The organism is Kitasatospora sp. NPDC087315 (genome assembly GCF_044744345.1).
GTDB lineage: Bacteria > Actinomycetota > Actinomycetes > Streptomycetales > Streptomycetaceae > Kitasatospora.
The window spans coordinates 1-97,870 of sequence record NZ_JBIUYD010000026.1; the positions used below are offsets into that span (position 1 = coordinate 1).

Here is a 97,870-nt window from a genome sequence, read left to right on the forward strand (position 1 = left end):
GCCGCCGGCATCTGGCACAACAACCTGATCGGCGCACCGGTCACCCGCTCGCTGATCGCCTACGACCACTGATCACATCGGATCTACTCGTCTAGCGTGCCCGGCCGATCCGCCCGGTGACGACGGCCAGGGCGGTGCCCAGCACCACCAGCACGGCGTACCCGGCGGTCTCGTGACCGCCCGGGACCAGGTAGCGGACGAAGCCGAAGAGGCGGAAGCCCCCGAGGTGGTCGGAGAGCAGGCCGCTGATCCCTCCGACGACGAGGGCGAAGCTCACGAAACCGAGCAGATTCTTCATGCCCCTGAGCCTAGAGACCCAGGTCAGCGCCGGTATCCGACTTTCGGAGCGACCTGCCGCCACCAAAGTCGCGCACCCGGCGGGCACCCGCGGCAGCGGAGAGCAGCGCGGGAGCGGCCGCCAGGGCGAAGCAGAGCGGCAGCGGCAGCCGGCCGACCAGCAGGCCGACGGTGGCGGTGCCGCCCGCCGAACCGGCGTTGAAGGCGGTGTTCACCCAGGCACCGGCCCGGGTGCGGGCCTGCGGCGCGGCCGCCTCGTCGGCCAGCAGATAGGCGGTGGTGACGGCGGGTGAGACGAACAGCCCGGCGAGGGCGACGGCCGCGGCCAGCGCCGGCAGGTTAGGCGCCAGCCCCGCGCCCGCCAGCGCCAGGCCCAGCCCGGCGGCCAGCAACGGCAGCCGGGCCCGGTTCGGGGCGGACCAGGTGACGGCGCCGTAGGCGAGACCGCCGACGGCGCTGCCCGCCGAGAGCGCCGCCAGAATCCAGGCCACCGCCCCGGCCTGGCCGCGCGCCTCCGCGAAGGCCACCACCATCAGGTCCAGCGCGCCGAGCGCCAGCCCGGTCGCGGCCGAGGCGAGCACCGCCCGGCGCAGCGCTCCCCCGCCGCCCGGGCGCTCCCCGGACACGGCCGGCCCGGTCCCGTCCACCTCCCGCGCGACGGGGGTGGAGACCAGCGCCAGGGTGCCGGCGAGGACGAGTCCGGCACCCGCCGCCACCGCGGCCGCCGGACCGGCGACCGTGAGCAGCAGACCCACCAGCAACGGGCCGCTGACGAACAGCAGTTCCTCGGCGACGGTGTCCAGGCTGTACGCGCGCTGGAGCAGTGCCCGGTCCGGCAGCAGCCGGCGCCACAGCGTCCGCATCACCGGCCCGAGTGGCGGGGTGCAGGCACCGGCGGCGACCACCAGAGCGCCCGTCAGGACCGGCGGCGCGCCCGGCCGCCAGGTGGCGCAGGCCACCAGGGCCAGCAGCCCGGCGTACAGCGCGGCCATCGGCGGCAGCGCGCGCCGGGGACCGTACCGGTCGACCAGGGCGGCCCGGGTCGGCGAGAGGAAGACGCTGGTCAGCCCGAACAGGGCCAGCACGGTGCCGGCCACCGCGTAGGAGCCGCCGGAGTCCCGGACGGCCAGCATCATCGCGAGCGGGACCATCCCGTACGAGAGCCGGCCCAGCAGGGCGGCGCCGAAGGTGCGGCGGGCGTGCGGGGTCCGCAGGACGGCGGCGTAGGAGGGGGTGTGCGAAGACCGCGAAGACGAAGGCGGCGAAGACTGCGAAGACAAGGAGACGTTCCTCGGCGGAGGCGGGCAGGGCGGGGCCGTACCCGAAGGCGTGCGGGGACACCGGAGCGCCGTGCCCGGCGAGGGGGCACGGTCGTGGCGGGTCCACTACGCACGGGGGAGGAACATGCCCGGTACCGTACCAGGCCCGCTGTCCGCCCCGGCAGCCCGGGGCGGACAGCGGCAGGGTCCCTAGGGAGCAGCGCCCCGGGGAGGGGCCCGGACGGAGCAGCGGGCCGGGCGGGCGGACGGCCACGCGGGTACGTTCGCCGTGTGCAGCAGATGTCCTCCCAGGTCAGAAGGCTGGCGGCGGTTTCCGTCGGCCCGGCGCTGGTACTCGCCGCCGTGGCTCCGGTCGCCTCCGGGCAGGACTCGGCCACCGTGGTCGGCGGCGAGCGGCTGGCCCGCTCCACCGTCCAGGTGGCGCCGCTGGCCGGGGCGCCCGCGCTGCCATCGACGCTGACCGGGCGGTCCTGGCTGGTGGCCGACGCGACGAGCGGGGAGGTGCTGGCGGCGCGCGACGCCCATCTCCCGATGCCGCCCGCCAGCACGCTGAAGATGCTGTTCGCGGACACCGTGCTGCCCCGGCTGGACCGGTCGCTGGAGCACAAGGTCACGTCGGCCGAGCTGGCCGGACTGGGCCCGGGCAGCAGCCTGGTCGGCATCAAGGAGGACCTGCCGTACCGGGTCGAGGACCTCTGGCGGGGCGTGTTCCTCAGCTCCGGCAACGACGCGGTGCACGTGCTCGCCCATCTGAACGGCGGCCTCGCCCTGACCGTCGCCCAGATGCAGGACCGCGCCGAGGCGTTGCAGGCCCGGGACACCCATGTGGTATCCCCCGAGGGTTACGACCAGGACGGCCAGGTGTCCTCGGCCTACGACCTGACGCTGTTCGCCCGGGCCGGCCTGCGCAACAAGGACTTCCGCACCTACTGCTCCACCCGCACGGCCCGTTTCCCGGGCGGGGTGGACAAGCTGACCGGTCTGCGCACCTCGTTCGACATCGCCAACACCGACCGGCTGCTGGGCAGGTACCCCGGGCTGATCGGGGTGAAGAACGGCTACACCACCAACGCCGGCGCCACCTTCACCGGGGCCGCCGTACGCGGCGGCCGCACCCTGCTGGTGACGGTGATGCACCCGGAGTCGCAGCAGCAGGTGTACGACGAGGCGGCGAGCCTGCTCGACTGGGGGTTCGCGGCGGCGGGCCGGGTCGAGCCGGTCGGCCGCCTGGTGGACGAGGCCGGTGCCGACGCACCCGCCTCCTCCGCCCCGGCCGGGGTCCTGCCGCGCGCGATCCGGCAGGCCGACCACGCGCTCGGCCCGGGCGGCTGGACGGCGGTCGCCTTCTCCGTGGCCCTGGCGCTCTGGGCCTCGGGGCGCGCGCTGGCCCGCCGCCGGCACGGCGCCCCGGCCGTCACCGAGACGGCGGTCACCGAGACCGCCGCTGCCGGGACCGCCGCCGCCGAGGCCGTGGCGCCGTCCCTCCCCCTCACCCGGCCGGAGGTCACCGCCCTCGGTGGCTCGACGGTGGTCGGCGGCGGCCGTCGCCGACCGGGTCGGCGGGCCCGGACGCTGCTGGTGTCGGCCCGCCGCCGGCTGCGCGCCCGTCGGCACCGCTGACCGGTCAGCGGCCGTCGGCCCCCGGTGGTCCGACCGCGGGCGCACGGTGCGGGCCGCCCCCGGCCGTGGCGGGACGCCGGGCCGATGACGCCTAGACTTCCGGCCATGAGCGCCGCCACACCCCCCAGCCCGCAGGAGAGGCTCGAACGCCTCGTCCGGCTCTCCGCCGGGAGCTACCTGCTCGTCACCACGTACAAGAAGGACGGCACCGGCGTGCCGACCCCGGTCTGGGTGGTCCGTGACGGCGACGCGCTCGGCATCTGGACCGTCGCGGACTCCTGGAAGGTCAGGCGGATCCGCAACCGCGCCGACGTCCTGGTCGGCCCGTGCGACGTCCGGGGCAACCCGACCGGCGAGCAGTACCCGGCCACCGCCGAGATCCTCGGCCCCGAGCGCACCGCCGCCTACCGGACGCTGCTGCGCCAGAAGTACGGACTGCTGGGCGTGCTCACCCTGCTCGGCAGCCGGCTGCGGCGCGGCGAGCGGGCGACCGTCGGCATCCGGCTCACCCTGACGGACTGAGGGTACGCTCCACCCGCATGACCCCGCCCTCCTGGCTCGTCCCGCACTGGCCGCTCACCCTCACCACACCGCGTCTGACGCTGCGCCCGCTCGCCGCGCCCGACCTGCCGGCCCTCGCCGAGCTGTGCCGCGACCCGGAGGTCCGGCGCCACCTCGGCGGCCCGGTGCCCGAGGAGCGGATCGCCGTCCGGCTCGCCGCCGCCGAGGGGGCGCCGGGCGCCTTCGCGGTCACGGCCCGCACGGACGGCCCACGCCCGGAGGCCGGACCGCTCCTGGGACTGGTCAGCCTGGACGCCGACCACCGGGCGGCCGGACGCACCGAGCTGAGCTACCAGTTCCTCCCCCGCCACCAGGGCCGCGGCCAGGCCCGCGAGGCGGTGGCCGAAGCCGTCCGCTGGGCCGTCGCGACCGCCCCGGCAGGGTGGCCGGTGGTCGCCGTGACCCAGGCCGCCAACACCCGCTCCCGGTCACTGCTGGAACACCTCGGCCTCCGCCCCGCCGAGCGGCTCACCGAGTACGGCGAGCCGCAGGTGCTGTACATCCTCCCAGCGCCTGGCGACAGTTGACCCTCCGTCAGGTAGTGGACCGGGCGGCGGGCCGTCCGCCGCGCGGCTCTTCGAGGTCCACGGCCACCGGTCCGGCCCCGATCCGTGCCGCGCGGGCCGGTCATGATTCCCCTCCGTCAATAATAGCTCGTCATCAATACGATCGTATGGGTTACGATCACTTTCAAAGCGGCGGACAGCGGTGGACGGAGTGCACGATGAGGATCCTGGCTCTCGGCGGCCCCGGAGCGATGGGGGCCGTAGCGGTCCGCGTGGCGGCCGGGCTCCCCGGCGTCACCGAGATCGTGGTGGCCGACAGAAACCTCGACGCGGCCCGGGCACTGGTCCGTCGGCTCGCCGGCACCGGAGGCACGCCGATGCGGGCGCTCACGGTGGACGTGACCGACGACGCCGCGCTGCGGGCCGCGCTCGACGGTGCGGACGTCGTCCTCAACACCGTCGGTCCGTACTACCGCTTCGGCATGACCGTGCTGCGGGCCGCGATCGCGACCGGAACCCACTACCTGGACATCTGCGACGACTGGGAGCCGACCCTGCGGATGCTCGACCTGGACGGGGAGGCCCGGGCCGCCGGGGTCTGCGCCGTGATGGGCATGGGCGCCAGCCCCGGGGTCAGCAACCTGCTGGCCGCCCGCGCCGTCCGGCGGCTGGACCACCTCCAGGACCTGTACACCGCCTGGCCCGTCGACGTCTCCGGCAGCGGGGACGACGAACAGCTGAGCGATCCCGACGGGCGCCCCGGCGCGGCCGCCGTGCACTGGATGGAGCAGATCAGCGGGGACGTGGCGGTGGTCAGCGGCGGGCGGCTCGTCCACCGACGGCCGCTGCTGCCGGTCACCCTCGCCGTCTCCACCGGACGCTCCGGCACGGCCTACACCGTCGGACATCCCGAGCCGGTCACCCTGCACCGCAGTTTCCGTCCGGCCGGCGAGGCCGCCAGTCTCATGGTCGTCACCCCGGGCACGGTGGCCTACCTCGACGTCCTGCGCCGCGACATCGACGCCGGAAAACTCACCAACGAGACCGCCGCGGCCGACCTGGCCAAACCCTCACCGCTTCGCACACTGCGGGCCACGGCGGGTGCCGTGGGCCGCAAGGGGCCCGGGTCGCTGCCGCCGTTCTTCGCCGCCGCGACGGGCTCCCGCCACGGCCGCCCGGTCACCGTTCTGGCCCGGCTCGCCGATACACCCGGCGCCTCGGCGCTGATCGACGACATGGCGGAGGCGACCGGGATCCCGCTGGCGCTGGGGCTCGCGCAACTGCTGGACGGCACCGCCCGCCGCCCCGGCGTCCACCCGCCGGAGACCGCCATCGACGCCGAACGCTTCTTTCTCGATCTGGCGCGCCACGTGCCCGCCCTTCCCGGTGACGATGGCCCGCTCGACGGCGTGGCCATCGACGTGACCCCGATCGGGTGAAGCAGGAGACACGAGTCCCGAACCGGGAGAAGTCGCCACGCCCCCCACCACCGGCGTCGACCTGGCCGGACGGGCCGTCCGCCGCGGTGCGGCGGCGCGGGTTCCGGCCGGACAGCCCGCTGGGACGCGCCTTCCCGAGCTGAGACGATCACCAGGACCGTACGAACGACCGCAGGAGTGGGGAACATGACCGGTCTGGTGCTGCTCGGCGTCCTGGCGCTCGTCATCGGAGGGTGCGCATGTGTGGTGTGGGCGGAGCGCGGCGGGCCCCGCTGGGTCCGCGCCGTGGCGGCCGTGACGCTCGCCGCGGGCTCGCTGCTGCGCCGCTCCGGGAAGAACCGGCGCCGGAGCCTGAACCGGAGCTCCGGCGACGGCGACGGCGACGGCGGTGACTAGGAACGTCCTTCGGCACGCCCCGAACCGGGCCGCCCGCGCTTCGCGCGGGCGGACGCCGACTCCGACGACCTCGTCCCGCGCGGATCAGGCGAGGTTCTTCTCCAGGGCCGCGAGGTAGTTGCGCATGAAGTGGTCGCGCACACCGTCGCCGGCCGGGGCGAACGCGTCGGCGGTCAGGCCTTTCGCCCGGTCGGCGAGACCGCCGGCCAGGCTCATCGAGTCGTGCATCCTGCCCGCGGAGTCGATGTACTTGAGCGTGTCGACATGGGTGAAGGCGGGCTCGGGCGGCAGCTGCGGAACGATGTCGTTGTTGTTGACGAAGCGGTACATCCGGTCCTTGAAGCCCTGGTTGCAGGCGGCGGCCAGGGTGCGGTCGCAGGTGCGGGGCTGGCCGAAGGTGTAGACACCGTCCGCCCGCAGGCGCGGCTCCTCCAGGTACATGCGCGCTCCGACGAGCATCGCCAGCGCGCCGCCGAGGCTGTGGCCGGTGAACCAGACACTCTGACCGTCCGTGCGCAGTTCGGCGAGCGCCTTCCGGACGTCGGGGAAGACGGATTCGAGGGCCTCGGCGAAGCCGTAGTGGACGTAGCCGGTCCGGGCGGGGCCGGGCCAGGGCGGGGTGGTGGCGTCGGAGAGCCAGTCCCGGATCTCCCGCGGTTCGGTGCCCCGGAACGCGGTGACGATCATGTAGTCGCCGGCCATCGTGTAGGCCTGGGTGTCCTCGAGCGGGAAGGGCGGCGTGAAGCCGGTCCGGTGGTGGCGCACCGTGGTGAAGCCCCAGGCCCGGGCCTGCTCCTCGATGGTGTCCTCGTCCTTGTAGGCGAGGTCGGCGGCCCTGGCCAGCCAGTAGGCCTGGGAGAGGCTGTAGCCCTCGGCGTGGTGGTCGACGGCGGTGGGCACCGGCATGGTGCGGCTCCTTCTCGAAACTCCGGTCGGCACCGCTCCGAGCAGGCCGACGGCACGGGTGTCGTCCCCTGTCGTACCGGCCCGAGCCCGTCGGCCTCGGCCACCGCGCCCCGCGCATCACCCGAAAGGCCACAGGCGGCCGACCGTCTGCCGGAGAGACCCGACCCACCGGTCGTCCGTCTGCCCACCCGCCGCGCCACCGGGACGGCACCGGCGGTTCCGGTTGTCGTCAGCGAGCAGCGGGGGTTGACTTCCGGTCAATCGAAGGCCGAAACCCTCTTCTGAGCACCAATCAATCCCCAAAGGCGACTGGGGCGTTCGAAGACATGCCATCCTTAGTGCCATGTGAGGCGTGAAATTTCACATTCCACTAATACTCCTGGAAGAGGACCTGATGAAGCGCACCCTCGCCGCCGCCCTCGTCGGCGCCGCCGCACTCACCACCCTGGGCACCGCAACGGCCTCGGCCGCCCCCCTCACCACCTCGACCCCCACGACCACGTGCGCCGCCGGCTTCGCCGGAGTCCTGGCGACCACGATCTGCGCCGACGTCACCGACAACCAGGTGAAGTTCTACGGCTTCGCCGACACCGACCCCCGCTGGTCGGCCCGTCAGGTGGCGTTCAGCCTCTCCGGCTCCGTGGTGGGCGGCGCCTCGCTCGGCACCCTCAACACCAGCGTCCTGGTCCCGCGCGGCGGCACCCGCGTCGGCGACGTGACCGGCACCGCCCCGTGCGGCTCCAGCGTCACCGGCGAGTTCAAGGTCACCGAGTGGGGCTGGGCGCCGTCCACCGCCACCGTGACCGTCCCGGTAACCTGCTGACGGCACGCCCGCCACCCGGGCCGGCCCGACGGCGGCCGGCCCGGGTGATCCCCCCGGTGGGGAAGCACGAGTCGGCGTCGCCGTTCCAGGAGAGGACCGCGAGCGGCCCGTGCCGGTCGTCCTGCGGGGACCGTCCTGGCGCGCAGATCACCGAGCAGTGGCAGCGCAGTGGACGACCCCGGCCGGCCCGACGGGGTGCCCCGGAGCGTACGGCGCGGCCGTCCGGCGTACCGCAGGCCGGCGTCCGTCCGTCGGGCGCGGGCCGCGGGCGGGCCGGCGCTAGCGTCGCGGGCATGGAGATTCTGGTCACCGGCGGTGCCGGTTTCATCGGGGCGGCGGTCGTGCGCGGGCTGGTCGCGGCCGGGCACACGGTTCGGGTGCTGGACGCGCTGCTGCCCGCCGTTCACCCCGAGGGGCGGCCGCCGGACCTGCCGGACGGGGTGGCCTTCCATCGCGGGGACGTACGGGACGCTTCCTCGGTGGAGCAGGCGCTGGCGGGGGTGGACGCGGTCTGCCACCAGGCCGCGATGGTCGGCCTGGGGCTGGATCTCGACGACGCGCCGGAGTACGTGGGCTGCAACGGCCTGGGGACGTCCGTGCTGCTCGCGGCGATGGCCCGGGCCGGGACGCGCCGGCTGGTGCTGGCCGGCTCCATGGTGGTGTACGGGGAGGGCCGGTACCGCTGCCCGGACCACGGTGACGTGGCGCCCGGCCCACGCCGCCCGGTGGACCTGGACGCGGGGCGGTTCGAGCCGCCCTGTCCGCGGTGCGGCGCCGCGCTGCTGCCCGGCCTGGTCAACGAGGAGGCTCCCGGCGACCCCCGCAACGTGTACGCCGCGACCAAGCTCGCCCAGGAGCATCTCGCCGCGTCCTGGGCCCGCGCCACCCGGGGGTCGGTGCTGACGCTCCGCTACCACAATGTCTACGGACCGGGGATGCCGCGTGACACCCCGTACGCCGGGGTCGCCTCGCTGTTCCGTTCCGCGCTGGCCCGGGGTGAGGCGCCCCGGGTGTTCGAGGACGGACGGCAGCGCCGGGACTTCGTCCACGTGGCCGACGTGGCGGCGGCCAACCTGACCGCGCTGGAGGCCGTCGGCACCCGGCCCCCGGGCACCGTCCGGGCGTACAACGTGGGCAGCGGCGGCGTGCACACGGTGGGCGAGATGGCCGTCGGGCTGGCGGCCGCGTACGGCGGCCCGGCGCCGGTGGTGACCGGCGAGTACCGGCTCGGCGACGTCCGGCACATCACCGCGGACTCCACGCGGCTGCGCGCCGAGCTCGGCTGGCGGCCGCGCGTCCCGTTCCACGAGGGCATGGCGGAGTTCGCCGCAGCACCTTTGCGGGTCTGAGCGGTCCGGCGGCCGGGGTACCGGGAGGGCGATCGCGGAGCGGCGGCCCCCGGCGGGGTGGTGGTCCCGTCACCGGCGGCCACGGCGGCAGGCCCCGTTCGGGCTCCGTCAGATCCGCGCGATCCGCCGAACGGTTCAACGGACGACCCCGGTCGGCGCCACGTTGGACCTCCGTCAGGAGCGGGTGCGGCCGGGACGGACCCCACCGCCGTTAGCGTGGCCGGCGTGACCTCTCCCCACTCACTCTCCGTCGATGTCGTGCTGCCGTGTCTCGACGAGGCCGCGGCCCTGCCCTGGGTACTCGGGCGGATTCCCCCGGGCTGGCGGGCCGTCGTGGTGGACAACGGCTCCCGGGACGGCTCGCCCGAACTGGCCCGCTCCCTGGGCGCGACCGTCGTCGAGGAGCCCCGGCGCGGCTTCGGCGCCGCCTGCCACGCCGGGCTGTCGGCGGCCACCGCCGAACTGGTCTGCTTCCTCGACTGCGACGGCTCGCTCGACCCCGCCCAACTCCCCCTGGTCACCGGGCCCGTGGCGGCCGGAACGGCGGACCTCGTGCTCGGCCGCCGCCGTCCCGCCACCTGCGGGGCCTGGCCGCTGCACGCGCGCCTGGCCAACACCGTCCTGGCCCAACGGCTGCGGGCCCGCACCGGAGCGCCGCTGCACGACCTCGGCCCGATGCGGGCCGCCCGCCGCGAGCGGCTGCTGGCCCTGGGCCTGGGCGACCGGCGCTCGGGCTACCCGCTGGAGATGGTGCTCGCCGCCTCGGCGGCCGGAATGCGGATCGCCGAGACCACCGTCGACTACCTTCCGCGCTCCGGCCGGTCCAAGGTCACCGGCACACTGCGCGGCACCCGGCAGGCGGTACGCGACATGAGCGCCGTACTCGCCGCTCCCCCGCCGACCCTGCTGGTGATCGCCAAGGCCCCGGTGCCTGGCCGGGTGAAGACCCGGTTGACCCCGCCCTGCACGCCGGAGCAGGCGGCCGGCCTCGCCGAGGCGGCGCTCACCGACACCCTGCACACGCTGTCCACCGTCCCGGCCGGGCCGCGCCTGCTGGTCCTGGACGGCGAGCCCGGCGCCTGGCTGCCACCCGGGTGGCGAGTGGTGCCGCAGCGTGGTGGCGGGCTCGACGAGCGGCTCGCGGCGGCCTTCGCACACGCCGCCCGGCTCGCCCCCGCGGCACCCGCGCTGCTGGTCGGGATGGATACCCCACAGCTCACCGCGCCGATGCTGGCCGAGCCGCTCTCGGCGGTCCGCCGGGCCGGGGTGGACGCCTGGTACGGCCCGGCGGCCGACGGCGGCTTCTGGGCCCTCGGCCTGGCCCGGCCCACGGAGCAGCTGGCCCGGCGTCTGCTGCTGGGCGTGCCGATGTCCACCCCCGGCACCGGCGCGGCCCTGCTCGAACGGCTCCATGGCGCAGGCCTCGTGGCAGCCCGGCTGCCCGAACTCACCGACGTGGACACCGCCCGCGACGCCCGCGCGGTGGCGGCGGCCGCACCGCACAGTCGGTTCGCCACACACCTGCGATCGATCCGCCTCACCCCCGAGGTGACCGGTTGAGCCTCGCCACCGCCTGGGTCGACGACCCCTTCGCCGAGGCCGTCCGCACCGGACGCGGACCGCTCTGGCTGCGCCTCGGCGACGGCGGGCGGATCAGCCTCGACATCGAACGCTGGTGCGCGCCCGCCGGCGGCGCGGACCACGGCCTCCTGCTGCGCTGCCTGCACACGTCCGCGCCGGTGCTGGACCTCGGCTGCGGGCCCGGGCGGCTGGTGGCCGCCCTGTCGGCCCTCGGCGTGCCCGCGCTCGGCGTCGACGTGACCGGCGCGGCCGTCGACCGCACCGTGGGGATCGGCGGTGCCGCGCTCTGCCGCTCGGTGTTCGACCGGCTGCCCGCCGAAGGCCGCTGGGGTGCCGCGCTACTGGCCGACGGCAACCTCGGCATCGGCGGCGACCCGGACACCCTGCTCCGGCGCTGCGCCGAACTCATCGCCCCGGTCGGCCTGTTGCTGGTCGAGGTCGAGGCAGAGGAGATCGACGAGCGCTGCACCGCGCGGGTCGAGGGCCCCGGTGGACGCCTCGGCCCGGCATTCGCCTGGGCCCGCCTCGGCGCGGCCGCCACCGCGCGGCGCGCCCGGGCGGTGGGGCTCGTCGAAACCGAGTGCTGGACGTCCCACGGCCGTCGCTTCCTCGCCCTGCGGAAGGCGGCCCCACCGGGTGAGCCGCCGCGTCCCGCTCAGCCGGGCACCGGCGGCACGGTGGCGCGTGCGGGGGCCGGCCGCCGGCGCAGCAGCCCGCCCGCGAGCACGCAGACCAGGGCCGCACCGTAGGCGGCCTGCTGGACGTCGGGACCGCCCTCCAGGTAGAGGAGCTGACCGGCGGCGGGGACCGCCAGCCACTCCCAGCGTCCGTCGAGTGCGACCAGCGCCACCACCAGCAGCCCGTACCAGGGGTAGCCCGGCGCGACCACCAGCAGCGCCGAACCGGTGACCAGCAGCGCACCGCCCCAGGGGCGGGCCGGGTCGCCGTACCGCAGCACCCACAGCACCACGGCCGCCAGGACCAGGCCGGCCGCCCAGGGCGCGAGCCGGTCCGGCAGCACCAGCCGCAGCAGGCCGAAACGGTCGATCCGGCTCTGGTCGTAGCCCTCCTCCCGCAGGTAGCCGGGCAGGTATCCCAGCACCCCGGCACCGGAGGCGGCGACATACGGCAGGTAGGCGGCGGCGAACGCAGCGAACGCGGAGCCGGCGAGGGCCAGGTCACGCCCGGTCGGCCGGCGGGACAGGACGCCGGACAGGGCACCGGGCAGGGCCAGCCCCGGCAGCAGCTTGGTGGCGACGGCCGCGCCGAGCAGCGCACCCCCGGCCGCGGCCCGCCGCCGCGCGGCGCAGCCGAGGCCCGCGACCATCAGCAGCGCGCCGAGCGTGTCGACGTGCGCGTCGTTCACCGACCACACCGCGACGCCCGGGCACCAGCCCCACAGCGCCGCCCGCCGGTCGCCGCGTCCGACGAGCACCAGGACACCGGTGGTCGTCACCGCCAGCAGGGCGCCGCCTGCCTGGACGCCGCGCACCCCGCCGCCGAAGGGGTGCACGGCGGTGAACCACACCTCGGCCACCGGCGGGTAGATGGTGTGCACGGCGGGCCGGTTGATGCGGGTGCAGTCGCCGTCCGCCGTACGCCGCTCGTCCCAGCTCGTACACGGCCCGCCGGGCGGGAACAGCCCCGGGTCGCGCAGCCGGGCCAGCGCCGGGTCGTCCGGCGCGTGTGCGTACGGCGAGACACCGGCCGCCTGGACCCTGCCGTCCCAGACGTAGCGGTAGGCGTCGTCGCTGGTGCGCGGCGGCGCGAGCAGGCCGGTCGCGGCGACGGCGACGCTGCCCGCCAGGACGAGCGGCGCGACGTACCGGCCCCGCACCCGCCGCAGCAGGAGGACGGCGAGGGCGAACAGCGCGGCGTCGACGGCGTACCAGCCGTAGAGCGGGGCGCGGTCGGCGAGTGTGCCACCGCCGGTGACGGTACCGCAGAGGGCGGCCACCAGGGCGGCCAGGGCGGCGGCGCAGGGCAGAAGGGTTCGGGTGGGCACCCGCCCACCCTCCCACCGGACGGCGGCGCCCAACCGGAGCGGCAGGCCGCCATTCGGATTCCGTCAGCACGTCGAAGCGCGCCCGGGCGGACCGGGCGCGCTTCGATGAAGCGGTGCGATCGAACTCCTCCGGCGCCCGGCGCCGCTACGACCCGCCGCTGCCCGCCCCGCCGGGTTTCCTGCGCCGCGGTCCGTTCCGTGACGGCGCGTTCGGCTCGCGGCTGCACGAGCCCCGCACCACCGTCGTCCTCGGGCGGTGGCTGGGCGCGGCCGTGCTGGTCTGCTTCCTGACCGGCCTGGCCAGCCATCTGCTCCAGAACCCGCCCTCCTGGCTGGCCGGCCACCTGCCGGCGCGCCCGGTGAACGGCTACCGGGTCACCCAGGGCCTGCATGTGATCGCCGGCCTGGCGGCGATCCCGCTGGCCGGGGCGAAGCTCTGGACGGTCTACCCACGGCTGTTCGAGTGGCCGCCGGCCCGCAGCGTCCTGCACGGGCTGGAGCGGCTCGGCATCGCCGTGCTGGTGGCGGCGACACTGCTGGAGCTGTTCACCGGACTGCTGAACAGTCTGCAGTGGTACCCGTGGCCCTTCCCGTTCCGGCAGACCCACTTCTGGCTGGGCTGGCTGGCCGCCGGCGGGCTGCTGGTGCACATCGCGGTGAAGGCACCGCTGATCGCCCGGCACTGGCTGCGGCCCGCGACCGGTCTGGCGGAGCGCCGGGCCCTGCTCGGCGCGGTGACCCTCGCCGTCGCCGCCGTCACCCTCACCACGGCCGGGCAGACCGTGCCCTGGCTGCGCCGGCTGGTCCTGCTCGCGCCGCGCCGCCCGGACATCGGCTCACAGGGGCTGCCGGTCAACCGCACCGCCGCGCAGGCCGGCACCGTCACCACCCCACCCGACTGGCGGCTGTGGGTGGACGGCCCGCGCCCGTACGAGCTGACCCTCGCCGAGCTGGCGGAACTTCCTCAGTACGAGGCCGAGTTGCCAGTCTCCTGCGTGGAGGGCTGGAGTGCGCTGGCACGCTGGTCCGGCGTCCGGGTGGCCGATCTGGTCGCGCGCTCGGGCGCGCCCGCCGGCTCCGGCGTCCGGGTCACCTCGCTGGAGGCCGAGGGGCCGTACCGGGTCATGGAGATGCCGGCCCAGTACGTCGACGATCCGCTGACCCTGCTGGCCCTGCGGGTCAACGGCGAGGTCCTGGACGCCGACCACGGCTACCCGGCCCGGATCATCGCGCCGAACCGGCCCGGCGTGCTCCAGACCAAGTGGGTCGCCCGGCTGGAGGTGCTCCGATGAGCGGGTGGCTGCGCGGCACCGCGCTGGCGGGCGGCCTCGCCCTGATCGGGTACGGACTGTACGGGATGCTCGGTGACCCGTACATCACCGATCCGCTGAGCGTCCTGGTCTGGGCGGTGGGGGCGCTGGTGCTGCACGACGGGCTCTGGGTGCCGCTGCTCTGCCTGGTGGGCGCCTGCGCCGCGCACGGGCCAGTGCTGCGCGGCTGGCTCGTCGTCGCCGCGGCGCTCACCGCCGTCGGGTTTCCGGCCGTCCTGCGCTCCGGGGACGACCACGGCAATCCGTCGTTGCTGCCGCTGCCGTACCTGCGCAACTGGCTCCTGCTGCTGGCGGCCACCGCCGTGCTCGCGCTGGTCGTCGCGCGGGCCCGGCGGTGGCGGGCCGGTCGGGGCGGGAGCGGAGTCAGTCCCCGGGCACGCCCGGAAGACCGGTCGTGAGGCCGTCCAGCGCGTGCCCGCAGGGACAGTCACGCACGACCGGCAGGCTCTCCAGCGCCTTGAACAGGACGGTGCGCAGCCGCTCGACGTTGCGGGCGAAGACCGCCAGCACCTCGGTGTGGGTGACGCCCTGGCCGCTCTCCACACCGGCGTCGAGATCGGTGACCAGGCTCAGCGAGGTGTAGCAGAGGCCGAGTTCACGGGCGAGGACGGCCTCCGGGTGGCCGGTCATGCCGACCACCGACCAGCCGTTGGCGGTGAACCAGCGCGACTCCGCCCGGGTGGAGAAGCGCGGGCCCTCGATCACCACCAGGGTGCCGCCGTCCACCGGTTCCCAGGCGGCGTCCCGCGCCGCGTCGAGGGCGGCCCGGCGCCCGGCAGGGCAGTACGGGTCGGCCATCGAGACGTGCACGACCTCCGGGACGGCGCCGCCGGGCAGCGGCAGGCCGTCGTAGTACGTCTGGACCCGGCCGGAGGTCCGGTCGACGAACTGGTCCGGGACGAGCAGGGTGCCCGGCCCGTACGCGGGGCGCAGCCCGCCGACGGCGCACGGGCCGAGCACCTGGCGCACGCCGAGCGAGTGCAGCGCCCAGAGGTTGGCGCGGTAGTTGATCGGGTGCGGCGGCAGCCGGTGGCCGCGGCCGTGCCGGGGCAGGAACGCGACACTGCGCCCGGCGACCCGGCCGAGGAAGAGCGAGTCGCTGGGCGGGCCGTACGGGGTGTCGACGCTCAGTTCGGTGACATCGTCGAGGAGCGCGTACAGGCCGGAGCCGCCGATCACCCCCAGCTCCGCGCGCGGAGCCGCTCCGGCCGGAGACTGAATATCCGTCATCTTCGCCACCTGTCCTGGGGAGTTCTGGGATACCTCACTGTCACCCTAGGAGTCCCGCACGACAGGATCGCCCTGCACCGGCCCTACGTTCCACGAACGGCGGTATGCCGCACGCGCGGCACCGCCGGCGTGGCGTCAGTGCGGTCAGTACCGCACGGCCTTGACCACCACGGGGAGCAGGGTGACGTCGGCCGGCTGGGTGCTGAACGCGACCGGCGAGGCCTTGCCCCCGGCGGGGACGTCGTCGGCGCCGACGATCGCGCTGTCCACCGTCTTTCCGCTGGTGTCGGTGAAGTCCACCTGCACGGCGAACGACGCGGCGGAGGTGCCGGTGTTGGCGATGGTGACCACGACGGCGTGCAGGCCACCGGTGCTGGCGCGCGGCAGCCCGGTGAGGGTGACCGCGCCCAGCGCGTTGCCCCCGTCCTCCACCCCGCTCAGCACCGAGGCCGCCTTGGCGTTCGCCTGCGCGCCCTGCGCCGCGACCGAGGCTTCGAAGGAGGCCGCCGCCGCGGAGGAGGACGCCCTCGCCGCCGAAGCGGAGGCGAGGGCCGACTCGACCGTCGAGGCCAGCGCGGACGGCGGCTCACCCGAGAACGCGGACGGGTTGGGTGCGGTGCTCAGCGTGGAGGGTGTCTCCGGGCCTGAGGCGCCGATCGACGGATTGGTCGACGAGCTGCTGCACGCGGCCAGCACGGCCGCGCCTCCGAGCATGGCCAGCAGCGCCCCCCTGCGGTGTGCCGTCCACCGCCGGCGGACGCTCGTACCAGGACGGCTCGGGAGGGTATGGAGTTCACGCACCGAGGATCCCTCTTCTTGTTCGGTGACCGGCGGCGCTTGGGCCCTTACCTCCCCATGCTTGGCAACAACCGCCGCCGCGGCGAAAGCTGCTGACCCGTTCGAGTGCCCGCCCGCCCCCTGCCCGGGACGGCAGCGCACCTCCGTTTCCGGCGGATAACGTTCCGGTTGCATGCACACAACCCGCTCAAACCCCCACCAGCGTGCGCACCGGAGGCACTAGGCTCCCTGCTGGCCGCCCTGGCACCAGCCGAGCGGTGACAACGGTCGACAACCGCACCGACTCCGGCGGCGCGGCCCGGTTTCCCTGGGGGACATTCGTGCAGGACATGGTCAAGGGCTCCAACGTCGGGCTGGCGGCGCTGAGCGACAGCACCGACTCCGTCATAGTGAGCCTTGGCTGGAGCAGCCCCGGCGGCGACGGGGACGCCGACGTCTCGGTGCTGCTTCTGGCCGCGGACGGCAAGGTGCGGAGCAACGCGGACTTCTTCTTCTACAACAACCCGGCGGCCGAGGACGGAAGCGTCCAGCTGCTCGGGCAGACCCCGACGGAGGTCGGCACCGAGGACCGCATCCAGCTCGACCTGACCGCCGTGCCCGCAGGCGTCGAACGGCTGGTGATCGCGGCCAGCCGTCACCAGCGCGCGGCGTTCGGCCAGTTGGACAACCTCCGGCTGGGGCTGGCCGACAGCGCCGGGGAGCAGTTGCTCACCTTCCCCATCGCGGACGCGGACTCCGAGAGCGCGTTCGTCTTCGGCGAGATCTACCGGCGCAACCAGGAGTGGAAGTTCCGCGCCGTCGGGCAGGGCTACGACTCGGGACTGGCCGGGCTCGCCACCGACTTCGGCATCGAGATCGACGACGACGAGACCGATGACGGGGTCGGCGAGGGGATCGAGGAAGGGACTGACGACGGGGTCGGCGAGCGCACGGGTGACGAGGCGACGGCCCCCGGGACGCCGCAGCCGTCCGCCGTCGGCGAGGCGCCCGCCGCTCCGGACGGCGCGGGTCCGGCCGCCAAGGTGCTGGTACCGGCCCAGGCCCAGCCGCCGGCCGCCGAGGGGGCGCCCTCCGCACCGGCCGCGCCCAAGCGGCTGCGCACCGCGAGGAAGAAGGTGACCCGGCCCAGGAGCGCCAGGCCGTCGCTGGCCGAGAACGACTCCTGGCGCAGTGCCCGTCTCTTCCCCGCGACCAGCCTCAAGAGCGACCGGGAGCGCGAGGTCCGGGCCACCTCCGTCCTGCTGTCGGTGATGGCACAGGTGCCGGAGTTCGGCCGCCGGCTGACCGCGGCGTTCGGGGCGCCGGCCGGCCGGATGGAGACCTTCGCCGAGGTCTCGCTCCCCCACGGCGACTCCCCCAAGCGCCCCGACGGCGTCATCCGGGTCGATCGCGCCGGGCGGCTCTGGACGGCCCTGCTGGAGAGCAAGACCAACGGCAACCCGCTGAAGGCCGAGCAGGTCCAGGACTACATGGACATCGCCGCCCGGCGCGGCTACGAAGCGGTCATCACCCTCTCCAACGATGTCGCGCTGGAAGGCAGCCCGCTCGTCTCCGTCAAGATCGACGGGCGCCGCAAGCACAAGGTGATGCTCTGCCACCTGTCCTGGGCCGAGGTCGCCTTCCAGGCGAAGATGCTGATCCGTCACGAGGGCCTCACCAATCCGGCGCACGGGTGGCTCCTGGAGGAGCTGCTGCACTACCTCCAGCACGAGAACTCGGGCTGCCACGGCTTCCAGAACATGGGCCCGGCGTGGGTGCCGGTGCGCAACGGCATCGACGACGAGACGCTCACCCAGGGGGACGAGCGCGCCGTCCAGGTCGTCGAGAGCTGGGAGCGGCTCATCCGCCAGGTCTGCCTCCAGCTCGGCGGCGAACTCGGCGTCAAGGTCCAGCCCGTCCAGCGAACCCGCCGCGGCGAGGCCCCCCGGGACCGGCGCGCCGCGCTCGCCGACCGGCTCTGCGCGGACGGCCGGCTCAACGCCGAGATCAGGATCGAGGACACCGTCGGCACCGTCACCATCACGGCGGACCTGCGTCTCGGCAAGCTGCGCACCTCGATCGAGATCCCGGCTCCGGAGCAGGGCTACCCGCTGAGCTGGGTCAAGCGACTGGTCCGCCAGCTCGCCGAGGCACCGGCCGACCTGCACGTCGAGACCCTGACGGACGGTGCCGCCGCCGGGCCTCGCGGCACCCTGGAGAAGCTGCGGCCCGAGCCGGGCAATCTGCTGCCGAAGGACTCGTCGAAGATCACCGGGTTCCGGCTCTCCCTCGCGAAGTCGGTGGGAAGCACCCGGGGCAACGCCGAGACCGGCTTCATCCGGGGTGTCGACGCCGCCGTCGAGCGGTTCCACTCGGGTGTGGTCGCCCACCTCGACCACCGGGCGGGCCGTCGGGTGTAGGGGCGAACCGTCAGCAGGGCCGGGGCCGCAGGACGGGCCCCGGCCCTGTCGGCGTTCGGGCGGGAAGGGCGGGAAGGGCGGGGAGGGACAGGGCAGGGCGGGACAGGAGGGGCGGCGGGGGATCGGGTGGGGCAATTCGGAACGTAGGGGAACCAAAGGGGGTCGCGGGCCGACTGGTGGGGGGTGAGTGCGAAGTCGCCGGGTGTCCGGCCGTTGAGTGTGCTGGCGGGGTTCGCCCTGCTGCTGGTGGTGGTGTTCGTGGCGGCCTTCGCCGTGGGGCGGGGGGCCGGACCGGTGTCCCCGGGGCTGACGCCCGGGGGCGGCGGCGGGAAACCCGGGATGAGCGGGCACGACATGGGGGCGGGGAATTGAGTTCCGTCGCGGGTGCGGACGCCGGGGCGCTGGTCAGTACGGATCTGGCGGTCGGCGGGATGACGTGTGCGGCCTGTGTGGGCCGGGTCGAGAAGCGGCTGGCGCGGATCGACGGGGTGACGGCCGGGGTCAACCTCGCCACCGGACGGGCCCGGGTGGTGCACCCCGTCGGCGTGGCCGTCGAGGAACTGGTCGCCGCGGTCGAACGGGCCGGTTACACCGCCGAGTTGGCCTCGGCCGGACAGGTCGGGGACGGCGGGGAGGCGGAGGGCGCCGGGGACCGGTGGCGGCTGCTGGTGACGGCGCTGCTGGCGGTGCCGGTGGTGGTGCTCTCCATGGTGCCGGCGCTGCAGTTCCCCGCCTGGCAGTGGGTCTGCTTCGCCCTGGCGGTACCGGTGGTGAGCTGGGGTTCGGCCGGGTTCCACCGGCGGGCCTGGCAGGGCCTGCGGCATGCCGCCGCCACCATGGACACCCTGGTCAGCCTCGGGGTGGTGGCGTCGTTCGGGTGGTCCGCGTATGCGCTGGTGTTCGGCGGGGCCGGGGAGATCGGCATGCGGATGCCGTTCTCGCTGACCGCGGACGGTGGCGGCGCGGCGCACGTCTATCTGGAGGCGGCCGTCGGGGTGCCGCTGTTCGTGCTGGCCGGGCGGCTGCTGGAGGGCCGGGTGCGGCGGCGCAGCGGCTCGGCCCTGCGGGCGCTGGCCGAGCTGGGCGCGAAGGAGGTGTGCGTCCGGGATCCGGAGACCGGGCAGGAACGGCTGCTGCCGATCGAACAGCTCCTGCCCGGGCAGGAGTTCGTGGTGCGGCCGGGCGAGCGGGTGGCGACCGACGGCGTGGTGGTGGACGGCAGTTCGGCCCTCGACCTGAGCCTGCTGACCGGCGAGAGCGTGCCGGTCGAGGCGGCCCCCGGGGACCGGGTGGCGGGCGCGACGGTCAACGTCGGCGGCGCCCTGGTGGTGCGGGCGACGGCGGTCGGCGCGGACACCCAGCTGGCCCGGATCACCGCCCTGGTGGCGGACGCCCAGGCCGGCAAGGCGCGGGCGCAGCGGCTGGCGGACGCGGTGGCCGGGGTCTTCGTGCCGTGTGTGCTGGCGGTGGCGGTCTGTGTGCTGGGCTTCTGGCTGGGTGCGGGCGCCGATCCGCAGGCGGCGGTGACGGCGGCGGTCGCGGTGCTGGTGGTGGCCTGCCCGTGCGCGCTGGGGCTGGCCACGCCGACGGCGCTGCTGGCCGCCACCGGCCGGGGCGCCGAGCTGGGCGTGCTGGTGCGCGGGCCGGAGGTGCTGGAGAGCCTGCGGCGGATCGACACCGTGGTGCTGGACAAGACGGGGACGCTGACGACCGGGCGGATGGAGCTCGCGTCGGTGGTGGTCGCCGAGGGCGCCGGTACGGGCGCGGCCGTTGGTGCGGGTACCGGTACGGGCGCGGGCGCGTCCGGCGCGGTGGACGCGGACCTGGTGCTGCGGCTGGCCGGGGCAGTGGAGCACCGGTCGGAGCATCCGATCGGCCGGGCCGTCGTGGGGGCGGCCCGGGAACTGTGCGGGGCCGACGGCCTGCCGGCGGTGACCGCCTTCGCGGCCACCGCCGGGGTCGGGGTGTCCGGGACGGTCGAGGGCCGGCAGGTACGGGTCGTCCGGCCCGACGACGCCGGCGGCCCGCTGCCGCCCGAGCTGGACGCGGCGCTGGCACAGGCCGGTGAGGCCGGCCGGACACCGGTGGTCGTCGAGCTGGACGGTCGGGCGGTGGCGGTCCTCGCGATCGGGGACACCCTGCGGTCCGGCAGCTGGCGGGCCCTCCACCGGCTGCGCGGGATGGGTCTGGAAACCGTCCTGCTGACCGGCGACGGCGCGGGCGCGGCCCGGGCCGTCGCGGACGAGCTCGGCATCGAGCGGGTGCATTCCTCGGCCTCGCCGGAACGCAAGGCCGAGGTGGTCGCGGAGCTGCGGGCGGCCGGGCGGACCACGGCGGTGGTCGGCGACGGCGTCAACGACGCGGTGGCACTGGCCTCGGCCGACCTCGGGGTGGCGCTCGCCTCGGGCAGTGACGCCGCGATCGGGGCGGCCGGGCTGACGCTGGTGCGGGGCGACATCGAGGCGGTGGTGGACGCCGTCCGGCTGGCCCGGCGGACGCTGGCCACCATCCGGGCCAACCTGCTCTGGGCCTTCGGTTACAACGTGGTGCTGATTCCGCTGGCGGCCGTCGGGCTGCTGAACCCGATGCTGGCGGCGGTGGCGATGTCGCTGAGTTCGCTGCTGGTGGTGGGGAACAGTCTGCGGCTGCGGACCTGGCAGCCGGGGCGCGGCGCCTCGGGCGGGCACGGCGACGGCGATGGTTCGGCGGGGAGCGGCCGGGGGCCGGGCGGGCGGCGCCGTTCTTCGGCGGCGGGGCGGCGGGGTTCGGCGGGTTCGGCGGGTGCGGCGTGGTGAGGACGGCGAAGGCGGCGAGGACGGTGGGGTCGGTGGGAGCCGGACGGCTGCGGACGGGCGAACGGCTGCGGGTGGTCGGGCCGCCGGTGGCCGCGGCGGCGGTGGCACTGGCGCTGCTGTCCGGGTGGACGGCGGTCGGCGGGGCCGGTCGGCAGCGTCCGGTGGAGGCCGGGCCGGGCTGGCTGCTGCTGCCGACGGCCGGCGGGGCCACCGCCACGGCCGCCTTCTTCACGGTGCGCAACCCCGGCGACGTCCCCGATGAACTCGTAGGCGCCAGCTGGGAGTTCGGCGGAAGGATCACGCTGAAGCGGCATCAGCACCAGGGCGCGTCGGGCCGGTGGGAGCCGGTCACCGCGCTGTCCGTACCGGAGCGGGGCGAGCTGGTGATGTCGCCGGAGGACTCCGATCTGATGATCACCAACCCGCCGGCGCTGCGGGCCGGGCAGTGGGTGGAGTTCACGCTCAGCTTCCGCAGCAGCCCGGAGCTGCGGGTCAGGGCCGAGGTCGTACCTCCGGGCGGACGGCCCGCCGGCTGAACCGGCGACGCCCCTGAACGCGGGTCCGCGGGAGGGCGGACCGGCGTTCAGGGGCGTCGTGGTACGGAGTCCCTCGCGGTGCGGAGGCGTCGCGAGGGACGTCGGAGCGGCCGGGCCTCCGGGCTCAGGGGCGGACCGGCTGGTCGAGAATGGACTCGACCGGGCGGCGGGGCGTCGCCGGGCCGGGCGGACCGTAACCGGTGCGCAGCACCAGCTGGACGTAGCCGGGGCCCTCGGCCGGGTCGCGCAGGCCCCACCGGGTGTCGTCCCACTCGACGGCCTGGTGCCAGACCGTCAGCCGGAGCCCGTGCACGGTCGCCAGCAGCCAGACCCGCTCCAGCGCCTGACCGGTGCGGAGCCAGTCGGCCGGGCCGTCGCCCGGGGTGGTCAGGGTGCAGAGCTGCGGCAGCGCCTCGAAGCGCTGGGACGGCTGGGTGGGCGCGTCACCCCGGTGCGGCGGGCGGCCGGCGAACTCGCGCATCGGGACGCGGGCGTCGTGGTCCAGCGGGCCGAGGGCGGTGAGCGGGATGCCGTCGGTGGCGGCGTCCCGCCTGAGCCAGGCGTGGGTCTCGGCCTGCCGGGCGGGGTCGTGGGCGATCCGGTCCTCGGCCTCCGCCGTGAGCGCCAGCACCCGCCGGACCCCGGCCTCCTCCAGCGGGGCCAGTGCGACGCCCTCGTCGTGCGCGGCGGCGACGAGTTCGCCGAGCACGGCCTCCGGCACGTCCCGGTTGGCGAACGGCTGGCGGCTGGAGTGGCGTTCGGCGATGGCGGGGTAGAGGTCCCGGCCGAACAGCCGCTCGGCGCGTGCTGGTCCGGCGAGGTCGAGGACGGCGAGCAGCTGCGGATCGTCCTCGTCCGGGAGCAGTCGGACGGCCGGCTCGCGGCCGAGCCGGCCGGCGGCCACCCGCAGGTTGAACAGGGCGGCGCCGACGGAGATGTGCAGCGCGGCGCCGTTGGGATCGGCGAGCGGGACGGCGCGACCGGGGTCCGCGCGCACCTCCAGGCCCTGCCCGTCCGGGGTGGGACGGAACCGCCAGGGCTGGCTGTTGTGCAGCGACGGCGCCGCGCCACCGGCGGCGGCGAGCAGCCGCAGGTCGGCCGCGGTGAGGGTTGGCTCGGTCATGGTGATCCTCTCCTTGCCTCGGGGGCACGGCCGCCATCGGGAGTCACGCCGCAGTGGCTGGTACTCCCGAGGGTGCTCCCGGCCGATGGGCGGGCGACAGGGTCCAACGGCCCGCTTTCGGCCCGGGCGGTCCGGGCCGGGCGGTCCGGGCTGTCCGGCCGTGCTCGGCGGTGTGGCGGCGCTGCCGGGCCCGTCGGGCCTGTCGGGCCCGCGCCTGCCGTCAGGCGGCGGGTCCGACGGGCGCAGGCCCGGCAGGCGTGGCCCGTCAGGCGTGCGGCACGACGGCGATCGGGGCGTGGGCGTGCTGGAGGACGGCGTGCGCCACCCGGCCGAGCCGCAGGCCGATGTCGTGCGGGCGCCGGCGCCGTCCGACCACCACGAGGTCGGCCGCCTCCGAGGCCTCGACCAGCGAGCGGGCCGCGCCGAGCCGGACCTGCTCGACCAGGACCGTGTCGGGGTACCGGTCACGCCACTCGTCCAGCGCCAGGCTGAGCGTCTTCGCCTCCAGCGCCTGGAGGTTGGCCATCTCGGTCTGCGGCGGGATCCAGCCCGCGTACGCGAACACCGGCGGCATCTCCCAGCCGTGCACCACGCGCAGCCGGGCACCCCGCAGGGCGGCCTCCCGGAAGGCGAAGGCGAGCACGTCCTCGCTCGGGGCGTGGGCGTCGACGCCGACGACCACCTCGGGGGCGGTGCCGGCCTGCTCGCCGGTCCCGGCCTCCTCCCCTGTGCGGGCGCCGGTCGCCGGGGCGGGCCGGACCACCACCACGGGCGCGGCGCAGCGGGCGGCGGCCGCCATGCTCACCGAGCCGACCAGCAGGCCGGTGAAGCCGCCCAGGCCGCGCGAGCCGAGGACCAGCAGACCGGCGTCCTCGGCGGCGGACACCAGCCCGTCCACGGCGGCGTCGAGCACCACGTCGGTCTGGACGGGGAGGCCGGGGTGGCTGCGGCGCACCTCGTCGGCGGTGGCGGCGAGCATCCGCTGGGCGACGGCGGGCAGGTCGTCGGCGTCGGCGAAGGCGGCCCGGCCGTCGGTCAGCCAGGGCCAGGCGTGCACCAGACGCAGCGGGGCGTCCCGGCGCAGTGCTTCGCCGGCGGCCCACTGGGCGGCGGCGGTGCTCTCCGGCGAGCCGTCGACTCCGGCCAGGACGGGTGGCGTCATGAGGGTTCCTCTCACTGGGCGGGGCGGCGCGGGGTGGCGCGGCGGCGGTACCGGGCGGGGCACCCTGACGTGTCGTCCGGTACCACCACCCTGACGGCCCGGCGGGGTGCGCGGCAGAGGCCGCTGGGCCCTCGGGGCAGGGCCGGAGGTCCCGTCCGGGGAGGGAGCCGGGAAGGGTCCGCGGCGGCCGTCGGGTGCGTACATGACGGACCCGGCGTTCCGTGCCACTGTGGGCGGGCACTAACGTGAATCCGACAATCTTCCTGGTCGGGCGACCGGGGACCGAACCGGACGTACCGGTACAGAGCGACGAGGAGGACGCCGGTGGGCGGCGCGGACGGGACGCGAACGGACGTCGGCGGGGCAGCCGCCATGGACGGCGCGTCCGCGGGAGGCGGCACCCCCACCGACAGCGGGCCCGGCGGTGCCGCGCCCGCTGGGGGTGCGCCCGGCCACGGTGCGCCCCCCGGGGGCGGTTCGGCGCGGATGCCACAGCTGCGCCTGGACGAGCTGCTGGAGGAGCTCCAGTGGCGGATCGACGCGGCGCGCGGCACCCGGGACCGGGTGCACAGCCTGCTGGAGGCGGTGCTGGCGGTCGGGCGCGAGCTGGACCTCTCGCAGGCCCTGCACCGGATCGTCGAGGCCGCCGCCGACCTGGTGGACGCCCGGTACGCGGCACTCGGCGTGATCGGCGCCGACGGGCACACCCTCTCGCAGTTCCTGACGGTCGGTCTGACCAAGGAGGAGACCGACGCGATCGGGCCGCTGCCGTCCGGGCAGGGCATCCTGGGCGAGCTGATCCGCCATCCGCAGCCGCTGCGCTGCCCGGTGCTGTCCGAGCACCCCGCCTCGGTCGGCTTCCCGGCGCGCCACCCGCCGATGCACACCTTCCTCGGGGTGCCGGTGCGGGTGCGCGGCGAGGTGTTCGGCAACCTGTACCTCACCGACAAGCGCGGCGGCCTGGACTTCGACGCCGACGACGAGGCGGTCATCGCGACCCTGGCGGTCGCGGCCGGGGTGGCCATCGACAACGCCCGGCTGTACGAGGAGGCGCAGCGCCAGCAGCGCTGGCTGCGGGCGAGCGCCGAGATCACCCGCAGTCTGCTGTCGGGCGCGCACCGGCTGGAGGTCGTGGAGCTGATCGCGCGCCGGGCGCGGGAGATCGCGGGCGCGGAGCTGGCGGACGTCTCGGTGGCGCTGGCGGGCCCGGACGAGCGGGCGAGCGAGCTGACCGTCGAGGTGGCGCTGGGCGGCGAGCCGACCGCCCGGCTCGGGGTGACGGTGCCGGTGGACGGCACGCTCTCCGGCGCGGCGTACGTGTCCGGCTCGCCGGTGACCAGTGGCGAGCTGGAGTGCGACGCGCGGTTCACGGCCGGGCCGCCCGGGCGGTTCGACGGGCTGGGCCCGGCGGTCGCGGTGCCGCTGGGCACCGGGACGGGCTACGGGCGGGGCGTGCTGCTGCTGGCCCGGGAGGCCGGGCGGCCGCCGTTCAGCGCGGAGGAGACCGGCCCGCTGCTGGGCTTCGCCGACCAGGCGGCGCTCGCCCTGGAGCTCGCCGAACGGCGGCGCGACGCCGAGCAGTTGACGCTGCTGGAGGACCGCGACCGGATCGCCCGGGACCTGCACGACCTGGCCATCCAGCGGCTCTTCGCGACCGGCATGACGCTGCAGAGCGCGGGCCGGCTGATCGAGAGCCCGACCGCGGCCGACCGGGTCAGCCGGGCGGTCGCGGACCTGGACGAGACGATCAAGATCATCCGCTCGACGATCTTCGGGCTGCGCGCCCACAACGAGCCCGACCGGGGGCTGCGGGCCCGCGCCACCCGGGCCGTGGGCGAGGCGCAGGCGACGCTGGGGTTCGCTCCCCGGCTCAGCATGGAGGGCCTGCTCGACACGGACGTGCCGCAGGAACTCGCCGAACACCTGATGGCCGTCCTCGGCGAGGCCCTCAGCAACGCGGCGCGGCATGCGCGGGCGAGCCGGGTGGAGGTCGCGCTGCGGGCGCTCGGCGGCCGGGTGACGCTCACGGTCACGGACGACGGCGTGGGCGTGCCGGAGGGCGGGCGGCGCAGCGGCCTGCGGAACCTCGCCGAGCGGGCGGAGCGCGCGGGCGGCAGCTTCGAGCTCCAGGCGGCGGAGGGCGGCGGTACCCGGGTGGTGTGGGAGGCACCGCTGGGGGCCTGAGGCGGGCGGGTGCGAGCCGCGGGTGCGCGCGGCTCGCGACGGTCCGGTGGGCGCGGGGGGCCCGGGCGGACAAGAGCGGGCTGACAGAATTCGAAATCTGTTATCCGTTAGTTGTTAGTTGTTATCTGTCAGCTGTCAGCCGCCGCCCGACGACCAGCTCCGCCCCGATGCGGATCTGCACCCGATGCGCGTCCGCACGGCGGGCCGCCCCGGCCGGCTCCACCTGGGCCCGGCCGAGGACGGTGACGCACCAGCCGGTGCCGTCCACGCCGTCCACCTCGTCGGCCTCGAACGCGATCACCGCGCCGTCCACCGCGCGGACCAGTTCCGAGCCGGCCCGCGCCGACAGCAGCACACCTCCGCGCGCGTCCAGCCGGAAGCGCACCGGCAGCACGGCCGGGAGGGCGCCGACGGTGTAGACGACCCGGCCCACCTCCGTACCGGCCAGCAGTTCCATCGCCCGAGCCTCGTCGAGGTCCCGGACGCCGAGCGGCCACGGCTGCACGTCCGGTTCCACCTGCGGGGACGACGCTGCGAGATCGGGGTTCATGCCAGCGATGGTCACTCGCCGGGCCGGGCCGGGGGGAGGGCCGATGGTCCTGTGAACCGTCCCGACCGGCCCCGATCCGCCGGGACGCCCGCCCCCGGTCGGCCCCGCCACCGTCCCCGACACGGCGGCGGGGCCGATGGGGACACGGAAACGGGCAGGTCCTCACCGGCGGATTCACCGGTGAGGACCTGCCCGCCGCGGACCCCGGTCCGCGTGCACGGCCGACGGGGCGGCGCGCTCCCCCGGGTCAGCCCCGGAGGCCCCCGTAGGAGCGCTGGTGCGCCGGCTGCGGGGCGGCGGCCGGCTGGCGCAGTTCGGTGGCGATCAGCGCCGCCTGGACCCGCCGCTCCACGCCGAGCTTGGCCAGCAGGCGGGAGACGTGGTTCTTCACCGTCTTCTCGGCGAGGTAGAGCCGCTCGCCGATCTGCCGGTTGGTCAGGCCCTCGCCGATCAGCGCCAGCACCTCCTGCTCGCGCACGGTCAGCTCCGGCCCGCCGGTGGTCGCCTGCTCCGGTTCGGCGTCACTGCGCAGGCGGTTGAGCAGGCGGGTCGCCGCGCCGGGGTCGAGCATCGAGCGGCCGGAGGCGACGGTACGCACGGCGGCGACCAGGTCGGTGCCGCTGATCTGCTTCAGGACGTACCCGGCGGCGCCCGCCATCACGGCGTCGAGCAGCGCCTCCTCGTCGTCGAAGGAGGTCAGCATCAGACAGGCCAGATCGGGCATCCGGGAGCGCAGTTCACGGCAGACGGCCACACCGTCGCTGTCGCCGCCGAGGCGGACGTCGAGGACGGCCACGTCCGGGCGGAGCGCGGGGACGCGGACGAGGGCCTGCTCGGCGGTGGCGGCCTCGCCGACCACCTCGAGGTCCGGCTCGCAGTCCAGCAGGTCGTGGACTCCCCGGCGTACCACCTCGTGGTCGTCCAGCAGGAACACCCTGACCGGTGCCGGCGTCTCGGTACCGGTCGTCTCGCTCGCCATGTCGCGGCTCCACCTTCCTCGCGCCCGGCACACTGCTTCGGGACTACGGCATCATCGCCGATCGACGCGCGGCGGCCCAGGGCCCAACGGCCCCATTCGCCGGGGCCTCGGACCTGGTTCCGGCTGCGGCCGCGGCCGGGGTCAGTGCCGGTACCGGCGCACGTTGCCGAGGCCGATCAGGAGGAAGGCGGTGGAGACCGCCACCGCGCTGCCGGCCGCGGCGGCGACACGGGGGGCGAACGAGCCACCCCCGGCCATCAGGATGGAGACCGCGCCGAGCGAGGAGATCGCCAGGCCGACGAGCAGCCAGCCCAGCAAGGTCAGGGCGGCCGGGCGCGGGGACTTCGGCGCGGGCCCGGCGTCGAGCATCGCCCAGCGCAGTCCGTCCTCGTGCCGCTCGACCCGGCGGTACCAGAGGGCCCGGACGCGCAGGATGACGCCGGCGACGAGGCCGGCGAGGGCGACCTGCGCGGCGGGCTGCCAGTCGGGGACGACCAGCAGCAGTCCGTCGGCGAGCGCCATGCCCGCCCACCAGACGATGCAGGCCGCGGCGGCGGTGCGGGCCGACCGGGGGCGGTCGTCGCCCGCCTGGAGGTCGGAGATGGCGGGCAGGTACCAGACGCAGCCGGACGCCGTGATCGCGGCCGTGCCGATGGCCAGGACGGTGTGGGACATGCCTTTCGCTCCTCAGCCGAGGGGTTCGGCGCCGCCTGCTCGGGGCGGGCCGGTGATGGGGGACCTGGGCCGGGGTGTCCGCCAGGTCGAGGAGGAGCCGTCCCCGCCCGCCCGGGGGCATCGAAACGGGCGGGGACGGCGTCAGGGGGCGGCGCGGGGCCGCCGTGCCGGGTCGGCCGGCGCGGTGATGGACAACAGATAACAGATGACAGACGTTGAAATCTGTTATCCGTCATCCGTTGGCTGTCAGCCGTCCAGCTTCTTCGGCGCCCGGCGCAGCTCCGGGTTGTCGTAGTTGGCCGGGGTCACGCCGACCAGGTGCTTGGCCGGCTCGCCGTTGTTGTCCAGGAAGTCGCGGGCGGCGATCTCCGGGTGGTGCAGGTCGAAGGCCGGGGACTCGGAGCGGATCCGCGGAAGGGTGACGAAGTTGTGCCGCGGCGGCGGGCAGGAGGTGGCCCACTCCAGCGAGCGGCCGTAGCCCCACGGGTCGTCCGCGGTGACCTTCTCGCCGTACTTGGCGGTCTTCCAGACGTTGTAGAGGAACGGCAGGATCGACAGGCCGAGCAGGAACGAGCCGATGGTGGACACCGTGTTGAGCACGGTGAACCCGTCCGCCGCGAGGTAGTCGGCGTAACGGCGCGGCATGCCCTCGGCGCCCAGCCAGTGCTGCACCAGGAAGGTGGAGTGGAAGCCGATGGTCAGCGTCCAGAAGGTGATCTTGCCGAGGCGCTCGTCCAGCATCTTGCCGGTCATCTTCGGCCACCAGAAGTGGAAGCCGGCGAACATCGCGTACACCACGGTGCCGAACAGCGTGTAGTGGAAGTGGGCGACGACGAAGTACGAGTCCGAGACGTGGAAGTCGATCGGCGGGGCCGCCAGCAGAACGCCCGTCAGACCGCCGAAGAGGAAGGTGACCAGGAAGCCGACCGTCCAGAGCATCGGCGTCTCGAAACTGAGTGAGCCCTTCCACATGGTGCCGACCCAGTTGAAGAACTTCACCCCGGTGGGCACCGCGATCAGGAAGGTCATGAAGGAGAAGAAGGGCAGCAACACCTGCCCGGTGACGTACATGTGGTGCGCCCAGACCGTCACCGAGAGGCCGGCGATGGCGACGGTGGCGGCGATCAGGCCGGCGTAGCCGAACATCGGCTTGCGGGAGAAGACCGGGATGACCTCGGAGACGATCCCGAAGAACGGCAGCGCCAGGATGTAGACCTCCGGATGGCCGAAGAACCAGAACAGGTGCTGCCAGAGCATCGCCCCGCCGTTGGCCGGGTCGAAGACGTGCGAGCCGAACTTGCGGTCGCACTCCAGCGCGAGCAGCGCCGCCGCCAGCACCGGGAAGACCATGAGCACCAGGACGGAGGTCAGCAGCACGTTCCAGCAGAAGATGGACATCCGGAACATGGTCAGGCCCGGGGCGCGCATGCAGATGATCGTGGTGATGAAGTTGACCGCGCCGAGGATGCTGCCGAAGCCGGAGAGCGTGACGCCCATGATCCACATGTCGGCGCCGACGCCCGGCGAGTGGATGGCGTCGGAGAGCGGCGCGTAGAGGAACCAGCCGAAGTCGGCGGCGCCCTGCGGGGTCGCGAAGCCGGCCGCGGCGATCAGCGAGCCGAACATGAAGAGCCAGTAGGCCAGCATGTTCAGCCGCGGGAAGGCGACGTCCGGGGCGCCGATCTGCAGCGGCATGATCCAGTTGGCGAAGCCCGTGAACAGCGGCATGGCGAACAGCAGCAGCATCACCGAACCGTGCATGGTGAAGGCCTGGTTGAACTGCTCGTTGGAGAGGATCTGCGTCCCCGGCCGGGCGAGCTCGGCGCGCATGACCAGCGCGAGAATGCCGCCGATCAGAAAGAACCCGAACGACGACACCAGGTACATGGAGCCGATCGTCTTGTGGTCGGTGGTCGTCAGCAGCCTGACCACGGACGAGCCGGGCCTTCTGACCCGGACTCCCCCCGGCCTGGCGGCGGACGGCGGCAGCGCGCTGTCGCCCTTTGCCTCGATGGCGCTCAAGGACGCACTCCTTCGAAACTTCTGCGGATGGATGGCGATCCATGATCAGAACTCGACGGCCTTGCGCCCTAGGGCCGTTGGGCCCAGCCGACCGGGGCCGGTGGGCCTGCGTTCGGGACCCCGACCAGGGCCCTCCGCCAGGCGCGCGCCGGAGCCCCCGCCGGGCGGCCGCGGTCGGCTCCGGACATGCCGAAGCACCGGTGCGCACCGGGGAGTCGGGCTCTCCCCCGGGTGCGCACCGGTGCGCTCCGGAACCGGTCAAAGCCCTACCGGGCTCCCGCCGCGCGCTACGAGGCGGCGGCGCCCGCGGTGAGCCGGTAGCCGGTCACCAGGTCGGGCTGGATGGCCACGGTGTGGTCCATGGAGGCATTCACCCATGGCCGCAGCAGCGCGCGGTAGCGGGCGAGTTGACCGGGATCGGTGACCGCGCGGGCGAAGCCGGTGACGACCACGCTCCACCCGAGGTGGGTCACCGGGTCGATGGCGTCGGCCTCGTACGCCACCACGACACCGGCCGCCTCCGCGCCGAGCGTCGCCGTGGTGAGCGCCGCACCGTCGTGGGTGCGGATGACGATCGCGTCGTCCACGAGCAGGTGGTTGACCGGGCGGATGGCCGGCAGGGCACGCGCGGTGAACACGATCCGGCCCAGCGGCACACTCCCCAACAGCCGTATCGCCTCCGCCCGTTCGATGGGCACGAGGTGGCGCGGCGGGGCCTCGCCGACCGGCGGGAACGACCGGGCGGGTGGCCGGCCGCCGGAGCGGCGCAGCGCCCGGAGCCGGCGGCGGACGACCTCGTCGTTCACGAGGCGGCCGCGATCAGGCCCAGCCGGCCGTCGAAGCGCCGGTACAGGACGCGGCCGCGCCGGGTGCCCGGCTGGGCGAAGAACAGGAAGGGCAGATCGGCCGCGGCGAGCCGGTCGACGGCCTCCGGCTCGGTCAACTCGGGTGCGCCGCAGGGGCTGAGGGTGAGCGGGACGCTCGACCGGCTGGGCGGCCCGGCGGCCGCGGTGCGGGCGAGCCGGTAGCCGGTGGGCCCGACCCGGTAGACGACGGCATCGGTCTCGGTGGCCGGATCGGTGAACAGGTGGATGTCGAAGTCCATCGCGTCCATGGTCCGGGCCGCCGCGTCGGGTGAACACCACACCAGGCCCGCCTGCTTGCGCCGGACGATGTCCTGCACCCCGGCGGCGTAGGGGATTTCGGCGCGCGGGTGGTCGCCCGGTCCGCCCGCCGAAACGGGTACGAGCAGCCGTTCGGCGCGCGGTGCGGCGCCCTGCGCGGGGACGGTGGCCAGCAGCCCCCTTCCGCGCACCCGGCGGGGCCAGGGCCTGGGCGTCCAGCCCGAGGTCACGGCGGCGATCCGGCCGCGCAGCCCGTCGGCCAGCCGGTCCAGGGCCTCGCCGAGGTCGGCGGCGGCCTCCTGGACGCGGATCCGCCGGCCGTCGACCTCGGCGTTGACCTGCGCCAGCACGGTCGCCGCGCCGACCAGTCCGACCCGTACCCGCAGTGCCTCGACGAGGGCGTCCGCGCCGCACACCACGGCCGCGACCCGGGCCTTGGCGTCGATCGCGAAGTTCCGCGATATTCCCTCACACACCTGCACCGTGACCAGTTCGCCCATGTCAGGCCTCTCCCGTTCCGCCACGCCGTTCCACGTACTGCCACGCCCGTTCCACGTACTGCCGAATCCGTTTCGCGCACCACCGGGCCCGTTCCGCACGGGGCGCTCCCCGTACCGGGTACGGCCCCGCCGGTCACGGCGGCCCCCGGCCGGCCCGCATACCCACGCGGCGATCACCCTCCCGCCACCGCGCGGTGCCCACAAGGGCCGAACGGCCCCATCAGGGCCGTTGAACCGTCCCGTCACCGCCCTGTCGTCATCCCGTCACCGCCCCGCCGCCCGCCGTCCATGTCCCTGCCACGACCCGTCCCCGACCCACCACCGAGCCGCCACCGACCGGCCGCAGCCGGGCCATCCCGCCCGACCCGGGCGTCCGGCCCCGGATCATGCGGGCCGAACGTCACAAAGATGGGGGCCGGTCCCCCATGCCCCGGTGGCCACGCCGGGGCAAGGATCAGCACCGGGGGGCAGCGTCTTCGACGGCAGCGCGCCCCCTCCCGGCATCGGAGGTGCGGTGGTGGCTGAGGTGAACGCCGTGCGCAGAGCGCGCCTCGACGGGGGCGGCGTACCGGTTCAGGGCCCGGTCGCACCGGTGGCCACCGCAGCCGTTCCGACCCCGCACACTCCGATGCCCGGCGAGCCCCCGGTCCACGGCCTCCAGACGCGCGGCCTCCAGGCACCCCACCTCCCGGTGCGCGAACTCCCCGCGCGTGAGCTCCCGGCCCGCGCGCTGCCGGTTCGGCGCCGGACCGGCCGCGCCACCCGGTCGCCCTGGTGGCAGCGCGGGCTGACGCCTGCTCAGCCGGTCCCCGGGACCCGTCCCGACTGGGCCGCGTTCACCGAGGCCGCCGTCGCCGCCGCACCCGTGCGGCCCATCGTGCCGAGGGTCGGGTACCCGGGCCTCAGCGGCTTCGCCCTCGTCCTCGCGCCCTTCGCCGAGCGCGCCCTGGTCCGGCTGCTCGCCGCGCTCCCCCGCGACGTCCGGGCCGGGGACCACCTCGACCTGCCCGCCCTCCGCGCGGGTTTCACCGCCCGGCTCACCGGGCGGCTCAGCCGGATCGCCGCCCGCACGCTGGTGCTGGAGCTGAACGTGGCCCGGGTGAGCGGCCGGCTCAGCGGCGGCACCCCGCAGGAGCGGTTCCGCTCCTTCCTGGCGCTCACCGCCCGCCGCGAGGGGCTCGCCGCCCTGCTGCGCGAGTACCCGGTACTGGCCCGGCTGCTCGCCCAGACCTGCCTGGACACCGCCGACGCGCACGCCGAACTGCTCCTCCACTTCGCCGCCGACCGGCCGCTGCTGGTCTCCGGACTCCTGCGCGGCACCGACCCCGGGCCGTTGGTGGCCCTGGAGTCCGAGGCAGGCGACCGCCACCGGCGCGGCCGTACGGTCGCGGTGCTGCACTTCGCCAACGGCACCGCCGTCGTCCACCGCCCCCGGCCCCCGGCCGCGCACCGGCACTTCAACGGCCTGCTCGGCTGGTACAACGCGCAGCCGGGGGTGCCCCGGCTGCGCGCGCTCGCCGTGCTCGACCGGGTCGGCTACGGCTGGACGGAGTACGCCGAGGCGCGGCCCTGCCACACCGGGTACGAGGTCGAGCGGTTCTACCGGCGGCAGGGCGCGCTGCTGGCCCTGCTGCACGTCCTGGACGGCACCGACCTGCACTTCGAGAACCTGGTCGCCTGCGGGGACCAGCCGGTGCTGGTGGACGTGGAGACGCTGTTCCACCCGTCGGCCCCGGCCGGCCCCGGGGAGGATCCGGCGGCCCGGGCGCTCCAGGGCTCCGTCCACCGGGTGGGGCTGCTACCGCAGTTGCTGCTGGGCGACGACGGCGCGGTGGACGTCTCCGGGATCGGCGGCGGCAGCGGCGGCCGGCCGGCCTCGTCCCCGGTGGAAGGCGTGGACTGGGCGGGCGCGGGCACCGACGAGATGCGGCTGGTGCGGCGCGCCCGCCCGTTCGGCGAGGCCCGCAACCGGCCGCGGCTGGGCGGCGCGCCCGTCGATCCGGCCGGGTACACCGAGGAGCTGGTGGCCGGCTTCCGGGCCGGCTACGCGGCGCTCGCCGCCGGCCGCGACCAACTCGTCGGGCCGGAGGGCCTGTTGAACGCCTTCGCGGGGGACGAGGTGCGGGTCGTACCGCGGGCCACCCGGGTCTACGCGCGGCTGCTGGACGAGTCCACCCACCCGGACGTCCTGCGCGACGCCGCCGCCCGGAGCGCCGTCCTGGAACTGCTGCGGACGGACGCGGTGGGCGACCCGGGCCGCCCCGGGCTGGCCGACCACGAGCTCACCGACCTGTGGGCCGGTGACGTCCCGCTGTTCACCACCCGTCCCGGCAGCCGCGACCTGTGGACCGCCACCGGGCTCCGGCTCCCCGGCGAGCTGGGCGAGCCCGGGCTGGCGCGCGCCGAGGCGAAACTCGCCGCGCTGGGCGGCGTGGACCGCAAGGACCAGGAGTGGATCATCCGCGCGGCCATGGCGGGCGCCGCCGGCACCCCCGCGCACCGGCCCGGGCGGCCGGTGCCCGAGAACGTCTGGGCCACCGCGCCCGAGCCCGAGCAACTCCTCACGGCCGCACGGGGGGTGGGCGACCAGCTGGTCGCCCTCGCCTACCGGGGCCGGTCCCGCACCAACTGGCTCGGCCTGGAGCTGCTCGCCGAGCGGTACTGGCGGGTCCGGCCGCTCGGCGCCGACCTGGCCGGCGGGTACACCGGCACGGCGCTGTTCCTGGCCCAACTCGCCGAGCTCACCGGCTCCGACCGCTACGCCGAGGTGGCCCGCCGGGCGCTGGCCCCCCTCCCCGCCCTGCTGGAGACCCTCGGCGGGCACCCCGACGGGCCGGCCGCCGTCGGCTCGGGCGCGTTCGCCGGGCTCGGCGGCATCGCCTACGCGCTCACCGAGATCGCCCGCACCCTGGACGACCCGCTGATCCGGCAGTGGACCGGCCCCGCGGTGGCGCTCACCGCGGCCGCCGCCGAGCGCGAGACCGACACCGGCGTGCACAGCGGCACGGCCGGCGGGCTGGCGGCGATGCTCGCCGTCCACTCCGCCACCGGCCGGTCCGAGGCGCTCCGGGCCGCCGCCCTGTGCGCGGAGCGGCTCACCGCCGCACCGGCACCCGCCGCCACCGGCTTCGCCCACGGCTCGGCGGGCGTCGGCTGGGCGCTGCTGCGGTTCGCCGAGGCCGCCGCGGAGCCCGCCGGCGGGCCGTACCACCACGCGGGCCTGGCCGCCCTGCGCGCCGCCACCGCCCTCCGGTCCCGGGAGGGTTCCTGGTGCCGCGGCCGGCCCGGCACCGCGCTCGCCGTCACCGACAGCCCGGCCGCCCTGGCCGACCAGGGGCTCGCCGACTGGGCGCAGCGTGCCGTCCGGAACACCGCGCGCGCCGCGCCGCTGCCCGACCACAGCCTCTGCCACGGCGAGTTGGGCGTGCTGGAGCTGCTCGGCCGCGGCGGGCCGCCGTCCGGGCGGACGCCCTGGGTACGGCGGGCGGGCGCGCTGCTGGCCGGGGTGGACCAGGACGGGCCGCGGTGCGGCACCCCGGAGTTCGTCCCGCATCCGGGTCTGCTCACCGGGCTGGCCGGGATCGGGCACGGACTGCTGCGGCTCGGCTTCCCCGAGCGGGTGCCGCCGGCCCTGCTGCTCCGCCCCCGGGCGCCCGCACCGGCCCGCCCGGCCCCGTGACCGCCCGCCGCCCCGGCACCCCGGCCCCGCGGCCGCCCCGGCCACCGGCCCTCGTGACCACCCCTGCCACTCGACCGACACCGGCCCGCGGGCCGCACTGACCGCTCCACCGTTCACCGTTCGGTACGGCTCGGTACGACCCAGCGGCACTCGGCAGGACTCGGTACGGCCGGGTGCCGCCGAGCACGAGTCCGTACGAGCGGGCCGGCGCGGCGGGCGAGCACCCTCGCCCGGGTACCGGGGCCTGCTCCGGTACCACCCCCTGGAAACCACTCACTTCAACGACGAATGGGAGTAGAGGAACGCATGAACGACAGCGACTTGGTGCTGAGCTGGAAGCGGCCGGAGGGCCGGCCGGACGAGGCCGTCGACCACCCCGCGGGTGACATCCGGCTGCGGGCGGGCGGCGGGCTGGGCCTGCGCTCCCAGCTGCTGGCCGGGGGCGGGGGCGCGGTGCCGCCGGTCTTCGAGTTCCCGACCATGACCGTACCGATCTGACCTGCGCCGACGAGGGCACCCGACGACGTCGCCGGCACCGCGGGGACTCCCCGCGACGCCCACCGGGCGGTCCGCCCGCGACGACGCGGCCGGCCGTCCGCCACCGGGGACCGGGCAGCGCCCCGGTGGCGGAGCGGACCGGGGCGCCCCTGATGCGGGCGCACGGTAATCGACCTGTGACGACCGTGTGCCCGCGCAGTGGCCGGTTCAATACCCTACAGAACGGATGGGCCGTCAAGTAGCCTGCGGCCATGCGGACCACTTCGTCGATCACCGTCGGCCGGGCAGCCGAGACCAGCCTGCTGAGCAGCGCGCTGGCCGCCTCCCGGCAGCGGTCCGGACGGGCGGTCTTCCTGCTCGGCGAGGCCGGTATCGGCAAGTCCCGGCTGGCCGGGGAGTGCGCGTTCCAGGCGTACGGGCTCGGCCTGCCGGTGCTGCGCGGCCGGGGCAGTTCGACCGGGACGGTGACACCGTTCCGGCCGCTGATCGAGGCGCTCTCCTCGCGCTTCCGGGCCTCCGGGACGCCCTCCGACCCGGAGCTGGACCCGTACCGTCCCGCGCTCGCCCGGCTGGTGCCGGAGTGGCGCGGTGAGGCCGCCGCGGCCGCCGGGGCGGGCGCGTACCCGGAGACGGTGGTCGAGCTCGCCGAGGCGCTGCTGCGGCTGCTGGCGGTGCTCGGCCGGGAGCACGGCTGCGTCCTGCTGCTGGAGGACCTGCACGACACCGACGCGGAGACGGTCGCCGTCCTGGAGTACCTGGTCGACAACCTGGCGGGCCTGCCGGTGCTGCTGGTCGGCACCCTGCGGGCGGAGCCGGGCCCGGCGCTGGACCTGGTCCGGGCCGCCGAGCGGCGGCGGGCGGCCGCCGTCGCGGAGCTGCGGCCGCTGCCGCCCGCCGACGTCCGGGCGATGGCCGCCGCCGTCCTGGAGGCCGAGATCGCCGAGGTGCCCGCGGCCGTACTGGACCAGCTGGTCGAGCGCGCCGACGGATCCCCCTACCTCGTCGAGGAGTTGCTCGCCGACATGCTCGCCTCGGAGGCACTGCGGCGCGAGGACGGACGGTGGCAGGTGATCGGCGGTCTCGGCACCGGGGTGCCCAGCACCATCGTCCGCAGCTGGGGCCGGCGGATCGACCAGCTCGACCCGCAGGTGCGCGAACTGCTGCTGACCGCCGCCACCCTGGGCAGCCGGTTCTCGGTGGCCACCGTCCAGCTGATCACCGGGTACGACGACCGGACGCTCTTCAGCAACCTGCGGTCCGCCTCCGAGGCCAATGTCATCGTGCCGGACGGCGCCGCTCCCGACCGCTACGCCTTCCGGCACACGCTCACCGCCGACGCCGTCACCGCCGCCCTGGCACCCGCCGAACGGGCCGCCGTGGCCCGCCGGGCGGCCCGGGCGATCATCCGGGCCGATCCCGAACTCATGGACGAAAGGCGACAGTTGGTCGCCTCCCTGCTGCTGGCGAGCGGCGACCGGGCCGGCGCCGCCGTGCACTTCGCCGAGGCCGGACGGCGGGTGCTGGAGGCGGGCGCCGCCGGGTCCGCCGTGGTACTGCTGGAACGCGCGCACGAGCTCGCCGGGGACGCCGAACGCGCCGCCGTCACCGAGCGGTTGCTGCTGGCCCTGGCCGAATCCGGGCAGCTGGACCGGGCGTTCGAGCTGGTCCGCACCCTTCCGCCGGTCCACGCCGACCCGGCGGCCGGCCGCTCCGACGCCGTCGACCGGCGGATCCACCTGCACACCCGGCTCGCCTGGGTGGCCGTGATGGTCGAGCGGATCACCGAGGCCGTCCCGCAGATCGCCGCCGCCCGGGCCCTCTCGGGCACCCGCCCGCGCCCCGAACAGGACGCCGCCCTCGCCGTGGTGGAGGGCCATCTGGCGCTGTTCCCCGACCAGAGCCAGGGCGGGACGGACGGGCGCGGCCGGCTCGTCGAGACCGAGCGGCGCGCCCGCCGGGCCGCCGAGGTGGCCGAGCGGGCCGGCCTTCCGGTGGTCGCCTGCCAGGCCTGGCAGTTGCTCGCCCTGCTGGCCCGCGAACGCGGCTTCGACGCGGCCGACGCCTGCCTGGAGCGCATGCTGGCCGTCGCCGAGGCCCACGCCCTGCCGGTCTGGCGGGTGGAGGCGCTGCTGCGCCTGGGCGCCAACGCCTTCATGCGCACCGGCGACGGCGCCCGGCTCGAACGGGCCAGGGAGGCCGCCGCCGGGCTCGGCGCGATCGTCCTCACCCAGACCGTGGACGGGCTGCTCGCCATGAACGCCGTCCTGCGCGGCGAGTGGCGCACCGGCCGGGAGATCATCGACCGCTGCCTGGACGCCACCGCCCGGCTGCGCAACCTCTCCGCGCACCGCTATCTGCTGCTCACCTCCGCCACCCTCGCCGCCCACCTGGGCCGCGGCCGCGAGATGGAGCGCGAGCTGGCCCGGTTCCGGCAGGCCGGCGGCGAGGAGTCGCTCCTGATGCCGCTGCGGTACGGCCTCTGCCGGGCCGTCGGCGCGCTGCTGGCCGAGGACCGCGCCGGGGCCCGGGCCGAACTGGCCGCCGGCCTCGCCTGGGAGGAGGAGCACCCGAGCGTCTTCTACCTGGCCGGACGGCATGGACTGCACCCGCTGCTGGAGGTCACGGACGGCGCCTGGGAACGCGCCGACTTCGAGAAGGCCGCCGCCGCCCCGGCCGCCGAACTCGCCTGGAACCGCCAGTTCCTGGGGTTCGCCGACGCCGTCCTGCTCGGCCGCGAGGGCCGCCGGGACGACGCCGCCCGCGCGGTCGAGGAGGCCCGCGCGGCGGCCGGGCCGTTCCCGCTCGCCCACCACCTGGCGCTGCGGCTCACCGCGGAGGCCGCGCTCGCCGACGGCTGGGGCGACCCGGTGTCCTGGCTGCGCACCGCCGAGGAGTACTTCCACGACACCGAGATCCAGCCGGTGGCCGGGGCCTGCCGGGCACTGCTGCGCCGGGCCGGGGCCAGCGTCGCCCAGCACCGCGGCGGCCGGGACCAGATCCCGGCCCGGCTGCGGGCCTGCGGGGTGACGCTGCGCGAGTACGAGGTGTTCGTCATGCTCGCGGACCGGCCCGGCAACCAGCAGATCGCACGGAACCTGTCCATCTCGCCGCGCACCGTGGAGAAGCACATGGCCAACCTGCTCGGCAAGACCGGCCGCCCGGACCGCGCGGCGCTCTGCGAACTCGCGGCCGAACTCGACACCCGCGGGTAGCGGCCGGGCGGCGCGCACCGGATCCGGCAGGCCCGCCCGGGCAGCCGGACGGGGGGCGGCCCGGTCAGTCCCCCATGAACACCACCCGCCGGCCGCCGGTGGCCGGCCCGGCCGGCCCGGCGACCGTCGAACGCCCCGCCGGGACGGCCCGGTCACGGCCCCAGGCGCGGATCTCCTCGATCCGCTCCGGGTTGGTCCGGCTGAACGGTGTGGTGTTGGCGAAGGTGTCCAGCACGAAGGAGGGCTTCAGCCGCTCGGCGCCGCCGTTGAGGAACACCTCGGCGCCGACCTCGTGCAGGGCCGCCTCGATGTCCGACCCGGCGAAGCCCTCGGAGAGGTCCACCAGCAGGTCCACCTGGTCGCCGGCCGGCTCGGCCTTGAGGTAGCGCCGGTAGTACAGCTCGATGATCTCCCGGCGGTCCTGCGGGTCGGGCAGGTCGACGAAGAACAGCTCGTCGAAGCGCCCCTTGCGCAGCAGCTCCGGGGGGAGCCCCCGGACGTCGTTGGCGGTGGCGACGACGAACGCCCGGGACCGCGACTCCTGGAGCCAGAACAGGAAGTGCCCGATGACGCGCTGCGGCACGCCCGTCCCGTCGTTGCGGCCCGCCAGCCCCTTCTCGATCTCGTCGATCCACAGCACGCACGGCGACACCCGGTCGGCGGTGTCCAGCGCCTCCCGCATCCGGCCCTCGGACTCGCCGAGGTACTTGCCGTGGATGCTCGCCATGTCCAGCCGGTAGAGCGGCAGCCGCCACTGGGACGCGATCGCCTTCGCCGAGAGCGACTTGCCGCACCCCGGCACACCGACCAGCAGGACGCCGCGCGGCGGCCGCAGCCCGCTGCCGCGCAGGTCGGCGTGCATCAGCCGGTGCTTGCGGTCCAGCCAGGCCCGCAGGCTGGCGAGCCCGCCGACCGCGTAGTCGGCGTCCTTGAGCTGGACCCGTTCCAGCCCGGCCAGATCGCTGAAGATCCGGTCCTTGGCACTGGCCAGCACCATCACGTCCTCCCGCCGGACGGCCCCGCGGGCGACCACGGTCGCCATCAGGTTGACCGCCTCCGCCTCGGTGACGCCGATCAGGAACTCGGCCGCCCGCCGGGCGTCGTCCTCGCTCCAGTCGATCGGCACCACGCCGCGGTGGTCGTCCAGGAAGCCGGTGACGGTGCGGTACATCTCGTCGGCGTCGGGGAGGTCCAGCTGCAGGCTCATCCCGAGCCGTTGCAGGCCGCTCCAGATCGGGCTGTCGGTGATCAGCACGATGCAGCCCGCGTTGGCGTCGGCGAGCCGGGCGAGCTCGGCGACATGGCGGGTGAACGGGGTGTCGTTCTCCAGGCCGTCCGGATCCACCAGGATCAGCGTGGCCTGCGCCCGGCTGGTGAACTGGGCCGCGGCGAACTCCATCGCCCCGGTCAGCGAGCGGTCGTCCTGGACGGTGCTGTTGGTCCGCAGATCGCGCAGGCCGGTCGCCCTGGTGTAGATCCAGAACTGCTGGCCGCTGCGGCGCGGCCGGGTGGCGATCTCCGTCACCAGCCGCAGCGCGCGCTGCTGTTCGATGCTGCGCAGGCCGATGACCGGCACCCGCGCGGTGAGGTAGCTGTCGAGGTCCGCGAGGCTCTCGGCGTAGTTCGGCATGGTGGCGTCAGTCCTTCGGTGGGCGGGGCGGGGTGCCCGGGACGACGCGGCGGCCCGGGGCCGCCGCGTGGTCGTAGGCCCAGCCGGCCGGGTCGGCCGGGGGCCGCTGGGCGAGGACGGCGGTGAGCGGGTTGTCGCGCAGCGTGCGACGGCGCTGTTCGACCCACCCCGGGTCCCGGCCCGCGGCGCTGCGGCGGTCGAGGCCCCGCTCCAGGTCCTCCTGGACACGCCGGACCTGCTCGTCCACGGTGGCGGTCAGCCGGGTGCGCAGGTCCTCGGGCAGACCGGGGTGGGCCGCCAGGGCGCGGATCCGGTGCAGCCCGGTACGTGCCTGGGTGAGCGCCCGGCCGAACGCGAACTCGTCGCCGGTCGCGTTGAGCGCGGACACCAGGGCGTCGGACCAGCCCTGCAACCGCGCGCCCAGCGCCTCGGAGATCCGCCCGGCCAGCCGCGCCAGGGTGTCGGCCGGGTAGCGCGCCGGGTCGAGCGCCGGCAGGCCGTCCGGGTCCTCCGGCGCGCCCTCGGACCAGCGTTCCAGGTAGTCCGCCCAGCGCTGGTACTCGCCGCCGGGCGGCGCCTGCCGCGGCTGCCGGGCGGTCCGGCGGAACCTCATGACGCGCTGCCGGGCCGGCGGACCAGGGCCTCGCCGGGCGGCAGCGGTTCCCAGTCCGGCAGCCGGTCGACGATCCGGCGCAGCCGGCCGGTGGCGGGCGCGGCGGGCTCGGGACCACCGGCCCGGGGCGCGGCCGCCCACGGGGTGGTCGGCGGCCGGCGCGGCGGCGGCGGGACGTTCGGCTGGTGGTCGGTCACCGGGTGCCTCCTCGCGGCGGGTGGGACGATCCGGAGGCGTCCGGCCGGACGGAGCGCCCGTCGTAGGGGTTCCGGGCGTGGCCGGCCGTGGCCAGGTCGGCCAGCATCGCCCTGACCTCGGCCTCGACGGCGTCGGCCGCCCGGAAGGCGCTCTGCCAGTCGGTCAGTTCGGCCGCCGCCGCGCGCAGGTCCCGGAACGCCTCCTCCCGGCTGTGGGCGAGCGCCTTGCGGGCGGCGGCCAGCGCGGTGGCGGACCGCCGGTGGCGCACGTACAGCAGGACGCCCCAGATCCCGCCGACCACGGTCGCGAGACCGGCGGCGCGGGCGGCGTCCGCGCCGCCGAGCAGCAGGACGATCGCCAGCAGGACGCCGCCGAGCAGCAGCAGGTGGCGGCGGAGCGGGAAGACGAGCGACTGGACGAGGGGCCGGGTGTGCTCGTCCCAGTGCCGGCCGAGCGACTGTTCCAGTTCGGCCTGCGGGGTGTTGAGCGAGCCGGTCCACGGGGGGATCCGCGGCCCCGCCGGGGCGGGCCCGGGGGCGGTGCCCAGGACGACCTGGACGTCGGACGGCTGGGCCATCCGGTAGTCGCGACCGAAGCCGGCGTGCGCCTCGGTGAACCACTCCCGGCAGGCCGCGACGGCCAGCCGCCGGGTGGCGGGCGAGGCGCCGATCGCGGCCGGGGTGAGGGCGGCGGTCGACTGCAGGCTGAGGAGGTCCATGGCCGGCTCCAGACCCGCCGCGTTCACGGCGACGGCCTGCCGGGCGGCGTCCACGTCCCCGTCGTGCTCCACGACGGCCCGTTGCAGCGCGAGGTCGCGCCGCAGCGGCAGCTCCTCGGCGTCGTACTCGCCGACCAGGCGGTCCAGGATGTCGTCGATCGCGTCCAGCAGCCGGGGGTGGGACGTCGGCTCCCCGGTCATGACGGCGCGGTAGGTGTCGAGGACGGTCCGCTGCGCCCGTGCGGCGCCCAGCGCGGCGCCCAGCTGCGGCCACTGCGGGGAGACCGCGGCCAGCCGGGGGAACTCGCCGCCACCGGCGGGCGTCGGCAGGGCGTCCAGCGCGGCCCGCCAGCGGCGGACCTGGGCGGTCCTGGCCCCCGGGTCGGCTTCGAGCCGCTCGTGCCAGACCGTCATGGTGTCCGCCAGGACGGCGCGGCTGGCCGGACCGAACGCCCCCTGCGCCACGGATTCCAGGATGACGGTGAACTCGCGGCCCAGCGCCGCCGGGTCCTGGGCGAGCAGGTGGTGCCGCAGCCAGCGGGCGGCCGGGTCCAGGCGGCCCTGCCGGCGCAGCACCAGGGCGAAGAAGAGCGAGGTGCGGCCCGGGGAGCGCCGGAACGCCTCCTCGACGGCCCGGTCGCAGAGCCCCGGGTCGTCGGCGGCCCAGCTCGCGAGGGCGACCAGGGCGGGGGCGAGCCAGTAGCGCGGCGTCTGGATCATGAGCTGCTCGCTGACCGCGCGGACGGTCTCCTCGGAGACCACCCCGAGGTCGAAGGCCTGGAGCATGCCCACGGCCGTGCGCCGGACGGTCCGGTGGTGGCCGAACCGGTGGTCCATCTCGTCCTGGATGACGCCGATCCTGGTCTCGGCCCGCTGCACGTTGGAGGAGAGCTCGAACTGCCGGACGAAGGCGAGGAAGTCGTCGCGCAGCTGCCGCAGTTCGCCGTGCGCCCGGTGCTGGGCGGCGCCGACCGCGTCGACCTTCCCGACCAGCCCGCCGACCTGTTCCTGGACGTATCTGACCTGCCGGTCGACGTCCGCGAGCTGGCGGCGCAGGACGAAGTCGATCTCGTTCATACGGCTCCCCCTCGACGGCGCTCCGGTGCGTGGCGCGGGCGTTCGGGGCCCGGGCGTTCGGAGCACGGGCGGACGTGGCGCGGGCGGACGAGGAACCCGCGGGTGCGGCACGGGCTCACGGGCGGACCACCCCTCCGTCGGCGAACACCGGCAGGAGCAGGCCGTCGCTGTACACCTCGACATAGGCGTACGCCCCGGTGCGCACCAGCATCCGCGCGGCCCGGAACGGCTCCGGCACCGGGTCACCGGGCGCGAAGTGCCGCAGCACCGCGTGATCGAGCGTCAACTGGTGGTCGACGTAGGGCGCTCCGAGCCGGCAGGTGGCGAGGAAGCCCAGCGGCACACCGCCGTGGGCACTGCCGTACCGGTCCGCCAGCCACCGCGCCAGGTCCCGCGCCGCGCCCGGCTCCAGCCCGGCGTCCAACCGGGCGACGGCGTCCAGCAGTTCGTCCGTCCGGCGGCTCAGCCGTTCGCCCGCCGCGACGGGCCGGGGCGGGCTCGTCCGCACCGGCGGCCGCAGGCCGGTCCCGTCCTGCTCCGTGGGCACCGGGCGGACGACCCGCCGGGGTTGTTCGAAACTGGCCATGGATCCCCCGAGTTGGTCCTGCGACCGCGCGTCCGGTCGGACGGCGCGGTGGAGAAGAATAGTGATCGCCCCCATCATTGCGAAGCCCGCCTGGTGAGGGGCACCGTTTGCCCGGGAGACGACCGGGAGACGACCAGGAGACAACCGCGTTCCGCCCGGTGCACACCCCGGTCCGCGCCCCGGCGCACCCAACGCGCCTGCCAGACTCTGCCCATGACGACCGTCTACGCACTCCTGGTGGGCATCAACACGTACCCGTCGGCCGACTGGCCCGCTCTCGGCGGCTGCGTCAACGACGTGGCGGCCGCCGGGACCTGGCTGCGCCGGCAGCGCGGCGTCGAGGTCCGCGCCCGCTCGCTGCTGGACGGGGCGGCCACCCTCGGGTCCGTCGTGGCGGGCATCCGCGAACACCTGGGGCAGGCCGGTCCCGGGGACACCGCGCTGTTCTGGTTCTCCGGCCACGGCACCGAGTTCGCCGCCACGGCCGAGGAGCAGCGGATCGAGCCGACCGGCCGCTGCCAGGCCCTGGTCTGCGCCGACGGCCCGCTGCCGGACAAACTGCTACGGCCCCTGCTGGACGGGGTCGCGGCCGGTGGCGCGCAGGTCACCGCGGTGCTGGACTGCTGCTTCGCCGGCGGCGCCACCCGGAACGCGGCGGGTACGCCCCGGTATCTGCCCCCGGACCCGTCCTGGCACGCGTCGGCGCCCGTCGCGGCCCCCGTCCGCGCGGCAGGCGGTGGCCCGACGGCCGGCCCCGGCCCCGGCCACGTCCTGCTGGCGGCCGCCCGGCTGAACCAGCCCGCCTACGAGGACTGGTTCGACGGACGGCGGCACGGGGTCTTCACCCATGCCCTGCTCGGCGCGCTCGGCGAACACGGCGGCCCGGCGCTCAGCTGCCGACGGCTCCTCGCGGCCGCCCACGCCCGGGTGCAGCGCTCCGGCGACCGCCAGCACCCCGTGCTCTGGCCGACCGACGCCGGCGGCCCCGCCGACCGCCCGCTGCTCGGCGGCGCCCCGCACCGACCCGGCCCGTACCTGCTGAGCCTCGGCGGCTCCGGCTGGCAGGTGGACTGCGGCGCGGGCCACGGACTGCCCACCGGCAGCGCCGGCCTGGCCACCGAGTGGACCACCCTGCCCTCCGACGGCACGCCGCCGTGCGTCCTGGCCACCCGGGAGGTCCACGCCGAGCGCACCCTGGTCGAGCCGGCCGACCCGTCCGGGCCGGGCCCCGACCCCGCCGTCGCCCACCCGGTGACGCTCTCCGCGCTCGCCCTGCCGCCCGTCTCGGTCCTGCTGGAGGCTCCCGCCGCCCGGTCCGGGGCGGTGGCCCGGCTGGCCGCGGCGCTCGCCTCGGCGGGCCTGGGCGGCCGGCCCTCGCCGCTGCTGCGGACCGTCCCGCGGGCCGCGGCCGCGAGCGGGACCCTGCTGCGGGTGACGGTCCACGAGGGCCGGGCCCGGATCCTGCTGCGCGACGGCTCGCCCGCCGTCCCGCCGCTCCCGCTGGCCGGAGCCGACGACGCCCGGCGGATCGCCCGCTGCCTGGTCCACCTGGCCCGCTGGCACCAGCTGCGGGACCTCGCCAATCCGGACCCGTCCTTCGGCTCGCTCGCCCGGATCGAGGTCGTGCCCTGGGACGGCGCCGCGGCCGTCACACCCGACGGCTCCGGGGAGATCCTCTGCCACTACGGCGACGGCCCGGACGGACCGCGCGAACCACGGGTCTCGGTCCGGATCCGCAACCGCTCGCGCCGCCGTCCGCTCTGGTGCGTTCTGCTCAACCTCACCGACAGCTACGCCAGCTCCCCGGCCCTGTTCCCCGGCCACTTCGTCGCGCCCGGCGGCACCGGCCACGCGCTGGACGGCGAGCCGGTGCACCTGCGACTGCCGCCCGGCCGGCCGCCGCGGCCCGGCGCCCAGGCCAGGGACTGGCTCAAGCTCATCGTCGCGGAGGGCGAACTGAACACCCTGCCCTTCCAGTTCGGAGCCTGGGAACAGGACGGGCCGGCCGACCGGGGCACGGCCGACGGGGCCGACGGCGTGTTCCGCCCCGCCCCGCCGGCCGGCACCCGCGACCTGGGCCCGGCGCGCCCACCGGCCGCCGGCCGGTGGGCGGCGCTGACCCTCGCGCTGCGCACCGTCGTCCCGGGCTGAGGCGTCCCGGGCCGGGACCGGGCCGAGGCCGTGCCGGGCCAGCCGTGGTTCACCGGCCGAGATGGGTGAACCCGGCCCAGGCCGACAGGTCGTCCGGCTCCACCGCCGCGGACCGCGCGGCCAGCTCCGCCGGCATGCCCGGCGGCGGTCTGCGGTGCGGGTCCAGCATCCAGAGCTGGGCCCGCCGCAGCGCCCGTCCCGGCGGCTCGGCCTCCACCCGGAGGAAGTGGTGCGTCATGAACATCAGCACCGAGGTCGCCTCGTCGGGCACCGGCCACAGCGAGCCGACCACCGAACGGGCGCCGGCCACCAGGAACGCCGTCGCCAGGCTGTACGCCTCATTGCGGCCGCGCCCCGAGACATGGCTGCGGCAGGCCGCGAGCACGACGAGTTCGAGCCCGCCTGCCGGCCGCCCGGCCGCCCCGGTGAGCTCCTCGGCCGCCAGCTCCCCGCCGCTCAGCAGAAGATACGAGCTGTGGTGCTGGTTGGCCGCCACCGTCGCATGGCAGGCCAGATGGAGGACGCCGCCCGCGCCCGCCCCCGAGCGCAGCCAGCCGAGCACCTCCGCCGGGGTGCCCGGGCCGTCCACCCCGGCCGCACCCGCCCCGGCCCGGCGGCCGTGGAAGGCGCCGCGCGGGTAGAAGACCCGCTGGACGGCGTCGGCCTCCTCGCCCGCGTACCACAGGTCCCCGGTCGGGTCACCGACGATGAGCGCGCTGCCGTCGTGCGGGACGGCCGGGCGGGCGGCGACGTCGCAGAACAGGCGGGCCGAGGCCGCGTAGGAGATCTCGGCCCGTTCCAGGGCGTACCGGCGCCGGCCCGCCGTCTCCGGCTCCGACCAGGCGGCGTGCCAGGGCACCACGTCGAGCCCGCCCATCGGCACCAGGACCAGCGACGGCGGACGGCTGCGCCCGGCGGGCGGTACCAGCAGGTCCAGCAGCGGCCGCAGCGCCGCGTACCAGGCCCAGGAGCAGAGCCGGTCGAGCCGCCGGCGCAACGGCGGCGGGCCGGACGGGGCGCCGGCCGACGGCGCGGGCCCGAGGTCACGGGCCGCCGGGCCGGCCGGGCGATAGGCCCGCAGCGCCGCCGCGTCCTCGCGCAGCAGCGGCAACGGCAGCCAGTGCGCCGCACCGTCCGCGGTGACCAGCACGGCGGCCCCCGGGTGGTCGTCGGAGGCGGGCACCAGGTAGACCAGGGCGTCCGCGCGGAGCGTGACCAGGGCGACGCCGATCTCCGCCGGGGTGGGCGTGGCGAGCAGCCGCGCGGGCGTCCGCCCGTGGTCGGCACCGGTCAGACCGGTGAGGACCCGGCGGCGCAGTTCGCTCGGCACGCCGTCGGCCGCCCCACCGGGCCCGCCCGCGGCGGCCAGCCATTCCCCGGCGAGGTCCGGCAGGCCTGCGGCGTCCAGCAGTTCGGGGACGGACCTGGACGTGGTCGCGGCGTGCAGGACCAGCCCCCGGCAGGAGTCCAGGGCCGCCACCGCGTCCTCGGGCGCGTCGTCCGCGAGGCACCAGGCGGCCACCTCCAGCGCGATGTCGGTGGCGAGCCCGGTGGCCTCGGCGGCCTGCCGGGTGCCGGACTGGAGCAGCGCCAGCCAGGAGTAGCCGCGCACCGCGTCCAGCCCGCACCGCCGCCCGCGCCGGCGGTCGTCCGCGGCCGGGTCGGCGCGGGTGCGGTAGGCGCGGCCCAGCGTCGAGCCGACGACCGGCCAGAGCCGGTGCTCCGGCCCGCCCGCCAGCTCGGCCGCCCGTTCCAGCAGCGCGATGCCCTCGTCCAGCCCGGCCCGGTCGCCCCGCCCCGCCGCCCGGGTGCAGAGGGTGCTGCCCAGCGCGCCGGTGTAGCGCAGCCAGTCGTCCGTGCCCTCGTCGGTCAGGCCGATGGCCTCCCGGAGCAGTTCGGCCGCCTCGTCGAGGAGCTTCGGGTCGTAGTCCCGCGCGTGCCGCACCCGGGTGAGGCCACCGTCGCCGAGCACCCAGGCCTGCTGCCCGCGCGGCAGCCGGGCCGCCAGCCCGCGCAGCTCCGCCAGGGTGGGAGGGCCGAGCCCCGGTTCGGCGCGCGGGGGGACGCCGAGGGCGCGGGCGACGTGGTCCCGCGCCACCCGGGCGCCTTCCAGCTGGGTCCAGACCTCGCCGCGGGCGGGATCCCCCTCCTCCAGCGCCGCGTACAGTTCGGCCAGCCGGGCGACGGCCCGCTCCGCGGTCGGCAGGTCCTCGCGCCGGGCGGCCTGGAGCGTCTCCAGCCCGGCGAGCTGCGCGTCCAGGAGCCGGCGCAGATACGGCGTGGTGTCCGGGAGTTCACGCTGCCGGGCCAGGGCCGCCATCGCGGCCTCCAGGTCGTCGACCCCGGAGGTCACCTGTCCGCGCTGGGCCAGGGCCATGGCGCGCAGGGTGGCGAGGGCCTCCCGGTGCCCGCTGTCCGTCTCGGGGATCAGGCCGGCCGCGGTGTCGAGGTGTTCGACGGCGTCGGCCAGGGCCGCGGTGTCGCCCGCCAGGCCGGCGAGCAGGCGGACGTGGCCGTAGCGGAGGTGCAGCACACCGAGGGCGGCCGGGTCCCGCTCCGCCGCGGCCGCGGCCCGGAACAGCGCGACGGCCCGCTCGGGCGGGACGTCGACGCCCAACGGCTGCAAGACGGGGATCAGTTCGAGCAGCTGCCGGGCGAACGGGGCGTACCGCGCGTCGGCCGGGTCCATGGTCCGCCACTGCGCGAAGAGCCGCTCGAACTCGGCGCGCAGCCGGTCCCGCCCGCCGATCCCCCGCAGGGTGGCGTTGGCACCGGCGTCGGTGAAGCCGACGAAGGTCTCCCCCGCCTCCACGATGCCGAGCAGTTCCCGGAAGGCCTCGCCCAGGTCCTGGTCCAGTGCGGCCGGCGGTTCCACCGAGCCGGGGACGCGCTCGGCGAGCTCCTGGCGGGTCCAGCCGTCCAGGGCCCTGATCACCGGCCGCAGGGCCGGGTCCAGGTGCTCGGCGGCGAGCGCCCCTGTGGTGCCGTCGAGCACGGCGGTCAGCCGGCCGGGGTCGCGGTCCTCGTCGTAGCGGGTCTTCTGGAGCATCGCCAGCAGGACGGCCTCCCCCGCGACCGGTCCGTGCCACTGCGGCCGCCAGCGCTCCACGGCCAGCTGGACGAGGCCGATGCCGCGGTCCCGTCCGGCCGGGTCCGCGCGCCGGGCGGCCTGCTCGTGGACCAGCCGGCCGAAGACGCCGACGAAGGGCGGGGGCAGCTCGTCCAGAGCGCCGGGCTCGGCCAGCAGGGGTTCCAACTCGCCCATCGCGGGCCCGATCTGGCCGTCGTCCTGCCAGCTCCAGAGCAGCACCGTCCGGATCACGATCCGTCGGGCCACCGCGTCCCGCCGCCACCGGGGCGGCCCGGCCGGACCGTCGCCGGAGTCGTCCACCGCCCGGCCGAGGAGGGCCAGCGCCTCCTCCAACGGCTCGCGCCCCGCGCTCTCCTGACCGTGCGCCATCAGGGAGCGGGCGAGTTCGAACCGGAGCAGCGGCAGGTCGCTGTCCTCCGGTGCGGCATCGAGCGCCGCCCGGAGGTGCCGTACGGAGCGCTCGGCGTCGGGCGCCCCGCCGCCGGCGGCGTACCGTTCGAAGTGCAGCAGCCCGAGACCCTCGTGCAGCTCCGCGGCCTCCGGGCCGCCGGGCCGGGCGTGCGGCAGCACCTCCTCGTGCCGGCGCACCGCCGCGTCGAGGAACTCCCGCCGCCGCCCGGGCGGTTCGTCCGCGACCTCGCCGTACCGCGCGCGCAGGGCGCGGGCCTCCAGCACCAGGCCGACCAGTCCGTCCTGCTCCACCAGTCCGTCCTGATCCAGCGGCCCGCCGCCCCCGGCGGTCACCGCCCGTCCTCCGCCGGGGCGACCCTGGCCTGGTAGGGCTCCAGGAGGAGGTCGAGCCACCGGGTGCCCTCGGCGGTGTCCAGGTCGACGGGCGGGGTGTCCGCCCGCACCAGGGCGTCGGCGGGGCAGCGGTCACCGAACAGCACCACCACCCGGTCCCCCGGTTCCCGTTTGGAGGGCCAGACGAAGGCCTGGGCCCACGGGTCGCAGTGCTCACGGATCCAGTGACCCCAGTGCCGGGTGAACGGGTACTCCGCTGCCTCGGCCTGGACCAGCCACGAGTCCTGGCCGACGCTCGCCAGGTCCCGGCCGGTGAGCAGGGAGAGCACCTCCAGATCGGCGGCCAGCCGCAGGAAGGAGAGCCGCCGCCCGCGCACGGCGGCCCGCGGCACCAGACGGGGCGTGCCGGCCGGGTCGAACGGCACCGAGCGCAGCAGCGACTCGCAGACGGCCGACTCGGCGGTGAGCCCGGCGTAGAGATAGCCGTACCGGTCGCAGCGGGTGGCGTCGAACCGGCCGCCGCCGTAGAGGCAGTCGGCGGGCGCGGGGTTGAAGGCCGTGGCGGCCCGGCGGGCCGAGTGCAGGCGGAACAGCGGGGTACCGGCGGGCAGGGTCAGCCGGGCGGGGGCGCCGGGGAGTTCCCGGGGCGGTCGGACGTTCACCACGGTGCTACTCCCCCTCCGCCAGATACCCGGCGGCATCGGTCAGTTCGTGCTCCCGGCCGGTGCCGAGCAGTTCCGCCGGAGCGGCCCCGAGCCAGGCGTTGGGCGACAGCCACCAGTCGGCCACGCCCCACGGGTCCCGGTCGGCGCCGAGCAGGGTGTTGACCGCCAGCACGGTGGGCCGGAGCCGGCCGGCGGCGTCGAACTGGAAGCGCGGCAGCCGCTCGTGCCCGCCGGGGCCGGCCAGCCGCAGCAGTCCGGGGGCCCGCGGGTCGCCGCCGAGCCGGTCCAGCTCCGCCCGGTCCACCGCGGTGGCCGCGAGCAGCCGGCGGCGGACCTCCCCGAGGACGGGGCCGACCATCCGGTGCCCGTCCAGGACCAGCACCGCGAGGTCGTCCGCGCGGAAGTCCGCGGCGGTGCCGTCGGCGGCCGCGGTCGCGTACCTGGCCCCGGCGGCCCGGTCCAGCCGGCCGGCCTCGTCGGCGGGCAGCAGGTCGAGCAGCAGCCGGGCCGCGGCCTCGGCCGGGCGGCCGTCCGCCGGGTCCCTCGTCCCGGTGTCCCTCATCGCGCCGAGCGGCCCGGCGAGCCGTCGCAGCCCCTCGGCGCCGATCAGTGCGGCCAGCCGCTCCCAGTCGGCCGCGGCCGCCGCCAGTACGGCTTGCGGATCCATCAGGGCCCTCCCCCCGTCGTCATCAACCGTTCCACCAGCGCGGCCGCCACGCCGCCGCGCACCACCAGGTGGATGTCCCAGCCGGCGCCGCGCGCCAGCTCCGCCTCGACGGCCGCCCAGAGCGCGGCGAGGCTGACCGCGTACGGCAGTCCGCCGCGCCCGGAGCCCAGCAGCGGCAGGCAGACCGACCGCAGCGGCGGGGTGAAGCCTGCGGACTCCTCGGCGAGCAGGGCCAGCGCCCGGGCGACGGCCCGGGTGACGTCGGCGGGCAGCACGTCGTAGTCGTTGGTCCCCGCCCGGGGCACCGCGACGGCCGCGTGGTAGATCCGGCGCACGCCCTGCCGTTCCAGTGCCCCGGCACCGGTCGCGGCCACGGTGCCCGGCTGGACCGCCCGCCCCGAAACGCCGTTCCGGGCGGCCCAGGCCCGCAGTTCGTCGTGGACGAGGTCCTCGACGACGTCCCCGGCCGGGCCGCGCCGCGCACCGGCCCGGCGGAGCGCGGCGGCGACCGACGACTTGTACGCCTCCGGCAGCGCCAGATAGGTGTTGGCGGGCGAGACCACCACGTCGACGTCGCGCAGCAGGTCGACCGGGTGCACATGCAGGGTGACCGTCCCGGCCGTGCCGCCGGCCCGCACGTGGAGCGTCCGGTGGCGGGCCGCGAACGGCCGCTCCCCGGCCGCGGGGCCCGTCGCGGCGCCCGCCGCGATGCGCAGGACCTGCTCGGCGACCTCACCCAGGACGAGCACCTCGTGGTGCTTGCGGAACCGCTCGACGCTCACCCCGTAGACGCCGGCGGCCCGCTTGCGCCGGTCGGCGGGCGGCCAGTCCCGGGTGCCCTGCGCCAGGCCGAGGCTGTACTCGGCGGCGGTGCGCAGCGAGCCGGCCTCGATCCGGGCCGTGGCGGCGCGCAGCAGGTGTTCGACGAGGGCGGGTGCGGGCCGGCCCGGCTGGGGCGCGTTCCCGGCCGCGGCGCGGGTCAGCAGCGGCAGCCGCGCGTCCCGCAGCCGGACCAGGCCGAGTCGCCGCACCTCCCGTACCTCCCGCAGAACCGACGCATGGTCATCGAGGTCGTTCGGCGGCATGCCGGACAGAATGGCACCGCCGGTCGGGGCCGACAAGTCGCGGCCACCCGTCCCATTGAACCGGTGCCTCCGGTCGCCGACCGGTCGTTTCCCGGCCGAAGCCCGGTCGGGGCCCGGCCGGGGCCCGGCCGCCACCGCCCGTGCGGCCGCGCCGTCCTGACCGGCCGTCGGATCAGGGCGCCAGTCGGACGATCTCGCCGGTCTCCAGGGCCGCGTGGACGGCGCCGTCCGGCCCGACGGTGATGCCGTGCGGCTCGGAGCCCGGGACGGGCAGTTCGTAGGCGGCGATGCGGCCGTCGGGGGTGCGGCAGCCGATCCGGTCGGCGCCCCACTCGGTGAACCAGAGGCGGCCCGCCGGATCGGCCGCGACGGCGTGCGGGCGGGCGGCGCGGTCGGGCAGCGGGTACTCCGTCACCTCGCCCGCCACGGTGATCCGGCCGAGCCGGCCGGCGCCGATCTCGACGAACCAGAGCGCCCCGTCCGGCCCGGCGGTGATCCCGTACGGTCCGGCCGCCCCGTCCGCGACCGCGAACCGCTCGAACACACGCCGTTCCATCAGACCCCCGGCTCTCACTATCACGACTTCTGTCGCATTAGGGCCGATCCTCGCACGCGGGCTCCCCGGGCGGCAACCCCGTGGCGACCGGGGCCGGAAGTCTGCCGGGCCGATGCGCCCCCGCACCCCCGCGTACCCTCGTTCCCGTGCCAGCCTCACCCCCGCATCACGTCGCCGTCCTCGTGCTCGAAGGCGCGAAGCCTCTCGATGTCGGCATTCCCGCGCAGGTGTTCACGACCCGCGCGAGCATGCCGTACGAGGTACGGGTGTGCGGCGCGGCGCCCGGCCTCGTGACCGGCGGCGACGGTCTCTCGTACTCCGTCGCCCACGGCCTCGACGCGCTTGTCTGGGCCGACATCGTCTTCGTCCCCGGCTACCGGCACCCGGACCGTGACGACCCGCCACAGGCCGTCGTCGACGCGCTGATCGCCGCCCACCACCGGGGCGCGCGGCTCGCCGCCATCTCGACGGGCGCCTTCGCGCTCGCCGCCACGGGCCTGCTCGACGGCAAGCGCGCCACCACGCACTGGCACTACACCCGGGCGCTCAAAGCGAAGCGTCCGCTCGTTCAGGTCGACGAGAACGTTCTCTTCGTCGACGAGGGCAGCGTGCTGACATCGGCCGGCGCCGCCTCGGGCATCGACCTGTGCCTGCACATCCTCCGCGGCGACCTGGGGGTGTCCGCGTCGAACCACGCGGCGCGGCGCCTGGTCGCCGCCCCCTACCGCAGCGGCGGCCAGGCGCAGTACGTGCCGCGCAGTGTGCCCGAGGGGCTCGGCGAGCGGTTCGCCGCCACCCGGGAGTGGGCGCTTCACCGGCTCGGCGAGCCCCTCACCCTCGATGTGCTGGCCCGGCACGCGGCGGTGTCGCCGCGCACGTTCTCGCGCCGCTTCGTCGAGGACACGGGGTACACGCCGATGCAGTGGGTCATGCGCGCCCGCATCGACGTGGCCCGTGAGCTGCTCGAACGTTCGCAGCGGAGCATCGAGCAGATCGCCGCCGACGTCGGCCTCGGCACCGGTGCCAATCTGCGGCTGCACTTCCAGCGCATCCTCGGCACCACGCCGAGCGAGTACCGGCGCACCTTCGCCCAGGGCGAGTAGCCCGCCGCCACGTGGCGCGATCCTTTCGGACCGTGGCGATCACGCCGCTGTCACCGGCGGATGCCGCGCGAGAACCTGATGGCGAACCGAACAAGGGACGCCACTCATGACTCGCATCGCCATCAACGGATTCGGCCGCATCGGACGCAATGTGCTGCGCGCACTGCTCGAACGCGACAGCGACCTGGAGGTCGTCGCCGTCAACGACCTCACGGAGCCCGCCGCCCTCGCACGGCTGCTCGCCTACGACACGACGGCGGGCCGGCTCGGCCGCCCGGTGACCGTCGACGGGGACGCCCTCGTCGTCGACGGCCGCCGCATCACCGTGCTCGCCGAGCGCGAACCGGCGCGGCTGCCGTGGGCCGGACTCGGCATCGACATCGTGCTCGAGGCGACCGGCCGTTTCACATCGGCCACGGCCGCCCGCGCCCACATCGACGCGGGCGCGAAGCGGGTGCTCGTCAGCGCGCCGGCGGACGGCGCCGATGTCACGCTCGCCTTCGGGGTCAACACCGACGCGTACGACCCGGCCACGCACACGATCGTCTCGAACGCCTCCTGCACGACCAACGCCCTTGCCCCGCTGGCCGCGGTGCTCGACGATCTCGCCGGCATCGAGCACGGCTTCATGACGACGGTGCACGCCTACACGCAGGAGCAGAACCTCCAGGACGGTCCGCACCGCGACGCCCGCCGGGCCCGCGCGGCCGCCGTCAACATCGTGCCGACCACGACGGGCGCCGCCAAGGCGATCGGCCTCGTGCTGCCGAGGCTCGACGGCAGGCTGTCGGGCGACTCGATCCGCGTGCCGGTCCCGGTGGGGTCGATCGTCGAACTCAACACGACCGTCGCCCGCGACGTGACGCGCGAGGACGTGCTGGCGGCGTACCGCGCCGCGGCGCGGGGACCGCTCGCCGGCGTGCTCGAGTACTCGGACGACCCGCTCGTGTCGTCCGACATCACGGGCAATCCGGCCTCGTCGATCTTCGACTCGGCGCTCACCCGCGTCGACGGCCGCCACATCAAGGTGGTCGCCTGGTACGACAACGAGTGGGGCTTCTCGAACCGCGTGATCGATACGCTCGAACTCCTCGCCGCCGGCTGACCGGAGACCGGGGCGGCCCTCCGGGCGCTCCCCGTCGCACCCTTCGGCCCCGGCCACGCCGCTACGTCGGGCCCGGGTCCGGCTCCGGGCCCGGCTCCACCGCCGGGCCGGGCCCCGGGCCGGCGGCCTTGCGCAGGACGGACACGATCCCGACCCCGGCGGCGCAGAGCGGGACGGCGATCAGGGCCCCGAGGATGCCGGCGATACCGGCTCCGGCCACCACGGCCACCATGATGGTGGCCGGGTGGAGCTCCACGGTCCGGCTCTGGATGAGGGGTTGGAGGACGTTGCCCTCGATGGCCTGGACGGCGAGGACGATGCCGAGCGCCCAGACGGCCGTGCCCAGACCGCCGTCGGCGAGGGCGACCAGGACGGCGACCGTCCCGGAGAGGAAGGCGCCGACGAACGGGATGTAGGCGCCCATGAAGACCAGGGCGCCGAGCCCGGGCGCACCCGGGACGCCGAGCAGGAGCAGCCCGATGGTGATGAAGAGGGCGTCGATCAGGGCGATCAGCGTGGTGCCGCGCATGAAGCCGGCCATCGCCTCGAAGGCCCGGTCGGCGCAGGCGATGACGGTTTCGGCGGTGCGGGCGGGGAGGTAGGAGCGGACGGCCTCGCCGGTACGGTGGCCGTCGCGGAGGAAGAAGAAGACCAGGGCGAGCGCGAGGACGCCGCCGGTGAGGATCTGGGTGGCGAGGCCGAGGCCGGAGATCACGCTGTTGGTGAGGGCGGAGACCAGAGAGTTGGTCTCGCCCTTGGCGTTGTCCAGGGCGTGGCGGATCTTCTCGCCGACGGGCCCGAGCCATTCGGCGAGCCGGTCACCGGCCTGCTGGAGCGCGGCGGCGATCTGCGGGGCGCTGTGCGCCAGCGAGTTGACCAGCAGGGCGATCACGCCGCCGACGGCGACCACCAGCACGGCGCAGGTCAGCCCGGCGGCCACACCCCGGCTGACACCGCGTCGGACCATCCAGGACATCACGGGGTGGAGCAGCGAGGTGCCGAGCAGCGCCAGGATCACCGGGACGGTGGCGGCCCGCAGCTCGACCACGGCGAAGACCGCGAACGCGGCGACGGCCAGGAGCAGAATGACCGCCGCCGACCAGGCGGCCGCCGCCCGCACCACCGGCGGCAGCATCAGATACGGCCTGCGGTGGTCCGCCCGGTGTTCCTCCGGCGCGTCGCCGGACGGGGACTCCCCCGACATTCCCACCTCCGTGTGGGTCGATTGGTCCGAATCGCCCCATACCATCAGATGATCTGATCAAATGTGCGCTTTGTCGGATGCGCGGCGCGCCCCGCCGACGGCAGCGCCCGGGCCGGCCCTCACCGGCCCGGGCGTTCAGCCCAGGGGGCTCACTCGTGGAACTCGAACCTCCACGCCTGCCCCTGGTCGCCGACCTCCAGCGGCCGCAGTGCGATCCGGTGCGGGATGATCTTCAGCAGGCTGAGGTCCACGGCCAGTTCGACGCCCTCGACGGGACCTCCGGGGACGACGACGAAGAAGGTGGACGGCTCCGAGGACTGGTAGAGCGCCCACTCCTTGGGCTCGGGCACCCCCTGGACCTGCGTGTTGACTCTCGGCGGGCCCTCGTAGCCCAGGTACGACTGCTGCCGGAGGTTGCGGATGTGGACGTTGCCGTTGTCGAGCCCGTCCACCTGCCATTCCTGCTCACCGGGCTCGCCGGTGGGCGGCAGGAGGATCACGTTGTCCTTCGGCCCCTGCAGGGTGAGCAACTGCTCGCCGGGCCTGGCGATGGCGTAGACGCCGTTGGGTACGGGTGCCACAGAGAACTCCAGTCGTGTGGGCGATGCCGTACGGGACACCGCCGTTCGATGGGCGGGTCGATTCAATCGGCCCCAGCCCACCGTGCACGGACGAAACGCGGTCCGCCACTCCATCGGGGCACGACCACCCGAACGCACGAACGAGCCCCGAACCCGGGCCCTACGCGTCGGCGATCCGGGCCTGGACGAGCGGCAGCGCGCGGGTGCCCGGGGTGGGAGGCCCGCTCACCGGCGGCCGTCCAGCACGGAGCGCAGCACGTCGATCCGGTTGCTGGTGATGGAGGCGACGCCGGCGGCGCGCAGCCGGCGCATGGTGCGGCGCAGGTCGGCGGTCCAGGTGGAGACGGCGAGCCCGGCGTCCCGGGCGGCGGCCGTGAGGTCGGGGGTGACCAGGCCGAACGGCGGGTTGAGGTAGCGCGGGCGCAGGTCGTCGAGCAGCGCCCGGGCGGGCAGGCCCGGCTGCTTCCAGGTGAGCGCGATCTCGGCGTCCGGGGCGAGGGCGCGGACGGCGAGCATCGCGGTGGCCGGGCCGCAGAAGGCGACCCGCCGCTCGGCACCGAGGGCGGTGACGGCCTCCCAGGTGGCGGCGGCCGGGTGCGGGTCGTCGAGGTCGATGAGCAGCCGGGCGGCCGGGGTTCCGGCCACCGTCTTGACCGCCTCGGCGAGGGTGGGCACGGCGAGGGCGCCGTCGCGCAGTTCGTCGAGCTGGTCGAGGGTGACCCGGCGGATGGGGCGCGGGTCGCCCCAGAGGCGTTCGAGCGTCGGGTCGTGCAGCAGGACGGGCACGCCGTCCCGGGTGAGCTGGACGTCGACCTCGACGGCGTCGGCGCCGGCGGCGAGCGCGGACCCGACGGAGGGCAGGGTGTTCTCGCGGTGGCGGTACGGGTCGCCGCGGTGGGCGACGGCGAGCACCGGGCGGGCGGGGTCCGGGGTCCCGGCGGCGCTCATCGGGTCTTCCCCGCGAGCCAGGGGGACAGGTGGTGGTAGGTGACGGCCTCGCGGTAGCCGGGCTCGCCGGGCACGGTGACGATCAGCGTGCAGGAGGGCGGGAAGGTCCGCTGCCTGACGTGGACCAGGCCGGTCCAGACCGAGTTGAGGAAGGCGGGCACGCTGTCCCGGGGGACGTCGAAGGCGATGCCGTCGAGGGTGACCACGGCCTCGTCGTGGACGAAGAGGCGGACGGTGATCTCGGGGCGGCCCGCTATCTCCAGCAGGGCCTCGTGCGGGACGGCGTCGAGTTCCGGGCCGTCGGCGCCGACGAGGCCGGCGAAGGTCTGGTCGCGGCCGATGTCGTGGCTTGCGCGGACCTCGCGGCCGTGCCGGGCGGCCATCGCCTCGACCGCGAACACGGCGCTCTGGGTGGACGGCAGCGGCGGATGGGACATCGGTGGTCGGCCTTTCCTGAACGGGCGGTGGGTGGACGGGCGGTGGGCGGACGGGTCAGCGCCGTTCGATCATCACATTGGTCGACTTGATGACGGCCGTCGCGGGGGCGCCGGGCACCAGTTCGAGCTCCTCCGCGGACTCCCGGCTGATCAGCGAGACCACCCGGAACGGTCCGGCCTGGATCTCCACCTGGGCCGCGACATCACCGAGCACCACGGCGGTGACGATCCCGGGGAAGCGGTTGCGGGCGGAGGACGGCCGCCCCTCGGCCTCGGCGGTCTCGGGGCGGGCGAGCTCCCGGGCGAACGCGGCGAGCTGGGCGCCGGGGATGATCCGGTGGCCGTGCTCGTCCCGCTCGGCGGCGACCCGGCCGGCGTCCACCCAGCGCCGCATGGTGTCGGCGCTCACGCCGAGCAGCGCCGCGGCCTCGCCGATGCGGTACGGGTTGACCGGCGCCTCGGGCTGGCCCATGTGCGACTCCTGACGGTGGATCGGGATCGGGGGAAGGGGCCCGGGTGCGCGACGGCGGCGCGGGCCGGTCCTCGCCGCCATCCTGCCGTACGGGGCGCCCACCCGGCCAAGCGGAGCGCCCCGGGGGCTACGGCTCGCCGAAGAGGTCCCGGCGGAGGGCGTCACCGGCGGTGAGCACGGCGCCGCTGAGGATCGCGCCGCCGCCCGCCGTACCCGGGCGGACCTCGGTGCGCAGCGGGGAGAGCTCGGCGAGCCGGCGCTCGACCCGCCCGGCGAGCTCGGCCCCGCCGGCCCGGCCGATCTCGCCGCCGAGGACCACACAGCCCGGGTCGAGGACGACGCAGACGGCGGCCGCGCCGACGGCTATCCGCGCGGCCAGCTCGTCCAGGAACGCCGCGCCGTGCTCCCCCGCGGCGAGTGCGGCGCGGACGGCGGCCTCGGCGGCGGGCGCGTCGCGGGCCGGGCCGGCGGGCAGGCCGTGGGCGCGGGCGAGGTCGCAGATCGCGGCGCTGCCGGCCAGGCTGTGGAAGCCGCCCTTGGAGACGGTGGCGGTCGGCAGGCCGCCGGTGCCGGGCACCGGCAGGAAGCAGATCTCGCCGGTGCCGCCGGAGGCACCGCGGCGCAGCCGGCCGTCGAGGATGACGGCGGCGCCGACGCTGTGGCCGAGCCAGAGCAGGACGAAGGTGTCGCGGTCGCGGGCGGCGCCGACCCGGTACTCGGCGCGCCCGGCCAGGTTGACCTCGTTCTCCAGGATCACGTCGGTGTCGGGCAGCTCGCGCAGGGCGGCGAGCAGTTCGGCGTGCCAGCCGGGCAGCGAACCGGTGCTGTTGAGCCGGCCGGTGGCCGGGTCGACCAGGCCGGGGGCGCCGACGGCGACGGTGTGCAGCCGCTCGACGCCGACCCTGCGGGCGGTGTCCAGCAGCGCGCGGACGATCCGCGCGGCGACGGCGCGGTCCGGCTCACCGCCGTCACTGCCGTCACCGGGATCGCCGTCGGAGCCGCCGTCGAGGTCGCCGTCGTCGTCGCAGCCGCCGGAGCGCCGCCCGACCGGGAGCTCGGCGCCGGCCAGGGTCCGTCCGGCGAGGTCGGCGACGACCAGGCTGACGCCGACCGAGCGGACGTCGATGGCGGCGATGTGGGCCCGGGAGGCGACCAGGGCGTACAGCCGGGCGTTGGGGCCGCGCCGCTGCTCGCCGCGCTCGCCGACCACGGCGACCAGGCCGGTGCGCTGCAGCCGTTCCAGCAGGTCCGCGACGGTGGGCCGGGACAGGCCGGTCAGACCGCGCAGCTCGGTCGCGGTCAGTGGTCCCTGTTCGAGCAGCAGGTTGAGCGCCAGCCGGTCGTTGATCGCCCGGGCGGTGCTCGGCGTCGCCGTACGCACGGTGGTCATGGAAGTGCATCCTTCCAGAGTGTTTCTATCAGGGTCCCTTCCTGATAATTTATCGAACCGCACCGCAGGAGCGCGAACAGCGCCGCGCGGGCAGACCTAGAACAGGAACCACCCACAGGGCACCGCCGCGCCGACCGCGCGGCCGGGAGGGATCACCGGATGACCGACACCTTGACCGGGAAACCGCAGGAGCCGCTGGAATCCCCGCGCCGGGCCAGAACCAGCATCGCGCTGGTGTTCGCCGTGCACGGGGCCGTCGGCGGCAGCTTCGTCACCCGCATCCCCTGGATCCAGCACCGGCTCGACCTCTCCCCCGGCCAGCTCGGCCTGGCCCTGGTGATGCCCGCGATCGGCTCCTCCCTGGCGATGCCGCTGGCCGGGCGGTTCGTGCACCGCTACGGCGGGCGGGCGGCGCTGCGCGGGCTGATCGCGCTCTGGTGTCTGGCGCTGGCGCTGCCCGCGCTCGCCCCCTCGCTGCCGGCGCTCTGCCTGGCGCTGCTGGTGTACGGCGCGACGGCCGGCATGGCGGACGTCGCGATGAACGCGCAGGGCGTGGACACCGAGGAGCTCCTGGGCCGCTCGATCATGTCCGGGCTGCACGGGATGTGGAGCGCGGGCGGGCTGGTCGCCTCCGGCTTCGGCATCCTCGCCGCCCACCAGGACCTGGACGCCCGGCTCCAGCTGGCCGTCACCGCGCTGGTGCTGCTGGCCCTGGCGCAGCCGGTCTGCCGGGCCCTGCCCGACCTGCGGACGGCCCAGGAGAGCGAGGCCCCGCCGCGGTTCGCGCTGCCGCCGCGCAGTTCGCTGGTGATCGGGCTGGTCGCCTTCTGCGCGGTGTTCGCCGAGGGCGCCTCGATGGACTGGAGCGGCGTCTACCTGCGGGACGTCACCGGCGCCTCGGCGACCGTCGCGGCCGCCTCGTACACCGCGTTCTCGCTGACCATGGCGGTCAGCCGGCTGGCCGGGGACGCGGCGATCCGCCGGCTCGGCGCCGTCCGGGCGACCAGGCTGAGCGGCGCGATCACCACCGTCGGCGGCCTGCTGGTGGTGGCCGCCGACAGCCCGGCGCTGGCGATCCCGGGCTTCGCGCTGATCGGGGTCGGGGTGGCGGTGGTCGTCCCGCTCGCCTTCGCGGCGGCCGGCCGGATCGGCACCAACCCGAGCCAGGCCATCGCGGGCGTCGCGACCGTCACCTACACCTCGGGCCTGGTGGCCCCGGCCATCATCGGCGTGCTCGCCCAGGCCACCTCGCTCACCGTCTCCTTCGGCGTGGTCACGGCGCTCGCCTTCGCCCTGCTGCTCGGCGCGGGCGCGCTGCGCCGGGCGGAGCCGCAGCACACCGGACTCCCGGCCACCGAAGACACGGCCGCCGGAAACATGGCGACCGGAAAATCGGCGACCCCGAAATCGACCACCGAAAACGTGACCGCACTGTCACCGGAAAAGCCTTCCAAAAACAATCTCCCGGCGATATGATCGCACCACAACGGGGAATTTCTCGCTAATATCGCCGACTGCCGGGCACGCCAGTGCCCGGCAGTTCCGCGACCAGCGAAGGAATTCCCCATGTGCTACGACGCCGATGCCGTACCCCCCGTGCCCGCCCCCACCGACCGGCAGTCGGTCCAGGCCGGGCCGCTCACCCTGACTTCCGGCGACGGGACGGAATTCGCCGCGTTCCTGGCCCTTCCGGCACATTCCACCGGTCCGGGGGTGCTCGTCCTGCCGGACAACCGGGGGCTTTCCGGTTTCTACCGGCAGACCGCCACCCGGCTCGCCGAACACGGCCACCCGGCCCTCGCGCTCGACTATTTCGGCCGCACCGCAGGTGGCGACCCGGAAAAGCGCGCACCGGAATTCGGTGAAATGCCGAACCTGCTGCCCCACCTGCTCGCCCTCACCCCGGACGGCCTGGACGCCGACCTCACCGCCGGCATCGACCGGCTGCGCGCGACCGGCGCGCCCGAGGTGGTCGCACTCGGCTTCTGCTTCGGCGGCCGGCAGGCGTTCCGCGCCGCCGCACCCCGCTTCGGCCTGGCCGGCGCGGTCGGCTTCTACGGCTACCCGGACGCCATCAACGGCTCGCCCGGCCCCACCCAGCTCGCCGCCGGGCTGACCGCGCCGATCCTCGCCCTCTGGGGCGGCGCCGACGAGTCGATCCCGCCCGCGACGGTCGCCGCCTTCGACGCCGCACTCACCGCCGCGGGGTGCCCGCACATCTTCATGAATTACCCGCAGGCTCCGCACAACTTTTTCGAACTCGGCGCTGTCGAACACTCCGACGCGGCCAGGGACGCCTGGCAGCGACTGCTCGACTTCCTGGCCGGTCCCGGCCGGCCCCGGCCGGTCTGACCCCCGGTCACCAGTGCCGCGCACCACATCTCGGGGAGGAACCCGCATGACCGACCACACCCGCGCGACGCGGCGGCTCGGCTCCGCCGCCGCCGTCCTCGCGCTCGCCGCCGGCCTCGCCGTCGCCGCACCGGCGTCCCGGGCCCGGGCCGAGACCTCCAGCCAGTTCGAGATCGTGAACCTCGCCACCCGGCAGTGCCTGGAGGTCGCCGACTGGCGGACCGACGACGGCGCCCCGGTCCGCCAGTGGCCGTGCACCGGCGGCGACAACCAGAAGTGGGTCTGGACCGACAACGACGAGCTGGTCAACGTCCACAGCGGCAAGTGCCTGGAGATCCCCGCCTACAGCACCACCCCGGGCACCCAGGCCGGCCAGTGGCACCGCAACGGCGGGCGGAACCAGGTCTGGAGCGACGCGGGCCGCCTGCACAGCGGCCTGCGCACCATCGCCAACGTCAACAGCGGCCTCCTGCTGGACGTCGCCGGCGCCTCCACCGCGCCCGGCACACCCGTGATCCAGTGGGAGCCCAACCACGGCGACAACCAGACCTGGTTCTACTCGCCGTGGCCCACCGGCCCGCACAACTGACCGTGCGCCACCACGCCTCGCCCCCGCACCGCGCATCCGAGGAGGATCCATGCCCGCACCCCGCGGCGTCATCGGACGTCTGGGCTCCACCGCCACCGCCCTCGCCGCCGCCGCGGCCCTGGCGGTCGTGGTGACGCCGGGCCAGGCGCAGGCCGCGACATCGATCGCGTTCGAGATCGGCAACGCGGCCACCGGCAAATGCCTGGAGGTCGCCGACTGGCGCACGGACAACGGCGCCCCGGTCCGCCAGTGGAGCTGCACCGGCGGAGACAACCAGAAATGGGTCCGGACCGACCGCCACGAACTGGTCAACGTCCACAGCGGCAAGTGCCTGGAGATCCCCGCCTACAGCATCAAGTGGGGCGCTCAGGCCGGCCAGTGGACGTGCGACGACGGGCTGAACCAGTCCTGGTCGGAGACCCTCGTGCACCACAGCGGGATCCACACCCTGAACAACGGCTACAGCGGCCTCGTCCTGGACCTCTACGGCTTCGACGGGACCGACGGCGCGGCGATCACCCAGTGGGGGCGCAACGGCGGTCTCAACCAGGCCTGGTTCTACTCCCCGTGGCCGTCCGACCCGATCGGCTGACCTCCCCGCGCGACCGCGGCTCCCGACCCGCCCCGTACCCCATCACACCCCTCAGGAAGAGTCCATGACCTTACGAACCGTCCTCGGCCGACGACTCGGTTCGGCCGCCGTCGGCCTCGTGGCGATCGCCGGCCTCGCGCTCGCGGCGCCCGCCGCCTCGGCCGGGACCGCCGACGACGAACCGGTCGAGATCAGGAGCGGCGCCTACGGGAGCGGGACGAACACGTGCCTGGAGGTCGCCGACTGGCGAACCGACGACGGCGCCCCGGTCCGGATCTGGCAGTGCACCGGCGGCGACAACCAGAAATGGACGCTGACCGGCCACGGCTGGGTGAACCTGCACAGCGGCAAGTGCCTGGACGTGCCGGGCTTCAGCACCGTCTGGGGCACCCGGGTCGACCAGTGGACCTGCGACGGCGGCGACAACCAGATGTGGACCGACCCGATGCTCGGACACACCGGCCAGGCCCGCTGGATCGTCAATCACCACAGTGGTCTCTATCTGGATGTCTACGGCGGCGGCACCGCCAACGGCACCCCGGTGATCCAGTGGGAGGGCAAAACGGCCTCCCCCAACCAGATCTGGAGCTACAACCCGTACACACCGATCTTCGGGATGGCATAGACCGCCCAGGTGCCCCCGGCACACCCGGCCGGAGGCACCGGTTACGCTCGGGCGGTGCCCGCACCCGCACCGCCCGTGCCACCGATGACACCCGTCCCACCGCCCGCCGCCGCGCCGCGCTCGCCGTGGCCGCGGTTCGCCCTGCTGCTGGTGATCCTCGGCGCGGCGGCCGGCTCCCTGCTGCTGTGGAGCCCGACGTCCCTGCTCTCCGGCGGGCCGCCCGCCGGGGTGCCCGGGTACTGGCTGGCCCCGGTGTTCGTCGGCGTCTACGCGGTGGGGACGCTGGCCTTCGTACCGCGGCCGGCGCTGAACGCGGCCGCCGGGCTGCTGCTCGGCATCCAGCAGGGCGTGCTGCTGGCCGTCCTCGGGACGGCGCTCGGCGCGGCGGCGGCGTTCGCGCTGGGCCGGCTGCTCGGGCGGGACGCGCTCCGCCCGTACCTGCGCGGGCGGATGCTCGGCGCGCTGGACCGCCGGTTCACCGAGCAGGGGTTCCGCAGCGTCCTGCTGCTGCGCCTGCTGCCCGGGCTGCCGTTCCAGGCCGGCAACTTCGGCGCGGCCTTCTCCGGCGTGCGGTTCCTGCCGTTCCTGACCGCCACCGCGATCGGCGTGGTGCCGACCACGGCGGTGTACGTCACGGCGGCGGCCAGCGCGGGCGAGCCGGGCTCGGCGGCGTTCCTGGTGTCGGCCGGGACGATCGCGGCACTCGGCCTGGTGAGCCTGGTCTCGCTCTGGCGGGCCGCCGTCCGCCGGCGGTCCGCGGCGGCGTAGCGGACCACGGCGGCGCGGCGGTCCGCCCGGACGCCGGCCGGGACGTCAACAACAGGCGCCTACCGACCGGCTATTCGGTCGCTTCGGCCGCACGGTTGCGCCAGGATGAGCGCCATGACAACCACCACCCCACGGGTCGAGCCCCCGTTCGCGGCCGACGAGACGGCCATGCTGACCGCCTGGCTCGACTTCCACCGCGCCACTCTCGCCGTCAAGTGCGAGGGCCTGACCAGCGAGCAGCTGCGGCTGCGCTCGGTCCCGCCGTCCGGCCTCTCGCTGCTCGGCCTGGTCCGGCACATGGCCGAGGTCGAACGCCACTGGTTCCAGGGCACCCTGCTCGGCGCCGATACCGCCACCGGCCACTACTGGACGGCGGAGGACCCGGACGGCGACTTCGACCACGTCGACACCGCGGACGCCGAGGCGGACTTCGCCACCTGGCGGGCCGAGATCGCGGCCGCCCGGCAGGCCTGCGAGGGGCTGCCGCTGGAGACCGTCGGCAAGCTCCCGCGCCACGGCCAGGAGGTCACACTCCGCTGGATCCTGGTCCACATGATCGAGGAGTACGCCCGGCACAACGGACACGCCGATCTGCTCCGCGAACTGGTGGACGGTGTCACCGGGGAATGAAATCGTTCCCGCATTGTTGACAGAAGGTCAATTAGGTGGCGCCCCCGACCGATATGGTCTATGCGCGCAACCGCGCACCGTACACCAGCGTCCCCTCTGTTGCCCGGGTTCGCCCGGGTTTCCGGCGCGGCACGACTCGTACGGGGGTCGCGAGCGGGCACGGGACCGGTGATCAGTGCGATACTCGGACAGTTCCGGCGAGTGGATGACGTGTCAGAAGGCACGCGCACCCGAGGGGACGCGTACGGGACGAGACGAGGGAGGCGCGGCATGGGAGCACTTCGCGACGAGCACCACAACGGGTGGCTGATGCCCTCCGGGAACTACCCGGCCGCGGTGTACGACGACGAGTGGGTCGAGCAGGAGACGGTGCCGTCCTCCCCCGCCCCCACGAAGATCGTCTCCCTGCGGCCGACCGGCTTCGACGCCGCCAGGGCGGTCGGGGAGCACATCCGGGCCTGCACCCCGGTCGTGATGGACCTCACCGAGATGGACGACGCCGAGGCCAAGCGGATGGTCGACTTCGCGTCGGGGCTGATCTTCGGCACCCGCGGCGGGATCGAGCGGATCGCCCGCCGGGTGTTCCTGCTCACCCCGTCGGACGTCGAGGTCATGGTGATCGACCGGCCGCTGGACGACACCGGGTTCTACAACCAGAGCTGACGCCCGAGGGTCCGCGACCGGGGACGGCAATCGCCGTCCCCGGTTTTTTGCTGCCCTCACCCAGGCCGCACCCCGACCCAGGGGCCTCATCTGAGGCACGGAAGAAACGAATGAGACATCCATGTCTCATCTGACCTACACTTGCCCCATGGCCACCGATCGCGACACCGTCCTCGAAGCCGCCGTCGGCGTGCTCTCCCGCCGCCCGACCGCCCACCTGGACGAGATCGCGCGCGCCGCTGGCATCAGCCGCGCCACCCTGCACCGGCTGTTCCCCGGCCGGGAGGCGCTGACCCGCGAGGTCGGCCTGCTCGGCCTGCGGAAGTTCGGCGCCGCGCTGGACACCGCCGCCGTCGAGGACGGCGACGCGCACGCCGCGCTGCGCCGCCTGGTCGACGCGATCGTCCCGGACGCCGCGCTCTGCGCCTTCCTCACCGGTGAGAACCAGCTCTACGACGACGACAGCGTCAACGAACTCTGGGAGTCCCAGATCGCCCGGCTGCACGCGCTCTTCCTCCGCGGCCAGCAGCAGGGCGTGTTCCGCGTCGAGCTCTCCGCCGGCTGGCTCAGCGAGGCCTTCTTCGACCTGGTGGCCGGCGTCGGCTGGGCCGTCCAGGACGGCCGGCTCGCCCCCCGCGACGGCGCGTTCTCGCTCGCCGAGCTCTTCCTCGGCGGCGCGCTGAGAACCCGTCCCACCGACTCCTGACCACGCACCTCGGACCGGAAACCGGAAACCGATACCCCATGAGCAGCACCGTCCACGCCCACCCCCGCCAGCGCTGGACCGGCCTCGCCGTCCTCGTCCTGGCCGTCACCCTGGTCGCCGTCGACGCGACCGTCCTCTCCCTCGCCATCCCGTCGATCAGCGAGACGCTGCGCCCCAGCGGCACCCAGCTGCTCTGGATCGGCGACGTCTACTCCTTCGTGCTGGCCGGCCTGCTGGTCAGCATGGGCTCGCTGAGCGACCGGATCGGGCGCAAGAAGCTGCTGCTCGCGGGCTCCGCCGCGTTCGGCGCCGCCTCGCTGCTGGCCGCCTACGCGCCCGGCCCCGGCTGGCTGATCCTGGCCCGCGCGCTGCTCGGCGTGGCCGGGGCGACGATCATGCCCTCCACCCTGTCGCTGATCCGCGGCCTCTTCCCCGACGACCGCGAGCGGGCCACCGCCATCGGCATCTGGGGTGCGGCCGCCACCGCCGGCGCCGCGCTCGGCCCGGTGGTCGGCGGGGTGCTGCTGGAGCACTTCTGGTGGGGCTCGGTGTTCCTGCTGAACATCCCCGTGGTCGTCCTGCTGCTGGTGCTCGGCGGCCGGCTGCTGCCCGAGTCGAAGGACCCGAAGCCGGGCCGCTGGGACGTGCTGAGCGTCGCGCTCTCGCTGGCCGGGGTGATCGGCGTGGTCTACGCGATCAAGGAGGCCGCCGCGCACGGTGTGGTCCGCTGGGACGTCCCCGTCACCGCCGTACTGGGCGCCGCCGCGCTGACCGTCTTCGTCCGCCGCCAGCTGCGCCTGGACACCCCGCTGCTGGACGTCCGGCTCTTCGCCGACCGCCGCTTCACCGCCGCCGTGCTGGCCTCGCTCACCGCGCTGGTCGGGCTCTCCGGTGTGGTCTTCGTGACCTCGCAGTACCTGCAGCTGGTGCGCGGCTACGAGCCGCTGAAGGCGGGCCTGGCCGAGCTTCCGGCCTTCGCCGGCGCGGTGGTCGGCGGGCTGCTGACCGCCCGGCTGGCCCGGCGCACCGGCGCCCGGACGGCGCTCACCCTCGGTCTGCTGGCGATGGGCACCGGCATCGGCCTGCTCGGCTGGGTACAGCAGGACACCACCTACCTGCTGCTGGCCGCCGCCTTCCTGATCGTCGGCACCGCCGAGGGCGTGGTCTACACGCTCGGCGCCGACCTGGTGCTGGGCGCCGCGCCCGCCGAGAAGGCCGGCGCCGCGTCGGCGGTCTCCGAGACGGCGTACGAGCTGGGCACCGCGCTGGGCATCGCCCTGGTCGGCTCGGTGGTCGCCTCGCTCTACACGGGCGGGCTGGCCGTCCCGGCCGGGACGGACCCGGAGGCGGCCGCCCGGGCGGGCGAGTCGCTGGGCGGCGCGGTGGAAGCCGCGCACGGTCTGCCGCAGACCCTGGCCGAGCCGCTGCTGGCGAGCGCCCGGGACTCCTTCGTGCACGGCATGAACACCGCCGCGCTGCTGGCCGGCGCCCTGCTGCTGGCCGCCTCGGCGCTGGCCTGGCGGCTGCTGCGCGGGGTCGACCGGCCGACGGCCGGCGGGCAGGTCAGTGAGCAGGTCAGTGAGCAGACCGGGCCGCGGAGCACGGCGCACGCGAAGACCCGCGGCTGAGCGGCGAGGGCCTGTCCGGCAACCCCTAGGAGGTCCCGAACGGCAGCTCCAGCTCCGCCCAGACCACCTTGCCGTCCCTGGTCAGCCGGGTGCCCCAGCGCTGGGCCAGCTCGCTGACCAGGAACATGCCGCGCCCGCCCTCGTCGTGCTCCGCGAACGGGCGCAGCTGGGGCGCCGGACCGCCCGTGTCGGCGACCTCGACGGTGAGCACCCGGTCGCGGAAGAGGCGCAGCCGGCGCGGGGCGTCGGCGTGCAGCAGGGCGTTCGTGACCAGCTCGCTGACCAGCAGCTCGGCGTAGTCGGCGAGCGCGGTCAGGCCCCAGGCGGCGAGGGTGGCGCGGGTGAACCGGCGGGCCTTGCCGGGCAGCCGGCCGCCGCCGCTGAGCGGGAGGGTGGCGACCCGGTCGGCGGGCAGCGGCAGCACCCGGGCCATGATCATCGCGATGTCGTCGTCGGTGCCGTCGGTGACCAGGGCGCCGAGGACGGCGTCGCAGCTCTCCTCCAGGGTGCGGCCCGGCCCGGAGAGGGTGCGGGCGAGCCGGTCGATGCCCTTGTCGATGTCCTGGCCGCGCCGTTCGACCAGGCCGTCGGTGTAGAGGGCGACCATGCCGCCCTCGGGGAGGGTGAACTCGGTGCTCTCGAAGGCCACGCCGCCGACGCCGAGCGGGACCCCGGGCGGGACGTCCACCGTGTCGGCGGTGCCGTCGGGGGCGACCCGGACCGGGGGCAGATGGCCGGCCGAGGCGATCTGCACGGTGCGTTCCAGCGGGTCGTAGACCGCGCAGATACAGGTGGCGAACTGGCTCTCGCCGATGCCGGAGGCCGTCTCGTCGAGGCGGGTGAGGACCTGCTCGGGCGGCATGTCCAGGGTGGCCAGGGTACGGGCGACGGTCCGCAGCTGGCCCATCGTGGCGGCGGCCCGGATGCCGTGGCCCATCACGTCGCCGACCACCAGGGCGACCCGGCCGCAGGAGAGCGGGACGACGTCGAACCAGTCGCCGCCGACCTCGCTGACCACGCTGCTCGGCAGGTAGCGGTAGGCGATCTCCAGGCCGAGGGTCCGGTGGATCTCCTGCGGCAGCAGGCTGCGCTGGAGGGTGAGCGCGGTCTCGCGCTCACGCCGGTAGAGCCGGGCGTTGTCGATGGCGAGGGCGGTGCGGGCGACGAGTTCCTCGGCGAGGGCGACGTCGGCGGCGGTGAACGGCTCGGAGTTGCGCATGCGGATGAACTCGGAGCCGCCGAGGACCATGCCCCGGGCGGTGAGCGGCACCATCAGGTACGAGTGGATGCCCGCCTCGATGCCGGGGGCGACCCGTTCCTCGGTGGCGACCAGGCCGCGCAGCACCTCCTCGTCCACCTGGGCGCGCAGCAGCGGGCGGCCGCTGCGCAGGCACTGGGTGTAGTTGCGGTCGGGGGCGTACTCGGAGACCTCGCCGACGGTGTCGACGGCGTGGGCGAGGCCGGACTCGTAGGACTCGCCGACGGCGACGGCGCGCAGCTGGACCGAGCGGTCGGCCGGGATGGCGGCGGGCTCGGCGCCGCGCAGGACGGGCTCCAGCAGGTCCACGGTGGCGAAGTCGGCGAAGCGCGGGACGACGGCCTCGATCAGTTCCTCGGCGGTGCGCTGGAGGTCGAGGGTGGTGCCGATCCGGGCGGTGGCCTCGGCGATGGTGGCGAGGCGTTCCTGCGCGCGGGCGGCGCGGGCCTCGGCCTGGAAGCGTTCGGAGACGTCGATGATGGAGGAGCAGACCCCGAAGACCCGGCCGGTGGAGTCCTCCAGCCGGAAGTAGGAGGCGGACCAGGCCCGGTCGCGCTGCGGGTCGCCGGGGACGCGGCCGTGCGAGCGGGCGTCGACCACCGGCCTGCCGGTGCTGAGCACCTGTCTCATGATCTGTTCGATCTCGGCGCTGTTGATGCCGGGCAGGACGGCGCCTATCCGGCGGCCGAGATGCTCGGCGACGGACCTGCCGTTCATCCGGGCGAGGGCCTCGTTGAGGCGGACGTAGCGCAGCTCGGTGTCGTAGACGGCCATGCCGATCGGGGACTGCCCGAAGATGCCGTCCAGGACGGCGAGGTCGGCCTCGATCTGGTGCAGGGCCCGGGTGTCGGAGGCGGTGGCGAGCATCAGCAGGGTGCCGCCGGGGCCGGCGATCGGGTAGGTGCGGAACTCCAGCTGGAGCAGGCGGCCGTCGCGGTGGCGGACCGGGAAGACGCCGGACCAGCCGGTGCCGCTCATGATCCGGTCGAACAGGGCGAGCATCTCGGGGCGGTCGGTGTCGTCGCCCAGCAGCCGGGCGGCGTAGCTGCCGACGGCCTCCTCGGCGGTGTAGCCGAGCAGGGTCTCGGCGTCCTCGCTCCAGTGCAGGATCAGTCCGTCGTCCTGGAGCAGCGCGGTGGCGAGCGGGACCAGCCGGTGGCCGTCGAGGCGTGTGGGGGCACCGCCCGGTGCGGGGCCGGCGGCGTTGGTCGCGTCCCACTCGTGTCCGTGCATGATGAGGCAGCACCCCGGTTCGGCTCGTTCCCGGCCGGGGGCGGTCCATGCGGTCCCGTACCGACCGGGGTTCTTCTCCAGACTGCACGGACATCGGCCCCCCGGCGACCCCTTGGTCAGGGGCCGGCCGGACGGGCCGGGGTGTACGGGCGTCATGGGCGTACCGGGCGCAGCGTACCCTCCAGAACGCCCGCCCACTGCCGGATCACCCCGGATCGTCTGGCGCGGTCGTCGGTGAGCAGGTTGGCCAGGCCGAGACCGCGGGCGAGGTCGAGGGTGGCCTGCACGGATTCCCGGACGCCGGGGACGGTCTCGTCGGCGTCCAGGAACTCGACGGCGGCGCGGTGGGCCTCGCGGCCGACGTGACCCTCCAGGGCGATGATCCGCTCACGCAGCGGTTCCTCGGTGGCGGCGGCGGTCCACAGGTGCAGGGCGGCCCGGAACAGCGGGCCGGTGTAGAGGCGGACGATCATGTCGACGACGGCCTCGGTGCGGGCCGGGCCGGCGGCCGGCAGCCGGTCCGCGTGGGCGCGGACGGCGGCCAGCCGCTCGGCGGTGACATGCTCGACGGCCGCCGTGAAGAGGTCCTCCCGGGTCGGGAAGTGGTGCTGGGCCGCGCCGCGCGAGACTCCGGCGCGTTCGGCGACCACGGTGACGGTGGAGCCGTGCCAGCCGAGTTCGGCGAGGCAGTCCACGGCCGCGGAGAGCAGCCGCTGCCGGGTGGCGCGGCTGCGGTCCTGCTGGGGTGTGCGGGCGTGGGGTGTGCGGGCGGCGGCGGGCCGGGCGGCCGGGCGGGTGGTCATCGGCGGTGGCGGTCCCCTCGTGGTGCGGTGCGGGCCGGGTGTGCGGTGGCGCGGCGGGCCCGGGGGTCCGTGCCCCTGCCCGCGCCGGTGGCACGGTGCTCCGGTGCGGGCGGGGTCGATCCTCGCAGACGGGCCGGTGGCCGCCGCGGCCGGTCAGCGGGCGGCCTCCCGGGCCCGCAGCTCGCGGCGGAGGATCTTGCCGGCCGCCGACTTGGGGACGGTGTCCAGGAACTCGACCACGCGCACCTTCTTGTAGGGGGCGACCCGGCCGGCCACGAAGGCGGTGACCTCCTGCTCGGTGAGCGTGCTGCCGGGGGCGCGGACCACGAAGGCCTTGGGGCACTCGGTGCCGTCGGCGTCCGGCACCCCGATCACGGCGGCGTCGGCGATCTGCGGATGGGTGAGCAGCAGGGCCTCCAGCTCGGCGGGGGCGACCTGGTAGCCCTTGTACTTGATCAGCTCCTTGACCCGGTCGACGACGTGGAGGTAGCCGCGGTCGTCCACGTAGCCGATGTCGCCGGTGTGCAGCCAGCCGTCGGCGTCGACGGTGGCGGCGGTGTCGGAGGGACGGCCGAAGTACCCCTTCATCACCTGCGGGCCGCGGATCAGCAGCTCCCCCGGCTCGCCGGGGCCGAGGTCGGCGCCGGTGCCGTCCAGCGCGGCGACCCGCAGCTCGGTGGAGGGCACCATCCGGCCGACCGATCCCGGCGAGGGGTCGCGTTCGTCGGGCGAGACGATGTGGGAGACCGGTGACAGCTCGGTCATGCCGTAGCCCTGGAGGAGGTGCGGCAGGCCGAGCCGCTTGGCGCAGGCGTCGGCGAGTTCGTTGTCCAGCGGGGCGGCCGCGCAGAGCAGGTACCGCACCGAGGAGAGGTCGAAGCGGTCGACCATCGGGTGCTTGGCGAGGGCGATCGCGATCGGCGGGGCCACGATCAGGGCCTGGACGCGCTGTTCCTCGATGGTGCGGCAGAACTGCTCCAGCTCGAAGCGGGGCAGCACGACGACGGTGGCGCCGCAGCGCAGCGGCTGGTTGAGCAGCGCGGCGAGGCCGTAGATGTGGAAGAAGGGGAGGACGGCGAGGGTCCGCTCGCCGACCGCGGGCCGGTAGAGGGCGTCGGTCTGGGCGAGGTTGGTGGCGATCGAGCGGTGGGTGAGCATCACGCCCTTGGGCAGGCCGGTGGTGCCGCTGGAGTAGGGCAGGACGGCGATGTCGGTGCCCGGGTCGATGGCGACCTCGGGTGCGGGGCCGGTGGTGGCGAGCAGGTCGGCCAGCGAGCGGTGACCCTCGGCGCCGTCCAGGACGATGATCTCGGCGAGCGGGCGGCCGTCGGCGGCCAGCATCCGCGCGGTCTGCCGGGCGACGGACAAGAAGGGCGAGACGGTGACCAGCCAGCGGGCGCCGCTGTCGCGCAGTTGGGAGGCCAGTTCGGTGGGGGTGGCGAGGGAGGAGACGGTGGTCACGGTGGCTCCGGCCCGGGTGGCACCGTAGAAGGCCATCGGGTAGCCGATCGTGTTCGGGCTGAACAGTGCCACCACGTCGCCCTTGCGGACGCCCGCGGCGGCCAGCCCGGCGGCGACCCGGCGCACGGCCTCGCCGAGCCGGGCGTGGCTGACCGTCTCCCCCGTGATGCCGTCGATCAGGGCCGGCAGTTCCCCGAAGCGGTCCGCGGCGCCCAGTACCGCGTCGTGGATGGGCAGATCGACGATTCCGACGTCCGGGAACTCACTGCGGAACACCAAGGCGTGCCTCCAGGTGGATGGTTGACGCAGGGGTGGAGGGCCGGCCGGTGGTCCGGTGCGCGGCCGGCCGGCCGGGCGCACGGCATGAAGCCTACGGAGCGTGCGCGCGCCCTACGCCATTGTGACGAACCGCGCGGGCCTCGGCACGTGACGCGCCTGCCCGGGGCCGCCGGCCGCCCCGGTTTTCGGTGGCTTTCCGGCTGCTTTCCGACGGCTTTCGGCGGCTTTCGGCGGCGGGGAGATGACGGTTGGTCAGGAGGGGGGTCGGGCGGCGCCGGGGCGGGCCCCTCCCGGCCGCGCCGCCCGGCCGTCGTCCCCGCCGTCGCTCGAAGGCGGGCCGTCAGTAGGACTTGGGCAGGCCGAGGGTGTGCTGGGCGACGTAGTTGAGCACCATCTCCCGGCTGACCGGGGCGACCCGGCCGACCCTGGTGGCGGCCAGCAGGGCGCCCAGCCCGTACTCCTGGGTAAGGCCGTTGCCGCCGAGGGTCTGCACCGCCTGGTCGACCGTCCTGGCGGCGGCCTCGCCGGCCGCGTACTTGGCCATGTTGGCGGCCTCACCTGCGGCTTCGTCCTCGCCCTCGTCGTAGAGCAGGCCGGCCTTCTGGGTCATCAGCCGGGCGAGTTCGATCTCCACCGCGCACTGGGCGAGCGGGTGGGCGAGGCCCTGGTGGGCGCCGATCGGGGTGGACCAGACGGTCCGTGTCCTGGCGTACTCGACGGCCCGGCCGAGGGCCTGACGGGCGAGGCCGAGCGAGAAGGCGGCGGTCATGATCCGCTCGGGGTTGAGGCCGGCGAAGAGCTGGAACAGCCCGGCGTCCTCGTCGCCGACCAGGGCCTCGGCGGGGAGCCGCACGTCGTCCAGGAAGACCTGGAACTGCTTTTCGGGAGCGACGAGTTCCATCGGGATCGGACGGTAATCAAACCCGGGCGTGTCGCGCGGGACGACGAACAGGGCGGGCCTGAGCCGGCCGGTCCGCGCGTCCTCGGTGCGGGCGACGAACAGGACGGCGTCGCAGTGGTCGATGCCGGAGACGAACACCTTGCGGCCGGTGAGCAGCCAGTCCTCGCCGTCGCGGCGGGCGACGGTGGAGATGCGGTGGGAGTTGGAGCCGGCGTCCGGTTCGGTGATGCCGAAGGCCATCTTCCGGGTGCCGTCGGAGAGTCCGGGCAGCCACTGCCGCTTCTGCGGCTCGGTGCCGTAGCGGGCGATCACCGTGCCGCAGATCGCCGGGGAGACGATCAGCAGCAGCAACGGGCATCCGGCGGTGCCGAGTTCCTCCAGGACGATGGCCAGGTCGGTGATGCCGCCGCCCCCGCCGCCGTACTCGACGGGCAGGTTGACGCCGAGGTAGCCCGCTTTGCCCGCCTCCGCCCAGAGCTCGTCGGGGGCCTGGCCCGCGCGGGCCTTGCCGAGGTAGTACGGCGAGCCGTAGCGGCGGCCGAGATCGGCCACCGCCCGGCGCAGCGCCTCGCGTTCGGGGGTCTCGATCAGTCGGCTGCCGGGGGTGGCGGTGCGCGGTGCGGACATGGGGTGGTCCTTCCGGGCGATGCGGCGTCGGGGAGTTGACGAACGGGGTGGGGCGCGCGGGTGGTGGGCGCGCGGGGGTGGGTGCTCGGGCGCGGGTCTCAGCGGGCCGGCCGCACGACGGCGAGCAGGGCGCCGGGTTCCACCTGCTGGCCCGGGGCGACGCGGAGCTCGGCGAGGGTGCCGTCGGCGGGGGCGGTCACCCGGTGCTCCATCTTCATCGCCTCCAGCCAGAGCAGCGGCTGGCCGGCGGTGACGGTGTCGCCGACGGTGGCGGCGGTGCGGACGACGGTGCCGGGCATCGGGGCGAGGAGGGCGCCCGGGTCGGTCCGGACGGCCGGGTCGGGGAAGCGGTCGACGGCGGTGAGCACGGTGGCGCCGGCCGGGGAGTCGACGTGGACCAGGTCGCCGTAGCGCGCGACGCGGTAGCCGCGCCGGACGCCGCCGGTGTCGAGGACGACCCGGTCGGGGTCGGCGCGGACCAGGACGGTGCCGGGGTGCCCCTCGGCGTCGAGCCCGGTGCGGCCGAACCGGTAGCGCACCTCGTACTCGGTGCCGTCGGCGGCGGTGTAACGCCTGCTCTGCGGCTGGGAGGGCAGGTTGCGCCACCCGGAGGGCAGCGCGCGGCCGGCCCGGCCGGCGGCGGCGTCGGCCAGCGCGGCGGCGAGGACGGCCGTCGGATCGGCCCCGGGGGCGGCGGTGAGCGCCACCGTGTGTTCGGCGAGGAAGGCGGTGTGCACCCGGCCGGCCAGGAAGCCGGGGTGGCGCAGCGCAGCGCCGAGCAGGTCCCGGTTGGTGGCCGGGCCGTGGATCCGGGCACGGGTGAGCGCGTCGGCGAGGCGGCGGGCGGCGGCGGCCCGGGTGGGCGCCCAGGCGATGACCTTGGCGAGCAGCGGGTCGTAGTGGACGCCGATGCTGCTGCCGGGCTCGACGCCGGAGTCCAGGCGCAGGCCGGTGTCGCCGGGCGCGGTGGTGAACTCGGCGGTGACGCCGGGGATGTCGAGGAGGTGCAGGGTGCCGGTCCGGGGCTGCCAGCCGTGGGCCGGGTCCTCCGCGTAGAGGCGGGCCTCGATGGCGTGGCCGCGCGGGGCGGGCGGGTGCGGGGCGGGCAGCGGTTCGCCCTCGGCGACGCGCAGTTGGAGGGCGACCAGGTCGAGTCCGGTGACGCACTCGGTGACGGGGTGCTCGACCTGGAGGCGGGTGTTCATCTCCAGGAAGTGGAACCGGCCGTCGGGGGCGAGCAGGAACTCGGCGGTGCCGGCCCCGGTGTAGCCGATGGCCCGGGCGGCGGTGACGGCGGCGGCGTGCAGGGCGGCGCGCGTCGCGTCGTCGAGCCCGGGGGCCGGGGTCTCCTCGATCACCTTCTGGTGGCGCCGCTGGAGCGAGCAGTCGCGTTCGCCGACGGCCCAGACGGTGCCGCGGGCGTCGGCGAGCAGCTGGACCTCGACGTGCCGGCCGGTGGGCAGATAGCGTTCGCAGAACACCTCGTCGGAGCCGAAGCTCTTCGCCGCCTCGGCGCGGGCGGCGGCGAGCGCCGGCGCCAGCTCGTCCAGCCGGCGGACCACCCGCATCCCTCGTCCGCCGCCGCCGGCCGCGGCCTTGACCAGCAGCGGGAGGTCGGCCTCGGTGGGCGCGGCGAGCGCGTCGAGGACGGGCACCCCGGCGGCGGCCATCAGGCGTTTGGCGGCGGTCTTGGAGCCCATCGCGGCGATCGCGGCCGGGGGCGGCCCGACCCAGGTGAGGCCGGCGCCGACGACGGCCCGGGCGAACTCCGCGTCCTCGGAGAGGAAGCCGTAGCCGGGGTGCACGGCGTCGGCTCCGGCCGCGAGGGCGGCCGCGACGAGCAGGTCCCCGCGCAGATAGGTGTCGGCGGGCGCGGCGCCGGGGAGGCGGACGGCGGTGTCGGCCTCGCGGGTGTGCGGGGCGTCGGCGTCCGGGTCGGCGAACACCGCGGTGGTGGCGATCCCGAGGTGGCGGCAGGTCCGCAGGACACGGCGGGCGATCTCGCCCCGGTTGGCGACCAGCAGGTGGGTGATCAGCACGGTGGAACCCCTCACATCCGGAAGACGCCGTAGCCGCGCGCGCCTTCGACGGGCGCGTTGTGGATCGCGGAGAGGCAGAGGCCGAGCACCGTCCGGGTGTCGCGCGGGTCGATCACCCCGTCGTCGTAGAGCCGGCCGGAGAGGAAGACCGGCAGCGACTCCGCCTCGATCTGCTGCTCGACCATCGCCCGGACCGCGGCGTCCGCGTCCTCGTCGTAGGGCCGGCCCTTGGCGGCGGCCGACTGCCGGGCGACGATCGACAGCACGCCGGCGAGCTGCTGCGGGCCCATCACCGCGGACTTGGCGCTCGGCCAGGAGAACAGGAAGCGCGGCTCGTAGGCGCGGCCGCACATGCCGTAGTGGCCGGCCCCGTAGGAGGCGCCCATCAGCACGGAGAGGTGCGGCACCCGGGAGTTGGCGACGGCGTTGATCATCATCGCGCCGTGCTTGATGATGCCGCCCTGCTCGTAGTCCCTGCCGACCATGTAGCCGGTGGTGTTGTGCAGGAAGAGCAGCGGGATGTCGCGCTGGTTGGCGAGCTGGATGAACTGCGCGGCCTTCTGCGACTCCTGACTGAACAGCACGCCCTGCGCGTTGGCCAGGATGCCGACCGGGTACCCGAACAGCCGGGCCCAGCCGGTGGCGAGGCTGGTGCCGTAGAGCGGCTTGAACTCGTCGAAGTCCGAACCGTCGACGATCCGGGCGATCACCTCGCGCGGATCGAAGGGCACCTTGAGGTCGCCGGGGACGATGCCGAGCAGTTCGTCCTCGTCGTACGCCGGCGGCGGGGCGGACGGGTCCGGGTCGGGGCCGGGCTTGCGGTGGTTCAGCCGGGCGACGATCCGGCGGGCGAGGCGCAGCGCGTCCGGCTCGTCCACCGCGAAGTGGTCGGCGAGGCCGGAGGTGCGGGCGTGCATCTCGGCGCCGCCGAGCGACTCGTCGTCGGACTCCTCGCCGGTGGCCATCCGCACCAGCGGCGGGCCGCCGAGGAAGACCTTGGCGCGTTCCTTCACCAGCACGATGTGGTCGGACATCCCCGGCACATAGGCACCGCCGGCCGTGGAGTTGCCGAACACGACGGCGACGGTGGGGATTCCGGTGGCGGAGAGCCGGGTGAGGTCGCGGAAGAGCGCGCCGCCGGGGATGAAGATCTCCTTCTGGCTGGGCAGGTCGGCGCCGCCGGACTCGACCAGGTTGACCAGCGGGAGGCGGTTGGTGAGGGCGATCTCGTTGGCGCGCAGGGCCTTGCGCAGGGTCCAGGGGTTGCTGGCGCCGCCGCGCACGGTCGGGTCGTTGGCGGTGATGACGCACTCGACGCCCTCGACCACGCCGACGCCGGTGACCAGTGCGGCGCCCACCGGGTGGTCGCTGCCCCAGGCGGCGAGCGGGGAGAGTTCCAGGAACGGCGCGTCCCGGTCGGTCAGCAGCTCGATCCGTTCGCGCGGCAGCAGCTTGCCGCGGGCGCGGTGCCGTTCGACGTACCGGGGGCCGCCGCCGGCCAGCGCCTTGGCGTGTTCGGCGGCGAGGTCGGCGAGTTTGCCGAGCATCGCGGCGCGGTGCCCGGTGTGCTCGGCGCCGGCCGGGTCCACGCGGGTGGGCAGGACGGTCACAGCAGCGCCTCCGGGATGTCGAGGTGGCGGGAGCGCAGCCACTCCCCCAGGGCCTTGGCCTGCGGGTCGAACCGCGCCTGCGCGGCGACGCCCTCGCCGAGCAGGCCGGTGACGGTGAAGTTGAGCGCGCGCAGGTTGGGCAGCAGATGCCGGGTGACGGGCAGGCCGGCGGTCTCGGGGAGGAGTTCGCGCAGGCGGCGAACGGTGAGGGTGTGGGCGAGCCAGCGCCAGCCGGCCTCGTCGCGGGCCCAGACGCCGACGTTGGCGTCGCCGCCCTTGTCCCCGCTGCGGGCCCCGGCCACCAGGCCGAGCGGGGCCCGCCTGGTCGGGCCGTACCAGGGGGGCGGGTCGGACGGGGTGTCGTCCGGCGGGTTTTCGTCCGACGGGTTTTCGTCCGGCGGGTTTTCGTCCGGCGGGTTTTCGTCCGGCGGGTTTTCGTCCGGCGGGTTTTCGTCCGGGCGGGTGACGGGCGCGGGCGGAATGGTGATCCGGCGGCCGTCGGCCAGGACGGCGGTGTGCTCGACCGCCGTCGCGGCGACCGGCACGGCCGTGAACACCCCGTACGGCGAGCCCGGCCCGGGCGGGGCGGTGAGGTGGAAGCCGGGGTAACCGGCCAGTCCCAACTCGACGGTGGCCCTGCCGAGTTCGCGGCCGACCTTGGCCGGGTCACGGTCCCGGGCGGTGAGCCGCAGCAGCGCGGAGGCGGTCTCCTCGGTGGCGGCGTCGGGATGGTCGGTGCGGGCGAGGGTCCAGCGCAGTTCGGCCGGGCGGTCCTGCGGCGGCAGGGCGTCCGCCAACTGCCGCCGCACCAGGGCGGCCTTGGCCTCGATGTCCAGCCCGGTGAGGACGAACACCACCTCGTTGCGGTGGCCGCCGAGCCGGTTCAGTCCCGCCTTGAGCGTCGGGGGCGGCGGCTCGCCGCACACCCCGTCGATCCGGACCCGGTCCGGACCGTCCTGGCGGAGCCGGACGGTGTCCAGCCGGGCGGTGACGTCCGGGCCGGGGTAGCGCGCCCCGGCCGTCTCGTAGAGGAGTTGGGCGGTGACGGTGCCGGTGGTGACGGCACCGCCGGTGCCCGGGTGCTTGGTGATGACGCTGGAGCCGTCGGCGTGCAGCTCGGCGATCGGAAAGCCGGGCCGGGTGACATCGTGCTCCCGGAAGAACGCGTAGTTGCCGCCGGTCGCCTGTGCCCCGCACTCCAGCACATGTCCGGCGACGACGGCCCCGGCGAGTGCGTCCAAGTTGCCCGGTTCCCAGCCGAAGTGGGCGATCGCCGGACCGGCGACCAGCGCCGCGTCGGTGACCCGCCCGGTGACCACCAGCTCGGCACCGGCCTTCAGGCAGGCGGCGATACCGAACCCGCCGAGGTAGGCATTGGCGGCCAGCAAGCCCTCCGGGAGCCCGAGTTCGGCCCGGCGCGGCAGCAGGTCGTCCCCCTCGACATGGGCGACGGCGACGTCGATTCCCTGACGTTGCGCCAGTTCGCGCAGCGCGGAGGCCAGTCGGGCCGGATTGAGCCCGCCCGCGTTGACCACGATCCGGACCCCGCGCTCGCGCGCCAGGCCGAGGCACTCCTCCATCTGCCGCAGGAAGGTCCTGGCGTAGCCGAGCGACGGATCCTTCAGCCGGTCGCGGGCCAGGATGAGCATGGTCAGCTCGGCCAGATAGTCACCGGTCAGGACGTCCAGCGGCCCGCCGGTGAGCATCTCCCGGACGGCCGCGAAGCGGTCGCCGTAGAAGCCCGAGGCATTGCCGATCCGCAGTACCGCCCGCGATCGCACGAACGAGCCCCCTCTACCGGTGACTTGACGGCTGCCGTCGGGCAGCAGCGTGGCACCGGCCGGAGGAAAAAGCAATCACGCCTGCTTGTTTTCCGGCGGAACGCACCACTGCGACGGTTTTGGTTGCTGTGACCGGAACCGATAGGTGGCGGTTGGAACCGCCAACTGACGCCTCCCCGCTCTCGCTACGTTGAGTGACCTGTGCCGAAGCCCGATAACTGTCACATCGGCACGCGAACTCTCACCACGATCGTCTCCGGGGCCGGCCGAGCTGAGCCGGGACGCGATATGTGGAACCTGGCCAGGCAAATTGCAACCGAGGAGACGAAGCGGGCGCTGGTACCCGATCAGGCTGCCTTGTCGGTCCCGCGTTGTACGGCTCCTCGCGTCGGGCCGGACGGAGATCGCGAGGGACTCGCGGCCATGGGGGCGGGTGTGGAAGGTCCCCGGCATCCAGCTCGGGACTGGAATGGGATCCATGTCCCCGCCCCCCACATACAGCACACAGCCACCATCGGCTCGCAGATGGGTTGCAGAGCCAGGCCATCTGGTGCCGACAGGCGCGTCCCGTGGGCCACGAAACGCCGGCTCCCGATGTCCTTCCGGTTCCAGCTGTCGTGTCCCGGCTCATGAGCACGACAGGAGGACACGGGCTGTGACCGCAGGCACTCACCGCCCGACCGGTGCCCCCTGCGTCCGCCGACGCGACGCCGACGGCTGCGGGCCGGTTGTCCGGAGTTCGCGGCGGAGGCCGCCACCGGGATGTTCCGGTGGCGGCCTCCTGGTGGTGGGTGGGGTCAGCCGATGCGGATGAGTCCGGTCGAAATCTGTCGCCGAGCCTGGCCGGCAACCGCTGCCGTGCCATGCGCTCCGAGCCCACCATGGCCCGATGCCTGCGCCCCGGGGAGCCCGTCGGGAAACCGGCACCGGGAGCCTGCCGGTGCCGCGCGCCGCCGGTGGAAGCGACCGGCGTCAGGACGCGGCCGCGCGCGCCGCCTCCAACTCGGCCACCAGCCGCTTGACCCGCCTGTTGGTCCCGCCCGAGCCGTGGCCCGCCAGCATGTGCAGCTGGTCCGTCCCGCCGGAGGCCAGCACCAGCTCCGGGACGTCGGACGAGTAGACCGTGCCCTCCAGGACGGCCACCCGCACCTCCCGGATGTCCGCCCACACGTAGGAGCGCGCCCTGAGCAGCCCGGAGTACTTGACCCCGGCCGGCCCGTAGGAGACGCCGAACACCGGCGCGCGGAACGTCAGCACCGCACCCGGGACCCCGAGGATCAGGACCGGGATCAGGTGTTCCACCCCGCGCGCGACCCTCTTCGTCGCCAAGCCCGTCGCCATCACCACGGCGATCAGCAGGCACACACCGCCCAGCAGGAAGTAGGTGAGCGACCAGGCCGTGCGCCTCTTCCGCTTCCGCATGTCCGTGTCCCCTTTCCGCGGCGCGCGGCACCGTCCGGGGTCCGGGGAGGCCGCCACCGCCTGTGGACCAGCATACGAACGGTGGCCGCACCACGGAGGGGCAGGGCACCGGCGCGACCCGCAACCCCCTCGTCGTCCTGCCCCGGCCCTGTCCGCCGCCTACGCCGTCGCGCCGGCCGTCGTCGTGACTCAGCCCCTCGCCGAGGTCGTTGGCACGGTCGCCTACGTTCATCTCGTCCCCCGCCTCACCGCCGGGCCCGCCGGGCTCGACACCGGTCAACCGGTGACGGAAACGCCCGCCCAGCACATCGCCCGCACGACCGAGCCCGTCGACTACCCCTACCGCAGGCTCCGGCTCACACTCTGGCACCTTCCACCCGACGAATGGCACACCATCCTGACCCAGTTGCCGCCCGTCGACGGCGACCACTCAACCGATCCCGGCCGCGACGTCCGCCTCGCGGCGTCCGCCCACATCTGGACCACCATCACAGGCAGCGAATGAGGCCTCGCTCCTTGCTTCGAGCCGCCGTTGCCCAAGAACCCGCCATTGATCGGCCCCGGATGGCCCCAGCATGCGGCTCTGGAGCATATCCACAACCCGGCAGGAAACCGCTTCTGGGGAACCCTGCGGAAGATCCTCGACGACTACACCCAGCAGCTGACACAAAAGGTCGACGCAACCCTCACCTGAGCGACCGTCTCACTCTCCGTAATCGATAGCCGCGAAGACCGCCAACTATCGCTTCCAGCTCGTGCAACCACCGGCACGAACCACGGACCCGCCCGCCAACTAGCACTTCCGGTCACAGAGGTCGATCTTGCGGATCGGACAACCGGCCAGAAGCCGCCAGCTACCTGAGTTACAGCCTTACGACACGGCTCGTCAGTGGTGTGTCATAGGGTCCTTGGCAGTTCCTGTTCAAGATCAGCGACGGTGGTGAGGCCGAGGACGATCCGTACTTCCTCAACTTCGGCTACGGATACGGCTTCGCCTTCGTCAGCCCCGATCACCGCGAAGGTCGCTTCTTCTGGGAGTGTTCATAAAGTGACAGCTCAGACCCCATCGCAATGACCTTGGAACAGTTCATGTCCTCGTTGGACGAGTTGCAAGCCCTCCTGGGCGCCCCCGCCCAGGAGGTATCCGACACCGACATCTGGGGGGACGTTGAACAGCACGTAGGCTCCGCTCTGCCCAGCGACTTCAAGACCTTCCTGGATGCCTACGGCAGCGGGGTCGTCTCCGGCGAACCCGTGGTCTTCCACCCGCGCGGATCGAGCCCGCTTCTGGAGCGCATGACCAAGACTCATCAGACGTTCTCCGAACGTCGACGCAGGGCCCTGGGCCGCGGCGACTCCCAGCGCTTCCCCTACGGCTCCCGAGCCAGGCGGGCTGATCTCTTGGGGGGACGACCACGGCGGCGACGAGCACTTCTTCCTGCCTTGCGACTCGGACCCAGACCGCTGGAAGATCGTCACCATGGTCCACGAGGAGGGCTGCGAGAACTTCGACGGCTCGTTCTCGAGCTTCGCCCTCACCTTCGTGAAGCGGCTCTTCGAGGTGGACCCGTACCACGGCGTCGATCCAGAAGCGCTGGAGTTCCTCGAACCGGAGGACCTGGAGGGGCTTGCCGCCGAGGGCGGGATCGGGCCCGTTCAGCCAAGCTTCGAACCGTTCTGAGCTGGGCCACCTCGGGCACATAGCCGGGCAGCGCTGAGCGCGACGCCGCGTGAGTACTCCTGGACCCAGCGGATCCCCTCGCGCCGTACCTCGGCCGTCAGCCTGCTCGACAGGGCGTTGGTGACGAAGGGACCCATGCCGTAGCCGAACGCCACGTCGTGGCGGCCACCGGGCTTCGCCCCGGCGTGCATGCGGGTCAGCAGGGTTACGAGGCCGGGGTCGCCGACGTCCCGGGCGTCCTCGATGGGGACGCCCGGCCCGTCGTCGGTGACACGCACACCGCCGTCGGGTGTGAGAGTGATGTCGACGCAGCCGGCGCGGCCGGCCAGGACCTCGTTCACCGCCCGGTCGGCGACCTCGAACACCAGATGCCGAAGGCCGCGTTCACCGGTCGAGCCGACGTACATTCCGGGCCGCTTCCGAACGGCTTCCGTCCCCTCCGGCACCTGGATGTGGCTGGCGTCGTACCTGATGGCTTCGTCACTCACGATATCCCCTCCGACGGTGTCCGGCAGAACTCCCCCAGCCTAGGCGAATCCCAGGAAAACACCAGGTCAGTACATGTTTGCCGAAGGCGTGGGCGGGTGCGTGAGCGCCTGTCCGGAGTCGGTCGGCCCCGAGGTCGCGCACGGCCGCCGGATCGCGGCCGCGGGCCCGGCGAAGCCGCGTACGACACCGTTCCCGGCGACCCCGAGGTCCCCGATTTCGTCAGTTCGCGCGTCCGCCCGAGGTGCCACGTCCACCGGCTTCACCGCCGAACCACCGCGACTTCGTGCCGGCCGGCCGCGTCACACGCCGGCGGCTCACACCGCGGGGGCTCCCGTCTCCTTCAGTGTCCCGTCGGCCAGCCGCAGCCAGCGGTTGACCCCGATCTCGGCGAGGAACCGCTCGTCGTGACTGACCACCAGGAAGGCGCCCCGGTAGGAGTTCAGGGCACTCTCCAGCTGGCCCGCGCCGACCAGGTCGAGGTTGTTGGTCGGCTCGTCGAGCAGCAGCAGGTGCGGGGCCGGCTCCGCGCACAGCACGCAGGCCAGGGTGGCGCGCAGCCGTTCGCCGCCGGAGAGCACCCCGACCGGCAGGTGGGCCCGGGCGCCGCGGAAGAGGAAGCGGGCGAGCAGGTTCATCCGCTCCGCCTCGGGCCGCTCGGGGGCGAACGCGGCGAAGTTCTCCGCCACGGTGCGGTCGAGGTCCAGCAGGTCCAGGCGCTGCGAGAGGTGGGCGATCCGGCCGTCGTTGCGCTTGATCTCCCCGCCGTCCGGGGTGAGGTCGCCGGTGACCAGACGCAGCAGGGTGCTCTTCCCGGCGCCGTTGGGCCCGGTCAGCGCGATGCGCTCGGGCCCGCGGATGCTCAGGTCGACGCCGCCGTCGGCGAACACGGGTCGGCCGGCGTGGCGGACCTGCAGGCCCTCGCCGAGGAAGAGGTTGCGCCCGGCGGGCACCTGGGTGTCGGGCAGGTCCAGGGCGAGGCGCTGCTCCTCGCGCAGGGCGCGCCCGGCCTCGTCGAGCCGGGCCCTGGCGTCGCCGACCCGGGTGGCGTGCGTCTGGCCGGCCCGGCCCGCGGACTCCTGCGCGCCGCGCTTCATGGTGCCGGCGAAGATGCGGGGCAGGCCGGCGTTCTTGAGGTTGCGGGCGGCGTTGCTCGCGCGGCGCTCGGCGCGTTCGCGGGCCTGCTGCATCTCCCGCTTCTCCCGCCTCAGTTCCTGCTCGGCGTTGCGGACGTTCTTCTCGGCGACCTCCTGTTCGGCCCGCACCGCCTCCTCGTACATGGTGAAGTTTCCTCCGTGGAAGCGCAGTTCGCCGTTGCCGAGTTCGGCGATGTGGTGCATGCGGTCGAGCAGCGCGCGGTCGTGGCTGACCAGCAGCAGGCAGCCGTTGAAGTCCGCCAGCGCGTCGTAGAGCTTGTGCCGGGCCTCCGCGTCGAGGTTGTTGGTCGGCTCGTCGAGCAGCAACACGTCCGGGCGCTTGAGCAGTTGGGCGGCGAGGCCGAGGGAGACGATCTGGCCGCCGCTGAGCGTGCTCAGGCTGCGGTCCAGGGCGAGGCCGGCCAGGCCGAGACGGTCGAGCTGGGCCCGGGTGCGCTCCTCGATGTCCCAGTCGTCGCCGATGGTGGTGAAGTGCCGCTCGTCGACGTCCCCCGACTCCACGGCGTCGATGGCCCGGACGATCCCGGCGATGTCGAGCACCTCGGCGACGGTGAGGTCCATGGTCAGGGGGAGGCTCTGGCGGAGGTGACCGAGCCTGCCGGTGACCGCCAACGAGCCGCTGGCGGGCTTGAGTTCGCCGGCGATCAGCTTGAGCAGGGTGCTCTTGCCGGAGCCGTTGGGGGCGACCAGCCCGGTCCGGCCGACGGGCACGGTGAAGGACAGGTCGCGGAAGACCGGGGTGTCGTCGGGCCAGGCGAAGGAGACGTTCGAGCAGACGACGGCAGCGTCGGACATGGAAGTGACCTCGAAGGGACTGAGGGCAGGCGTGAACTTCTGCCCCGGGCAGACATGGGAAAGGGGTACGACGAAACGGACCACCTCGGCGGCGCTCCTGAAGCACCGGCGGTGGCCGTCAGATCCGGACCTCACCCGGAGATGTCGTCGTCACCCGCCACGTCTGCCACTCCTCGATCACACGACTGCAGGTCACGTCCAGCGTAGCAGGCACAGCGTGCCGTCGGGAGGTCGGACGGGCAGGCGCATGACGGGACGTCGATCGACAACTGCCCGCTCCGCGCAACCTCTTCGGGTCCTCGTTGACAGTCCGGGGAGCGCACGGACCACGGCGGGAAGTCGAAGCGGAGGGGCGTGGGCACGCTCGTTCGGGCGGATGGCCGGTATGACCGGTCGCCCGGGAGGTGGTCGGCCACCGGGGAAATGCGTTTCAGATACATCTCTGTATTGAGATACGGTTCTGTATCTGACAGGCCGTAAGAGGAGGCGCCCACCATGTCCAAACGACTCACCCGGCAGGAGAGCCGGGAACTCACCCGCGAGCAGCTCCTGCGTGCCGCAACCGAATTGTTCGCCGAGGTCGGGGTCAGCGGGACGTCGGTCGAGCAGATCGTCGAGCGCGCCGGCTACACCCGCGGCGCGTTCTACGGCAACTTCGAGGGCAAGCACGAACTCGTCCTGGCCCTGCTCGAACAGCGGACCCAGCACGAGCTGGAGGAGGTCCAGGCCATGACCCTCCGGGCCGACTCCTTCGACGAGACGATCGAGCACCTGCGGGCCTGGCACCGCGAGCGCGACCGGAACCTCGCCGGCTGGCTCGCCCTGCGCACCGAGCTCTGGCTCTACGGCCTGCGCGACCCGGAGCTGCTGCCGGTGCTGGCGGACCGGGAGCGGCGCTCCCGCGCGGCGTTCGCCCAGGCGCTGGAGCAGGGCTTCGCGGCCCGCTCGGTGACGCCGCCCGCGCCGGTCGAACTCCTGGCCCTCATCCTGCACTCCCTGGACGACGGACTGTCCATCCAGCGCGTGCTCTCCCCCGCCGACACCGGTACCGACACGGTCGTCGACGTGGTGGACCTCCTGATGCGGTCGTGGACCTCCCTCGCCCGGAACGCCGCGACCGCCGCCCCGGACTCCACCCCGGACTCCACCCCGGCACCGTGACCGGGGCGCCCGACGCACCCGTCCGAGGTCCGGCCGCACCCGGCCGCCTCCCGACCGACCAGGAAACCGGAGAAGACCCATGAGCGAGGCAGGGCAAGCGGAGCGCCCGGTCCAGACCGGCCGACCCGTCTCACCCGACGCTCCCGCGCCCGACCCCAGGCGGTGGCTCGCGCTCACCGTCCTGCTGGTCGCGACCTTCATGGACCTGCTCGACGTCAACATCGTCACCGTGGCGATCCCGAGCATCCAGCAGGACCTCGGCGCCTCCGCCGTGGCCCTCCAGGCGATGACCGCCGGCTACACGCTGAGCTTCGCCGTCATCCTGATCACCGGCGGGCGGCTCGGTGACATCTTCGGCCGGAAGCGGATGTTCCTGACCGGCGTCGCCGGGTTCATCGCGGCGTCCGCGCTGTGCACGGTCGCCCAGAACTCGGAGATGCTCGTCGGCTCCCGGATCCTGCAGGGGTTCGCCGCCGCGATCATGGTGCCGCAGGTGCTGGCGATCATCCACGTCACCTTCGCGCCCCAGGAGATCGGCCGGGTCGTCAGCCTCTACGCCGGCATGATCGGCCTGGCCATCGTCGCCGGCCCGATCCTGGGCGGTGTCCTGGTCGACTGGAGCCCGCTGGGCCTCGGCTGGCGGAGCATCTTCGTGGTCAACCTCCCGGTCGGCCTGGCCGCGCTGGCCGGCGCCTGGGCGTGGATGCGCGAATCGAAGTCACCGCACGCGATGCGGCTGGATCCCGTCGGCATGGTGCTGGCGATCATCGGGCTGCTGCCGCTCATGCTCGGGCGCGAGCTCGACTGGCCCGTGTGGAGCGTCGTCTCGCTCGTCGCCGCCGTTCCGGTCATCGTGCTGTTCGTCTGCTACGAGCGCCACAAGACCCGCAAGGACGGCTCGCCGCTGGTCATCCTCTCGCTGTTCAAGGTCCGCGCGTTCGGCGCCGGCATCGGCACCCAACTGCTCTTCAGCTGCGTACCGGCGGGGTTCTTCCTCAGCTGGACGCTGTATCTGCAGGGCGGCCTCGGCTGGTCCGCGCTGCACACCGGCCTGACCGCGATCCCGTTCTCGCTCGGCGTCCCGATCGTCGGCACCATCGCCGTGCGCACGCTGTTCCCCCGGTACGGGCGGTACTGCCTGATGGCCGGCTCGCTGATGATGACGGCCGGCGTCGCCTCGTACGCCTGGGTGGCGCAGCATCTGGGCACGGGCATCACCTCCTGGCACGCCGCGCCGTCCATGCTGCTGCTCGGCTCGGGCATGGGCCTGCTGATGGCCCCGCTCACCGGCCTGATCCTCCGTGAGGTCAAGCCGCAGGAGGCGGGCGCCGCGTCCGGCATCATCAACGCCACCGGCCAGCTCGGCGCCGCGCTGGGTGTCGCCGTCATCGGCGGGATCTTCTTCTCCGCCCTGGCGGGCAACGTCGGGGCGCAGGCCGACCGCGTCGTGCCGACCGTCCAGGCGGTCTCCGTCCAGCAGGCCGACGGCATCCGGGCCTGCGCGACCGACTCGCTCGGCCAGGACGACCTCACGGCGGTTCCGGCCAGTTGCACCGCGCTCGCCGCGACCAGCGACCGGGGCAGCCAGGACGCGATCGGCGGCGCGCTCGACGAGATCCGTGCCAGGACCTTCGTCGCCACCTACAGCGAGGCGCTGTACTGGGCGGCCGGCGGTCTGGCCGTGGTCACCTGTCTGCTGTTCCTGCTGCCGCACCGGCCCCACCGACCGGCCGAGGCGTGATCCACGGCAGCCCGACTGCCGCCACCGCCCCAACTTCCGCCCGGCAGCGCCCGATTGGTTCACGCCACCGGCGACCGCCGTGGCGCCGGGTGCCGCTCGAATCCCTGTCTGGAGATCCGCGCTCATGAGCCGAAAGACCTACCAGGTCATCACCCAGGGCAAGTTCGCCCCGCTCGACGACGAGCAGCGCGCCGCCCTGCTCGCCCAGGCCGACGAACACGACCTGATGAAGGCCAGGTTCACCGAGGAGGGCACCGTCACCTACGACCGGGCCCTGCTGACGTTCACCTTCCGCGTCCTCGTCCCGGCCACCCCCGAGGACAAGCCCGAGATCGTCCTGGAGAAGGCGGAGAAGCTCACCGCCGAGGCCGTCCGCAGGCTGGGGGCCGGCTTCCGCGACCTCAAATCAAGGTCGACCGACCTCGACAGCATCAAGATCAAGCGGAAGGGACGCTGATCCGGCCGCCGGGTGCCGGGCCGTCCAGGCCGCCGGCACCCGGCAGCAGGAAGCGAACAGACTGATGACACCTGAAGAACTCACCCTTGTCCTGTCCGACCCCACCCTGCGGCGCGTGTTCGCCGCGGTCGCCCTGGGCTCGGAGACCTCCTCGGAGATCCTCGGCGCCTCGGGGCTCGCCACTCCGGAGGCCGCCAAGGCCATCGGGCAGCTCGTCCGGGCCGGAGTGCTCACCCAGGGGCGCGGCCGGCTCACCCTGGACGGCGACGCCCTCGCCACGGCGGCCGCGACCGCGGCGGCCCGGCAGGAGGAGCAGGCCGCCGCCGAGCAGCCCGACCCGCGCCTGCGCGGCTTCGTGCGCGGCGATGTCCTGGTCAGGCTGCCGGAGGAGGGCGACGAGGCCCGCCCGGCGGTGCTGCGGCACGTGGCGGAGACGGCCTTCGAGCGCGCGGAGGAGTACGACGAGCGCACGGTGACCGACCGGCTGGAGCCGTGGTGCGCGGACGGCGCGCCGGATGCCGTCTCCCTGCGGCGCAGCCTCGTCGACGCCGGGGCCCTTCAGCGCGACGCCGGCCGCTACCGGCTCGCCACGCCGGTGGACGGTACCCAGCCATGAGCCAACGGGTCCTGCGTGAACCCCCCGTACGCAGGACCCGTCGTCACCCCTCCGAGGTCTCCCGCCGACTCCGCCGCCGACTCCGCTCAGGCCGCGCCGGGCCGTCGCGGCCGGCCGTTCCTCCCGGCAACCGGTGGACCACCCGGTCCACGCCAAGGCCGGTCCCCGCGGATGTGATGTTCCCCACGCGTGCCCGGATCGACCGGAGCGTGCGTTCGGGGCGGCGCCGGCGCCGGCCGGCCGGTCGGGGGTGGCGCCGGGGGCGGCGGCCGGTGCGGGCCCGTGCCGGGAGCGGGCCAGGTCCGCCCTTCCGGACCGCGCTGACCAGCGAGGACCGGGATCCGGCCGGCGGCCGGGGGTACCGGTGGCCGTCGACGGCGTGACCGCCGGCCGCCCGGTCGGGGCGGCGATCCGTCCTGAGGGCGGGTTCGGCGGGTGGTGCGCGCCGACCGTCCCGATGTGGCGTGAAGCCGACCGGTCCCGATCGGGCGGCGAACCGGTCGGTGAACCGATTCCCGGTGTTCACCCGTAGGTTATCCAGCGGTCAGCAGGTGGTGGGCCGCCGAATGGAGGGAATGGACGATGACACGAGTACTGGCCGGTCTGGTGGGGGACACGGCGGCCTTCGCCAGGATGCTGGAGGAACGCCGGCCGGAGGTGTTCCGCACCGCCGAGTGGCCGCCCGGGCTGCCCCGGCCGAGCGAGTTGGACGCCGTGCTGTGGGGCGGCCTGCTGCGGGTGCCGTACGTCGAGATGGTCAAGGCCGGCGCGGTCGTCCCGGCCGCGGAGTTCTGCGCGGTCCGGACGGTGGCCGGGCGCCGGGAGGACGGCTTCGCCGATCCGGTCCGGATCGCCGCCCTGCTGGCCGAGGGCGCCTCGCTGCTGCTGCCGCAGCTGGACCAGTGGCACGCACCCGTGCGCGCGCTGGCCGCCGACATCGCGGTCGAACTGGGCCGCAGGACCGAGGCGTTCTGCTTCGCCACGGGTGCCGGCCAACGCGGGCTGGACGTGCACCGGGACGACGCGGACGTGCTGGTCGTGCAGCTCGCCGGGGAGAAGGAGTGGACGGTCCACGAGTCCCCCGCCGACGGGCGCTGGCGCCCGGGGCTGGCCCCGGAGCCCGGGGCGGTGGCGCTCAGCACGGTGCTCCGGCCCGGTGAGGTGCTGTACGTGCCGCGAGGTGCCCCGCACAGCGCGACGGGCCGTCAGGGGCTGTCGGTGCACCTCTCGTTCACCGTCCGGGAGGTGGGCACCGGACAGCTGCGCGGCGCCGTCGGCGAGTGGCTGGCCGGCGGCGGCTGGGCGGACGGACTGCCGGAGCGCCCGGCGACCACGGCGGAGCTGCTGGCCACGGCCGCCGAGGTGCTCCGGCTGGGCCGCGCCCGGCTGGCCGGGCTGACCCCGGAGGAACTGCTGCGGCTGGCCCGGGGACCGCTGCCCGAGCCGCTGCCCGGGCCGGTGGCGGACGACGGTCCGGCCGCGTCGGGCCGGGGACCGCTGGCCGCCGGCGGCTGAGCGGACGGCCGGGAACGGCGGAGCGGAACGGCAGAGGGCACCGGCGATCCGCCGGTGCCCTCTGGCCTGCCTGGACGCGCAAGGGCGCGGCCGCCCGGACCGAATGAACGGTCCGGGCAACCGCGCCCTCCGGTACCGGTGCTGCCTCTGGATCAGATGCAGTACGGGCGGGTGCAGGACCCCTCACAGGAGATGCTGATGACAGCCTCCTCCTGCTCGCCGATCTCGGCCGAGACCAGGTCCTGCACGTCGAGGTCGAACAGCTCCTGCATGTCGGTGGCCATGGGGGCCTCCCTTCGTCAGTGCCGCGACTGACCGCGGCGAACTGATGCGGACGCTAGGCACTCGTGCATGGGTCCGACAATGACTGCGCACAGATGAATAGACAAATTCAGCCAACTATTGACAGCCCTCGATCAACAGTAGACAGCTTTCGATCTCCGGGATAGACACGACCCGACCCGCCGTCAGGGGCGCGACCCACGCCCGCACCACGGCGGTGACGGCATCGGCACGCGGCACGAGGAGCACGGTGGGCGAGACGCACGGAACGCGGCAGGACGGACCCTTCACCGCGACCGGCCCGGTCCTGCTGCGGACACCGGCGCTGCCGCGCTCGCAGCGCCGCACGGTCCCGGCCGGCCCCGAGCACCCGGCCGGCCCGGCACACTCGCCGACGCCGGGGCCCGACGGCGCCGCGCTGCGGGCCCTTCTCGCCGGGGCCGCCGCCGACCCGGCCCTGCGGGAGGCCATCGAGGTCTCCAGCCCCTCCCTGGCCGACCTGCTCGACCAGACCGCCGCCGGCGCCACGCCCCGCCCCGCCGCCCTGCGCCGGGCGGCCGAGGCGGTCAGCCGCTACCGGCTGCGGATGGCCACCCGGCCGACCCCGTTCGGACTGATGGCCGCCGTCGCACCGGCCCGGTTCGACGCGGCGGCCAAGGTCCGCTGGGACGGGGCGGACCGCCGCGCCTTCCGGCCCGACCTCGGCTGGCTGCTCCCCCTGCTGGACCGGCTGCGGACCGACCCGGCGGTGCTGCCCGGGCTGCGGCTGGCCGTGGACCAGCAGGCCCGCCTGCGCGGTGACCGGCTGGTCCTGCCCTACCTGCCCGAGGGCCGGCCCCGCGCCGGCGCCGAGGCGCAGCCGGTCGCCGAGCGGACCGTCCGGGCCACCGCCGTGGTCCGGGCCGCGGTCGAGGCCGCCGCAGAACCGGTCCGGCACGCCGAACTGCTCGCCGCGCTGGCCGCCGAGTTCCCGGCGGCCCCGGCCGAGGCGGTCGCGGCGCTGGTCCGCTCGCTGGTCGGACAGGGCTTCCTGCTCACCGACCTGACGCCCCCGCCGGACAGCACCGACCTGCTGGGCCATGTCCTCGACCGGCTGCCCGCCGGCCACCCGGTGCACGCCGAACTCGCCGCCGTCCGGGACGTGCTGACGCGAGCCGCCACCCTGCCGCGCGGACGGGCCACCGGCCTGCTGCGCGAGGCCCGGGCCCGGATGACCCGGCTCGCCCCGGCGGACCGCCCGCTCCACGCGGACCTCGCGCTGGACGCCGAGGTCGTCCTGCCGAACCAGGTCCGCACCGAGCTGGAGCAGGCCGCCGCGGTCCTCTGGCGGCTGTCGCCGCCGACCACTGCACCCGAGCATCTGCGCTCGTACCACGTGGAGTTCATCGAGCGGTACGGGACGGACAGCCCCGTCCCGCTGGCCGAACTGCTCGACCCCGACACCGGCCTGGGGCCGCCGGCCGGCTACCGGCGCCCGGCCGGCGGGCGCGGCTCGGCCAACCCGCAGCCGTCCCGCGCCCGTACCGACGCCGACGCGGCCCGCGACCGGCTGCTGGCCGAACTGGCGGCGGGCGCCCTCGCCGACCGGGGGCCGGACGGCCTGCTGCCCGAAGTGGTCCTGGACGACGACCTGCTGGCCCGGTTGACGCCGCCGCGCGACGGGACGGACGGCGCCGCCGACACCCCTCCCGCCTCCCTGGAGCTGTACGCCGAACTGGCGGCGGACTCCGTCGAGGCGCTGGACGCCGGGGACTTCCGACTCGTGCTCTCCCCGGTGGCCGGCAGCGACCGCGCCGGGGCCACCTTCGGCCGCTTCGCCACCCTGGTCGCGGGTGCGCCGGGTGCGGGTGCGCCGGCGGACGACCCGGCCCTCGCCGGTGCGGCGCTGCTGGCCGAGGCCGCCGGGGCCGGCGACGACGACGCGCTCGAAGCGCACCTGGAGTTCACCCCGTACCGTCCGCGCCACGCCAACATCGCGCTGACCCCGCGCTGGCTCGACCACCGGGTGGTGGTCAGCGCCTTCGCCGACCCGGGCGGCCCCGCCGTGCTGCCGCTGGACGACCTGGTCGTGCTGGCCGATCCCGAGCGGCTCGCGGTGTACTCCCGCCGCCTCGGCCGGGAGGTCAGGGCCACCACCCATCACGCGCTCAACCTGCGCAGCGGCGCGCCCAACGCGGCCCGCTTCCTTCAGGAGGTGACGCTGACCGGGCAGCGGCCCTGGCAGCCCTGGGACTGGGGCGCGGCGAGCAGCACGCCCGCGCTGCCCCGGGTCCGCCGGGGCCGGGTGGTGCTGGCCCCGGCCGCCTGGCGGCTGACCGCGCCCGTCCCCGCCGCCTCGGCCCCGTTCGAGCAGTGGGCCGAGGGGCTGGCCCGCTGGCGCCGCCGCTGGGGGGTGCCGGCCGCCGTCCGGCTGGTCAGCGGCGACCAGCGGATCAGCCTGGACCTCGACCTCCCGTGGCACCAGCAGCTGCTGCACAGCCAGGCGCGCTCCGCCGGGCCCACCGTGCTCCAGGAGGAACTCGCCCCCGTCGGCGACGGCGGCTGGCTGCGCGGGCCGGACGGCGCGCGGACCGCCGAGCTGGTGGTCCCGCTGCGCCGCAGGGCGACCCCGCCGGCGGCGGCCCGGCCCCGCCGCCCGCTGCCCGCCCGGCACCACCGGACCGTCGAACTGCCCGGCGGCTCCTGGCTGTTCGCCCGGCTGGTGGCCACCGAGGCACGTCAGGACGAGATCCTGGCCGACCACCTGCCCCGGCTGGTCGGCACGCTGCCGGGCGAGGTGGACCGCTGGTTCTTCATCCGCTACCAGGACCCGGCACCGCATCTGCGACTGCGCTTCCACGGCGCACCGCAGGCCCTCGCCGGGGACCTGCTGCCCGCGCTGCACGACTGGGCGCTGGAACTGCGCCGGGCCGGGCTCGCCGCCGACCTGCGCCTGGAGAGCTACGCCCCGGAGACCGACCGCTACGGCGGCGCCGAGGTGCTCGCGGACGCCGAACGGGTCTTCCACGCCGACAGTCTGGTCGCGCTCGCCGCGCTGCGGCTGGCCCGGGCCGAACGCGGGCTCTCCCGGGAGCTGCTGGCCGCCGTGAACATCGCCGGCACCGCGCAGTCCTTCCTGGCCGGCCGCGGTGGGCCGCCGGCGGACCGTCCTGCCGCCGACACCGACACCGTCGCCGGGTCACGTGGTCCCGGAGCCGGACCCCGGCCCCCGGCAGGCGCACCCGGCGGACCGTCGGCCGGCGCGTGGCTGGCCGCGGTGTACCCGAAGTCGCACGAGCACCACCAGGCGTTCCGGGCCCTGCGCGCGGCCGCGTTGCGGGCGATCGGCCCCGACGGGCCGACCGCCCCGGCCGGAGGCCTGCTGCCCGCCGATCCCGCACTGCTCGCGGCCTGGCAGCAGCGGGCGGCCGAACTCGCGCGGTACGCGGCCCGGTTGGACCCGCCGTCGGTCGACCCGGTGCTGGCCTCGCTGCTGCACATGGGCCACAACCGGCTGGTCGGGATCGACCGCGAGGCCGAGCGCCGGGCCTACGCGCTGGCCAGAGGAGCCGTCGAGGCCCACCGGGCCCGCCGGTCGAGCCCGAGGGAGGCACGATGAATGCGACGGAGACCGTGCGCGCGGTGACCGAGCTGCTCAGCAGGCCCGACGCGGCCGAGCCGCCGGGCGGCCCGGCCGCCGACGGCGGGCCCGGCGGCTCGCCGCAGGGCCCGGCGCACGCGCTCGGCTCCGGTCGCAGCGGTGCCGCGCTCGCGCTCGCCGTCCTGGGCGAGGACGACGCCGGGCTGCGCCGCGCCGCACACGGGCACCTCGCCGCCGCCGTGCGGTCCCCCGGGGCGATGCGGGGCGGCGGGCTCTACTCCGGTGCCGCCGCGATCGCCTTCGCCGCCCGCACCATGGCCCGGCGCCCCGACGAGTACCGCACGCTGCTAGACGGGCTGGCGCCCCGGGTCCGGCAGGCCGCCGCCGGCCGCACCGCGGGGCTCCGCGCCGACCTGGCCGCCGACGCGGGCCTGCGCGCGCACACCTTCGACACCGTCTCGGGCGCGGCGGGCCTCGGCCGGCTGCTGCTCGCACTGGAGCCGCACGGACCGGCGCTGGCCGACCTGCTCACCGCGCTGGTCGAACTGGCCGGGCCGGGCGACGGCGTGCTGCCGCGCTGGTGGACCGCCGGCGGACCGGGGCTGTCCGGCGCGGATCCGGAGCACCCCCGGGGCCATCTCAACCTCGGTCTGGCACACGGGGTTCCGGGACCGCTCGCGCTGCTGGCGCTGGCCCGGCTGCACGGCGCACGCGTGCCCGGCCAGGACGAGGCGATCGAGGCGCTGGCGGGCTGGCTCGCCGCCCGGCGGGTCCCCGCCCGCCCCGGCACCGGCGGCCCCGGTACCGCCCACGCCGACACCGCCCACCCCGGCACCGGCGGTTCCTGGCCGATGACCGTGCGCGTCGAGGACGAGGAGGCCGGCCGGCTGCCCGCCGACCCGCCGACCCGGGCGGCCTGGTGCTACGGAACCCCCGGTGCGGCCCGCGCGCTCTTCCTGGCGGGCACCGCCCTGGGCCGCTCCGACTGGCGGGCCACCGCCGTCGCGGCCCTGGCCGACACGCTGCGCGACCCGTCCGGCTGGAATCTCGACGGTCCCGGCCTCTGCCACGGCACCGGCGGCCTGCTGCGGATCGCGCAGCGCATGGCCGAGGAGTCCGGATCCGCCGAGCTGGCCGCACACCTGCCCGCGCTCGCCGCCGCGGTCGCGGCCGGGCTCGACACCGCGCTCGGTGCCGACGGGCCGTCCGGCCTGCTGGAGGGGACGGCGGGCGCGGCCCTCGCCCTGCACGCCCACGCCCGCACCGGCGACACCGGCCAGGAATGGGACGCTTTCCTGCTGATCTGCTGATGATCTGCCGGTCCGCCGCACCGGCCGGGCCCCTCACGTCGACGGACCTGAGGGGCCCGGCCGGTGGCCGCGCGGCCGGCGCACCCCCCGGGACGTGGCATTGTGTGCGGTGAGCGCGTGATCCGGCTCCACCCCGTCTAGGAGGTCCTGCATGAGCAGCGATACGCATGACATAGCGGCAACCGACGTTTCCGAGGCACCCGCGGCCGGCGAGGCCGCCGCGCCCGCCCAGGACGACGTCAAGGCGAAGTTCCTCGCCGCCTTGGAGCGCAAGCACGGCGTCCGCACGGACGGTGCGGGCGGCGGCCCGGGCGCCGACGGCAAGATCCACGGTGCGCACAGCGCGGCCGGCGGCAAGCGCAACTTCCGCCGCAAGAGCGGCGGCTGAGCCTCACCGGGGTGAACAGGGCGGGCGGTCTCGGACGAGGCCGCCCGCCCCTCGCTCGTACCGGGGCGCCCGGCGCGGGTCGCGGCCCCGCGGTGCCGGGCCGCCCCCGGGGGCCGGCGGCCCCGATCCGCGCGACGCTCAGCTCGCACAGCT

General features: G+C 75.1%; 82 protein-coding genes and 2 pseudogenes. 43 read left to right on the forward strand and 41 right to left on the reverse strand.

Translation table 11 applies throughout. The features are described from left to right. Window positions 1-91 precede the first annotated feature (91 nt). Both ACIO5D_RS30735 and ACIO5D_RS30740 read right to left on the reverse strand, forming a co-directional pair. Window positions 92-298 carry a hypothetical protein gene (locus ACIO5D_RS30735; protein ID WP_400759747.1) on the reverse strand — a complete coding sequence of 69 codons (207 nt, stop codon included), beginning with the start codon at window positions 296-298 and terminating at the stop codon, window positions 92-94. A gap of 10 nt (window positions 299-308) precedes the next feature. Beyond that, the gene (locus tag ACIO5D_RS30740; protein WP_400655425.1) at window positions 309-1,577 is read right to left on the reverse strand and encodes an MFS transporter; all 1,269 of its coding nucleotides are present in this window, start codon (window positions 1,575-1,577) and stop codon (window positions 309-311) included. Window positions 1,578-1,856: 279 nt separating this feature from the next. Between ACIO5D_RS30740 and ACIO5D_RS30745 the strand changes: the two genes are divergently transcribed. The 5 genes from ACIO5D_RS30745 to ACIO5D_RS30765 all read left to right on the forward strand — a co-directional run bounded on the left by ACIO5D_RS30745 (window position 1,857) and on the right by ACIO5D_RS30765 (window position 6,099). After that, window positions 1,857-3,197, forward strand: coding sequence for a D-alanyl-D-alanine carboxypeptidase family protein (locus ACIO5D_RS30745; RefSeq protein ID WP_400799293.1), 1,341 nt, complete (start codon window positions 1,857-1,859; stop codon window positions 3,195-3,197). A 105-nt stretch (window positions 3,198-3,302) separates the two neighbouring features. Continuing rightward, complete coding sequence (locus ACIO5D_RS30750) at window positions 3,303-3,719, forward strand: PPOX class F420-dependent oxidoreductase (RefSeq protein WP_363609937.1); 417 nt, start codon at window positions 3,303-3,305, stop codon at window positions 3,717-3,719. 17 nt (window positions 3,720-3,736) lie between these two features. Then, the gene (locus tag ACIO5D_RS30755) at window positions 3,737-4,285 is read left to right on the forward strand and encodes a GNAT family N-acetyltransferase (RefSeq protein WP_400655423.1); all 549 of its coding nucleotides are present in this window, start codon (window positions 3,737-3,739) and stop codon (window positions 4,283-4,285) included. Window positions 4,286-4,482: 197 nt separating this feature from the next. Beyond that, a complete protein-coding gene (locus ACIO5D_RS30760; protein ID WP_400799200.1) occupies window positions 4,483-5,703 on the forward strand; it encodes a saccharopine dehydrogenase family protein in 1,221 nt (406 codons plus the stop codon). A gap of 186 nt (window positions 5,704-5,889) precedes the next feature. Next, complete coding sequence (locus tag ACIO5D_RS30765; protein ID WP_400799203.1) at window positions 5,890-6,099, forward strand: hypothetical protein; 210 nt, start codon at window positions 5,890-5,892, stop codon at window positions 6,097-6,099. 84 nt (window positions 6,100-6,183) lie between these two features. On the opposite strand, the gene ACIO5D_RS30770 is transcribed toward ACIO5D_RS30765, so the two are convergent. Continuing rightward, window positions 6,184-7,005: a lipase family protein gene (locus tag ACIO5D_RS30770; protein ID WP_400799206.1), complete on the reverse strand. Its 822-nt coding sequence runs from the start codon at window positions 7,003-7,005 to the stop codon at window positions 6,184-6,186. Between the two features lie 352 nt (window positions 7,006-7,357). Between ACIO5D_RS30770 and ACIO5D_RS30775 the strand changes: the two genes are divergently transcribed. The 5 genes and pseudogenes from ACIO5D_RS30775 (at window position 7,358) to ACIO5D_RS30795 (ending at window position 11,507) form a co-directional block, all read left to right on the forward strand. Beyond that, a complete protein-coding gene (locus tag ACIO5D_RS30775; RefSeq protein ID WP_400655408.1) occupies window positions 7,358-7,828 on the forward strand; it encodes a hypothetical protein in 471 nt (156 codons plus the stop codon). A 293-nt stretch (window positions 7,829-8,121) separates the two neighbouring features. Then, window positions 8,122-9,177 (forward strand): NAD-dependent epimerase/dehydratase family protein, encoded by a 1,056-nt coding sequence (locus tag ACIO5D_RS30780; RefSeq protein WP_400655406.1) that lies wholly within the window; start codon window positions 8,122-8,124, stop codon window positions 9,175-9,177. 216 nt (window positions 9,178-9,393) lie between these two features. Beyond that, window positions 9,394-10,107, forward strand: a pseudogene (locus ACIO5D_RS30785) (glycosyltransferase family 2 protein); the annotation flags it as partial. Window positions 10,108-10,281: 174 nt separating this feature from the next. After that, on the forward strand, window positions 10,282-10,737 hold the full coding sequence (locus ACIO5D_RS30790) for a DUF2064 domain-containing protein (protein ID WP_400799296.1): 456 nt from the start codon (window positions 10,282-10,284) through the stop codon (window positions 10,735-10,737). Then, entirely contained in the window at window positions 10,734-11,507 is a 774-nt protein-coding gene (locus tag ACIO5D_RS30795; RefSeq protein WP_400799209.1) for an SAM-dependent methyltransferase, read from the forward strand. Before ACIO5D_RS30790 ends, ACIO5D_RS30795 begins: the two co-directional genes overlap by 4 nt. Here the strand turns inward: ACIO5D_RS30795 and ACIO5D_RS30800 are convergent. Then, complete coding sequence (locus ACIO5D_RS30800; protein WP_400655401.1) at window positions 11,414-12,763, reverse strand: hypothetical protein; 1,350 nt, start codon at window positions 12,761-12,763, stop codon at window positions 11,414-11,416. The genes ACIO5D_RS30795 and ACIO5D_RS30800 overlap by 94 nt on opposite strands. Before the next feature lie 158 nt (window positions 12,764-12,921). Between ACIO5D_RS30800 and ACIO5D_RS30805 the strand changes: the two genes are divergently transcribed. Together ACIO5D_RS30805 and ACIO5D_RS30810 are read left to right on the forward strand one after the other, a co-directional pair. Then, window positions 12,922-14,055, forward strand: coding sequence for a molybdopterin-dependent oxidoreductase (locus tag ACIO5D_RS30805; RefSeq protein ID WP_400655533.1), 1,134 nt, complete (start codon window positions 12,922-12,924; stop codon window positions 14,053-14,055). Further along, the gene (locus tag ACIO5D_RS30810; RefSeq protein ID WP_400655399.1) at window positions 14,052-14,492 is read left to right on the forward strand and encodes a hypothetical protein; all 441 of its coding nucleotides are present in this window, start codon (window positions 14,052-14,054) and stop codon (window positions 14,490-14,492) included. The genes ACIO5D_RS30805 and ACIO5D_RS30810 overlap by 4 nt, the downstream gene beginning before the upstream one ends. Here the strand turns inward: ACIO5D_RS30810 and ACIO5D_RS30815 are convergent. Continuing rightward, window positions 14,458-15,324: an S-methyl-5'-thioadenosine phosphorylase gene (locus ACIO5D_RS30815; RefSeq protein ID WP_400655396.1), complete on the reverse strand. Its 867-nt coding sequence runs from the start codon at window positions 15,322-15,324 to the stop codon at window positions 14,458-14,460. The two genes, ACIO5D_RS30810 and ACIO5D_RS30815, sit on opposite strands and share 35 nt — an antisense overlap. A 144-nt stretch (window positions 15,325-15,468) precedes the next feature. Then, on the reverse strand, window positions 15,469-16,125 hold the full coding sequence (locus tag ACIO5D_RS30820; RefSeq protein ID WP_363609919.1) for a hypothetical protein: 657 nt from the start codon (window positions 16,123-16,125) through the stop codon (window positions 15,469-15,471). A gap of 326 nt (window positions 16,126-16,451) precedes the next feature. Here ACIO5D_RS30820 and ACIO5D_RS30825 point away from each other — a divergent pair, with 326 nt between their 5' ends. From ACIO5D_RS30825 to ACIO5D_RS30835, 3 genes are all read left to right on the forward strand, one after another. Then, entirely contained in the window at window positions 16,452-18,521 is a 2,070-nt protein-coding gene (locus tag ACIO5D_RS30825) for a TerD family protein (protein WP_400799299.1), read from the forward strand. Between the two features lie 368 nt (window positions 18,522-18,889). Further along, entirely contained in the window at window positions 18,890-21,316 is a 2,427-nt protein-coding gene (locus tag ACIO5D_RS30830) for a heavy metal translocating P-type ATPase (protein ID WP_400799212.1), read from the forward strand. 32 nt (window positions 21,317-21,348) lie between these two features. Beyond that, a complete protein-coding gene (locus ACIO5D_RS30835; RefSeq protein WP_363609915.1) occupies window positions 21,349-21,852 on the forward strand; it encodes a copper chaperone PCu(A)C in 504 nt (167 codons plus the stop codon). A 124-nt stretch (window positions 21,853-21,976) separates the two neighbouring features. On the opposite strand, the gene ACIO5D_RS30840 is transcribed toward ACIO5D_RS30835, so the two are convergent. Both ACIO5D_RS30840 and ACIO5D_RS30845 read right to left on the reverse strand, forming a co-directional pair. After that, window positions 21,977-22,975 carry an Acg family FMN-binding oxidoreductase gene (locus ACIO5D_RS30840; protein ID WP_363609913.1) on the reverse strand — a complete coding sequence of 333 codons (999 nt, stop codon included), beginning with the start codon at window positions 22,973-22,975 and terminating at the stop codon, window positions 21,977-21,979. 265 nt (window positions 22,976-23,240) lie between these two features. Beyond that, window positions 23,241-24,137: a universal stress protein gene (locus tag ACIO5D_RS30845; protein ID WP_363609911.1), complete on the reverse strand. Its 897-nt coding sequence runs from the start codon at window positions 24,135-24,137 to the stop codon at window positions 23,241-23,243. A gap of 486 nt (window positions 24,138-24,623) precedes the next feature. On the opposite strand from ACIO5D_RS30845, the gene ACIO5D_RS30850 reads away from it, so the two are divergent. Continuing rightward, the gene (locus tag ACIO5D_RS30850) at window positions 24,624-26,321 is read left to right on the forward strand and encodes a GAF domain-containing protein (protein ID WP_400655390.1); all 1,698 of its coding nucleotides are present in this window, start codon (window positions 24,624-24,626) and stop codon (window positions 26,319-26,321) included. A gap of 121 nt (window positions 26,322-26,442) precedes the next feature. Here ACIO5D_RS30850 and ACIO5D_RS30855 read toward each other — a convergent pair whose 3' ends face one another. From ACIO5D_RS30855 to ACIO5D_RS30880, 6 genes are all read right to left on the reverse strand, one after another. Next, on the reverse strand, window positions 26,443-26,871 hold the full coding sequence (locus ACIO5D_RS30855; RefSeq protein ID WP_400655387.1) for a pyridoxamine 5'-phosphate oxidase family protein: 429 nt from the start codon (window positions 26,869-26,871) through the stop codon (window positions 26,443-26,445). Between the two features lie 247 nt (window positions 26,872-27,118). Next, on the reverse strand, window positions 27,119-27,850 hold the full coding sequence (locus tag ACIO5D_RS30860) for a response regulator transcription factor (RefSeq protein ID WP_363609905.1): 732 nt from the start codon (window positions 27,848-27,850) through the stop codon (window positions 27,119-27,121). 141 nt (window positions 27,851-27,991) lie between these two features. Then, on the reverse strand, window positions 27,992-28,525 hold the full coding sequence (locus ACIO5D_RS30865) for a hypothetical protein (RefSeq protein WP_400799214.1): 534 nt from the start codon (window positions 28,523-28,525) through the stop codon (window positions 27,992-27,994). 246 nt (window positions 28,526-28,771) lie between these two features. Continuing rightward, window positions 28,772-30,514: a cytochrome c oxidase subunit I gene (gene ctaD, locus ACIO5D_RS30870; protein ID WP_400799302.1), complete on the reverse strand. Its 1,743-nt coding sequence runs from the start codon at window positions 30,512-30,514 to the stop codon at window positions 28,772-28,774. 320 nt (window positions 30,515-30,834) lie between these two features. Beyond that, window positions 30,835-31,245 carry a pyridoxamine 5'-phosphate oxidase family protein gene (locus ACIO5D_RS30875; protein ID WP_400799305.1) on the reverse strand — a complete coding sequence of 137 codons (411 nt, stop codon included), beginning with the start codon at window positions 31,243-31,245 and terminating at the stop codon, window positions 30,835-30,837. A 104-nt stretch (window positions 31,246-31,349) separates the two neighbouring features. Next, complete coding sequence (locus ACIO5D_RS30880) at window positions 31,350-32,171, reverse strand: sigma 54 modulation/S30EA ribosomal C-terminal domain-containing protein (RefSeq protein WP_400799217.1); 822 nt, start codon at window positions 32,169-32,171, stop codon at window positions 31,350-31,352. Between the two features lie 535 nt (window positions 32,172-32,706). On the opposite strand from ACIO5D_RS30880, the gene ACIO5D_RS30885 reads away from it, so the two are divergent. The 3 genes from ACIO5D_RS30885 to ACIO5D_RS30895 all read left to right on the forward strand — a co-directional run bounded on the left by ACIO5D_RS30885 (window position 32,707) and on the right by ACIO5D_RS30895 (window position 39,560). Further along, on the forward strand, window positions 32,707-35,850 hold the full coding sequence (locus ACIO5D_RS30885; protein WP_400799220.1) for a type 2 lanthipeptide synthetase LanM family protein: 3,144 nt from the start codon (window positions 32,707-32,709) through the stop codon (window positions 35,848-35,850). Between the two features lie 306 nt (window positions 35,851-36,156). Further along, entirely contained in the window at window positions 36,157-36,348 is a 192-nt protein-coding gene (locus ACIO5D_RS30890) for a hypothetical protein (RefSeq protein ID WP_400655376.1), read from the forward strand. 251 nt (window positions 36,349-36,599) lie between these two features. Beyond that, window positions 36,600-39,560 (forward strand): AAA family ATPase, encoded by a 2,961-nt coding sequence (locus tag ACIO5D_RS30895; protein ID WP_400799222.1) that lies wholly within the window; start codon window positions 36,600-36,602, stop codon window positions 39,558-39,560. A gap of 64 nt (window positions 39,561-39,624) precedes the next feature. Here ACIO5D_RS30895 and ACIO5D_RS30900 read toward each other — a convergent pair whose 3' ends face one another. From ACIO5D_RS30900 to ACIO5D_RS30920, 5 genes are all read right to left on the reverse strand, one after another. Next, window positions 39,625-41,190, reverse strand: a complete 1,566-nt coding sequence (locus ACIO5D_RS30900) for an AAA family ATPase (protein ID WP_363609894.1) — start codon at window positions 41,188-41,190, stop codon at window positions 39,625-39,627. 7 nt (window positions 41,191-41,197) lie between these two features. After that, window positions 41,198-41,803, reverse strand: coding sequence for a hypothetical protein (locus ACIO5D_RS30905; RefSeq protein ID WP_363609892.1), 606 nt, complete (start codon window positions 41,801-41,803; stop codon window positions 41,198-41,200). Beyond that, window positions 41,800-42,000 (reverse strand): hypothetical protein, encoded by a 201-nt coding sequence (locus tag ACIO5D_RS30910; protein ID WP_363609890.1) that lies wholly within the window; start codon window positions 41,998-42,000, stop codon window positions 41,800-41,802. Before ACIO5D_RS30910 ends, ACIO5D_RS30905 begins: the two co-directional genes overlap by 4 nt. Continuing rightward, window positions 41,997-43,796: a hypothetical protein gene (locus tag ACIO5D_RS30915; RefSeq protein ID WP_400799225.1), complete on the reverse strand. Its 1,800-nt coding sequence runs from the start codon at window positions 43,794-43,796 to the stop codon at window positions 41,997-41,999. Before ACIO5D_RS30915 ends, ACIO5D_RS30910 begins: the two co-directional genes overlap by 4 nt. 115 nt (window positions 43,797-43,911) lie before the next feature. Next, window positions 43,912-44,382: a hypothetical protein gene (locus ACIO5D_RS30920; RefSeq protein WP_363609887.1), complete on the reverse strand. Its 471-nt coding sequence runs from the start codon at window positions 44,380-44,382 to the stop codon at window positions 43,912-43,914. Window positions 44,383-44,595: 213 nt separating this feature from the next. Here ACIO5D_RS30920 and ACIO5D_RS30925 point away from each other — a divergent pair, with 213 nt between their 5' ends. Then, the gene (locus tag ACIO5D_RS30925; RefSeq protein ID WP_400799228.1) at window positions 44,596-46,533 is read left to right on the forward strand and encodes a caspase domain-containing protein; all 1,938 of its coding nucleotides are present in this window, start codon (window positions 44,596-44,598) and stop codon (window positions 46,531-46,533) included. 49 nt (window positions 46,534-46,582) lie between these two features. Here ACIO5D_RS30925 and ACIO5D_RS30930 read toward each other — a convergent pair whose 3' ends face one another. The 5 genes and pseudogenes from ACIO5D_RS30930 to ACIO5D_RS30950 form a co-directional block, all read right to left on the reverse strand. Then, window positions 46,583-50,368, reverse strand: a complete 3,786-nt coding sequence (locus tag ACIO5D_RS30930) for a CHAT domain-containing protein (protein ID WP_400799231.1) — start codon at window positions 50,366-50,368, stop codon at window positions 46,583-46,585. Next, window positions 50,365-51,033 (reverse strand): RES family NAD+ phosphorylase, encoded by a 669-nt coding sequence (locus ACIO5D_RS30935; RefSeq protein ID WP_363609881.1) that lies wholly within the window; start codon window positions 51,031-51,033, stop codon window positions 50,365-50,367. The genes ACIO5D_RS30930 and ACIO5D_RS30935 overlap by 4 nt, the downstream gene beginning before the upstream one ends. A gap of 4 nt (window positions 51,034-51,037) precedes the next feature. Further along, window positions 51,038-51,700: a hypothetical protein gene (locus ACIO5D_RS30940; RefSeq protein ID WP_363609879.1), complete on the reverse strand. Its 663-nt coding sequence runs from the start codon at window positions 51,698-51,700 to the stop codon at window positions 51,038-51,040. Next, entirely contained in the window at window positions 51,700-52,785 is a 1,086-nt protein-coding gene (locus tag ACIO5D_RS30945; protein WP_400799233.1) for a hypothetical protein, read from the reverse strand. Before ACIO5D_RS30945 ends, ACIO5D_RS30940 begins: the two co-directional genes overlap by 1 nt. A 172-nt stretch (window positions 52,786-52,957) precedes the next feature. Beyond that, a pseudogene (locus ACIO5D_RS30950) lies at window positions 52,958-53,296 on the reverse strand (virginiamycin B lyase); the annotation flags it as partial. Window positions 53,297-53,487: 191 nt separating this feature from the next. On the opposite strand from ACIO5D_RS30950, the gene ACIO5D_RS30955 reads away from it, so the two are divergent. Then, the gene (locus tag ACIO5D_RS30955) at window positions 53,488-54,444 is read left to right on the forward strand and encodes a GlxA family transcriptional regulator (protein WP_400655349.1); all 957 of its coding nucleotides are present in this window, start codon (window positions 53,488-53,490) and stop codon (window positions 54,442-54,444) included. Window positions 54,445-54,550: 106 nt separating this feature from the next. After that, window positions 54,551-55,549: a type I glyceraldehyde-3-phosphate dehydrogenase gene (gene gap / locus ACIO5D_RS30960; protein ID WP_400759802.1), complete on the forward strand. Its 999-nt coding sequence runs from the start codon at window positions 54,551-54,553 to the stop codon at window positions 55,547-55,549. A 61-nt stretch (window positions 55,550-55,610) separates the two neighbouring features. On the opposite strand, the gene ACIO5D_RS30965 is transcribed toward gap, so the two are convergent. The 6 genes from ACIO5D_RS30965 to ACIO5D_RS30990 form a co-directional block, all read right to left on the reverse strand. Continuing rightward, window positions 55,611-56,753 carry an AI-2E family transporter gene (locus ACIO5D_RS30965; RefSeq protein ID WP_400655343.1) on the reverse strand — a complete coding sequence of 381 codons (1,143 nt, stop codon included), beginning with the start codon at window positions 56,751-56,753 and terminating at the stop codon, window positions 55,611-55,613. A gap of 149 nt (window positions 56,754-56,902) precedes the next feature. After that, complete coding sequence (locus ACIO5D_RS30970; protein WP_400655340.1) at window positions 56,903-57,334, reverse strand: hypothetical protein; 432 nt, start codon at window positions 57,332-57,334, stop codon at window positions 56,903-56,905. A 225-nt stretch (window positions 57,335-57,559) separates the two neighbouring features. Continuing rightward, window positions 57,560-58,282 carry a glycerophosphodiester phosphodiesterase gene (locus tag ACIO5D_RS30975; RefSeq protein WP_400655337.1) on the reverse strand — a complete coding sequence of 241 codons (723 nt, stop codon included), beginning with the start codon at window positions 58,280-58,282 and terminating at the stop codon, window positions 57,560-57,562. Beyond that, a complete protein-coding gene (locus tag ACIO5D_RS30980; RefSeq protein WP_400655334.1) occupies window positions 58,279-58,719 on the reverse strand; it encodes a hypothetical protein in 441 nt (146 codons plus the stop codon). Before ACIO5D_RS30980 ends, ACIO5D_RS30975 begins: the two co-directional genes overlap by 4 nt. A gap of 55 nt (window positions 58,720-58,774) precedes the next feature. Beyond that, complete coding sequence (locus ACIO5D_RS30985; RefSeq protein ID WP_363609861.1) at window positions 58,775-59,191, reverse strand: TOBE domain-containing protein; 417 nt, start codon at window positions 59,189-59,191, stop codon at window positions 58,775-58,777. Between the two features lie 127 nt (window positions 59,192-59,318). Next, on the reverse strand, window positions 59,319-60,581 hold the full coding sequence (locus ACIO5D_RS30990; RefSeq protein WP_400799235.1) for an ROK family transcriptional regulator: 1,263 nt from the start codon (window positions 60,579-60,581) through the stop codon (window positions 59,319-59,321). A gap of 159 nt (window positions 60,582-60,740) precedes the next feature. On the opposite strand from ACIO5D_RS30990, the gene ACIO5D_RS30995 reads away from it, so the two are divergent. The 10 genes from ACIO5D_RS30995 (at window position 60,741) to ACIO5D_RS31040 (ending at window position 69,134) form a co-directional block, all read left to right on the forward strand. Then, on the forward strand, window positions 60,741-62,057 hold the full coding sequence (locus ACIO5D_RS30995; protein ID WP_363609857.1) for an MFS transporter: 1,317 nt from the start codon (window positions 60,741-60,743) through the stop codon (window positions 62,055-62,057). A gap of 90 nt (window positions 62,058-62,147) precedes the next feature. After that, window positions 62,148-62,933: a dienelactone hydrolase family protein gene (locus tag ACIO5D_RS31000; RefSeq protein WP_400759814.1), complete on the forward strand. Its 786-nt coding sequence runs from the start codon at window positions 62,148-62,150 to the stop codon at window positions 62,931-62,933. 46 nt (window positions 62,934-62,979) lie between these two features. After that, window positions 62,980-63,522 carry an RICIN domain-containing protein gene (locus ACIO5D_RS31005; RefSeq protein ID WP_363609853.1) on the forward strand — a complete coding sequence of 181 codons (543 nt, stop codon included), beginning with the start codon at window positions 62,980-62,982 and terminating at the stop codon, window positions 63,520-63,522. A gap of 49 nt (window positions 63,523-63,571) precedes the next feature. Beyond that, complete coding sequence (locus ACIO5D_RS31010; RefSeq protein WP_400759816.1) at window positions 63,572-64,114, forward strand: RICIN domain-containing protein; 543 nt, start codon at window positions 63,572-63,574, stop codon at window positions 64,112-64,114. A gap of 64 nt (window positions 64,115-64,178) precedes the next feature. Further along, entirely contained in the window at window positions 64,179-64,739 is a 561-nt protein-coding gene (locus ACIO5D_RS31015; RefSeq protein ID WP_400799237.1) for an RICIN domain-containing protein, read from the forward strand. Window positions 64,740-64,823: 84 nt separating this feature from the next. Continuing rightward, a complete protein-coding gene (locus ACIO5D_RS31020) occupies window positions 64,824-65,507 on the forward strand; it encodes a VTT domain-containing protein (protein WP_400799239.1) in 684 nt (227 codons plus the stop codon). Between the two features lie 114 nt (window positions 65,508-65,621). Beyond that, window positions 65,622-66,137, forward strand: coding sequence for a DinB family protein (locus ACIO5D_RS31025; RefSeq protein ID WP_363609845.1), 516 nt, complete (start codon window positions 65,622-65,624; stop codon window positions 66,135-66,137). 270 nt (window positions 66,138-66,407) lie between these two features. After that, window positions 66,408-66,800, forward strand: a complete 393-nt coding sequence (locus tag ACIO5D_RS31030) for a cell division protein SepF (protein WP_400655316.1) — start codon at window positions 66,408-66,410, stop codon at window positions 66,798-66,800. Between the two features lie 148 nt (window positions 66,801-66,948). Then, entirely contained in the window at window positions 66,949-67,506 is a 558-nt protein-coding gene (locus ACIO5D_RS31035) for a TetR/AcrR family transcriptional regulator (protein WP_400655314.1), read from the forward strand. Between the two features lie 38 nt (window positions 67,507-67,544). Continuing rightward, on the forward strand, window positions 67,545-69,134 hold the full coding sequence (locus ACIO5D_RS31040) for an MFS transporter (protein WP_363609839.1): 1,590 nt from the start codon (window positions 67,545-67,547) through the stop codon (window positions 69,132-69,134). A 25-nt stretch (window positions 69,135-69,159) separates the two neighbouring features. Here the strand turns inward: ACIO5D_RS31040 and ACIO5D_RS31045 are convergent, their stop codons facing one another. The 8 genes from ACIO5D_RS31045 to ACIO5D_RS31080 all read right to left on the reverse strand — a co-directional run bounded on the left by ACIO5D_RS31045 (window position 69,160) and on the right by ACIO5D_RS31080 (window position 82,548). Further along, entirely contained in the window at window positions 69,160-71,625 is a 2,466-nt protein-coding gene (locus ACIO5D_RS31045; protein WP_363609837.1) for a SpoIIE family protein phosphatase, read from the reverse strand. 152 nt (window positions 71,626-71,777) lie between these two features. Beyond that, window positions 71,778-72,428, reverse strand: a complete 651-nt coding sequence (locus tag ACIO5D_RS31050) for a TetR/AcrR family transcriptional regulator (RefSeq protein WP_363609835.1) — start codon at window positions 72,426-72,428, stop codon at window positions 71,778-71,780. A gap of 153 nt (window positions 72,429-72,581) precedes the next feature. Then, window positions 72,582-74,165: a 4-coumarate--CoA ligase family protein gene (locus tag ACIO5D_RS31055; protein WP_400655524.1), complete on the reverse strand. Its 1,584-nt coding sequence runs from the start codon at window positions 74,163-74,165 to the stop codon at window positions 72,582-72,584. Between the two features lie 343 nt (window positions 74,166-74,508). Continuing rightward, window positions 74,509-75,696, reverse strand: coding sequence for an acyl-CoA dehydrogenase (locus ACIO5D_RS31060; RefSeq protein ID WP_363609831.1), 1,188 nt, complete (start codon window positions 75,694-75,696; stop codon window positions 74,509-74,511). A 98-nt stretch (window positions 75,697-75,794) separates the two neighbouring features. Further along, window positions 75,795-77,732 (reverse strand): biotin carboxylase N-terminal domain-containing protein, encoded by a 1,938-nt coding sequence (locus ACIO5D_RS31065; protein ID WP_400799308.1) that lies wholly within the window; start codon window positions 77,730-77,732, stop codon window positions 75,795-75,797. 14 nt (window positions 77,733-77,746) lie between these two features. Then, complete coding sequence (locus ACIO5D_RS31070; RefSeq protein WP_400799242.1) at window positions 77,747-79,345, reverse strand: acyl-CoA carboxylase subunit beta; 1,599 nt, start codon at window positions 79,343-79,345, stop codon at window positions 77,747-77,749. Beyond that, window positions 79,342-81,051, reverse strand: coding sequence for an acyclic terpene utilization AtuA family protein (locus tag ACIO5D_RS31075; protein WP_400799311.1), 1,710 nt, complete (start codon window positions 81,049-81,051; stop codon window positions 79,342-79,344). Before ACIO5D_RS31075 ends, ACIO5D_RS31070 begins: the two co-directional genes overlap by 4 nt. Before the next feature lie 1,047 nt (window positions 81,052-82,098). After that, window positions 82,099-82,548 (reverse strand): hypothetical protein, encoded by a 450-nt coding sequence (locus ACIO5D_RS31080; protein ID WP_400799245.1) that lies wholly within the window; start codon window positions 82,546-82,548, stop codon window positions 82,099-82,101. 184 nt (window positions 82,549-82,732) lie between these two features. Between ACIO5D_RS31080 and ACIO5D_RS31085 the strand changes: the two genes are divergently transcribed. From ACIO5D_RS31085 to ACIO5D_RS31095, 3 genes are all read left to right on the forward strand, one after another. Further along, window positions 82,733-83,053, forward strand: a complete 321-nt coding sequence (locus ACIO5D_RS31085; RefSeq protein WP_400799248.1) for a hypothetical protein — start codon at window positions 82,733-82,735, stop codon at window positions 83,051-83,053. Window positions 83,054-83,080: 27 nt separating this feature from the next. Further along, on the forward strand, window positions 83,081-83,242 hold the full coding sequence (locus ACIO5D_RS31090; protein WP_400799250.1) for a hypothetical protein: 162 nt from the start codon (window positions 83,081-83,083) through the stop codon (window positions 83,240-83,242). Between the two features lie 786 nt (window positions 83,243-84,028). Beyond that, window positions 84,029-84,229 (forward strand): hypothetical protein, encoded by a 201-nt coding sequence (locus ACIO5D_RS31095; RefSeq protein WP_400799253.1) that lies wholly within the window; start codon window positions 84,029-84,031, stop codon window positions 84,227-84,229. Here the strand turns inward: ACIO5D_RS31095 and ACIO5D_RS31100 are convergent. Both ACIO5D_RS31100 and ACIO5D_RS31105 read right to left on the reverse strand, forming a co-directional pair. Further along, complete coding sequence (locus ACIO5D_RS31100; protein ID WP_400799256.1) at window positions 84,205-84,717, reverse strand: ATP-binding protein; 513 nt, start codon at window positions 84,715-84,717, stop codon at window positions 84,205-84,207. The genes ACIO5D_RS31095 and ACIO5D_RS31100 overlap by 25 nt on opposite strands. A 315-nt stretch (window positions 84,718-85,032) precedes the next feature. After that, window positions 85,033-86,667, reverse strand: a complete 1,635-nt coding sequence (locus ACIO5D_RS31105; RefSeq protein WP_400799259.1) for an ABC-F family ATP-binding cassette domain-containing protein — start codon at window positions 86,665-86,667, stop codon at window positions 85,033-85,035. A gap of 495 nt (window positions 86,668-87,162) precedes the next feature. Between ACIO5D_RS31105 and ACIO5D_RS31110 the strand changes: the two genes are divergently transcribed. The 5 genes from ACIO5D_RS31110 (at window position 87,163) to ACIO5D_RS31130 (ending at window position 92,157) form a co-directional block, all read left to right on the forward strand. Then, window positions 87,163-87,828, forward strand: a complete 666-nt coding sequence (locus ACIO5D_RS31110) for a TetR/AcrR family transcriptional regulator (RefSeq protein WP_400762724.1) — start codon at window positions 87,163-87,165, stop codon at window positions 87,826-87,828. A 79-nt stretch (window positions 87,829-87,907) separates the two neighbouring features. After that, window positions 87,908-89,569 (forward strand): MFS transporter, encoded by a 1,662-nt coding sequence (locus tag ACIO5D_RS31115; protein WP_400799262.1) that lies wholly within the window; start codon window positions 87,908-87,910, stop codon window positions 89,567-89,569. 124 nt (window positions 89,570-89,693) lie between these two features. Further along, complete coding sequence (locus ACIO5D_RS31120) at window positions 89,694-90,026, forward strand: DUF6204 family protein (RefSeq protein ID WP_400655291.1); 333 nt, start codon at window positions 89,694-89,696, stop codon at window positions 90,024-90,026. A gap of 64 nt (window positions 90,027-90,090) precedes the next feature. Then, a complete protein-coding gene (locus ACIO5D_RS31125) occupies window positions 90,091-90,642 on the forward strand; it encodes a DUF2087 domain-containing protein (protein WP_363611554.1) in 552 nt (183 codons plus the stop codon). Window positions 90,643-91,224: 582 nt separating this feature from the next. Next, window positions 91,225-92,157, forward strand: coding sequence for a JmjC domain-containing protein (locus ACIO5D_RS31130; protein ID WP_400799265.1), 933 nt, complete (start codon window positions 91,225-91,227; stop codon window positions 92,155-92,157). A 152-nt stretch (window positions 92,158-92,309) separates the two neighbouring features. Here ACIO5D_RS31130 and ACIO5D_RS31135 read toward each other — a convergent pair whose 3' ends face one another. After that, window positions 92,310-92,441 carry a hypothetical protein gene (locus tag ACIO5D_RS31135; RefSeq protein ID WP_363611550.1) on the reverse strand — a complete coding sequence of 44 codons (132 nt, stop codon included), beginning with the start codon at window positions 92,439-92,441 and terminating at the stop codon, window positions 92,310-92,312. A gap of 248 nt (window positions 92,442-92,689) precedes the next feature. On the opposite strand from ACIO5D_RS31135, the gene ACIO5D_RS31140 reads away from it, so the two are divergent. From ACIO5D_RS31140 to ACIO5D_RS31150, 3 genes are all read left to right on the forward strand, one after another. After that, window positions 92,690-96,037: a lantibiotic dehydratase gene (locus ACIO5D_RS31140; RefSeq protein ID WP_400799268.1), complete on the forward strand. Its 3,348-nt coding sequence runs from the start codon at window positions 92,690-92,692 to the stop codon at window positions 96,035-96,037. Beyond that, window positions 96,034-97,329, forward strand: coding sequence for a lanthionine synthetase LanC family protein (locus ACIO5D_RS31145; RefSeq protein ID WP_400799270.1), 1,296 nt, complete (start codon window positions 96,034-96,036; stop codon window positions 97,327-97,329). Before ACIO5D_RS31140 ends, ACIO5D_RS31145 begins: the two co-directional genes overlap by 4 nt. Before the next feature lie 151 nt (window positions 97,330-97,480). Further along, window positions 97,481-97,717 (forward strand): DUF5302 domain-containing protein, encoded by a 237-nt coding sequence (locus ACIO5D_RS31150; RefSeq protein ID WP_363611544.1) that lies wholly within the window; start codon window positions 97,481-97,483, stop codon window positions 97,715-97,717. Window positions 97,718-97,870 lie beyond the last annotated feature (153 nt).

Coding starts and splice junctions, on each gene's coding strand:
- ACIO5D_RS31020 (WP_400799239.1), top strand. CDS start 64,824: ATGACACCCGTCCCACCGCCCGCCGCCGCGCCGCGCTCGCCGTGGCCG.
- ACIO5D_RS30770 (WP_400799206.1), bottom strand. CDS start 7,005: ATGCCGGTGCCCACCGCCGTCGACCACCACGCCGAGGGCTACAGCCTC.
- ACIO5D_RS31030 (WP_400655316.1), top strand. CDS start 66,408: ATGGGAGCACTTCGCGACGAGCACCACAACGGGTGGCTGATGCCCTCC.
- ACIO5D_RS31045 (WP_363609837.1), bottom strand. CDS start 71,625: ATGCACGGACACGAGTGGGACGCGACCAACGCCGCCGGCCCCGCACCG.
- ACIO5D_RS30735 (WP_400759747.1), bottom strand. CDS start 298: ATGAAGAATCTGCTCGGTTTCGTGAGCTTCGCCCTCGTCGTCGGAGGG.
- ACIO5D_RS31080 (WP_400799245.1), bottom strand. CDS start 82,548: ATGCGGAAGCGGAAGAGGCGCACGGCCTGGTCGCTCACCTACTTCCTG.
- ACIO5D_RS31075 (WP_400799311.1), bottom strand. CDS start 81,051: ATGCTCACCGGCGGGCCGCTGGACGTCCTGACCGGTGACTATCTGGCC.
- ACIO5D_RS30860 (WP_363609905.1), bottom strand. CDS start 27,850: ATGGCGAGCGAGACGACCGGTACCGAGACGCCGGCACCGGTCAGGGTG.
- ACIO5D_RS30985 (WP_363609861.1), bottom strand. CDS start 59,191: ATGGGCCAGCCCGAGGCGCCGGTCAACCCGTACCGCATCGGCGAGGCC.
- ACIO5D_RS30845 (WP_363609911.1), bottom strand. CDS start 24,137: ATGACGCCACCCGTCCTGGCCGGAGTCGACGGCTCGCCGGAGAGCACC.
- ACIO5D_RS31110 (WP_400762724.1), top strand. CDS start 87,163: ATGTCCAAACGACTCACCCGGCAGGAGAGCCGGGAACTCACCCGCGAG.
- ACIO5D_RS31135 (WP_363611550.1), bottom strand. CDS start 92,441: ATGGCCACCGACATGCAGGAGCTGTTCGACCTCGACGTGCAGGACCTG.
- ACIO5D_RS30755 (WP_400655423.1), top strand. CDS start 3,737: ATGACCCCGCCCTCCTGGCTCGTCCCGCACTGGCCGCTCACCCTCACC.
- ACIO5D_RS30745 (WP_400799293.1), top strand. CDS start 1,857: ATGTCCTCCCAGGTCAGAAGGCTGGCGGCGGTTTCCGTCGGCCCGGCG.
- ACIO5D_RS31125 (WP_363611554.1), top strand. CDS start 90,091: ATGACACCTGAAGAACTCACCCTTGTCCTGTCCGACCCCACCCTGCGG.
- ACIO5D_RS31040 (WP_363609839.1), top strand. CDS start 67,545: ATGAGCAGCACCGTCCACGCCCACCCCCGCCAGCGCTGGACCGGCCTC.
- ACIO5D_RS30945 (WP_400799233.1), bottom strand. CDS start 52,785: ATGCCGCCGAACGACCTCGATGACCATGCGTCGGTTCTGCGGGAGGTA.
- ACIO5D_RS30990 (WP_400799235.1), bottom strand. CDS start 60,581: ATGACCACCGTGCGTACGGCGACGCCGAGCACCGCCCGGGCGATCAAC.
- ACIO5D_RS30915 (WP_400799225.1), bottom strand. CDS start 43,796: ATGAACGAGATCGACTTCGTCCTGCGCCGCCAGCTCGCGGACGTCGAC.
- ACIO5D_RS30980 (WP_400655334.1), bottom strand. CDS start 58,719: ATGTCCCATCCGCCGCTGCCGTCCACCCAGAGCGCCGTGTTCGCGGTC.
- ACIO5D_RS31025 (WP_363609845.1), top strand. CDS start 65,622: ATGACAACCACCACCCCACGGGTCGAGCCCCCGTTCGCGGCCGACGAG.
- ACIO5D_RS30895 (WP_400799222.1), top strand. CDS start 36,600: ATGCGGACCACTTCGTCGATCACCGTCGGCCGGGCAGCCGAGACCAGC.
- ACIO5D_RS30815 (WP_400655396.1), bottom strand. CDS start 15,324: ATGACGGATATTCAGTCTCCGGCCGGAGCGGCTCCGCGCGCGGAGCTG.
- ACIO5D_RS30780 (WP_400655406.1), top strand. CDS start 8,122: ATGGAGATTCTGGTCACCGGCGGTGCCGGTTTCATCGGGGCGGCGGTC.
- ACIO5D_RS30840 (WP_363609913.1), bottom strand. CDS start 22,975: ATGACCGAGCCAACCCTCACCGCGGCCGACCTGCGGCTGCTCGCCGCC.
- gap (WP_400759802.1), top strand. CDS start 54,551: ATGACTCGCATCGCCATCAACGGATTCGGCCGCATCGGACGCAATGTG.
- ACIO5D_RS31095 (WP_400799253.1), top strand. CDS start 84,029: ATGGTCCACGAGGAGGGCTGCGAGAACTTCGACGGCTCGTTCTCGAGC.
- ACIO5D_RS31150 (WP_363611544.1), top strand. CDS start 97,481: ATGAGCAGCGATACGCATGACATAGCGGCAACCGACGTTTCCGAGGCA.
- ACIO5D_RS30825 (WP_400799299.1), top strand. CDS start 16,452: ATGGTCAAGGGCTCCAACGTCGGGCTGGCGGCGCTGAGCGACAGCACC.
- ACIO5D_RS30920 (WP_363609887.1), bottom strand. CDS start 44,382: ATGGCCAGTTTCGAACAACCCCGGCGGGTCGTCCGCCCGGTGCCCACG.
- ACIO5D_RS30880 (WP_400799217.1), bottom strand. CDS start 32,171: ATGGGCGAACTGGTCACGGTGCAGGTGTGTGAGGGAATATCGCGGAAC.
- ACIO5D_RS31005 (WP_363609853.1), top strand. CDS start 62,980: ATGACCGACCACACCCGCGCGACGCGGCGGCTCGGCTCCGCCGCCGCC.
- ACIO5D_RS31130 (WP_400799265.1), top strand. CDS start 91,225: ATGACACGAGTACTGGCCGGTCTGGTGGGGGACACGGCGGCCTTCGCC.
- ACIO5D_RS30855 (WP_400655387.1), bottom strand. CDS start 26,871: ATGAACCCCGATCTCGCAGCGTCGTCCCCGCAGGTGGAACCGGACGTG.
- ACIO5D_RS31015 (WP_400799237.1), top strand. CDS start 64,179: ATGACCTTACGAACCGTCCTCGGCCGACGACTCGGTTCGGCCGCCGTC.
- ACIO5D_RS31115 (WP_400799262.1), top strand. CDS start 87,908: ATGAGCGAGGCAGGGCAAGCGGAGCGCCCGGTCCAGACCGGCCGACCC.
- ACIO5D_RS31120 (WP_400655291.1), top strand. CDS start 89,694: ATGAGCCGAAAGACCTACCAGGTCATCACCCAGGGCAAGTTCGCCCCG.
- ACIO5D_RS31035 (WP_400655314.1), top strand. CDS start 66,949: ATGGCCACCGATCGCGACACCGTCCTCGAAGCCGCCGTCGGCGTGCTC.
- ACIO5D_RS31050 (WP_363609835.1), bottom strand. CDS start 72,428: ATGACCACCCGCCCGGCCGCCCGGCCCGCCGCCGCCCGCACACCCCAC.
- ACIO5D_RS30975 (WP_400655337.1), bottom strand. CDS start 58,282: ATGAGCGCCGCCGGGACCCCGGACCCCGCCCGCCCGGTGCTCGCCGTC.
- ACIO5D_RS31000 (WP_400759814.1), top strand. CDS start 62,148: ATGTGCTACGACGCCGATGCCGTACCCCCCGTGCCCGCCCCCACCGAC.
- ACIO5D_RS31145 (WP_400799270.1), top strand. CDS start 96,034: ATGAATGCGACGGAGACCGTGCGCGCGGTGACCGAGCTGCTCAGCAGG.
- ACIO5D_RS30995 (WP_363609857.1), top strand. CDS start 60,741: ATGACCGACACCTTGACCGGGAAACCGCAGGAGCCGCTGGAATCCCCG.
- ACIO5D_RS31010 (WP_400759816.1), top strand. CDS start 63,572: ATGCCCGCACCCCGCGGCGTCATCGGACGTCTGGGCTCCACCGCCACC.
- ACIO5D_RS30965 (WP_400655343.1), bottom strand. CDS start 56,753: ATGTCGGGGGAGTCCCCGTCCGGCGACGCGCCGGAGGAACACCGGGCG.
- ACIO5D_RS30905 (WP_363609892.1), bottom strand. CDS start 41,803: ATGAGGTTCCGCCGGACCGCCCGGCAGCCGCGGCAGGCGCCGCCCGGC.
- ACIO5D_RS30760 (WP_400799200.1), top strand. CDS start 4,483: ATGAGGATCCTGGCTCTCGGCGGCCCCGGAGCGATGGGGGCCGTAGCG.
- ACIO5D_RS30750 (WP_363609937.1), top strand. CDS start 3,303: ATGAGCGCCGCCACACCCCCCAGCCCGCAGGAGAGGCTCGAACGCCTC.
- ACIO5D_RS30765 (WP_400799203.1), top strand. CDS start 5,890: ATGACCGGTCTGGTGCTGCTCGGCGTCCTGGCGCTCGTCATCGGAGGG.
- ACIO5D_RS31060 (WP_363609831.1), bottom strand. CDS start 75,696: ATGTCCGCACCGCGCACCGCCACCCCCGGCAGCCGACTGATCGAGACC.
- ACIO5D_RS30850 (WP_400655390.1), top strand. CDS start 24,624: ATGCCACAGCTGCGCCTGGACGAGCTGCTGGAGGAGCTCCAGTGGCGG.
- ACIO5D_RS30890 (WP_400655376.1), top strand. CDS start 36,157: ATGAACGACAGCGACTTGGTGCTGAGCTGGAAGCGGCCGGAGGGCCGG.
- ACIO5D_RS30940 (WP_363609879.1), bottom strand. CDS start 51,700: ATGGATCCGCAAGCCGTACTGGCGGCGGCCGCGGCCGACTGGGAGCGG.
- ACIO5D_RS30925 (WP_400799228.1), top strand. CDS start 44,596: ATGACGACCGTCTACGCACTCCTGGTGGGCATCAACACGTACCCGTCG.
- ACIO5D_RS31105 (WP_400799259.1), bottom strand. CDS start 86,667: ATGTCCGACGCTGCCGTCGTCTGCTCGAACGTCTCCTTCGCCTGGCCC.
- ACIO5D_RS30900 (WP_363609894.1), bottom strand. CDS start 41,190: ATGCCGAACTACGCCGAGAGCCTCGCGGACCTCGACAGCTACCTCACC.
- ACIO5D_RS30865 (WP_400799214.1), bottom strand. CDS start 28,525: ATGTCCCACACCGTCCTGGCCATCGGCACGGCCGCGATCACGGCGTCC.
- ACIO5D_RS30810 (WP_400655399.1), top strand. CDS start 14,052: ATGAGCGGGTGGCTGCGCGGCACCGCGCTGGCGGGCGGCCTCGCCCTG.